Here is a 109,848-nt window from a genome sequence, read left to right as displayed (position 1 = left end):
CGAGCCCTTGCCGAAGGTGGTCTTGCCCATGATCAGCGCGCGCTTGTGGTCCTGCAGCGCGCCGGCCACGATCTCGGAAGCCGAGGCCGAGTAGGCGTTGGTCAGCACCACCATCGGGATCTTCTTGTACAGCGCCGGCAGGTCCTTGAGCGGATCGTCCTCGAGCGACGACAGGCGATAGTTGTTGAAGGTCGCCTTGTAGACGCGCTTGGCGTCCGGCACCTGGCCGTTGGTCGAGACCACGGTCGCGTCGTCGGGCAGGAAGGCCGCGGCCACGCCCACGGCGCCTTGCAGCACGCCGCCGCCGTTGTTGCGCAGGTCGAGGATCACGCCCTTGAGGTTGGGGTTCTTCTTGGCCAGCTCGTCGAGCTTCTTGCCCAGGTCGGCCACGGTGCGTTCCTGGAAGCTGGTCAGGCGCACCCAGGCCAGGCGGTCGTTGTCGATCAGCTTGGCCTTGACCGACTGCACGCGGATTTCGGCGCGCGTGATCGAGACCGGGAAGGTGCGCTCGTCGCTCTTGCGGTAGATGGTCAGCGTGACCTTGGTGCCCGGCTCGCCGCGCATGCGCTTGACCGCCTGCTCCAGCGGCAGGCCGCGCACGGGCTTGTCGTCGATGCGGGTGATCAGGTCGCCCGGCTGGATGCCGGCGCGGAAGGCGGGGGTGTCCTCGATCGGGTTGATGACCTTGACCAGGCCTTCTTCCTGCGAGATCTCGATGCCCAGGCCGGCGAAGCGCCCGCGCGTGCCTTCCTGCAGTTCCTTGAAGTCCTTTTCGTCCAGGTAGGCCGAATGCGGGTCGAGGCTGGCGACCATGCCCTTGATGGCTTCGGTCAGCAGCTTCTTGTCGTCGACCGGCTCCACGTACTCGCGCTTGATCTGGCCGAAGATGTCCGCCATCAGGCGCAACTGCTCCAGCGGCAGCGGCCCGGACGAATTCTGCGCCGTGGCCGAGAGTTGCATGGTAGCCAGCACGCCGGCGACGAGTCCGGCAGTAACAAGACTGATGTTCTTGAGCGTCTTACGCATGAGGGCTGCCTGAACGTGTGAGGAAAATGCGGTGTCGGACCCGGCCTGGTGCGTCACACCGGCCGGTTGTGTCCGACAGTATAAGAGGGAGTGGAAAAAAAGGCCTGACCCGCTGCGAGCCAAGGCCGGGCAGCGCGCGGCGGCGCGCGCCCGGCCCTGGCCTCAGCGTGCCTTGCCCTGGCTGGCCACGGCGGCCAGCGATGCGGCGATCGCTTCCTGGTCGCCCAGGTAGTAATGGCGCAGCGGACGCAGTTCGGCGTCGAGCTCGTACACGAGCGGGGTGCCATTGGGAATGTTGATGCCAACGATGTCGTCATCCGAAACCTGGTCCAGGTACTTCACCAGCGCGCGGATGCTGTTGCCATGAGCGGCAATCACCACGCGCTTCCCGGATTTGATGTCAGGTGCAATGAATTCGTTCCATAGCGGCAGCACACGGGCCACCGTGTCCTTCAGGCATTCCGTGAGCGGGATCTGCTCGCGCGGCACGCCGGCGTAGCGCGGGTCGTCGTATGAGGCGCGCGGATCGTCCTGCGCCAGCGCGGGCGGCGGGGTGTCGTAGCTGCGGCGCCAGACCAGCACCTGCTGGTCGCCGAACTTGGCGGCGGTCTCGGCCTTGTTGAGGCCGGACAGCGCGCCGTAGTGGCGCTCGTTCAGGCGCCACTCGTTGCGCACCGGGATCCACATCTGGTCCATCTCGTCCTGCACGTGCCACAGCGTGCGGATGGCCCGCTTGAGCACGGAGGTATAGGCTACGTCGAAGGCGAAGCCGCCCTCGCGCAGCAGCTTGCCGGCCTGCTTGGCCTGTGCCACGCCGGTGTCGGTCAGGTCGACGTCGACCCAGCCGGTGAAGCGGTTTTCGAGATTCCAGGTGGATTCGCCGTGACGAATGAGAACGAGTTTGTACATGCTGCTTCCAAAGCGTGAGAAACCGGTGCGCGCCATGTCACTCGCTCCGTTCATGTGTCAAGTAGGAGACAATGCCGGCTCGCGGGCGCGAAACCGTCTATTTTATAATGCCGCCGACTCAACCCACCGGAATGCCAACGTGAATTTCTTCGCCGACTACAACAACCTTGCCCTGATTGCCATCGCCGTGGTGTCGGGCGGCCTGCTGGCCTGGCCCGTCATCTCGCGCGGCTCCCTGGGCGGCAAGTCGGTCAACCCGGCTGGCGCGACGCAGCTGATCAACAGGCGCAACGCGGTGGTGGTGGACATCCGCGAGGCCGCCGAATACGCCAAGGGCCACCTGCCGCAGGCCAAGAGCGCGCCGCTCGCCGACCTGGCCAGCCGCGCCGCCGGCCTTGCAAAGGACAAGTCCGTACCCATCATCGTGGTGTGCCAGACCGGCCAGCGCTCGGGCAAGGGCCAAGCAGCGCTGAAGGAAGCCGGTTACAGTGAGGTCTATTCGCTCGAAGGCGGCCTGGCCGCATGGCAGCAAGCCGGCTTGCCGGTGGTCAAGTAAGACGCGCGCCGGGCGCGGCAGGGTGCCGGGCCGGCTGTCCCGCCGGCCGCCCCGAGCCGCGCCAGTTTCTAGTCTCAAGGAGAACCGCATGGCCCGCGTTGTGATGTACAGCACGGTAGTTTGCCCGTATTGCCAGATGGCCGAGCGCCTTCTGAAGGCCAAGGGCGTGGAGTCGATCGAGAAGATCCTGATCGACCGCGAACCCGGCAAGCGTGAAGAAATGATGACCCGCACCGGCCGCCGCACGGTGCCGCAGATCTACATCGACGAGACCCACGTGGGCGGTTTCGACGACCTCTCGGCGCTCGACCGCAAGGGCGGCCTGGTGCCGCTGCTGGCGGCCTGAGGCAAATTCCTAGCCGCGATGCGGGTGAATTCGCCACCCGCGTCATGTACCATATGCGTTTTCGTGCGACACGCACTATCGTGTCCGGGCAGCTCCAACGTAAGGAGCATCGACCTTTGTTGAGACAAGGGGAAGGCCTCGGCCTGAACCTCCAATCTCAACCATTTCTTGCTTTGACAAGCCCAGCCGCGAGGCCGGAGCGAGTCCATGTGTTGTGGGAAGGTCAGCGTATCGGCTAACTCACAGCTTGCTATCTGCTGGATGGATTTCCAGCCATTGCCCAAAGGCGGGGACGCTTGCCTTTGGGCAGATGTCTTTGCGGTACGCACCCTCTCCGGAGGATGCGGGTGGAGATGCAACTTCTGTTTTGTTGCTTGTCTGCCACATAGCATTTAAACCGACCCGTTAGGGTCGGCGCTACGTTCTTTGGGACGAGGGCCTGCGCTCGAAAGAGACCGCCGTCGTCAAGCGCTCGCTGGCAAAGGGGCACATGAAGTAAGGAAGTGAGGTCCCGGAGCGGAAGCTCTGCGCGTTATGGTTCGGTCGGACTCACCCGCGAGGGTGCTCTGATAGAGAACCTGCTATGCGACTAGCAGTAGCCTAGGGAGACATGCGTCACTGGTAACGGTGGGGTGTGAAGCTTTCCTGACAACGTAGCCCCCGCAAGGGTGTCCATTCTCCGTGAGGATGGTGGGCAGAGACTCCAAGCAGCGATGGGGTTGAGGAGCTAGGCTGGCTGGTATGGGTAATGTAAGTGAACTGCTGGTAAACGCCGTGAATATGACGGTGCCAAAGCTGCTGATAGGCATCAACCAAAAGGTACGTGGTCGGTTATTCCGCTGGAAACTCGGAATACGTCGTCATCAGACCACCGGCGAAGAGGCAGGCCCTAACCCGGTCTTGTAACGTGCAGGGAACGTGGTAAGCCCGTATGGCTGCCGGAGCGCAGTTTGGCTCAGGCAGGCGAACCGCAAGGGACGCTGTCGGCTGTGCGGGTATGGGAGGTTGGAAAAAGCGAATGCCAGGCTGTAATGGTCCGGAGAGGGGGTGAGACATTCCCCCACGCGAAAGCGGGCAGACTTCCAACTGGTCTTTCGTCGCAAGACGGCTGACTGAACTCGCTTGTTTAATCTTTCTTCCCTTGAGGGGCAATGTGTCCCTCAAGGGGCATGTTGTCTCTTGATTTTGGGGAGAATCCTCAAGATAGGAGAGCAGCATGGAAGCATTGATCCGCAAGGATGAATCTGCGCCCTCCGGCATCCCAGAGCGATGGGGCGACATTAATTGGCGCCGCGTCGAACGGAATGTCCGAGCAATGCAGATTCGAATTGCGAAGGCGACACAGGAAGGGGATTGGCGCAGGGTGAAAGCCTTGCAACGATCTCTGACCCGCTCGTTTGCCGCCAAAGCATCGGCGGTAAGACGGGTGACGGAGAACCAAGGGAAGCGGACGGCTGGCGTCGACCGTGAACTGTGGGACTCGCCTGAAGTCCGGTGGGCAGCCATCGGACGGTTGAAGCGCCGGGGGTATCGGCCCATGCCATTACGGAGGGTCTACATCCCCAAATCTAACGGGAAGGAGCGCCCCCTGGGCATTCCGACCATGTTGGATCGGGCCATGCAAGCGTTGTATCTGCTGGCGCTGGAACCGGTGTCCGAAGGAACGAGCGATCCAAACTCGTATGGGTTTCGGAGCAATCGCTCCACTGCGGATGCCATGTCTCAGCTATTCGTTAACCTGTCCAGAAAGGTTTCGGCCCAATGGATTCTGGAAGCGGATATTAAAGGCTGCTTTGACCATATCAGCCATGATTGGCTGGAGCGCAATGTCCGGATGGACAAAGTGATCCTGCGGAAATGGCTGAAGGCTGGCGTGGTATTTCAGGGCCAGTTTCAGGCGACCGAAGCCGGAACGCCACAGGGGGGCATCATTTCCCCGACTCTGGCAAACGTGGCACTGAACGGGTTGGAACGACAACTGATAGAGTCCCTTCGGACAAAATTGGGGGTTAACAATCTGCGAAAGCTCAAGGTAAATGTTGTACGGTACGCGGACGACTTCGTTATCACTGGCTGTACGCCGGAGGTATTAGAAAACGAGGTGAAGCCGTGGGTAGAGCAATTCCTAGCAGTACGGGGGTTGACACTATCGACGGAGAAAACGCGGATTGTCAATGTTGCTGACGGCTTCGATTTCCTAGGGTGGAATTTCCGGAAATACTCGGAAACGCTGCTCATCAAACCGAGCAAGAAAAACGTGCAAACGTTCTATCGCAAGGTGAAGGAGACCATTAGTGCCAACAAGGCGGTGACGCAGGAGGATCTCATCCGATTGCTGAACCCGATGCTAAGAGGCTGGGCGCAGTATCACAGCCCAGTGGTTGCGAAAGCGGCGTTCACACGTGTGGAGCGCGATGTATTTAGGGCTCTATGGCGGTGGGCGAAACGGCGGCATCGAGGGAAGAACGCTGAATGGGTGCGAGGGAAGTATTTCGGCTCAATTGGTGAACGGAACTGGGTGTTTGGTACTCGCATCGCGGAAAGCAATGGCAGTAGCTACTGGATGGAGCTGTACTCACTCGCGAGTACGCCTATCCGGCGGCACAAGAAGATTCGAGGGGATTACCATCCTTTCGATCCAGCGCAGGAGCGATATGGCGAGACATTGCGGCAGGAACGCATGCTGGAAAGCATGCTGCACCGAAAGCAATGGATCAAGTTGTATATGTCCCAGCGGGGCTTGTGCGCGGTGTGTGAAGGCAAGATTACCAAGGAGACGGGATGGGAAGACCATCACATCGAGTACCGTACTCACGGAGGCTCAGATGCTCTAGGGAATCGTGTGCTGCTACATCCGGACTGCCATAAGCAAGTACATCACTACGGTAGAACTGTTGTGAAACCGGTGTTCGATTGAACATTTTGTAAAAGGCTTGAGCCGCATGCGGGGAAACTCGCACGTGTGGTTCTTAGGGGGGAGTATGGCCAGCAATGGTATACTCCTACCCTCCCAACCGGGTGCCGACCCGGGTCGCCAGCCTGGGCCTTAGCCGCCCGCGGGGCTCGCGGCCGCGGTATCTGGCGTCCAATGCCCATTCCCGGAAGCCTTTCATGAGCGACCAGCAAAACAATCAGCAGGAAGACCAGCCGTTCTTCAACATCCAGCGCGTGTACCTGAAGGACATGTCGCTCGAACAGCCGAACTCGCCCGCCATCTTCCTCGAGACCGAAGCGCCGGCCGTGGAAGTCCAGGTGAACGTGGGTGCCACCCAACTGCAGGAAGGCATCTTCGAAGTGGTCGTGACCGGCACCGTGACCACCAAGGTGCAGGACAAGGTCGCCTTCCTGGTCGAAGCGCACCAGGCCGGCATCTTCGACATCCGCAACGTGCCGGTGGAGCAGCTCGACCCGCTGCTGGGCATTGCCTGCCCGACCATCCTCTACCCGTACCTGCGCGGCAACATCGCCGACGTGATCACGCGCGCCGGCTTCCAGGCCATCCACCTGTCGGAAATCAACTTCCAGGCGCTCTACGAGCAACGCCTGCAGGCGGCCATGCAGGAAGCCGAAGCGGCCCAGGGCGGCAACAGCGGCATCGTGATGCCCGACGGCAGCCAGGCCCGCCACTGATCCTCGGATCCTGGCGCGGCATGCGGTAAAGACGGGGCCACGTGCCCCGTTTTGTGTTTTCCGGCCCGCCCGGCGGGCCACGCGGCCGGCAGGCCGTTCGAGCGAGGCAAAGCGTCATGAAAATCACTGTCTTCGGAGCCGGGGCCTGGGGCACCGCGCTGGCCAGCCATGCGGCCGCGGTCCACGACGTGGTGCTGTGGGGCCGGGAGGCCGCCGGGCTGGCGGCGATCGGCGCCAGCCATGAAAACGCCACCTACCTGCCCGGCGTGGCGCTGTCGGCGCGGCTCGCGGTGCAGGCCGACTTCGAGCGCGCCGCCGCGCACGTGGATGCCGATCCCGACGGCCTGCTGATCGTCGCCACGCCGGTCTCCGGCCTGCGCGAGATGACGCGCCGGCTGGCCGCGCGCCGCGCCGGCCTGCGCATGCTGTGGCTGTGCAAGGGCTTCGAGGCCGTCACCAATGCCTTGCCGCACCAGATGGTGCGCGAGGAGCTCGACGCCGCGGGCCGGCTCGGCGACGCCATGTTCGGTGTGCTGACCGGCCCCAGCTTCGCCCGCGAGGTGGCGCTCGGCCTGCCGTGCGCGCTGACCGTGGCCGGCACCTCGCCGCTGCTGGCCGATCTGGCGCAGCAGGGTTTCCATCACCATGCCATGCGCATCTACGGCAGCGACGACCTGGTCGGCGCCGAGGTGGGCGGCGCGGTCAAGAACGTGCTGGCGATCGCCACTGGCGCCAGCGACGGGCTCGGCCTGGGCCTGAACGCGCGCGCCGCGCTGGTCACGCGCGGCCTGGCCGAGATGACGCGGCTGGGCATGGCGCTGGGCGGGCGCGTCGAGACCTTCATGGGCCTGGCCGGCGTGGGCGACCTGATCCTGACCGCCACCGGCGACCTCTCGCGCAACCGCAAGGTCGGCCAGCAACTGGCGCAGGGCATGACGCTCGGGCAGATCCTCACCGACCTCGGCCACGTCGCCGAAGGCGTGCGCTGCGCGCAGGCGGTGGCGGCGCTGGCCGCCGCGCACGGCGTGGAGATGCCGATCACGCGCGCGGTGTGCGCGGTGCTGTTCGATGGCCTGCCGGTGGCCGACGCGGTGGCGCGCCTGCTCCAGCGCGACGCGCGCGACGAGTGAGCGCGCCGCTTTTTCCCCTTCATTTCCTTTCCCGGCGGTGATGCCCGCGCCGACGCGGATGTCCGGCCGCCCTGGTCCTGTCTCATGTCCCAAGATTGCATCGCGGCCCGCCGCCGCGTCCTGATGGCCCTTGCCGCCGCCGTGCCCGCCGCGCTGGCGTTTCCCGCGCGCGCGGCCGGCAACTGGCCCGAGCGGCCGGTGCGCCTGGTGGTGCCGTTTCCGGCTGGCTCCTCGCCGGACCTGATCGCGCGCCTGCTGGCCGAGAAGCTGTCGGCGTCGCTCGGCCAGCCGGTGGTGGTGGAGAACCGCCCCGGCGCCGGCGGCAATATCGGCACCGGCATGGTGGCGCGCGCCGCGCCCGACGGCTACACGCTGCTGCTGACCATCAACGGCCCGCTGGTCACGGCGCCGACGCTGTGGCGCCATCTCGGCTACGACCCCGTGCGCCAGCTCGCGCCGGTCTCGCTGGTGGCGACCTCGCCCAACGTGCTGGTGGTGGATGCGCGCCTGCCGGTGCACGACGTGCGCGAGTTCGTGGCGCTGGCGCGCGCGCGTCCCGGCGCGCTGAACTACGGCTCGGTCGGCAACGGCAGCGCCGCCCATCTCGCGATGGAGCAGCTCAAGGCGATGGCGAAGATCGACCTCGCCCATATTCCGTACCCGGGCTTCGCGCAGATCACCACGGCGATGGTCGGCGGCCAGGTGCAGGCCGGCTTCATGGTGCCGGCGATCGCCATGCCGCTGGTGAGCGCGGGCAAGCTGCGCGTCCTCGCCGTCACCACCAGCGGGCGCACCAGCCTGCTGCCGGCGGTGCCCACCGTGGCCGAGTCCGGTTATCCGGGCTTCGAGGCGATCTCGTGGCAGGCCGTGATGGCGCCGGCGGGCACGCCCGCGCCGGTGATCGACCGGCTCTACCGCGAGCTGGTGGCGATCATCGGCAGCGAAGACGTGCGCGCCAAGATGCGCGCGCAGTATTTCGCGCCGGCGGGCACGGCGCCGCAGTCGCTGCGCGAGACCCTGGCGAGCGAGAAGGCGCGCTGGGACAAGGTGATCCGGATCGCCGGCGTGCAGCCGGAGTAGGCAAACGCTAGGCGCCGCCGGCGAAGCCGTTCTGGCGCCAGGCCTCGAACACCACCACGGCCACCGTGTTGGAGAGGTTGAGGCTGCGGTTGTCCGGCCGCATCGGCAGGCGGATGCGCTGCGCGGCGGGAAACCACTCGCGCCGCTCCGGCGCCAGGCCGCGCGTCTCGGAGCCGAACACGAACCAGTCGCCGGGCCGGAAGGCGACCTGCCCGAACGGCGTCGCGCCATGCGTGGTGAGCGCGAACATGCGGGCCGGGTCGGGCTGCTCGCTGGCCATCAGGGCGTCCCAGTTCTCGTGCACGCGCATGGTGGCGTACTCGTGGTAGTCCAGGCCGGCGCGGCGCATGCGCGCATCCTCGAGCGGGAAGCCGAGCGGCTTGACGAGGTGCAGGCGGGCGCCGGTATTGGCGCACAGGCGGATCACGTTGCCGGTGTTCGGCGGGATCTCGGGTTCGACCAGGACGACATTGAACATGTTGGGGGGCGGGCCTCGGGGCGCCGCTTGTAAACCGCTGCGCAGCTTACCTTGCCGGGTGGCGCCTGTCACGCCGCCATCGCCGCGCCCCCTCCCCGCTACGGCGTGCGCAGCGGGACGAACAAGGTGACGCGCGCCGCGCCGTGCGCCTTCAGCACGCGCGCGGCCTCGCCGAGCGTCGCGCCGCTGGTCATCACGTCGTCCACCAGCCCGATGTGCAGGCCGGCGACCTCGCCACCCGGCGCGAGGCCGAAGGCATCCCGCAGGTTGGCCTGCCGCGCGGGCAGGTCCAGCGAGGCCTGGGCCGGCGTGTCGCGCAGGCGGGCCAGCAGCGCCGGGCGCGCGCGCACGCCCAGACGGCGCGCCAGCGGCCGGGCGATCTCCCACGACTGGTTGAAGCCGCGCGCCGCCAGCCGCCGCGGCGACAGCGGCACCGGCGCCAGCAGGTCGGGCGGGGCGGGCAGTGTCGGAGGATCGGGCAGGGCGCGCGCGGCATCGTGCATGGCCTGCCAGCGCTCGGCCAGCGCCGCCGCCAGCCAGTCCGCGAGCGGCAGCGCGCCGCCGAACTTGAGCGCCAGCACCAGCCCGTCCTGCGGGCTGGCGTAGTCGCCGAGCGTGACGGCGGCGTCGAACGCGGGCGGTTCGAGCCGGCAGTGATGGCAGCGCGGACCGTGGCGCAAGCTGTGGCGCGCATCGCGGCGCAGGGCAGGCCGCGCGCAGACGCGGCAGCGCGCCGCCGGGGCCAGCAGTTCGCGCGCGCAGCCGGCGCACACGGCGTCTTCCTGCACCTCGCCGCACAGCGCGCACGCGCACGGCAGCAGCGCGCGCCACAGCCGGCGCGCTTGGCGGCGCAGGGCGCCTTCGGCGTGGCGGGCGCCGGCAGCGGACGCGGCGCGCGCGTATACTTGCGCTCCGGCCGCCGCGCCCGCAGGCGCGCGCGCCGCATTCCGCCCGGGCGCGCGCGTCCGGCCGTGTTCCTCATTCTCCTGTTGCCTGGCTTGCCCGTGTCCCTGCATGACGCCGACTCCCACGATGCCTATCTGCCGCCCGCGCGGCTGACCCGCCTCGCCTTCGACCGGCGCAGCGCGCGCTTCGGCCAGCTCGATTTCCTGCTGGGCGAGATCGGCCAGCGCATGCAGGAGCGCATGCAGATGATCCGGCTGTCGCCCGCGCGCGCGCTGGACATCGGCTGCGGCCACGGCCGCGGCCTGGCGGCGCTGCGCGCGCAGTACCCGGACGCGCAGATCGCCGGCCTGGACATCTCCGGCGCCATGCTGCGCGAGGCGGCCCAGCGCGATCCCCAGCGCCAGGCCGGATGGCTCGGGCGCATGCTCGGCAAGCGGCCCGTGTTCGACCTGGTGCAGGGCGATCTTGCCACATTGCCGTTTGCCCCGGCCAGCTTCGACCTGCTCTGGTCCAACCTCGCGCTGCACTGGCATCCTGAACCACATAGGGTATTTCCCGAGTGGCATCGTGTCGCACGTGACGAGGGCCTGGTGCTGTTCTCGCTGTTCGGCCCGGACACGCTGGCCGAGTTGCGCGCGGCCTTCGCCGAGGTCGATCCGGGTACCCACACGCTGCGCTTCGTCGACATGCACGACATCGGCGACATGCTGGTCAACAGCGGCTGGTCCACGCCCGTGATGGACATGGAAACGCTGACGATCACCTATGAATCGCCGCGCACCCTGCTGCGCGAAGTGCAGGCCTTCGGCGGCCTGCGGCTGCCGCCAATCCCAAGCCAGGGCTTGCGTGGCAGGCGTTGGCTCGATGCGCTGCTGGGCGCGCTCGAGCGCCGCCGCAATGCCGACGGGCTGATTCCGCTGACCTTCGAGATCGTCTACGGGCATGCGTGGAAACTGGCGCCGCGCGGCCGGCAGGACGTCGACGAAATGGGCCGCGCGGTGGTGCCGCTGGACAAGATCGGACGCGCGCGGCCGCGCCGATAGCGTGCCCCGGACGGGGCACCGCGAGGCCGCCGCGTGCACCGCGCTGAAGCACAAAACCGTGTCGCGCGCCACCCCGGCGGTCAAGGGGCGGCCTTGTTCGAGCAGGTGAAGCGCCCTATAATGCGCCAGTTTGTCGCAGTGGTTCCCCTGGCACATGTGCCCCGGAATCGCACTAAGTTAGTGCGGCCCAGGCGATCGTCCCAGGTGTGCATCCTATGCAGAGTGGTGGGCGATGCAAGACTTGGGTATCGCATTCCAGACGGCGCAAGACGAGCCCGGCAGCAGTCCCGGCGGGCCCGGTGCGCCGGACAAAGACTGGCTGATGAAGCGGAATTGCTCGCTGTCGCCACGCCAGGTCGGCTGGTTCTACCTCTCAATCGTCTGTGTCTCGCTCGCCATCGCGTTGTGCTTTGCGTGGCGGGGTTCGTGGCTCGTGCTGCCCTTCGCCGGGCTGGACCTGCTGGGTCTGGGCATCGCGCTGCTGGTCTACGCGCGGCATGCGGCCGACTACGAACGCGTGAGCCTGGCGGGCGGCCTGCTGGTGGTCGTCTCCGTCAGTGCCGGGCAGCTGACCCGGCATGAGTTCAACCCGCTCTGGGTGCGGGTCGAACAGGGTGAATCGTTAAGGGCGCTGGTGCAGTTGCGCTCGGGTAAGTGCGTTGTGCAGGTGGGGTGTTTTCTGGACCCGTACAAGCGCAGAAAGTTCGCGCAGGAGCTCGTATCTGCCTTGCGTTGCCTTTGAATGGAGACTGGCAGCGGCCGGGCAGGCTGACAGATTTGCATCTGTAAATTGGGTAGATAACAAATGAAAATGTGGAAGAAGGCATCCGCAGCGTGTCTGACGGGCGCGTCCCTGCTCGTTGGCCAGGCAGCCCTGGCGGTGGAAGACATGCCGGGCGGCCCCGCAGTGCGACAGCTCAATCTGGCCGAGCCCGTTACCAAGATCGCCGAACAGATTCACTGGCTGAACTGGATGATGCTGATCATCTGCACGGTGATCTTCGTCGGCGTGTTCGGCGTGATGTTCTATTCCGTGTTCAAGCACCGCAGGTCCAAGGGTGCGAAATCTGCCTCCTTCCACGAAAGCATCACCGTCGAGGTGATCTGGACCATCATCCCCTTCCTGATCGTCATCGGCATGGCGCTGCCCGCCACCAAGACGGTCGTGGCGATGAAGGACACCACCAATTCCGACATCACCATCAAGGCCACCGGCTACCAGTGGAAATGGGGTTATGACTACCTCAAGGGCGAAGGCGAGGGCATCTCCTTCGTCTCCACCCTGGCCACCCCGCGCGACCAGATCAACAACGAGGCGCCGAAGTCCAACACCTACCTGATGGAGGTGGACAACGAACTGGTGGTGCCCGTCAACAAGAAGGTGCGCATCGTCACCACCGCCAACGACGTGATCCATGCGTGGATGATCCCGGCGTTCGGCGTCAAGCAGGACGCGATCCCCGGCTTCGTGCGCGACACCTGGTTCAAGGCCGAGAAGATCGGCGTGTACCGCGGCCAGTGCGCCGAGCTGTGCGGCAAGGAACACGCCTTCATGCCGATCGTGGTGCGCGTGGTGTCCGACGCCGACTACGCCAAGTGGGTCGACGGCAAGAAGAAGGAACTCGCCGCCAAGGCCGACGACCCCAACAAGACCTGGACCCTCGACGAGCTCAAGGCGCGCGGCGAGAAGGTCTACGCCGCCAACTGCGCGGTCTGCCACCAGCCCACCGGCAAGGGCGGCGGCGCGTTCCCGGCGCTGGACGGCTCCAAGGTCGTCAACGGTCCCAAGGCCGGCCAGATGCACATCCTGCTCGAAGGCAAGGGCGCCATGCCCGTCTGGAAGCACCTCTCCGATACCGAGCTCGCCGCCGTCATGACCTTTACCCGCAACAACTGGGGCAACCATACCGGCGAAGTGATTCAACCGAGCGATTTCGTGAACGCCCGCGCGGGCAAGTTCCCGGAAGGCGGTGGCGCCGCGGGCGGCGACGCCGCACCCAAGGCGCAAGACAAGCCCGCCGCCAAGCAGGCCAGCGTCGCGGGCGACCGCGCGGCAGGCTGATCAGGACTAGAGGAGTTTTCGCGATGAGTACTGCTACCCCGGACGCGCTCGGCCATCCGCACGACCACGCGCACGATCATGCGCATGACCACGCGCACGATGAGCATCACGATCACCCGCATGGCTGGCGCCGCTGGCTGTTCGCCACCAACCACAAGGACATCGGCACGCTGTACCTGCTGTTCTCGTTCACCATGCTGCTGTCGGGCGGCATGCTGGCGCTGCTGATCCGCCTGGAACTGTTCGAGCCGGGCCTGCAGTTCTTCCGCCCCGAGCTGTTCAACCAGTTCACCACCATGCACGGCCTGATCATGGTGTTCGGCGCGATCATGCCGGCCTTCGTGGGCTTCGCCAACTGGATGATCCCGCTGCAGATCGGCGCCTCCGACATGGCGTTCGCGCGCATGAACAACTTCAGCTTCTGGCTGATGCCGCCGGCCGCGCTGCTGCTGGTGCTGTCGTTCTTCGCGCCGGGCGGCGCCACCGCCGCCGGCTGGACGCTGTACGCGCCGCTGTCGGTGCAGATGGGCCCGGGCATGGACATGGCCATCTTCGCCATGCACATCATGGGCGCGTCGTCGATCATGGGCTCGATCAACATCATCGTCACCGTGCTCAACATGCGCGCGCCCGGCATGACGCTGATGAAGATGCCGATGTTCTGCTGGACCTGGCTCATCACCGCCTACCTGCTGATCGCCGTGATGCCCGTGCTGGCCGGCGCCATCACGATGGTGCTGACCGACCGCCACTTCGGCACGAGCTTCTTCTCGGCCGCCGGCGGCGGCGACCCGGTGATGTACCAGCACATCTTCTGGTTCTTCGGCCACCCCGAGGTGTACATCATGATCCTGCCCGCGTTCGGGATCATCTCGCACGTGGTGCCGACCTTCGCGCGCAAGCGCCTGTTCGGCTACAGCTCGATGGTGTACGCCACCGCCTCGATCGCCATCCTGTCGTTCATCGTGTGGGCGCACCACATGTTCACGACCGGCATGCCGGTGACGGGCCAGCTGTTCTTCATGTACGCGACCATGCTGATCGCGGTGCCGACCGCCGTGAAGATCTTCAACTGGATCGCCACCATGTGGCGCGGCTCGATGACGTTCGAGACGCCGATGCTGTTCGCCATCGGCTTCATCTTCGTGTTCACCATCGGCGGCTTCACCGGCCTGATGCCGGCGGTCGCGCCGATCGACATCCAGCTGCAGGACACCTACTTCATCGTGGCCCACTTCCACTACGTGCTGGTGGCCGGCTCGCTGTTCGCGATGTTCTCGGGCTTCTACTACTGGGGCCCGAAGTGGAGCGGCTTCATGTACAACGAGACCCGCGGCCAGATCCACTTCTGGGGCTCGATGATCTTCTTCAACATCACGTTCTTCCCGATGCACTTCCTCGGCCTGGCCGGCATGCCGCGCCGCTATGCCGACTACCCGACGCAGTTCGCCGACTTCAACGCGATCGCCTCGATCGGCGCGCTGGGCTTCGGGCTGATGCAGGTGTATTTCTTCTTCTTCGTGGTGCTGCCGTCGTACCGTGGCGGCCAGAAGGCCGGAGACAAGCCCTGGGACGGCGCCGAAGGCCTGGAATGGACCGTGCCGTCGCCGGCCCCGTTCCACACCTTCGAGGTGCCGCCGCAAGTCAAGTAAGCCGTAACCAGGCGCGGCAGGGACGGGCGCGACGCCTGTCCCCGCCGCGCCACGCAGACAGGGTGCCATGCAGGGTCCAGACAACAATCCATCGCAGCCTGACCGCAAGGCCGCCAACCGCCGCCTCGGTCTGATCCTCTTCTCGATCGTGGTGGTTTTCTTTCTGGGTTTCTTCGCCAAGATGATTCTTCTGGGCTGAAGCCGCGGGGGTATTGGAATGAGCACGAACCAGCCGTCACAGGACGCCGCCGACAGGCGCTTCAACCGCAGCATGATGCTGCGGCTGCTGGTGGTGGTGGCGCTGATGTTCTCGTTCGGCTACGCGCTGGTGCCGCTGTACAAGAAGATCTGCGAGATCACCGGCCTCAACGTCGTGACCACGCGCGACCTGTACGGCGGGCAGGTCAGGAACACGCAGGTGGACAAGAGCCGCACCATCACGGTCGAGTTCGATTCCAACGCGCGCGGGCCGTTCGCGTTCCGGCCGGTGAAGAGCAGCATGGAAGTGCATCCGGGCGAGATGGCGACGATCGTCTACGAGGTGGCCAACGGCCAGCCGCGCGACATCTCGGCGCAGGCGATCCCGAGCTACCTGCCCAAGCTGGCCACGCAGTATTTCAAGAAGATCGAGTGCTTCTGCTTCAAGCAGCAGACGCTCAAGGCAAAGGAAGCGCGCGAGATGCCGGTGGTGTTCGTGATCGATCCGGACCTGCCGAAGGACGTGAGGAACATTACGCTGTCCTATACCTTCTTCGAGATCGGCGCGCCGGTGGCGCAGGTGCCGCAGGGCGGCGCCGACACGCCGGCCGGAGCGGGCAGGGGCATTTGAGATTCCGGGATTCGCGCCGTGGCCGGCGATGCCGGTCCGGGCAGTTCGAAGCGACACGACGCAACACGAAGCGACACGAAGCCACAAGCAGGAGCAAGCCGTGGAAGAGATGAAGGACGCGGTCAAGCGCAAGATGTCTTTCGCGCAGACGCTGCGCGCGGTGTTCTGGTCGTTCATCGGCCTGCGCAAGGGCAGCGAGCACGAGCGCGACATGGCGCAGCTCAACCCGGTCCACGTGATCATCGCCGGGCTGATCGGGGTGGCCATCCTGATCGCGGTGCTGATCACCGTGGTGCGCGTGGTGGTGGCAGGGTAAGGGTACAAGTAGGGTACAAGCAGGCAAAAGCATGCCGCCGGCCGGCCGTCGGGGCCGGATGCGCGGATAACGATGACTGAATCAAGACTCTGAGCTGGAGAAAAAAGAATGAGTGCGAATCGCGCCAACGCTCCGTACTACTTCGTACCGGGCCCCTCGCGCCATCCGATCACGGCGGCCTTCGGCCTGCTGCTGACGGCCGGCGGGGCCGCGGGCTGGGTGAACGGGCAACCGTGGGGGCCGTATGTCTGCGGCCTCGGCCTGCTGTGGTTCCTGTTCGTGCTCAAGAGCTGGTTCGGCGACGCCATCAGCGAGTCGGAGACCGGCAAGTACGGCAAGAACATCGACCTGTCCTTCCGCTGGTCGATGGGCTGGTTCATCTTCTCCGAGGTGATGTTCTTCGCGGCCTTCTTCGGCGCGCTGTTCTACGCCCGCAACATCGCCATGCCGTGGCTGGGCGACCTGAACAACAAGATCCTGTGGCCCGACTTCGCCGCGGTGTGGCCCAACGCCGGCCCGGCCGGCGTGGTCGAGAGCTTCCAGACGATGGGCCCGTGGCCGATCCCGACGATCAACACGGCCCTGCTGTTGACCTCCGGCGTGACGCTGACCTGGGCGCACCACGCGCTGCTGGCCAACAAGCGCAGCCAACTGATCCAGGGCCTGGTGCTGACTATCCTGCTGGGCGCGCTGTTCATGTGCTTCCAGGTCTACGAGTACCATCACGCCTACACCGAGCTCAACCTCAAGCTGACCTCGGGCATCTACGGCTCCACCTTCTTCCTGCTGACCGGCTTCCACGGCTTCCACGTGACGATGGGCGCGATCATGCTGACGGTGGTGCTGGTGCGCGTGCTGAAGGGGCATTTCACGCCCGACCACCACTTCGCCTTCGAAGGCGCGGCCTGGTACTGGCACTTCGTGGACGTGGTGTGGCTGTTCCTCTACGTCGTGGTGTACTGGCTGTAACACACCCGGGGCGCGGTGGCCGCCGGCCACCGCCGGGGAGGGCAGCCTCCCACGGAGCACGAAAAACAAGCGCCGCAGGGGCCTGGCCAGCCTGCGGCGCTTGTTTTTTGCGATCCCGCCGCCGTGGCGCGAGCCGCCGGCGGCCATCCGCGAGCCCGGCGCGCGCGCCTCACGGCCCCATGCGGATGCCGGTGCTCTGTATCCAGCCCATCCAGTGCGAGAACAGGATGAACAGGAACAGCGCCACGGAGAAGCCGACCCGGAACATCAGCGAGCGCATCATGTTCGGCGTCCTGCCGCGGTCGCGCATCATGAAGAACAGGGCGGAGGCCAGGCTGCCGACGATGAGGACGAACGCGATGAGGATGACGATGCGCATGGAGGGTTCGCCCGGGCGGGATCGGCTGGAGGTGAAGTACCATTATCGCACCGGCGCGCCGTTGCCGGCACTCGGGGGCCGCCCGTGAAACCGTGGCGCGCGCTGAGCCCGGTGCCTGCCATCGCCGCGCTGGCGGTGATCGCCGCGACCTGCGCGCTGGGCAACTGGCAGCTTGGCCGCGCCCACGAGAAGATCGCGCGGGCGCAGCGCCTGCAGGCGCTGGCCGCGCAGCCGCCGCTGGAAGTCGGGCGGACGCTGGTGGCGGGCCCGGTGGCCGAGCGGCGCGTGCATGCGCGCGGCCGTTTCGACGCGGACCATACCGTGCTGCTGGACAACCGGCCGCATGGCAACGGCAGCGACAGCCGCGCCGGCTTCATGGTGCTGACGCCGCTGCGCGTGGCGGACGACCGCGCCGCGCCGGCGGTGCTGGTGCTGCGCGGCTGGCTGCCGCGCGACGCGCAGGACCGCACCCGCATCGCGCCGTTCGCCACGCCCGCGGGCGAGGTGGACGTGGAAGGCACGGCGCTGGCAACGGTGCCCCGGGTCTTCGGCCTCGGCCGCGGCGCGGATGCCGAAGCCGGCCAGAAGATTCGCCAGAACGTGGACATCGCCGCCTTTGCCAGGGAGCTGGGCATGCCCTTGCAGCCGTTCGTGCTGGAGCAGCGCAGCGACAATGGCGACGGGCTGGCGCGCGACTGGGCGCCGGCCGACATCGGCGCCGACCGCCATTACGGTTATGCCTTCCAGTGGTTCGGGATGGCCGCGCTGACGCTGGTGCTGCTGGTGGCGCTGAGCTGGCGGCGCGCGCGGCGCATGGCGGCCGAGGCGCGGGCGGAGACGCCGTCGGAGATGCCGCCGGAGATGCGGCCCGAACCACCGCGGGGCCGCGCGGTCAGATGAGCGCGGCACCCGCGACCGGACGCCCGAGAGACAGAAGAGACAGAAGAGACGAACGAACGTGATGCCACAACGAGACCCAGCGCCGGCCCAGGCCGCGCGCGCCGCACCGCAGGACCCGCGCATCGATGCCCGCACCCGGCGCGGCCGCATCCAGATGCTGCTGCTGCTGCTGGTGTGCGCTTCGCCGGTGATTGCTTCCTACCTGACCTACTACGTGTTCAGGCCGGCCGGCGGCACCACCAACTACGGCGCGCTGATCGAGCCGCAGCGCCCGATGCCGGCCGTGCAGGTCGCCAACGAGCGCGCCGAGCCGGTGCCGCTGGACAGCTTCAAGGGCAAGTGGCTGCTGATCAGCGCCGACGGCGCCGCCTGCGGCGAAGCCTGCGCCAGGAAGCTGTTCACCATCCGCCAGCTGCGCGCCGGCCAGGGCCAGGACCGCGAGCGCATCGTGCCGGTATGGCTGGTCAGCGACGACGGCCCCATCGACGCGCGCCTGTCCGCCGCCTACAACGAGCCCTACGCCGGCGTGCGCTTCCTGCGCGCGCCGCGCGACGCGCTGCAGAAGTGGCTGCCGCCCGACGCGGGCGCGCGCATCGAGGACACGCTCTACCTGGTCGACCCGCTCGGCAACCTGATGATGCGCTTCCCGAAGGACCCGGACCCCCAGAAGATGAGCTCCGACCTCAAGAAGCTGCTCAAGTATTCCCACATCGGCTGAACCCACATCGGCTGAAGCCCGGGCTTACGGCCAGACTCAACGACTACGCGCATGCTGCTCCAACTCGCCGTCATCGGCGTCCTGATCGCGCTGTTTCCCCTGAGCTACGTGCTGGTCAGGGGCGACCGCAACAAGTACCGCAAACTGGTGTGGATCACCGCCTTCCTGACGCTGGACCTGATCATGTTCGGCAGCTTCACGCGGCTGACCGATTCCGGCCTGGGCTGCCCGGACTGGCCGGGCTGCTACGGCCACTCCAACCCGCACGCGGCCAGCGAGCCGATCCGCGCGGCCGAGACCGCGCTGCCCAGCGGCCCGGTTTCCGCCACCAAGGCCTGGATCGAGATGATCCACCGCTATTTCGCGATGGCGGTGGGCGTGCTGATCATCACGCTGATGGTGCTGGCCTGGGTCAGGCGGCGCGAGCTGCGGCAGTCGCCGTGGTTCGCCACCGGCGTGCTGCTGCTGGTGTGCGTGCAGGGCGCGTTCGGCGCGTTCACGGTCACGCTCAAGCTGCAGCCCGTCATCGTGGTCACGCACCTGATGCTGGGCATGGCCCTGCTGGCGTCGCTGATCTGGCTGGGCTCGCGCAACGACCCGCCGCTGGGCGTGGCGCCGGCCGCCGGCGCGCTGCGCTGGCCGGCGCGGCTGGGGCTGGCGCTGCTGGTGCTGCAGATCTTCCTGGGCGGCTGGGTGAGCACCAACTACGCGGTGCTGGCTTGCACCGACTTCCCGCTGTGCAACGGCCAGTTGGTGCCGGAGATGGACTTCCGCCACGGCTTCACGCTGTGGCGCCAGCTCGGCATGACCGCCGACGGCGACTATATCCCGCACTCGGCGCTGGTGGCGATCCACTGGGTGCACCGCGGCTTCGCCTTCGTGGTGCTGGGCTACCTGGCGTGGTTCGGGCTGCGCGCGCGCCGCCTCGGCGGGCTGGCGCGCCACGCGGGCTGGCTGCTGGGCGTGCTCGCGCTGCAATTGGCCACCGGCTTGTCCAACATCGTGTTCGACTGGCCGCTGGTGGCCGCGGTGGCCCACAACGGCGGCGCGGCGGTGCTTCTGATGCTGTTGGTCCGCCTCAACTACAATATAGGGCTCGCGGCCCGCGCCGCTGACCTCGCTACTGACGTGCCGGCCGCCGTGCGCGCCACATGAAAGAGAAGATTCCCCCCGTGGTTACTGCTACCCACCCTCATCCTGCCGGACGGGTCCGTCACCTGGTCCGCCAGTACGCCGCCCTCACCAAGCCCCGCGTCACGCAACTGGCCGTCTTCTGCGCCATCATCGGCATGTTCCTGGCCTCGCCGGGCATGGTGCCGTGGCCGGTGCTGATCGGCGGCGCGGCGGGCATCTGGCTGCTGGCGGGCGCGGCGTTCGCCATCAACTGCCTGGTGGAGCAGAAGATCGACGCGCTGATGCGCCGCACCGCGTGGCGCCCCTCGGCCACCGGCGAGATCACCACCGCGCAGACGCTGGTGTTCTCCGCGGTGCTGGGCGGGGCGGGGATGTGGCTGCTGCACGTGTTCGCCAACGACCTGACCATGTGGCTGACGGTGGCGACCTTCGTCGGCTACGCGGTGGTGTACACCATCCTGCTCAAGCCGGCCACGCCGCAGAACATCGTGATCGGCGGCCTGTCCGGCGCCATGCCGCCGGCGCTGGGCTGGGCGGCGGTGTCGGGCACCGTGCCGGCCGAAGCGTGGTTCCTGGTGCTCATCATCTTCACCTGGACCCCGCCGCATTTCTGGGCGCTGGCGCTGTACCGCCGCGCCGACTACGCCAAGTCGGGCCTGCCGATGCTGCCGATCACCCACGGCGAGCGCTTCACCCTGCTGCACATCCTGCTGTACACGCTGATCATGATCGCGGCCACGCTGCTGCCGTTCGTGTACGGCATGTGCGGTTATATCTACCTGACGTCCGCGCTGGTGCTCGGCGGCGGTTTCCTGGCCTATGCCTGGAAGCTGTACCGCAACTACTCGGATGCGCTGGCGCAGCGCATGTTCCGCTTCTCGATCCTGTACCTGTCGCTGCTGTTCGCGGCGCTGCTGATCGACCACTATTTCAAGTTCCTGCCGCAGTCCTGAACGGCGCGCCGGCGCCGGTCTTGCGGCATCTTGTCGCGGACCGGGCGCAGCGGCGGCGCGATCGGCGATACTGCGCCCATATGCCAATGCGAGGCGGCCAATGTGAAGCGGCCGCCCTGCGCCGCCCCATCCATCACGCGACCCGAATGCCTACCCGCCCCTTCCCCGGTTCTTCCTCCAGCTTCGCGCTGCTGCTTCGTCGTTTCTGCCTGCTGGCGCTCTGTTCGCTGCTGCTCGCCGCGTGCGGCCAGCAGCGCGCGTCCTTCAAGAACGTCGACATCACCGGCGGCAGCGAATTCGGCAAGGACTTCAGCCTCACCGACCACACCGGCAAGGTCCGCACGCTGGCCGACTTCAAGGGCAAGGCGGTGGTGATGTTCTTCGGCTACACGCATTGCCCGGACGTCTGCCCGACCACGATGGCCGAGCTCAAGGCGGTCATGGAGCAGCTCGGCCCCGATGCCGACAAGGTGCAGGTGCTGTTCGTCACGGTCGACCCCGAGCGCGACACGCAGGAGCTGCTGGCGCAATACGTGCCGGCCTTCGACCCGCGCTTCCTGGGCATGCGCGCGGCCGACGACGCCGCGCTGCAGAAGGTGGCCAAGGACTTCAAGGTGTATTACGCCAAGGTGCCCGGCACCTCGCCGAACAACTACACGATGGACCACTCGGCCGGCAGCTACGTGTTCGACCCGAGCGGCAAGCTGCGCCTGTTCATCCGCCACGGCCAGGGGCCGGAGCCGATCGTGCACGATCTCAAGCAGCTGCTGTCCTGATCCGCGTGCCGCCGCCGGCGGCGCGTGGACGAAAAAAGGGCCGGTCGCGAGGACCGGCCCTTTTTCGTTGCGCGGCGCGGCTTTCGCCGCCGCGCGCGGTCAGGCAAACGCTTGCAGCGCGCCCTTCATCTTCTTCATCGCCGCCGTTTCGATCTGGCGGATGCGCTCGGCCGACACGCCGAACTCGTCAGCCAGCTCGTGCAGCGTCGAGCCGCCCGAGCCGTCGTCGTTGACGTGCAGCCAGCGCGCCTCGATGATGCGGCGGCTGCGCTCGTCGAGCTTGCCCAGCGCTTCTTCCAGGCCCTGCACCTGCAGGCGGTCGTGGCGCTGGGCCTCGATCACGCGGGTCGGCTCGTTGTGGTTGTCGGCCAGGTAGGCGATGGGGGCGAATTCCTCCTCGCCGTCGTCGATCTGGCCTTCCAGCGCCAGGTCGCCGCCCGACAGGCGGGTCTCCATCTCCATCACTTCTTCCGGCTTGACGTTCAGCTCGCGCGCCACCGCGTCGATCTGTTCCGGCGTGAAGGTGTGGGCGCCCTGCTTGTGGCTGCGCAGGTTGAAGAACAGCTTGCGCTGGGCCTTGGTGGTGGCCACCTTGACCATGCGCCAGTTCTTCAGCACGTACTCGTGGATCTCGGCCTTGATCCAGTGCATGGCATACGACACCAGGCGCACGCCCTGGTCCGGGTCGAAGCGCTTCACCGCCTTCATCAGGCCGATGTTGCCTTCCTGGATCAGGTCGGCGTGGGGCAGGCCGTAGCCGAGGTACTGGCGGGCGATGGACACCACCAGGCGCAGGTGCGACAGCACCAGGCGGCGCGCCGCGTCGACGGAGTCGTGCTCGCGCAGGTCGCGCGCAAGCCGCTGCTCCTCCTCGGGCGTCAGCATGGGGATACGATGGACAGCCTGGATATAGCTGTCCAGGTTTCCCAGGTTACCGGGAAACGTCAGCGCGAACGCCCCGGCGCCCTGAGGCGCCGTAGGCAGGCGGCTGCTGGTTTGGGTCTGGTCGGCAGATAGGACCGCGTTCACTCGATTGCTCCTTTCGCATCCGGCGGGTGGGTTGCCCGCGGCGCTCGCCACAAGGGTCCGCGCACTGCATTGCAACACATATTAGCACTCAAGCCGGGGGACTGCTAAGTTGGAGTCCCCGTGGGGTTGATAGTTCCAGCTAATTGATGTCGTGAATCACATAGTCTTTTATCGGGACCGGCTTCCGTCATGTGGCGTAATCACTATCAGACAGCGTTCGCTGCCTTATCGGACAAAGATTAGAGGGGGCGCGCCCCGTCTGGTTCTGTCGCCGGATGAGATGCTGTGTTCCGCCAGCAGCTACACTCCTCTCATTTGGCCGGCCCTCAGCTTCGGCCCAACCGGGGAGATCCATGTCTGTCATCGAACACTTGCTCAAGCCGCACACACGCGATCTCGGCGACGGTTTCACCGTCAGCCGCGTGCTGCCCGCCGCCGCGGCCCAGACGGTGGGCCCGTTCATCTTCTTCGACCACATGGGACCCACGGCCCTGCCGCGCGGCCAGGGGCTGGATGTGCGCCCGCATCCGCATATCGGCCTGGCCACCGTGACCTACCTGTTCGACGGCGAAATCCTCCACCACGACAGCCTGGGCAGCAAGCAGGTGATCCGGCCCGGCGACGTCAACTGGATGACCGCCGGCAGCGGCATCGCGCACTCGGAGCGCTCGCCCGCGGCGGCCCGCGAGGCCGGGCCGAGCCTGCACGGCATCCAGACCTGGGTGGCGCTGCCGCTGGAACACGAAACCACCGCGCCGTCGTTCTTCCACCATCCGGCCGCGACGCTGCCCAAGCTCGAGCGCCCGGGCGTGCGCATGACCGTGATCGCGGGCGATGCGTTCGGCGCCGAGGCGCCGGTGAAGGTCTTCAGCCGCACGCTGTACGTGGCGATCGAGCTGGAGGCGGGCGCCAGCCTGGAGATCCCGCCCGAGCATGCCGAGCGCGGCGTCTATCCGGTCGACGGCGTGGTCGCGCTCGACGGCGAGGTGCTGCCGGAGCGTCACATGGCGGTGCTGGTGCCCGGCCAGACCGTCACGCTGAACGCCGAGGCGCCTTCGCGCGTGATGCTGCTCGGCGGCGATCCGACCGACGGGCACCGCTTCATCTTCTGGAATTTCGTCGCCAGCAGCAAGGAGGCCATCGAAGCCGCGTCGCAGCGCTGGGAGAACGACCAGTTCCCGCGCGTGCCGGGCGAGGACGACCGCATCCCGCTGCCGCCGCGCAAGCGCTAGACCGGGCTGGTCCAGGCCACGCGCGTGCCCTGCTGCACGCAGCCGCGGATGGCCTCGACCTGGGTGGCGATCGGTGCCGGCACCGGCACCTTGCCGTCCAGCACGGCGCGGATCCAGGCCGCGGTCTGCGCGACGTCGTTGCCGGGCGGCAGTTCCGGCACCTCGCCAATCGAACCCGCGGTGGGGTCGACCAGCGTGCGCTGGTGGCCGTCGTGCAGCCAGTCGATGCGGCCGGCGCGGCGCGCGTCGGCCACCACCTCGCCCTCGGTGCCGCGCGCCAGCAGCACGTTGGCCGGCTCGTGCGAGAAGTAGTCGGTCAGGGTCTCGCGGTATTCCGGATGGGTGTAGCTGTACAGGCGCAGCGCCTCGGCCGGCGTATGCGCGCCGACGGGCTGCAGCATCTTCGCCACCGTGTGCGAGGAATTGCGCAGGCCGATCTGCATGCGCCGGTCGAGCAGCCGCGACAGCGCCGGCGACAGCACGTCGACCGGCAGCACCGCCAGCGGGTTGTCCTTCTCGCGCAGGCGGGACTCGGCTTCGGCCACCGTCGCGCACGGCGCGATGCCGAGCGCCCCGAACAGCGCGATGCTGGTCACGCGCCCGCTGAATTCGCGGCTGCCGTGCACCAGCACCGGCACGCCTTCGCGCGCCAGCAGCAGCGCCAGCAGCGGCACCAGGTTGGGCTGCTTGCGCGCGCCGTTGTAGCTGGGGATGGAGACCACCACGCGGTCGGGCGGCGCGGCCAGCGGCAGGCAGTGCGCGTGCGCGGCCTCCAGCATGCCGGCCAGCTCGTGCGGCGCCTCGCCCTTGATGCGGTAGGCCATCAGCACGGCGCCCAGCTCGATGTCGGCCACGCGGCCGGCCAGCATGGCGTCGAACAGCGTCTGCGCATCCTCGCGCGGCAGCGCGCGGGCGCCGTTGACGCCGCGGCCGATTTCCTTGATGTACCTGGCTGCGGCGAAAGGGGCAGCGGTGGGGGTGGCAGCGGGCGTGGCGGTGTCGGTCATGGCGGGCTGGGACGGTGTTGTTTGTGGTTCATGATAGCGGAGCGGGGGGGGGGGGGGGGGCGAGAAACACGCCCCCCCCCCCCCCCCCCCCCCCCCCCCCCCCCCCCGCGCCGTTGAATCCGCGCCATGAACCCGCGGCCCGGCCCGCGCTCAGGCCGCTTCCTTGAGCGCCGGATTGCGCTGCTTGCGGTACAGGAAGTCCAGCACCGCGGTGCGGCAGGCGTGGTAGGCCTTGTCGTCGGCCAGCGCCATGCGCTCGCGTGGGCGCGGCAGGTCCACCGGCAGCACCTCGCCGATGGTCGCCGCGGGGCCGTTGGTCATCATGACGATGCGGTCGGCCAGCAGCACGGCCTCGTCCACGTCGTGCGTCACCATCACCACCGTGCTGCGGGTCTTGGCGACGATCTTGATGAGCTCGTCCTGCAGGTGGGCGCGCGTGAGCGCATCGAGCGCGCCGAACGGCTCGTCCATCAGCAGCACCTTGGGCTCCATCGCCAGCGCCCGCGCGATGCCCACGCGCTGCTTCATGCCGCCGGAGATCTCCTGCGGGTACTTGCCCTCGGCATGGGTCAGGCCCACCATTGCCAGCGTGTCGTGCGTGCGGGCCTTGAGCTGCGCGCGGTTTTCGCTGCCGCCGAACACGCGTTCCACGCCGAGGTAGACGTTCTCGAAGCAGGTCAGCCACGGCAGCAGCGAGTGGTTCTGGAACACCACCGCGCGGTCCGGCCCCGGGCCGGAGATCTCGCGCTCGGCGCAGATCAGCGCGCCGCCGCTGGGGCGGTCGAGCCCGGCCAGCAGGTTCAGCAGCGTCGATTTGCCGCAGCCCGAATGGCCGATCAGCGTGATGAACTCGCCGCGGGCGATGGTCAGGTTGACGTCGCGCAGCGCGACGAACGGTCCCTTCTTGGTCTTGAAGGTCTGGCCCACGTTTTCGATGCGGACGAACTTTTCCATGTCGTTCTCCCTGGCGCGCTAGTTGCCGTAGCTGAAGCGTTTGGCGAGGCTCAGCAGCGCGTATTCGAGCAGCAGGCCCACCACGCCGATGATGAAGATGGCGATCACGATGTGCTCCACCTTCAGGTTGTTCCACTCGTCCCACAGCCAGAAGCCGATGCCGGTGCCGCCGGTCAGCATCTCCGCGGCCACGATCACCAGCCACGCGGTGCCGATCGACAGCCGCACGCCGGTCAGCATGTAGGGCAGCACCGCCGGCAGCAGCACGCGCGTGAACACCTTCCACTCGGACAGGTCGAGCACGCGCGCCACGTTCAGGTAGTCCTGCGGCACGCGCGTGACGCCCACCGCGGTGTTGATGACCATCGGCCAGATCGAGCAGATGAAGATGGCCCAGATCGCGGCCGGGTTGGCGGACTTGAACAGCAGCAGCCCGATCGGCAGCCACGCCAGCGGCGAGACCGGCCGCAGCAGGCTGATGATGGGCGCCATCATGGCGTTGAGGAAGGCGAAGCGGCCCAGCGCGAAGCCGGCCGGGATGCCGATCAGCGCGGCCAGCCCGAAGCCCGCCGCCACGCGCGCCAGCGACGCCAGCACGTTCCAGCCGATGCCCTGGTCGTTGGGCCCGTTGCGGTAGAACGGGTCGGAGAACAGCGGCACGGCCGCGTGCCAGGTGGCGGCGGGCGTCGGGATGGCCGGGATCAGCGTGGCCACGCCGTGCCAGAACAGCAGGAACAGCGCGAAGCCGGCCACCGGCGGCATCGCCTTGAGCACCACCGCCGCGACGGCCTCGCGCCGCGCCGCGCGGCGCGCCTCGGCCTGGGCCTCCAGCGCGCGGTGCTCGGCGCGCTCGCGCGCCTGCGGGTCGCCGAGCGAGGCGAGTCCGCCGAGACTGGCGGCGCCGGCATCGGCGGGAGAAGCTGGGTTGCCGGCATGGTCGGCCGGCCGAGCTAGTGCATTCACGTCAGGCTCCTTGGAGGCGCCGGCGCGCAGGCGGCGCCGGCATTCATGCGGCAATCGGACCGGCTCAGGCCTTGATCTTGAAACCGTCGGCGTAGGCCTTCGGGTCCTTGGCGGCGTCCCACGTCACGCCGTCCATCAGGCGCGCGGTGCGGAAATCGCTCTTGGGCAGCGGCACCTGCGCGGCGGCGGCGCCCTGCTTGTAGACGTCGATGCGGTTGACCTTCCTGGCCACCGCCAGGTAGTCGGGATGCTCCTTGAGCAGGCCCCAGCGCTTGTGCTGCGTGAGGAACCACATGCCGTCGGAGAGGAACGGGTAGTTGGCGACGCCGTCCTGGTAGAACTTCATCGAGTCGGGGTCGTCCCAGGTCTTGCCCAGGCCGTTGCTGTAGCGGCCCAGCATGCGGTCCAGGATGATGTCCATGTCGGTGTTGACGTAGGACTTGGCGGCGATGGTCTCGGCGGTCTTGCGGCGGTTGGAGGCCGAGGCGTCGATGAACCGGGACGCCTCCAGCACCGCGGCCACCATCGCGCGCGCGGTGTTCGGGTACTTCTGCACGAACTCGGCGGTGGTGCCGAGCACCTTCTCGGGATGGTCCTTCCAGATCGCCTGCGTGGTTTCCGCGGTGAAGCCGATCTTGTCGGCGATGGCGCGCGCGCCCCAGGGCTCGCCCACGCAGTAGCCGTCCATGTTGCCCACGCGCATGTTGGCCACCATCTGCGGCGGCGGCACCGTGATGACCTTGGCGTCCTGCATCGGGTTGATGCCGTTGGCGGCCAGCCAGTAGTACAGCCACATCGCGTGGGTGCCGGTGGGGAAGGTCTGGGCGAAGGTGTAGTCGCGCTTTTCCTTCGTCATCAGCGCCTTCAGGCTGGCGCCGTCCTTGACGCCCTTCTCGGCCAGCTTGGACGACAGCGTGATGGCCTGGCCGTTGTGGTTCAGGCTCATCAGCACGGCCATGTCCTTCTTGGGGCCGCCGATGCCGAGCTGCACGCCGTAGACCAGGCCGTAGAGCACGTGCGCCGCGTCCAGCTCGCCGTTGACCAGCTTGTCGCGCACGCCGGCCCAGGAGGCTTCCTTGGTGGGCGTGATCTTGATGCCGTATTTCTTGTCGAGGCCGAGCGTGCTGGCCATCACCACCGAGGCGCAGTCGGTCAGCGGGATGAAGCCGATCCTCACCTCCGGCTTTTCCGGCGCGTCGGAGCCGGCCGCCCACGCGCCCGCGCGCACCAGCGGATCGACCAGCGTGACCACGCTGGCGCCGGCGATGGTCGCCAGCGCGCGGCGGCGTCCGCTGCTGGCGGGCACCGCGTCGGCGGCGGCGCCGGCATCGTTGGCGACCGCGGCATGCAGCGGCTTGGCAATCTTCAGGCGAGAGGGCATTCCACGGCTCCAAAAGAAAAGCGTCCTGAACCGCGCCGCGTTCGCCAGAATGCGGGACGGTCCAGGACGCCGTTGTCCTGTGATGCGGCGCGGCCTTCGTTGGCGGCGCCGATCGGGTTTGTGAGCGGCCTTCGTTGGCCGGCATGGCAACTACGCAAGCGGTGTGCCAGGCGCCGAAACGGGGAATCCGGGGAACGCGGGCGAAAGACGGGCCGCACGGCGCACGGGAACCGTGAACGGGGTGGCCGGCACGCGCGCTCCGGCGCGGGCGCGGTGCGCGCGGGGTTGCCGCGCGGCGCCATGTTTGTGCAATGCACCAGCGCCGTGCGCGCTCAGCTCATCACATCGATCACGCGGCGGGCGGCCTCGACCAGCTTGATGCCGCGCTCCATCGCCATGCTGCGCAGGCGCTTGTAGGCCTCGTCCTCGGTCATGCCGCGCTCCTTCATCAGCAGGCCCTTGGCGCGCTCCACTTCCTTGCGCTCGGCCAGCTGCAGGCGCGTGGCGTCGAGCTCGGCGCGCAGCTCCTGGTCGAGCTGGAAGCGCGCGTAGGCCACGTCGAGCACGGTCTTGACGCGCTCGGCGCGCAGGCCGTCGACGATGTAGGCGGTGATGCCCGCGGTGAGCGCGGCCTTGATGCGCTGGGCGTCGTCGTTGTCGGTAAACAGCACGATCGGCCGCGGCGCGTGCTGGGTCGAGACGCACACATGTTCCACCGTGTCGCGCGCGGCGGACTCGGAGGCGATGATGATGAGGTCGGGCTGGCGCGCGGCGATGGCGTCGGGCAGGCGCAGGTCCGCGTCCACCGTGTCGATGTCGGTGAAGCCCGCCGAGACCAGCCCGGCCTGGATGGTCTCGACATTGAGCGGGTCGGCGTCGTGCGGGTCCCTGACCAGCAGGATGCGCAGGCTGCGCGATGCCGTGGGCGGCGTCGTGGGGCTCGGCGGGCTGGGAGGGGCGGGGGAGCGTCGGGTCATGGCGTCAGGGGCATTGTCGGCAGTCATGCAAGAACCGCGCCGGATGGTTCCTGCCATGTATTGCGGGGATACCCGCATGCGCGGCCCGCGGGAGTACACGGCGCGGAGGCGCGGTGTATGCTATCGCCCTGCTGCGCGGCAGGGCGTGCGCCGGCAACGCCGCGGCGCCGGTGCGCCGGCGCGCGGCCCAAAAAACACAGTACACACACAGTACAAGCAAAGTCTGGAGAGTTGGATGACCGAATTCGTATTCGCCCCGCCCGCGCCCACCGGCGTGCCCGTGCGCGGGGGCCATGCCCAGTTCCCGGTGCGCCGGGTCTACTGCGTGGGCCGCAATTATGCCGCCCATGCCCGCGAGATGGGTTCGGACCCCGACCGCGAGCCGCCGTTCTTCTTCTGCAAGCCCGCCGACGCGGTGAGCTACGTGGCCGACGGCACCGAAGGCCACTTCCCGTATCCGCAGGGCACCAGCAACTGCCATTACGAGGTGGAGCTGGTGGTGGCCATCGGCAAGGGCGGCAAGGACATCGCCGAGGCCGACGCCGCCAGCCACGTGTTCGGCTACGCCATCGGCCTGGACATGACGCGCCGCGACCTGCAGAACGAATCGAAGAAGACCGGGCGCCCCTGGGAAACCGGCAAGGCCTTCGACAAGTCCGCGCCGATCGGCCCGATCGTGCCGGTGTCCGCCATCGGCCATCCCGACAAGGGCGCGGTCACGCTGGCCGTGAACGGCGCCGAGAAGCAGCGCGGCGACCTCTCCGACCTGATCTGGTCGGTGCCCGAAATGGTGTCCTACCTGTCGCGCCTGTTCGAACTACAGCCGGGCGACCTGATCTACAGCGGCACGCCCGAAGGCGTGGGCCCGGTGGTCAAGGGCGACGTCATGCAATGCAAGATCGAAGGCGTGGGCGAGCTCACCGTCAAGGTGGTGTGAGCCGATGCTGAAGCTCTACAGCTACTTCCGTAGCTCGGCTTCGTACCGGGTGCGCATCGCGCTGAACCTCAAGGGCCTGCCCTACGACTACGCGCCGGTGCACCTGCTGCGCGACGGCGGCCAGCAACTGCTGCCGGCCTACCGCGCGCTCAATCCGGACGCGCTGGTGCCGACCCTGGTCGACGACGATCACGTCCTGATGCAATCGGTCGCGATGGTGGAGTACCTCGACGAGACGCATCCCGAGCCGCTGCTGCTGCCCGGCAGCGCGCTCGACCGCGCCTACATCCGCGCGGTCGCGCTCGAGGTCGCGTGCGAGATCCATCCGCTCAACAACCTGCGCGTGCTGAAGTACCTCAAGCACACGCTGGGCGTGACCGAGGAAGCCAAGGACGCGTGGTACCGCCACTGGGTCGAGCTGGGCTTCGAGGCGGTCAACACCAACCTCGCGCGCTCGGGCAAGGCCGGCCGTTTCTGTTTCGGCGACACGCCGACGCTGGCCGACATCTGCCTGGTGCCGCAGGTGTTCAACGCGCAGCGCTTCAACATCGACGTGAGCCGCTATGCGGCGATCGCGAAGGCGTTCGAGGCGTGCATGGCGCTGCCGGCTTTCCAGCAGGCCGAGCCGAAGGCGCAGCCGGACGCGGAGTAGGGCGGCGGGCTGCCGGTGATGAAGACCCCGCGGTGGTTTGCGGGGTTTTTTTATTTCAGGATGACTCCAGTACCGCACTTTGCTGGACTACGCCACAGCCATATACAGCAGGTTTATCAATGACTTAGGCGAGTTCAAGATATGCCGGTGCTTTCTGATACTTGACCCGGCTTCCCTTCTACTGGCTCCTACGAGGCTCCTGGGAATCGGGTCTTTCCGAGGAGTCATCATGGCTAAGATCAAGCTCACCAAGTCCGCAGTAGATGCGGCACAACCCCAAGCGCAAGCCATCGAGCTGCGCGACACCCTTGTTCCCGGCTTCCTGTGCAAGATTACGCCGGTCGGTCGCAAGGTGTTCATGCTCCAGTACCGAACGAACGCCGGCGAGCGACGCAAGCCGGCCCTGGGCCTGTTCGGCGAGCTGACCGTTGAACAGGCCCGCTCGCTGGCGCAGGAATGGCTGGCCCAGGTGCGCCGGGGCGGCGATCCGGCAGCGGACAAGGCCGAGGCACGCCAGGCACCCACTGTTGAGGAGTTGTGCAAGAGGTTCATGGAGGACTACTCCAAGAAGCGCAACAAGCCCAGCACCCGAGTCGGCTATCAAGGCGTCATCGACCGCTGCATCATCCCGCTGCTGGGCCGCAAGAAGGTTCACGACGTGAAGCGGCCGGACGTTGCCGGGCTGATGGAGAAGCTTTCATACAAGCAGACCGAGGCGAACAAGGCGTTCAGCATCCTGCGCAAGATGTTCAACATGGCGGAGGTGTGGGGCTATCGGCCAGACGGCACCAATCCTTGCCGCCATGTCCCGATGTTCCCTGCCGGCAAGTCCACCCATCTCATCAGCGACGACGACATGGGCAAGCTGTTCCGGCAGCTCGACAAGATCGAGGTCGAAGGGCTTGAGAACTACGTCATCCCTCTGGCGATTCGCCTGCAATTCGAGTTCGCCGCCCGCCGCTCCGAAATCGTCACGCTCGAATGGGAATGGGTCGATCTGGAGAATCGGCGCGTCGTCTGGCCTGACAGCAAGACCGGCGGCATGTCCAAGCCCATGAGCGAGGAAGCCTACCGGCTGCTTTCGACGGCACCGAGACAGGAAGGCAATCCCTATGTGCTGCCGTCGCCACGCCATCCGGCGCAGCACCTGACCACAGGCGAATATTACGGCGGCTGGTGCCGCGTGCTCAAGGCGGCGGGCGCGACGCACGTGGGGACGCATGGCATCCGCCATCGCTCTGCTACCGACATTGCCAATTCAGGTATCCCGGTCAAGGTCGGCATGGCGCTGACGGCGCACAAGACCGTCGTGATGTTCATGCGCTATGTCCACACCGAGGACGATCCAGTGCGCGAGGCGGCCGAACTGGTGGCGAACCGGCGCAAGGCGATTACCGGCGCCAAGCAGCCTCCTGCGGAGGCGACAGCATGACCAGGCGCCGGTCATCTGTGGTATCGCCCGTAGCGCCGTCGGCGCTGCTGGGCGACATTCGGGCACTGATCGAGGCGGCGCGTAAGCACGCCGCCTCGACGGTGAATAGCGAGCTGACGATGCTCTACTGGCGCATCGGCCAGCGCATCCACACGCAGGTCTTGGACGGGCGCCGGGGCGCTTATGGCAAGGAAGTCCTGCCTACCCTGGCGGCGCAGTTGGTGAAGGAGTACGGCAGCAGCTTTGCCGAGCAGAACCTGCGCCGTATGGTGCAGTTCGCGGCCACCTTCCCCGACGAGAAGATTCTCGTATCACTGATACGAGAATTGAGCTGGACGCACTTCATCGCCCTGATCCCGCTGAAAGACCCACTCCAGCGGGACTACTACGCGCAGATGGCGAGCGCCGAACGCTGGAGCGTGCGGACGCTGCGCGAGCGCATCGACTCGATGCTGTACGAGCGCACGGTACTGTCCCAAAAGCCGGGCGAGACGATCGCGCAGGAGCTGGCGACGATGCGCGATGCGCAGCGCATGTCGCCCGCCCTGGTCATGCGTGACCCGTACATCCTCGACTTCCTGGGACTGCGGGACACATGGCAGGAAGGCGACTTGGAGGCGGCGATCATCCGCGAAATGGAATCCTTCCTGTTGGAGCTGGGCGCAGGTTTCAGCTTCGTTGCCCGGCAGAAGCGCATCCAAATTGACGGCGAAGATTTCCACCTTGACTTGCTGTTCTACAACCGCAAACTGCGGCGGCTGGTGGCAGTGGAGTTGAAGGTCGGCGAGTTCAAGGCGGCTTTCAAGGGTCAGATGGAGCTATACCTTCGCTGGCTGGACAAGCACGAACGGGAGCCGGAGGAAGCCTCGCCGCTGGGAATCATCCTTTGCACCGGCAAAAAGCGCGAGCAGATCGAATTGCTGGAGCTGGACAAGTCGGGCATCCACGTTGCCGAGTATCTGACCGCCTTGCCGCCGAGGGGCGTGCTGGTGGAGCGGCTGCAACAGGCAACGCAGCGGGCGCAGTTGCAGATCGAGCAGCGCAAGACCGACAACGAGTAGTCCTGTCCCAAGCAGTCGGGCGTCCCGGCGTGCCGCCGTCGGGTTCACGGGCTGCGCCCCGCGCTTCGTGCCGAATCGCGGCCATCCGGCTTTGACCCCTGACGCCTCCGGCCCTCTCGGGCCTGCGTGCTCCGCTTGCCCCAAAAGCCGACTGTGTGCAGTGGGCGGGTGTGGGCGGTCTTGCTGTTCCCTTCACCGTATCACGGCGTTCTCGCCGTCAAGGGCGGCGCGTGCCATGCACGCTTGCGTCCTGGCGGCCGTCTGCGACCCCTGACTGCTTGCGCTGCGCCGTGCTGGCCACGGTTCCGGGCAATTCCGCCCGAGCAACCGGAGCACGATCATGTCGCAACTGTCCTTTTCCTCGTTCGATGCCTCGCTGATGGTGCGCGATGCACAGGGCCGCTACCTGCTGGCGACGGCCGACCAAATTCTGGAGGCCGCACGCCAGGCCATCGAGTACAAGATGCAGCGCGGTGCGTCGTTCAGTTCGCCGGTGGCGGTCAAGGAGTACCTGAGCGCCAAGTTGGCTGGTTTCGAGCATGAAGTCTTCGCTGTGCTGTTCTTGGATACGCAGCATCGCCTGATCGAATACAGCGAGCTTTTCCGAGGCACCATCGACAGTGCATCGGTGTATCCACGCGAGCTGGTCAAGGAGGCGCTGCGGCTCAATGCGGCAGCGGTCATCGTTTCGCACAACCATCCGAGCGGCAACCCCGAACCGAGCGGCGCCGACAAGGTACTGACCCAGCGGCTCAGGGAGGCGCTGGCGCTGGTGGATGTCCGCACGCTGGATCACATCATCGTGGCGGGTGGCAGCACCATATCCTTCGCCGAACGCGGTCTGATTTGACCGAGGGGGCTTCGGCCCCCTTTTTGCTGCGATGGCGGCTCTCAGATCGCTGCTTGATTGACGCGCCGGCTCAGGGCTTCGGCGCTTTCCTTGCGTTCGCTGTAGCGATCTACCAGATATGGCGCCACGTCGCGCGTGAGCAGCGTGAACTTCATCAGCTCTTCCATCACATCCACGATGCGGTCGTAATAGGCCGAGGGCTTCATGCGTCCCGCTTCATCGAACTCCTGGTATGCCTTGGCGACCGAAGACTGGTTTGGGACGGTCAGCATCCGCATCCAGCGGCCCAACACGCGCATCTGGTTAACGGCGTTGAAGGACTGCGATCCACCCGACACCTGCATCACCGCCAACGTCTTGCCCTGTGTCGGGCGCACCGCGCCGACCGACAGAGGAATCCAGTCGATTTGGGTCTTCATCAAGCCGGTCATGGCACCGTGGCGCTCGGGCGAACTCCACACCATGCTTTCGGCCCATTGCACCAGTTCGTGCAGTTCCCTGACCTTTGGGTGATCGTGAGGCGCGTCATCCACCAGCGGCAGGCCCGAGGGGTTGAACATCCGTGTCTCACCGCCGAGCGCGCTCAGGATGCGTGCCGCTTCTTCGGCAGCCAGGCGGCTGAACGAGCGTTCGCGCAGCGAGCCGTAAAGCAGCAGGAAGCGCGGCGCGTGGGTGGCACGCTCGGGTGCCATCAACCGCTGGGCATCGGGTTGCTGGAACAGCGCGGTGTCGATATTGGGTAGGTCGATTCTGGATTCAGACACGGCGGCCTTCCGCATTCACGACGGCTTCGCCGTCTTCCTTGCTGAATGCACCGCGCTGCGGCTGGGGCAGGATGCCCAGCACCGCTTCCGAAGGTCTGCACAGCAGTGTGCCCAACGGCGTGACCACGATGGGGCGGTTGATGAGGATGGGGTGCTGGAGCATGAAGTCGATTAAATGTTCGTCGCTCCATTTGGAATCATCCAGGCCCAATTCCGCATAAGGTGTGCCTTTCTCGCGCAGCACCGCACGCACTGGCACGCCCATCGCGGCGATCAGCGTTTTCAGCGTCTCGCGGTCGGGCGGTGTTTTCAAGTATTCGATAATGGTCGGCTCTTCGCCGCTGTTGCGAATCAAGCCCAGCACGTTGCGCGACGTACCGCAGTCGGGGTTGTGATAGATGGTGATCTGGCTCATGCCATTGCCTCGGTTCAGGGATTCGTGGGGTTGGCGGAATACATGCTGGCGCCCTTGAGCCGCCACCGGCGGCCCAACCGCAAGGCGACATGCACCAGCAGGATGAGCACCGGCACTTCCACCAGCGGCCCGATCACCGTGGTGAAGGCGACAGGCGAAGCCAGGCCGAACGACGCGATAGCCACGGCGATGGCCAACTCGAAGTTGTTGCCTGCGGCAGTGAAGGCGATGGCGGTGGTGCGTGGGTAGTCGGCTTGGATCAGCCGGCCCATGAAGAAACTGATGAGGAACTGGATCACGAAGTAGAGTGTCAGCGGCACGGCAATCTTTAGCGCGTCCATCGGCAGGCGCACCACGTCGGCACCTTTGAGGCTAAACATGGCCACGATGGTGAACAGTAGCGCCGCCAGCGTGATGGGACTGATCCGCGGCAGGAATGCACGCTCGTACCAGTCCTGGCCCTTGCGTCGAATCAGCGAGCGCCGGGTCAGGTAGCCGGCCAGGAACGGGATGCCCAGGTAAATCAGTACCGCCTCGGTGATCGTCCAAAAGCCCACGTCGATGACGCTGCCTTGCAGGCCGAACACAGGCGGCAGCACCGAAAGGAAGAACCAGGCATAGGTCGAGAAGAACAGGATCTGGAAGATCGAATTGAAGGCGACCAGGCCCGCGACGTACTGGTTATCACCACGCGCCAACTGGTTCCACACAAGCACCATAGCAATGCAGCGTGCCAGTCCAATCAGGATCAGGCCGGTCATGTATTCCGGCTGGTCGCGTAGGAAAATCACCGCCAGCACGAACATCAGCACCGGCCCGATGATCCAGTTCTGCACCAGTGACAGCAGCAGCACGCGCCGGTCGGCGAAGACCTCGTGTAGCGTCTCGTAGCGCACCTTGGCCAGCGGCGGGTACATCATCAGGATCAGGCCGATGGCGATCGGGACGTTGGTCGTGCCGATCGAGAGCGCATTGAGCGCATCGGGCAAGCCGTCGAAGAACGTGCCCAATGCAACACCCAGCGCCATCGCGGCGAAAATCCAGACGGTGAGATAGCGATCCAGGAAGGACAGGCGCGATGGCGTGTTCAGCATCGAATGCCCGCTTTGGGGGCTGTCGTGATTCATGAGGTTTTCCTGTTTGCCAAAGCCCGCAGACGCTCCACTCCCACCGGCTCTTCGGTCAGAAGCGGCACGACAGCATGGCGTCGGGCATGTTGTGTGGCCACGGCGTCGATTTCCCGCAACTCGTTGCGTGCACGCTGGCGCAGCAGCGGGGAATGCGGATGTGCGGCCGCCACGCTGTTGTTAACGATCCAGGCCCACGGCTCGATGCCCGCGCGGCGCAGGTCGTCTTGCAGGTTGGCCGCTTCCAGCACGGGCGTGGTTTCGGCCAGGGTGACAATGAGCACCTTGGTCTGCTTCGGGTCTTGCAACTGCATCATCGGCGTCGTGAAGTGAACGCCCGTCTCACCCATCTGCCGGGCGATGTCGCGGTGGTATGCGCCGGTGGCGTCGAGCAGCAGCAAGGTGTGGCCCGTGGGCGCGGTGTCCATCACCACGAACTTTCTGCCCCCTTCACGGATGGCACGGGAGAATGCCTGGAACACCGCGATTTCCTCGGTGCAGGGCGAGCGCAGGTCTTCTTCCAGCAAGGCGCGGCCTTCGGCATCGAGCTGCACGCCCTTGGTGTCCATCACATGCTGGCGATAGCGTGCCGTGGCTTCCTGGGGGTCAATGCGGCTGAGAGCCAGATTGGGAAGCGAACCTTCCAGCGTGTCGGCCAGATGTGCAGCCGGGTCGGAGGTAGTGAGATGCACGGGCAGGCCCCGGCCCGCCAGCTCCACGGCAATGGCGGCGGCCAGCGTGGTCTTGCCCACGCCGCCTTTGCCCATCACCATGACCAGACCGTGCCCATCGGCAGCGACTTCATCGACCAGGGCGGACAAGTCCGGTGCATTGATCTGGTCGGGCAGCTCGATGGCATCGGCGCCATACGTGGCGTCGGTATCGACCAGCAGGTGGCGCAGAGCGTCGAGGCCCACGAGGTTGAACGGCTTGAGCGCGATCTGATCCCGAGGCAACGCCTGGAGGACAGACGGAATGGCGGCCAGCGTAGCCTGCTCTTTTTCGTAGATGGCAGCGGCAAGCGTATCGGTTTCGGCCTCGCTGGCAGGAAATACGCCGTTGATGACCAGGTGTTGCTGTGACAGGCCGATAGCGGCCAGTTCTTCATGGGTGCGGGCCGCCTCGCGCAGCGTGGGGCGCTGCGCACGGGCAACCAGCACGAGGCGAGTACGCAAGGGATCAGCCAACGCCTCTACCGCAGCCTTGTACTGACTGCGCTGTTTTTCCAGGCCCGCCAGCGGCCCCAGGCACGACGCATCGCCTTTGCCTGCTTCCAGAAAGCCACTCCATGCGCCCGGCAGTTGCAGCAGGCGGATGGTGTGGCCGGTAGGGGCTGTGTCGAAAATGATGTGCGCGTAATCCTGCGTCAGCGCCGCATCGGTCAGCAGGGCCGTGAACTCATCGAAGGCGGCGATTTCCGTGGTGCAGGCACCCGACAGGGATTCTTCGATGCCATCCACTACCGCATCGGGCAACACGCCTCGCACTGGGCCGACTATGCGGTCACGGTACGCTTGCGCGGCTGCCTGCGGGTCGATTTCCAGTGCCCATAGATTCGGCACGGCGGCAATCGTCGTGATGTGGTTTCCGATGCGTTCGCCGAAAACCTGCCCCACGTTGGAAGCCGGGTCGGTACTGACGAGCAGCACACGCTTGCCCTGGGTCGCCAGTTGCACGGCCGTTGCGCAGGCGATGGAGGTCTTGCCGACGCCCCCTTTGCCGGTGAAAAACAGGAAGCGAGGCGGCTGGGTCAGGAAGTGCATGGGATCTCCTTGTTCAGCAGCAGCGGCCGCCAGAGCAGCAGGCGTTTTGGGCTGGCGAGGCTTCGGGCGCCTCGATGCCAGCCCAGCGGGTCAATTCGCTTCGGCTGGGGTAGCGACCGGCCAAGGCCACCTCACCATCGACCAGAACCAGGGGCAGCGCCTCTTGGCCCGAGCGTTGTAAAAAGCCTTTCACTGTCGGGTTTTCGGCGAAAGCGAGGGGTTGCTGTGCCAGGTTGAAGCGTTCGACCTGAGCACCGTGTTGCTTGGCCCAATCCACATCGGCGGCGAAGTTCACCAAGTTTTGATCCACTTCAACGCCACATACGCCGGTGCTGCAACACAGCGCCGGGTCGAAAATCTGGATGTTTGGCATGGGGTGTCCTTTCAAATTGGTTGTTGATGAAATGACGCTCTTCACTCTTGGCCGATGTTTCGCAACTCGCGTTGCAGCGACATGGCGTCCAGGCGTTGCAGTGGCAGCGAGAGAAACAGCTCGATGCGGCGGCGCAAGATCAGCGCGGCATCCTTGAACGCTTTGAGTCGTTGTTCTTCGCTGCCTTCGACGGCTGCCGGATCGGGCACGCCCCAGTGAGCCGATACCGGCTTGCCCGGCCAAAACGGGCACGCCTCGCCGGCGGCGTTGTCGCAGACGGTAAAAATGAAGTCGAACACCGGCGCCCCCGGCGCTACGAACTCATCCCAGCTTTTGCTGCGGTAGCCAGTCGTTGGCATGTGCAGCCGCTCCAGCGTGGCGAGCGCCAGCGGATGCACTTCGCCCTTGGGCTGGCTACCTGCCGAGTACGCCCGAAAGCGCCCTTGGCCCAGTTTGTTGAGGATGCCTTCGGCGAGGATGGAGCGTGCGGAATTGCCCGTGCAGATGAACAGTGCGTTGTATGCGGCCTCTGTGGTCATGGTGTGCTTTCTCAACAGCAGGAAGAACGGGGGCTTGCTGTGCAGCAAGCCGGTGCGATGATCGGTGTCGTGACTGAGGCCGCTTCATGGAAGACCGGGATGCTGCCTAACGTGTGGAAGTGCTCCCAGGCAATACCCTGCGGATCGGTGACCCAATGCTTCTCGCTGCGTGCGTAGCAGCAGGTGGTCGTGCCTTCGTCGAGCAACTCCATGTCGGCGGCTTGTGCACGGATTTTCAGGGCGGCCAGTTCCTCGGCGTCGTCGGTCTGGATACCCAGGTGGTCGATGCCCGGCTTGCTGCCGCGCGTGGAGATGGCGAAGTTGACCGGCGGGTCTTCGAGCATCCACTTCGCGTAGTCGCCTTCGACGCGCGCAGGCTGCGCCGCGAATAGTTGGGAATAGAAGCCGATGCTGCGGTTCAAGTCATCGACGTGCAGGTGGACGTGGAAGCGCTTCATGGAGAGTTCCTTTCAGCAGGAGGCACAGGTGGAGGGAGATTCAGTGACTTCGCATACGCCGCCCTGGCAGCAGTGCTCGGTCATGTAGCCAAGCAGACTATTCATCTGCGCGAAGTCGGCGCGATAGATCAGGTTGCGCCCTTGCTGTTCGATGGTGACGAGGCCAGCGTGAGCCAGCTCCTTCAGATGGAAGGACAGAGAGTTGCGGGCCACGTCGAGCTGGTCGGCCAAGACGCTGGGCGTCAGCCCCTCGGGGCCTGCGACGACCAAGGCGCGGAACACGCGCAGGCGTTGGGTGTGGGCCAGGGCACCGAGGGCGGAAACAGCTTGATCTTCGTTCATGGTTCGATAATACAACATTTATTGAATCATTGTGCAAGAAACCAGCAAACAGAACCTCGTAGCGCCCCGGCGTGCCGCCATCGGGTTCGCGGGCTGTGTCCCGCGCTTCGTGTCGAATCACGGCCATCCGGCTATGCCCCCTGGCGCCTCCGACCTGGGTGCTCTGCTCGCCTAAAACCGACGCATATGGAGGTGTAAGGGAGGCGGTCTTGCTGTTCCCTTCATCGTGCCACGGCGTGCTCGCCGTCAAGGGCTGCGTGCCGATGGCGCTTGCGTCCTGGCGGCCGTCGTTGACCCCTGACTGCTTGCGCTGCGCCGTGCCCCGGAAGGGTCGGGCAATTCCGCCCGGCAACCCTTCAGGAGTTCACCATGAACAACGCACTCATCACTGACGAGCAGCGCGTCGTGCTGCTGGCCAACGGCCGCGAATCGCTGGAGAACCCGGACTTCGATCCGGCGCCCGTGGTCAAGCTGTTCACGCCGGATGGCGGCGCGACCTGGCTGCTGACCGAGATTGATCCCGACGACCACGACCACGCCTTTGGTCTTTGCGACCTGGGCTTGGGGATGCCGGAAATCGGCTGGGTCAGCTTGGGCGAACTGGCGACGGTGCGCGGCGGGCTGGGCCTGCCGATCGAGCGCGACCTGTCTTTCCGAGCCGAGAAGCGGTTGAGCGCCTACGCACGCGATGCGCGGCTGGCCGGGCGGATCGCTGTCTGACTCGGCCCTGGAAGCGCCGCAAGGCGCTCCTTGTGCTTTCTCAACCTTTGCAGGAGATCCATGCCATGAGCAGCCATCACGACTACATCATCGAAATCACGGCGCAACACGATGCGCTCAAGCCGTTCGCGCCGGAGAACGGACAACCCTTACGCTTCAAGATCGGCGACGCGGTGATCTACACCAACGAGTTTGGTGCGCAGTTCCGGCGCCGCGTCACCGGGTTCTACCAGCCTACCGAGCCTTCGGGGCTGTATGCGCGTGGCAGGCGCTACTACCTGAACTCGACTTCGCCTTGGATGCCGGTTGCGGAATCCAGCCTGTGTCCTGACGACTCGGCGTGATGCCTTCGCGCCCCTGACGGGGCGCTGCGCTTGCCTCCAGGGGAAAGCCCTCCGGGCCATCCCCGCCGCGCGATGCTTGGCGCCCCTCAAAGACCGCCGAACCGGCTACGCGGGATCGGCCAGACCGCAGCAATCACCGGCACAACTGGCTCTGCTTCCCGATGCTTGGCGAATGAGCTTGTGCATCGAGCTTTGAAATCCGGGCGTCCCCGGCCAAGAAACATGGCCGGTCGCGCTGTCGTGCTGCGCATCGAACCCCCTGCGGGGTTTCGCCCCTGACGGGCTTCCATCGTTCCCTCGCTCCGCTCGGCTGACGCCTCCGGCCCGGCTTCCAGCTTCGGGCCTGCGCGCTTCGCTTGCCGTGCGGTTCGGCACACAGGGAAGGCCGTTGCCTTGTCCAGCCGTCTCCCCTGACTTCATCACCTTGTCCGCGACTGTAGCCCGCGCCCGTGCGCCGTCAAGGCGCGCAGGGCCGTGTCCTCGGCTTCGCCTGCGGGCCGCACCAACCCTGCGCTTGCCTCCTTGACGGCACCCGTTCGCGCGCTCCTGACCGTCGCGGGCGATGAACTCAGGAAAGACGGTGGCAACAGGGCCAACCGGGTTCCTCGTGCCAACCGCACCGAACAGCCGAAAGGCTGGGCTCCGAATCTAGGAATCCGGTGTGCGGTTTGAACAGCAAACCCTTTTCGTCAGGAGAAAGACCATGCAACTCGCATCCCGTTTCGCTTCCCGTTCCCCGTCGCTGCGCAGCGACTACCCGCTGTCCGATGACCAGATTCGCCGCGTGGCCCCGTCCATCTTCGCGGATGCCCCACACGAGAGCCGTTCCGAGCGGTACAGCTACATCCCCACCGCCACGGTGCTGACCGAGCTTCGCAAGGAGGGGTTTCAACCCTTCATGGTGACGCAGACCCGCGTGCGCGATGAAGGCCGCCGCGAGCACACCAAACACATGATTCGCCTGCGCCACGCCAGCCAGATCAACGGCGCGGAAGCTAATGAAATCGTGTTGCTGAACTCGCACGACGGCACCAGCAGCTATCAGATGCTGGCCGGGATGTTCCGGTTCGTGTGCAGCAATGGCCTTGTGTGCGGCGACACCGTGGCGGATGTGCGCGTACCCCACAAAGGCGACGTGGCCGGGCACGTCATCGAAGGCGCTTTCGAGGTGTTGAGCGGCTTTGAGCGAGTGAAGGAATCCCGTGACCTGATGCGCAGCATCACGCTGGACGAAGGCGAGGCCGAAGTGTTCGCCCGCGCTGCGCTGTCGCTCAAGTACGACGATCCCGACAAGCCTGCACCCATCACCGAATCGCAAATCCTGATGCCGCGCCGGTTCGACGACCGCCGCCCGGACTTGTGGAGCGTGTTCAACCGCACGCAGGAGAACCTGACCAAAGGCGGATTGCATGGCCGCAGCGCCAACGGACGCCGCCAACGTACCCGCCCCGTGCAGGGCATTGATTCCGATGTGCGCCTGAACCGCGCCCTGTGGCTGCTGGCCGATGGCCTGCGCCAGTTGAAAGCCTGATTCCCCACGCGGCAGGGGCAGGCAGCAGCCCTTGCCGCTTCTTTCGCTGCTGCATTTCCTAACCGCAAGGAGTTATCACCATGAACGCCATCACCCAAACCGAAGCCCGCGCCGTCAATACCGCCGCAGCTATCCCGCTGGAAGCCGCCGACCCGACCAAGAACCTGATTCTGGTTCCGCTGTCGCGGCTGGTGCTGCGCCCCACCGGCCGCAACGTGCGCAAGACCCCGCGCATGTCCATCCCCGAACTGGCCGCATCCATCCAACGTGTCGGCTTGCTGCAAAACCTGATCGTGATTGCATCCGCCGATGGCGAGCATTACGAAGTCGTGGCCGGTGGCCGTCGCCTCGCCGCCTTGAAGCTGCTGGCAAAGAAGCATCGCATCAGCAAGGAATGGGAAGTGCCTTGCCTGCTGGTGGCCGATGGCACCGCCCGCACGGCCAGCCTCACCGAAAACGTGCAGCGCGAGGCCATGCACCCGGCAGACCAGTTTGAAGCCTTCGCCGCGCTGGTGGCCGAAGGCCGGCCCATCGAGGACATTGCAGCAGATTTCAGCGTTACGCCGCTGGTGGTGCAGCGCCGCTTGAAACTCGCCAACGTGTCACCGCGATTGATGGCCGACTATCGCGCCGATGCCGTGAGCCTTGACCAGTTGATGGCCCTTGCCATCACCGACGATCACGCCGCGCAGGAAGCCGCGTTCTACGATGCCCCGCAATGGCAGCGCCATCCCTCGCACTTGCGCGAACGCCTGACCGAACGGGAAATCGACGCCTACCGGCATCCGCTGGTGCGCTTCGTCGGGCTGGACAGCTACGAAGCCGCAGGCGGCGGCATCCGCCGTGACCTGTTCGCCGAAGATGACGCAGGCGTGTATCTGACCGATGCCGCGTTGCTGGAACGGCTGGCGCAAGACCGGCTGGCAGGCATTGCCGCCAATGTTCGCGCCGAAGGTTGGGCATGGGTGGATGCCACGCCGGGAATGACCCATTCCGACCTGCACGCCTTCCAACGCGCACCGAAGGAGCGCCGCGAACCGAACAAGCGCGAAGCCGCACGCATCGAGAAGCTGCAAGCCAAGCTGCACGAACTGGCCGAAGCCGTGGATGCCGCGCTGGACGCCGAGGACGAGGACAAGGCCGACGCGCTGCAAGAGGAAGGCGAAGCCGTGGGCGAGCAATTGCAGGCGCTTGAAGATGGCTTGCAGGACTACAGTCCGAACGTGAAGGCCGCAGCCGGGGCTATCGTCACCATCGACCGCAACGGCGAAACCGTGATTCATCGCGGCCTGATGCGTGAGGCCGAAGCCAAGGCGCTGCGCACGCTGGAACGCTTGCGGCAGGGTTTCGGCGGCGAAGGCGAAGCCGGAAACGACGACGAAGGCGAGGACGACGAACAGCCCAAGATCGCCGCCATGTCTGACCGGCTGGCGCAGCGGTTGAGCGCCCACCGCACCGCCGCGCTGCAAATCGAAGTCGCCCGGCACCCGCAAGCCGCGCTGGCTGCCGTGGTGCATGGCATGGTGCAGACCATCTTGCAGGGCAGCCACTACGGCCACGACCTGCCGCTGGGCGTGAGCTTGAAAGTGCAAGACCGGCTGGAAGGCATGGTCCCGGACTGGCCGGAATCGCCCGCCGCCGTGGCACTGCGCGAACTGCAACAGGTGGCGGGCGAAGCCTTGCCGGAGGACAGCGCCGAACTGTTCGCCGCGCTGCTGGCGAAGCCGCAAGACGAACTGGTGCGGCTGCTGGCCGTATGCGTGGCTTCCACGGTGGACGTGGTGACGCCCCGCGCCACGGTGCAGCAACCCGGCGAGGAATTGGCGCAGGCCGTGGGCCTAGACATGGCCGCATGGTGGCAGCCGACCGCAGAAGGCTATTTCAAGCACGTTCCTAAGGCCGTGATTCTGGATGCCGTGGGCGAGTACGCGCCGCAGCACGTCACCCGGCTGGCGAAGTTGAAGAAGGCCGACATTGCCAGCGAGGCCGAACGGCTGGCCGATGGCACCGGCTGGATGCCCGCCATCTTCAAGGCCGCAGGCCCGCAGGAGGCAGGCCCGGAGCAGGACGCCCCGGAGGACGCCGAGGCAATGGCGGATGAACCCGCCGAGGCGCTGGCCGCTTGATCCGCGCCGAAGGCATGCGCCCCGGCCTCAACCGGGGCGCTTCGCTGGAAGGAGACACCCCCATGACCCGCACCACCATCAGCCGCCCGCGCATGGCGGCGATCTACGCCCCCGGCACGGTACGCGCCCGCCGCTGGCACGGCGATGGCGACGTGCGCGGCTACCGTCCGCCCTTGGGCTGGACGGCCTGCGCCGACCTCACCGACATTCATCCCATCACAGGCCGCGTCTTGCCGCGTGCCGTGTGGTGGCTCATCGAGACGAAGGGATGACGCCAGCGCCGACCCCAGCGTTTTGCTGGGGCCGGTGGACTCAAAAATCCGGGCGCGGCAGTGGCCGCGCCCGGTGTTGAAGGCCAACAGCCCAACGCACTTCGCCGCCCTCATTCCTGGGAGACGGGCCTCAATCACACTCCAGCACGTCGATGATCGGGCAGGAAGCATGTCTACCCCCGGCATCGCACTGCTGCACCAAGCTGGCCAGCGCCTGCCGCATGGCCGCGAGATCGGCCATCTTCTGTTCGATCAGACTCAGCTTGCGCACCGCCAGCGCCCGCGTCTCGCTACAGGCGCACGCCGCGTCGAGAGTCAGCAGGGCGCCCACCTCGTCCAAGGTGAAGCCCAGCGCCTGCGCGCGCTTGATGAACCGTACGCGCTTCACCTGCCCCGGTTCGTAGCGTCGATGACCGCCCTGCGGTTTGGGTGGCTCGTCCAGCAAGCCGCGCCGCTGGTAGTAGCGGATTGTCTCGATGTTCACCCCGGCAGCTTCCGCCAGCCTGCTGATGGTTAGATCGGCTGTCATCAGATTTCCCTTGATTCCGTACCTAGGTACGGAATGTAGAGTAACACTTGGGCAAACAGGTTCATGGGGATCTCTATGGCACAACTCACCGGGAAGGGCTCGTTGATCGCGGGCGTATTGGCCGCCATCGGTGCGTCGGTGTGCTGTGTCGGGCCGCTCGTGCTGCTGACGCTCGGGATCGGCGGCACGTGGGTCGCTGGCCTCACGGCGATGGAGCCGTATCGACCCATTTTTATCGGCCTGACGCTGCTGTTTCTCGGGCTGACCTTCCGCCAGCTCTATCTGGTGCCGCAAGTCTGTGCGCCGGATACGTCATGTGCCGCCCCTCGCACGCGCGCACGCCAACGGCTCGTGTTCTGGATTGTCGCGGCGTTGCTGGTCGGTCTCTTGGCCGTTCCGTGGCTGGCCCCGCTGTTTTACTGAAAGGAGACGCTCATGCGCAAACTGCTGATCGCTTTGCTGGCGGCCTTGCCGCTCGCGGTGCTGGCTGCCACCCCGAAATCCATCACGCTGTCCGTGCAGAACATGACCTGTGCGCTATGCCCGTTGACGGTCAAGAAGTCGCTGGAAAAGGTGTCTGGCGTCAATGCTGTTCACGTCGATTTCGACAAGAAGACGGCCACCGTCACCTATGACGCTGACAAGACCAAGCCAGAAACTTTGACCCAAGCGACAACAAGCGCGGGCTACCCGTCCACTGTGCAGAAGTAGCGCCACCATGAGTATCGTCAATCTCGAATCCGTGCTGACCTGCCCGCGCTGCGGTCATGCCAAGCAGGAAACCATGCCAACGGATGCCTGCCAGTTCTATTACGAGTGCTCGGCCTGTCATACGCTGCTGCGCCCGAAGCCGGGAGATTGTTGTGTGTTCTGTTCCTTTGGCTCGGTGCCATGCCCGCCGATCCAGGAGCAACGCGGGTGCTGCGCAGGTTGAAGCCATAGCGGCCCGAGCTGGCGGCGCTGCTCAAGGCGGCAGCAGCCTGGGGTAGTCCTGATTGGACAAGCCCCCAGGCTCCTGAAAGAACGGCCTGGGCGTGTCGGCGCGATGCGCCGCCGGGCTTTCGGGCTGCGCCCCGTGCCGACTTCGCTGTCACGGCCATTCGGCTTCAATCCCTCACGCCTTCGCGCCTGCGGCGCTGCGCGCTGCGCTTGCCTCCAGGGGAAAGCCCTGCGGGCTATCCCCGCCGCGCGTGGCTTGGCGCCCCTCGGTCCCGCCGAACCGGCCCGGCCAGCGCCCCGCCGCAATGGGCGGGGCGCTGGCGAACACGCTGGCGCTTGCTGCGGCGGGTTGTGCAGTTGCGTGCCGTCCTCAACGCTAGTGGTTCTCGCCCATCACGTCACGAAGGACGGTTCACGGATATCCCGTCCGGCATCGCTATGGAACTTCCACGCCACGCCTCAAGACCGGCGCCGCAAGGTGCGGCAGGGGCGTTCTCGCCTGTCGTCGGGTGGTTGACCTGGCCCACGTCAGCGGGCGAGCCGGAGAAGCCTTCGTGCGGGGATGCCGAGTCGGCCACATCTCCTTTCGGTGCGGTTCGGCCCAAGGCGTCCTTGTGTTGTTATGAATCCTGGCGGGGGCGCGGCTGCGCCTCGGGCTTCATGGCTGCAACCGTCCGGCGAAAACAATTTCCCCTGCGCTGCGCGCATTCCTCGCGGGACAAATTCTTTTCGCCTCCCGGCTCTCCACTGCGTTGCGACCGCAAGCGGTGCAGCCAGCCCGCCCCCCCCCCGCCGGCCGGATCACAACAAGGACGCGATGGGCGCGAACCTTGTTCAACCGAAAGGAGAAATCATTATGGCCAACATCGGCACCTTCACCGCAGACAAAGACGGCTTCACCGGCACGCTTCGCACCCTGACGCTCAGCGTCAAGGTCAAGCTGGTTCCCAACGACAAGGGCAGCAGCGAGAACGCCCCCGACTTCCGCCTCCAGGCCGCCGGCCACGACATCGGCGCGGCGTGGAACAAGACCAGCGAAGCCGGGCGGGAATACAAGTCCGTGACCCTCGACGATCCTTCATTCCCGGCTCCGGTCTATGCTCGCCTGATCGAAGGCGAGGACGGCACGCACGATCTGATCTGGTCACGCAGCAGGCCGCAAGCGGCCTGACGGCTACCCCAAGCACCCCGCCCATTGCGGCGGGGTGCAGCGCTGCTTATCGCAGCACCGAACACGCGGCAGCGGGAAACCGTCAGCTCGCGCCCGATCGTTTCTGGTTCCGGTATTGCCGCAGTCATATTCAGCAGGTTCAATGCCCGTGGAGGCAAATCCAAGATGGCGTGTCGGCGCTGCTAGCACCGCCGGGCTTTCGGGCTGCGCCCCGTGCCGGCAAGCCGTCACGGCCATGCGGCTTCAATCCCTCACGCCTTCGCGCCTGTGGCGCTACGCGCTCCGCTTGCGGACTCCAGTCTTACACGCCGACGCGCGCTACGGCGTGCTGCGCTCTTTCAACACCGCCTCAAGCTCCTGGCGTACCCGCGCCAGCAGCTCATCGGTCTTATCCGTGCTGTCGCCGGCATAGGCCAGTGTCAGCAGCGTGAGCGGATGCACCTCCATGACCTCGCACAGCTCGGTCAGCTTGTGCAGGGTCGGGCTTTTCAAGTCGCGCTCCAGCGAACTCATGTAGGTGCGGCTAGACACGTCCGAAAACGCTTCCTGGCTCAAGCCCCGCGCCTTCCTGACTGTCCGTATCGCCGTCGCCAATGAGTGTTTCGCTGTCACCAACTTGGTTTCCCCATAAAAACCAAGATGACAGTCCATTGCGCCCTATAGGGCTACAATCTATAGTGTTCATTTATGACTGAGAGGCACGCTTTCGTGCTTTTACGGAAATCCGCATATGCGGATTTCCTCAAACCCGTGGAGCCACATCCGTGTCTTTCATGGCCTGCACAATTCCGCTTCTGCGCTTCCGTGCCTGTACGGATTCGACGGCTTACGCCTTCGTGCTTCCGCACGAAAGCACGCATCCATTTCGCCGCTTCCGTGTTTTGGCAGGAAGGCTCCTCCTTGCATCGTCGGATTCGTGGGAATGCCAACCATGACCCAACCGCTCATCACTGCCGAACAGCACGCACAACTGCTCGCCGTTGGCGAGGCGCGCGCCGCCGGCCGGAGCATCGACCCGATGCCCGTGGTGCGGCTATTCACCCCGGACGCGCACGCAACCTGGTTGCTGGCCGCGCTCGATCCTACCGATGGCGATACGGCCTACGGCCTGATCGACCTCGGGATCGGGATGCCCGCCTTGGGAACGGTGAAGCTGTCCGATCTGGCTGCCATCGTCGGGCCATGCAAGCGGCCCGTGATGCGCGACAGTTACTTTCAACCTGTGCGGCAACTATCGGAATACGTGCGGCTGGCGCAGGAAAACGGCTCGATCATGGATTGATGCAAGCCAGCGCAGCCGGGTCAAACGGGCGCATCGTGACTATTTCGGTCTTACCCAAGACCGGGCAGGTCTGAATCCACATCCTTGCACCGAAGCGGTGCGCTTCTGACGCAAACAGTCATGATCTTTGGCGCGGGCTGCTGCACCGTGCGCCATGCCGCGCACCATTTTCGTGGCGGCGCAGCCGTCGCATTCAGACGATTTCAGCAATGCCCCGGAGCGAATCTGTCTTGACACCAGTAGTTACAGCTTACCCCGATTTCGATGACAACCTGATGGTGATTCGATAGCTCCCGCACGACGGAATCCAGGCGACGCACCCCAAGCACAGGGAGGTTCCGTCATGACTGATCGCAGCGTCGAACACTGGTATCCGACAGCGGCTTATCTCTACGTTCTGCACCAGGGCGGCCCCGCGCTGGCCTGGGAGTACCTGCGCCGAAACCCTGACTACCGGCACGACTGGCTGCACCGTCGCCGCCGACCAGATACGGCGCATCGTTGGGGCTTGCGCCTGCTGGAAGATCCCGCCCTGGATGCACGCGACGCGCATCCGGCGTGGTTCCCCGATCACGATGGCGTGATCCAGCTCTACCCGGACGACGACCCGCCGCCGGATGCCGATGCCTTCGAATTCTGGAACGTCCCAGGACGCAAGCACCTGATCCATGATGGCAAGCGCCTGGTGCTGACGACGCAATGGCCTGGCTGCTGCGTGCGGCTCGCGCTCACGCCGAGCATGGCCGACGGAATGGCCTACCTCTACGCCATCCGAGGCTGCACTACGCCTTGCGCACGCTATCGCGCACTGGCGGCTGGGCTGGATGCGTTGTCCACTGCAACCGGGGCCGCGCCTGCGGCGGCGACCCGCTCGCGGCCCACGCACGCCGCAGTGCTGGAACTGCACACCTTGCAGGCACTAGACGCGACCCTGGCGGGCGCGTCTTTGCGCGAGGTTGCCGAGGGGCTGTTCGGCGTTGATGCCGTCGCGGCCGATTGGCACAAAGACAGCGCCTTGCGTGCCCGCGTGCGGCGCCTGGTGCGCCGGGGCGATGCGCTGATGCGCGGCGGCTACCGCCGCCTGGCACAGCTTCCGCCGTTCCCGTCGCATTAGGAGGGGGGACGTTTCGCGCCCCCTGCAAATCGTCCCTTAGCAAGAAGCCTTGCTTTCTTGAAAGTGCCTCTATCCGGCCGCGTGGTGTGGCCGGGCTTGATGGAGGTACACCCCATGCGACCCTCTCCCTTGCGGCCTGCCGCCGCTACTGTCGCTGCGCCCTCGCAGCCCCAACGCTACCTGACCAACGACGAAGCCGCCGAGTATCTGCGCCTCAGTCCTCGCACGCTGGAGAAGCAGCGCGTGATCGGCGGTGGCCCGAAGTTCCGCAAGTTCGGTCGCCGCGTCATGTACGCAGTAAGCGACCTCGATGCCTGGGCCGACCAGCGCAGCTACGAGGCTACATCCGACCCGGAATACGCCGAACGCCACGCGGGTGACTACCGTGATGGCCGCTGATCGTCGGCGCGTGGGTGGCCTTCGCCATGTCCGGCCCTCCAGGGCAAGCCTTGCCGCAGTGCGAACAGCTCGACCTGTTCCGCGCGCTGCCGGGCGACATGGCGCCACGCGACAGCCAGGACTTGATGGCCTTTCCATTCTTCTCGCTGGCGAAGTCGCGGCGCATCGCGCCGATCGACTTCCGCAGCGGGAACATCACCATCCGCGTGGAAGGCACGGCCGAGCACGGCATCGCCACGATATGGGATGCCGACGTTTTGATTTGGGCGGCCTCGCAGATCGTGGAGGCACGCGACGCGGGCATTCGCCCGTCGCGCTGGATACACGCCACGCCCTACGAGATCCTGCGCTTCATCGGGCGCGGCACATCCCTCAACGACTACCTGCGCCTGAAAGCGGCGCTCGACCGGCTGCAATCGACCAGTGTGGCCACGTCCATCCGAGAAACCACGGGCAGGCGCTTGCATCGCTTTTCGTGGATCAACGAATGGCGCGAACTGGCCGATGCCAGCGGCACGCCGCTGGGCATCGAGCTGATCCTGCCGGACTGGTTCTATGCCGGCGTGCTCGACGCCGCCCTGGTGCTGACCATCGACCCGGATTATTTCCGCTTGAAGGGCGGCATCGAACGCTGGCTGTACCGCTTGGTACGCAAGCACGGCGGGCGGCAGGAACACGGCTGGCAATTCGACTTCCGGCATCTGCATCGCAAATCCGGCAGCGCGGCTCGCTTCTCGGACTTCGCCTACGACCTGCGCGTGCTGGTGGCACGGCAGTCGTTACCCGGCTACGTCCTCGGCATCGAGCGCATGCCGGACGACAACACCGAACTGCTGACCTTCCGGCCCGTGCTGCATACGGCACGGGGATAACTGCGGGAAAAGCTGTGGACGGCCTCGTGCTATCAGGAGTACCCGGTATCGTGCTATCGGGAGTACGCCTATCGTGCTATCAGGAGTACGAAAACGCCGCAAAGCCAGTAATGGCGCGGGTTTTCGGCCTCTCTAACTTACCTAACTATAAATCTCTAACTTTTAGTAGAAGCGCACCGTTTCGGTGGACAACCGCCAAACGGCACAGCGAACAGCGTTTTGCAGGGCAGGTGAATCCCCGCTTTCCAGCATGGGAGGCCGCGTCATGATCTTCGCGCTTCTCAATCAGAAAGGCGGCGTCGGCAAGACCACGCTCGCCACGCACATCGCGGGCGAACTGGCGATGCGCGGTCTGCACGTCATCCTGCTGGATGCCGACCCGCAGGGTTCCTCACTGGACTGGACGCAGCGCAGAAGCCAGCAGGGCTTGCCCCGGCTGTTCAGCACCGTGGGCCTCGCCCGCGAGACGCTGCATCAGGAAGCGCCGGAGCTGGCCCGCCGCGCCGATCACGTCATCATCGACGGCCCGCCGCGCATCGCCGCATTGGCGCGTTCCGCGCTGCTGGCGGCCGAGCGCGTGCTGATTCCCGTGCAGCCCAGTCCGTATGACCTGTGGGCCAGCGCCGAGATGGTGGCGCTGATCCGCGAAGCGCAGGTGTTCCGGCCTGCGCTGCACGCGGCCTTCGTCATCAACCGGCGCGTCAGCACCACCATCATCGGCAGGGAAGCGCGGCAATCGCTGGCCGAACAGCCGCTGCCGGCGCTGCGCAGCGAAGTGCGCCAGCGCATCGTCTTCGCCGACAGCGTGGCCGCTGGCCGGCTCGCCCGCGAGACGGCGCCCGACAGCGCCGCCGCCCGCGAGATCGCCGTGCTCACCGATGAACTGCTGCGGTGGCCGACATGAGCAGCCCGCGCAGCAAGCGCGTCGGCATCGGCGCACGTCCGCCCGCGAATCCGCACGCCGAGGCGTGGATTCGCCAGGGCGATGCCGATGCGCTCAACAAGGGCGACCTTTATACGGCCCGCCTGACGCTCGACGTGACGCCCGCGCTACGTGCACGCATCAAGATCGCCGCCTTCGGCCAGGGCGTGACCGTGGCCGAGTTGCTGCGCGGCTTGCTGGAACGGGCGTTCCCCGACAAGCGCCCGGAGAACCTGCCATGAATGCATCCGCCTTGCCTGCCGCTCACGCGGCGACGGCTGCACCGGCTGCTGCGCCGCCGCCTTCGCTTTCGACGCTCGCCGGCCAGGCCGGCAGCGTGCCGCTGACTCGCGTATCGCTCGCCTACATCGAACCGCGCTTCAAGCTCTACCTGCGTTTCGGCGAACCGGCGCGCACGTTGCGGCTCGACCGCTGGCGGCGCTGCGCGGTGTTCCTGCCGCGTGCAATGTTCTGCCGCGTGCGCTGGGAAGCAAACGACTACGGCACGATCCGCTGGCAGCTCATGGTGATGCAAGCCGCCACGCCGCTGGACGACATGCAGCGCATCCCTGGCGTGCGGCCGGGCGCACGCCTGCTGCTGCACGCCGAAGGCGAAAACGCAGTGCGTGCCGCGCTGGAACGCATCGACAACATCGACGCGCAGGGTATCGCCGCCATCGACGTGTCGCCCGCGTACTGGCGCACGCTGGGCAACCGTCTGGCGGCCCGCCTGGCGCTGCCCGAATACACCGCCGAACGGCACGCCGCCTGGCTCGCTGGAAAGGCGCTGCCATGACGACCCAATCCAACACCACATGCACGCACGAAGCCGCGCCGCATCCTCGCTCGCGCCTGCGTGCTCGCATCGTGCTGGCGGCCTTCGCCGCCGTCGGCCTCGCTGCGCTGGCCTGGGCGGCTTTCGTGTCGCCACTGCCGCGTCTGACCTACAACCCGTCCGACAGCGTGGCGGTCGGCTGGTATCGCATCGAACCGTTCGACCCGCGTACCGCCTCGCTGCCACGTCCGTTGTCCGTGGACAGCATCGTGCTGGTGCGGCTGCCCGACAGGGCCGCCACGCTGGCTGCGCAGCGCGGCTACCTGCCGACGCGCGTGCCGCTGCTCAAACGTGTGGGCGCGGTCGCGCCGCAACACGTTTGCATCGTTGCCGGGCAGGTTCGCATCGACGGCGTGCCTGCGGTCGCCGCGCTGCCTGCCGACCGGCTGGGCCGGCCGCTGCCATCCTTGCAGCTTTGCCGCCGCCTCGAATCGGGCGAGCTGTTCCTGTTGAGCGTGACCAATCCAGCGTCGTTCGACAGCCGCTATTTCGGGCCAGTCAGCGCATCCGCCGTGATCGGCGTCGCGTATCCGGTCTGGCTGGAGACACGCCCATGATGGCCGCCGATTCGCTGCACGTTGCCGTGCATCTCATCGTGCCATCGGGCATGTCGTTCCGGTGGCTGCCGCCGTGTCGTCGCGCGTGCAGCGCGGGCGCATCCGCGCCGCGCCTCGCGCAACATCCGGCGCAGCCGTCCAACGTGCAGGCGTCTTGCCTCGAACGCGCCCGGCCTGCGGCCATTGGCGCGTTCGCCGGCGGGCGGGTTGCAAGCAGCACAGCGCCGCCGGGCCGCCGACGCCCGGAGCGACAGCGAAGGGCAAAGGCGGAAGGCAAGACAAAAGGACGCGGCACCGGGCCGCGCCCAAAGCCTGTCTGCACATGGGGGTGGCGCGGCACGGAGCGGCTTCGCCACCGTGCCGCGTGGGGCGCGAGGCCCGCGCCAACGCAGGCATGTCCGCGTGCTTTGCACGACAGGACACGCCGTAGCTTGCGGGGAGCGCATCCATGACCGACCACCGCGACGACGATTTCCGCGTGCGTCCCAGCGCCCCGAAGAACCGGGGCAAGGGCCAGGGCCAGAGCTTCGTTTCCAAGGTGCTCAAGCAGGCGGGCAAGGCCAGCGGCGGCAAGTCCTCGATACGCCATTCCGCCGTGTCCGGCGGCCAGCGCGCAGGCCAGCGGCCCGGCTCGCGCCTGGGGCGCGGCCACACGGCGGCGCGTTTCGCCGGGGCGAAGCTGACGCCCATGTCGCGGCGCGTGACCATCAAGACGCTGCTGGTCAATCACCAACGGGCCAGCCCGCAGTCACTCGCCAAGCACCTGCGCTACATCGAGCGCGACGGTGCGGGCCGCGATGGCGAGCCGGGTCTGGCCTACGGGGCGCAGGCCGACGATGCCGACCTTGAAGCCTTGAAGGAACGCTGTGCCGATGACCGGCACCATTTCCGCTTCATCGTCTCGCCCGAGGATGGCGCCGAACTGGACGACCTGCGCACCTACACGCGGCATCTGGTGAACCGCATGGAAGCTGACTTGGGCACGCGGCTGGATTGGGTGGCGGTGGATCACTGGAACACCGACAACCCGCACACCCACCTGATCGTGCGCGGACGCGACGACACCGGCAAAGACCTCATCATCGCGGGCGACTACATCGCCCACGGCTTCCGCCACCGGGCCGCCGAGCTGGCGACGGAATGGCTGGGGCCGCGCACTGAACTGGAGATCCAGCAGACCTTGCAGCGCGAGGTGGAACAAGAGCGGTGGACGAGCCTCGACTGCACGCTGCAACGCGAGGCCGGCGAGGATGGCCGGGTGCAGATCGAACGCTTCAATGAACCAAAGCTGCAACGCCAGCGCCTGCTGTTGATCGGCCGCCTGCAACGCTTGCAGCGCATGGGCCTGGCCGACGAGACGCAGCCCGGCACCTGGGCCGTCCATGCGGATGCCGAGAAGACCTTGCGCGCCCTGGGCGAGCGCGGCGACATCATCCGCACCATGCAGCGGGCCATGAGCGGCCAGCCGCGCGAGCTGGCGGTGTTCGAGCCCGGCGACGACGGCCGCACCGTCATCGGCCGCGTGGCCGCCAAGGGGCTGGCCGACGAGTTGCACGACCGCGGCTATCTGGTCATCGACGGCGTGGACGGCAAGGCCCACTACGTCGCGTTGAACACCCGCGACGAGCTGGCGAACTATCCCACCGGAGCCGTGGTGGAGGTACGCGGTTCCGCCGTGGTGCGGGCGGCCGACAGGAACATCGCCGCGTTGGCGAGCGATGGCCTCTACCGCACCGATCATCACCTGGCGATCGAGCAAGGCCGAGCTGAGCCCGGCCGCGACCCGCAGGAGGTCGTCGCGGCCCACGTCCGCCGGCTGGAAGCCCTGCGCCGGGCCGGCATCGTGGAGCGCGTGGCCGATGGCTTATGGAGGGTGCCGGACGACCTGGCCGAACGTGGCCGCCAGTACGACTCGCAACGGCTGGGCGGCGTGGCCGTAGAGCTGAAATCTCATCTGCCGATTGAGCGGCAGGCACGCGTGATTGGCGCCACTTGGCTCGACCAACAACTGATCGGTGGCGGCAAGGGGCTGGGCGACTCGGGCTTTGGCGGTGACGCCAAGCAAGCCATGCAGCAGCGCGCCGACTTCCTTGAAGAACAGGGGCTGGCCGAGCGGCGGGGACAGCATGTGATCCTCGCCCGGAATCTGCTGGGCACGCTGCGCAATCGAGAACTGGCGCAGGTCGCCAAGGACATTGCCGCCGAAACCGGCCTGGAGCACCGCCCGACCACAGACGGGCAACGTGTAGCAGGTATCTACCGCCGATCCGTCATGCTTGCCAGCGGGCGCTACGCGGTGCTCGATGACGGGATCGGGTTCAACTTGGTGCCGTGGAAGCCTGTGATTGAGCGGCGACTAGGACAGCAACTTGCTGCGACAGTCCGGGGCGATACGGCGGTTTGGCATTTCACGCGGCAGCGCGGGTTAAGCCAGTGATCCACCTCACGACGATGGCTTTTATGGGGTCGTCATGCCTCTCAACTTGCCGCTACGCGCAAAGACAGGTTACAATTCAAGAGCAATTTTCAAATTCACAGCCAACACTATTGGAGTATCGACCAGTGTAACTATCAGTCTCGCAGCGAGCCGTTTCCTAATTTCAATCTTCGCTCGCACGAGGCTGTATGTATGACTGGCTGTGGTTTGCCAGCCCATAGTCTTGGGCTGTTCTCTATTCCGGGATCGGAAAGAGGCATTCGCGCCTAGTCCCGTTCCAGCCTGCGGCCGAGCCTGCACCGGAATAGATCAATGATGAAATCCTTACGTCAGGACTGGTTCTCCAATGTCCGACGCGACCTGTTAGCAGGCGTTGTTGTAGCGCTTGCCCTTATCCCTGAAGCAATCGCTTTCTCGATTATCGCAGGCCTTGATCCCAAGGTCGGCCTGTATGCCTCATTCTGCATAGCCACAGTGATAGCTTTCACTGGCGGTCGCCCTGGCATGATCTCGGCAGCCACAGGCGCGATGGCATTGCTGATGGTCACCCTCGTTAAAGAGCACGGGCTGCAGTACCTGCTCGCTGCCACCGTCTTAACCGGTGTACTCCAGATCATCGCAGGCTGGCTGCAACTGGGCACGCTGATGAGATTTGTTTCACGCTCAGTTATTACTGGCTTCGTAAACGCCTTGGCCATTCTGATCTTCATGGCTCAACTGCCGGAGCTGACGAACGTAAGCTGGCACGTCTATGCCATGACGGTTGCAGGCCTGGGCATCATTTACCTCTTCCCTTACGTTACTAAGGCGATACCGTCGCCGCTTGTCGCCATCGTGGTGCTGACAGCCGTCTCGATCTTACTCGGCCTCGACATTCGCACAGTAGGCGATATGGGGCAGTTGCCCGACAACCTGCCGGTGTTCCTACTGCCCGATGTCCCGTTGAGCTTGGAGACACTCCAGATCATCTTCCCAGTATCTGCAACTTTGGCCGTAGTGGGTTTGTTGGAATCCATGATGACGGCTTCCATCGTCGATGACCTCACCGACACGAGCAGTAACAAAAACCGGGAATGCGTAGGTCAAGGCGTCGCAAATATCGCGAGCGGCTTTCTTGGCGGAATGGCCGGTTGCGCGATGATCGGTCAGTCGGTCATCAATGTGAAATCCGGTGGCCGCGGCCGTCTCTCCACATTGGCCGCTGGCGTATTTCTTCTGCTGATGGTGGTTTTTATCGGTGACTGGGTGGCCCGTATCCCAATGGCAGCACTCGTCGCTGTGATGATCATGGTGTCCATCGGCACCTTTAATTGGGCCTCGATCCGTAACTTGCGAGAGCACCCTAAAAGCTCCAGTGTGGTGATGCTCGCGACTGTCGCTATGACAGTGGGCACCCACGATCTGGCCAAAGGCGTGCTGGTTGGTGTGCTGCTCTCGGGATTTTTCTTCGCCCAAAAGGTCGGTCGGATCTTCCATGCCTCCTCGCACACGGAGGACGAAGGCCGCATGCGCGTTTACACCATTACCGGCCAAGTGTTCTTTGCATCGGCCGAACGCTTCGTCAATTCATTCGACTTCAAGGAAGCCATTGAAAAGGTGCGAATTGACGTCGGCCGCGCCCATTTCTGGGACATCACTGCGGTTAGCGCCTTGGACAAGGTAGTCATCAAATTCCGGCGAGAAGGTACGGAAGTGGAGGTGACTGGCCTGAACGAGGCCAGCGCCACGATGGTGGACAAGTTCGGGATTCACGACAAGGACGGCGCAGCGGACATGCTCGCAGGCCACTAAGAGGAGAGCAAATCATGAAAAACGAAAATAAAGTGCTTGCTTGCGTCGATCAATCACGCTACGCGGTTCATGTGGCCGACTGCGCTGCCTGGGCGGCACGCCGTATTGATGCTCCGCTGGAGCTTCTGCACGTGATCGACAGCCATCCCGAGCGGGCAACGGATGACGATCACAGCGGCGCAATCGGTATCGACGCTCAAGAGAGTCTGTTGGCACATCTGTCTGCAGAAGATGAAGCACACGCCAAGAGCGCGAGGGAGCAAGGCCGGTTGTTTTTGAACCGACTGCGCGAACGCGCAATCTTGGCAGGTGCAGCCCGTGTCGATGTGCGACAGCGCCACGGTTCTCTGGAAGATACGTTAATTGAGCAAGCGCAAGGCTTGCGTTTGCTGGCGTTGGGGCGAAGAGGCAAAGGGGCCAGAACGCACGAAAATGAGCTAGGCCATCACGTCGAAAACATTATTCGCGCTTTAAAGCTTCCGATTCTTACTGTAAGTGAAGAATTCAAGCCTCCTGAGCGCGTCATGATCGCTTTTGATGGCGGCACTGCAATTCGGCGTGGCATGGAGATGTTGTCCAGCAGCCCTTTGCTGCGAGGCTTGCCCATCAGAATTTTGATGTCTGGAAATCAATTTGGCGGTCAAGCCAAATCGCTTGAATGGGCGAAGCAAACTCTGTCGAGAGCGAGCTCTGAAGTGACCGCTTCGCTAGTGCCCGGAGATGCCGGAGCAGTGGTCGAAAAGGCAGTGAAAGAACAGGAAATTGACCTGCTCATTATGGGGGCATTCAGTCACTCGCCACTGCGCGCTCTTCTGTTCGGAAGCAAGACGGCTGAATTACTGCGTTCGTCACACATTCCAATTCTTCTACTGCGTTAAGTCTTGATCAACGCCACTAATTGGCTGTCAGGTTTGAGCCAAACCGATCACCGTCAACCGGCAATACATCTGGATGGGAAGTTTGAAGCGAACTAGTTGATCTGCGCTGCATAAGGCGATTTGTCCCGCTGATAACAACCTGTCCTTTTAGAAGTTTTCAACACATTGGCGGTTCATGACGAGAGTTTGTTGAAAGGCGCGCGTGAGCGGTGGCCACGCGCCTATGGACAGGGAGATTCCTATGGAATTGCGTCATCTACGCTGCTTCTTGGCCGTCGCAGAAGAACTGCACTTCGCACGCGCCGCTGAAAAACTACACATCGAGCAATCGCCGTTATCGCGCACCATTAAAGAACTAGAAGCTGATGTCGGCGAGCAGCTATTCATCCGTACTAGCCGCAGCACTCGATTGACACGGGCAGGGAAGCTTTTCCTCGAGCATGTTCCTCGCATCTTCACGGCCTTACAGCAGGCTCGCGATAGCGTTAAGGCAGCGGCCAATGGCTTTCATGGGCAACTGCGCATCGCTCTGTCTGACGGCATCACGCCTTCACGTTTACCGACGTTACTCGCGCTATGTCGGCAGGAGGAACCCGAAGTCGATTTGCGCCTTTTCGAGGTGCCGCTTTCTCAACAGATCAAGGGGCTACATGACGATCTATACGATGTTGGGTTTGCGCAGTGGAACAAAGTCGGCCAAGGTATCGTAGCCGAGGCGGCGTGGCGTGATGCGTTAATGGTGGCAGTGCCTGCGCGGCATCCATTGCTCAGGTACAAGCGCATTCCGCTTGAAGAGGTTCTGCGTCATCCACTAGTGCTTTGTGATCCTTCGATTTGCGAAGGGCATGCCCGGCAGGTTGACGGCATGCTTCAGCGAGCAGGCCTGGAACCGCTGATTGCAGAACGTGTTGCGTCCTTCGACCTAATGATGGCGCTAGTGGCAGCAGGCTTTGCCTTGGGTTTAGCCGGAGCGCCACATATCACAGGTAGCCGCGAACCCGGCGTAGTCGCCCGTTCGCTGGCAGGGCGAACTCCCATGCTCGTTACGTATGTGCTGTACCGCGAGGACGAGTTCACCGAATCGGTGACACGATTCAAACAGCGCGTCCACGCAATCGACTCTCCCGAAGGGACGGAAAAACCCACGTTTTAAACCCTATCTGCGAGAGGATGTCGGATCATGATTTTGAAGCTGATTGCCCCGTTCTTGCTGGTTGCTGCAATCACCGCCTGCGGCCCATCCGAGCCGTCGAACCAGGAAGCTATTGTGCCGACCGTCGAAGAGCTGGCCGCCGATCCCGAGCGCTTGAAGGAACTGCGCCTCCAGTGCAAGACCGAGCGCCCGACGATGGGCGACGTGCTGTGCAACCGGGTGGCCGAAGCGACGAACAAGCGCTTCTTCGGCGACGGCAAGGTGCCTTACACGCCATCGGAAACGCCGCCGAAGTTCTGACCGTTGGCGGCTTGCCGCATATCCTGTTTTTCTTTCTTAACACGCCGCAGCGCGCTCATGCCTGCGGCGTTTTTATTGGCTTTGTCCCTGCATGAAACCATGCTTTCTGCATCACCTTGCTGCCGATAACGGTCTTTGACCGGCACTGAACCGACACCGATCCTGACGTCTGCGGCACGCCTTCGTGCCGCGTTTTCCACGGGGAATCAGCGCAGGAGAAATCGGAGGCCAAGGTATGCAGGCTCAAGGTGTGTTGTTCGGGCAGATCGCCGCCGTGTTCGGCATCGTGATCGCCGGTGTGTGGGTTGCCACGCAATGGACAGCCGCAGCCTTGGGCTACCAACTACGCCTGGGCTCGCCCTGGTTCGACTTCCACGGCAAGCCGGTCTATTACCCGTGGAAGCTTTTCGAGTGGTGGTTCTTCTTCGATGCCTACGCGCCGCAGGTCTTCGACACCGGCGGCATGATCGCGGCAAGCAGCGGCCTGCTGGCCGTGGCGGTCGCCATCGCCATGTCGGTGTGGCGCTCGCGCCAGGCGCGCAAAGTGACGACCTATGGCTCGGCCCGCTGGGCCGATGCCGCCGACATTCGCAAGGCCGGGCTGACGCAGCCTGCTGGCGTCTTTCTCGGCCAGCATGACGGCCACTACCTGCGGCACGAAGGGCCGGAACACGTCCTGACCTTTGCGCCGACGCGCTCCGGCAAGGGCGTGGGCCTGGTGGTGCCGACGCTGCTGTCCTGGCCGGCATCCGCCGTCATCCATGACATAAAGGGTGAGAACTGGCAGATCACCGCTGGCTGGCGCAGTCGATTCAGCCACTGCCTGCTGTTCAACCCGACCGATGCCAGTTCAGCGGCCTACAACCCGCTGCTGGAAGTAAGGCGCGGCGCGCATGAGGTACGCGACGTGCAGAACATCGCCGATATCCTGGTCGATCCCGAAGGCGCGCTGGAGAAACGCAACCACTGGGAAAAGACCAGCCACGCGCTGCTGGTCGGGGCGATCCTGCATGTGCTGTACGCGGGGGAAGACAAGACGCTGCGCGGCGTCGCCAACTTCCTCAGTGATCCGGCCAGCCCGTTCGAGCTGACCTTGCACCGGATGATGACGACCAAGCACCTGGGCGGTGCCCAGCATCCCGTCGTTGCATCCGCTGCCCGCGAAGTGCTCAACAAGTCGGACAACGAGCGGTCGGGCGTGCTGTCCACCGCCATGTCGTTCCTTGGTCTGTACCGTGATCCGACCGTGGCGGAAGTCACTTCGCGCTGCGACTGGCGCATCGGCGACCTGATCGCAGCAGAGTATCCGGTATCGCTGTATCTGGTAGTGCCGCCTTCCGACATTTCGCGCACCAAGCCGCTGATCCGGCTGATCCTCAACCAGATCGGCCGGCGGCTCACCGAATCGCTCGATGGCAGTGACGGTATCGAGCGCCGGCACAAGCTGCTGCTGATGCTCGATGAGTTCCCGGCGCTTGGCCGTCTGGACTTCTTCGAGACGGCGCTGGCCTTCATGGCGGGCTACGGCATCCGCAGCTTTCTGATCGCGCAGTCGCTCAACCAGATCGACAAGGCGTACGGGCAGAACCATTCGATTCTGGACAACTGCCATGTGCGCGTGACCTTCGCCACCAACGACGAACGAACCGCCAAGCGTATTTCAGAAACTTTGGGCACCGCCACTGAGTTGCGCGCCCAGCGCAACTACGCAGGCCACCGGCTTGCACCGTGGCTGGGGCACCTGATGGTGTCACGCCAGGAAACCGCACGTCCGCTGCTGACGCCGGGCGAAGTGATGCAACTACCGACCGATGAAGCGGTGGTGATGGTGTCCAGCGTCGCACCGATCAAGGCGAAGAAGCTGCGCTACTTCGCCGACGCCAATTTCAAACAACGGGTATTGCCCCCGCCTGTAGTAACGGCTGGCCCCTACGCCGATGTACCGCCTGCACGACCTGACGATTGGAGCGGCCTGGCAATACCCGCGGTTCCTGCGGCACCGGCCACGGCATCCGCCGATGACCTGGAGGCCTTGGGCTCGACTGACGACGGCGGCCCACGCCGCCAGCCCGAACTGTCGGAAGCCATCGCCTATGCCCCCGAGATGGACGCCCCGACCAGCGATCTGTCGCTGCTCGATGACGACGACATGCCCCCGGTGCTTCCCGACCAGCTCGACCCCGCACTGCAACGCACGGCGCGACTGGCTTCTCTCGACCCCAACGACGGAATCAACCTATGAGCCAATACCGATTGAACCTGTTCATTCAGCACGAGCACGCCAAGCGCCTGGACGAGCTAGCCACGAAGAAAGGCGTCTCGAAGTCCAGCATCGTCGCCGCTGCCTTGGCGTCCTGGCTGTCGCCCGATGCTGGCGACCAGCGTGAGGCCGCCATCGCCAAGCGGCTGGATCGTCTGTCGCGGCAGGCCGAGCGTCTGGAGCGTGACCAGAACATCCAGATCGAAACGCTGGCGCTGTTCATCCGCTACTACCTGACCGTCAGTACGCCGGTGCCCGAAGCCCATCAGGATGCGGCTCGCGCTCAGGGCAAGGCTCGTTTCGAGCAGTTCGTCGAACAGTTGGGTCGGCACCTGATGCGTGGCCGCAGCCTGGTGCGCGACGTGGTGGAAGAACTGCACCCCCAAGGTCGTGAGTTCGGCATGCGCATGGACGACGCGGCGGCGTTGGCCGAAGCCCATCAACGCACAGCGGAGCGTGCGTCATGAGTGCCGTTCCACAGACCCCGCCCGATCCACGCTCATCCGCTGAGGCGTCCCAGGATCGCCGCATCCAGATGCTGCGCACGGCGATGGGGCCGGTGATCGCTGCTGCGCTGGAAGACCCGGACGTTGTGGAGGTGATGCTTAACCCCGACCGGACATTGTGGGTGGATCGGCTGTCCTCTGGCCGTGCGCCGCTCGGCGTCGAACTGCCCGAGGCCGATGGCGAACGCATCATCCGCCTGGTGGCCGCCCACGTCGGTGCGGAGGTACATCGCGGCCAACCGCTCTTGACTGCCGAGCTGCCGGAGACGGGCGAACGCTTCGAGGGCATCTTGCCGCCCGCTGCACCTGGCCCGGCCTTTGCGCTGCGCAAGCGTGCCGTGAGCATCATCGGTCTGGATCGCTATGTGGCCGAAGGCATCCTGACTGCTGGGCAGGCCGAGTTTCTGCGTCACGCCGTGCGCGAGCGGCACAACATCCTAATCGCCGGAGGCACCAGTACCGGCAAGACCACGCTGGCCAATGCCTTGCTGGCCGAGATCGCCGCCACCGGCGACCGCGTACTGGTGCTCGAAGACACCATCGAACTGCAATGCGCTGCCCGTGACCATGTGCCGCTGCGCACCCGCGCAGGCGTGGTGTCGATGCAAGAGCTGGTGCGCGCCACGATGCGGCTGCGCCCGGATCGCGTGATCGTCGGCGAAGTGCGCGGCGGCGAAGCGCTGGATCTGGTGAAGGTCTGGGGCACTGGCCACCCCGGTGGCATCGCCACCATCCATGCCGGCTCCGCCTTGGGTGCGCTGCTGCGCCTGGAACAACTGATCCTCGAAGTGGCGGTGCATCCGCCCCGCGCCCTGATCGCCGAGGCGGTCAATGTCGTGATCCACATCGCAGGCCGTGGACGCAAGCGCCACGTCGAAACCATTTCTCGCGTCGTCGGTTTCGACGGCGAGGGCTACCGCCTGGCGGATGCGCTGGAAGCACCGTTCTCCGAGCTTCCGCCGGTTCCTCTTGCAGCCGCTGCCGCTGCGCCTTCCTCGATCCCTGACCAACCTGGAGAACTGCCATGACGCAGATGCACGTTCCTGCTTTCCGCTTTTCCGTAAATCCGCTTTCCCACCTGTCCAGCCTGGCACGACTGCGTAGCCTGGCCCGCCCCGCACGGCAAGGGCTGCTGCTGGCAGCGCTGCTGCTGTTCCTGGCCGGAACCGCGCAGGCGGCCGGTTCCTCGATGCCGTGGGAAGGCCCGCTGCAATCCATTTTGGAGTCGATCCAGGGGCCGGTGGCTCGCATCGTCGCGGTCATCATCATTATTGCGACGGGCCTGGCGCTGGCCTTCGGTGATACCAGCGGTGGCTTCCGCAAGCTGATTCAGATCGTCTTCGGCCTGTCCATCGCCTTCGCGGCTTCGAGCTTCTTCCTGTCGTTCTTTAGCTTCTCCGGCGGGGCCGTCGTATGAGCACGGCCACCGATCTTCCGGGGTTTGAAGTGCCGCTGCATCGCTCACTGACCGAGCCGATCCTGCTGGGCGGTGCGCCGCGCACCGTAGCGATCGCCAACGGCACGCTAGCCGCCGCCGTCGGGCTGGGCCTGCAACTGTGGATTCCCGGCGTGGTGATGTGGATCGTCGGCCATTCGCTGGCGGTTTGGGGGGCGCGTGTCGATCCGCAGTTCATGCAGGTCTTCGCCCGGCACATCAAACACAAGCCGCTGCTGGACGCATAGGGAGAAGCCGACATGCTGAACCTTGCCGAATACCGCCAGCGGCCAGCGCTCTTGGCCGACTGGTTGCCTTGGGCCGGGCTGATCGCGACGGGCGTGGTACTGAACAAGGATGGCTCGTTCCAGCGCACGGCACGCTTTCGCGGGCCGGATCTGGACAGCGCCACGCAAGGCGAACTAATAGCTACATCAGCGCGGCTGAACAACGCACTGCGCCGGCTTGGTTCGGGCTGGGCCTTGTTCATCGAAGCCGAGCGCCGCCCGGCAGCAGGCTATCCACGCTCCGAATTCCCGGAGCCGTTGTCATGGCTGGTGGATGAAGAACGCCGCGCGGCCTTCGAGGAATCCGGCCAGCATTTTGAGAGTGCCTATCACTTCACACTTGCCTATCTTCCACCAGAAGAGTCCCGCGCCCGCGCCGCCAAAATGCTCTATGAGAACCCGCCAGGCGATGGCGTGGACTGGCGTGGGCGGCTGGAAGCCTTCGTGGCGGAAACGGATCGCGTGTTCGACTTGCTCGACGGCGTGATGCCGGAAATCGCCTGGCTCGATGACAGCCAGACACTGAGCTACCTGCACGCCACGGTGTCCATGCGGCGCTACCGCGTCGGTGTGCCCGACGTGCCGTTCCATATCGACGCACTGTTGGCCGACTGCGCCCTGGTCGGTGGTCTGGCGCCCATGCTGGGCGACCAGCACCTGCGCGTGGTGTCGGTGCGAGGCTTTCCGACTTCGACGTGGCCAGGGATTCTGGACGACCTCAACCGCCTGGGCTTTGGCTACCGCTGGAGCACGCGCTTTTTGTGCCTGGACAAAGCTGAGGCGGAAAAAGAACTCGGCCGCCTGCGCCGCCAGTGGTTTGCCAAACGCAAGAACGTCGTCGCGCTGTTGCGCGAAACGATCTTCCAGCAGGAAAGCCCGCTGGTCGATACCGATGCTAGCAACAAGGCGGCCGACGCCGATGCCGCCTTGCAGGAACTGGGCAGCGATCAAGTCGCTTTCGGCTACCTCACCGTCACTGTGACGGTGCTCGATGCCGACCCGGCCGTAGCCGACGAGAAGCTGCGCATGGTGGAGCGCGTCATCCAGGGCCGGGGCTTCGTGACCATCCCCGAGACCCTCAATGCAGTCGATGCCTGGCTGTCGTCCATCCCTGGCAATGCCTATGCCAACGTGCGTCAGCCCATCGTCTCGACGCTGAACCTGGCGCACATGATGCCGCTGTCAGCGGTGTGGGCCGGGCCGGAGAAGAACGCGCATCTGGATGGCCCGCCGTTGATCGTCACCCGCACCGATGGCGCGACGCCTTTTCGCTTGGTCACGCACATCGGCGACGTGGGCCACACGCTGGTCGCCGGGCCGACCGGCATGGGCAAGTCGGTCTTGCTCGCTACGCTGGCGATGCAGTTTCGCCGCTATCCCGGCTCGCGCATCTTCGCCTTCGATATGGGCCGCTCCATGCGTGCCACAATCCTCGGGCTGGGCGGCGAGCATTACGACCTAGGCAATGACGGGGCGATTGCTTTCCAGCCATTGGCCCGCATCGACCAGGAGGGCTACCGCACCTGGGCCGCCGAATGGGTGGAAGGCCGCCTGCTGCATGAAGGTGTCTCCATTGGCCCGGACGAGAAGGCCGCGATCTGGTCGGCACTCGGCAGCCTCGCCGGCGCGCCGGTGGAGCAGCGCACGCTGACGGGCCTCTCGGTGCTGCTGCAATCGAACGCACTGCGCCAGGCGCTCGCGCCCTATGTGCTGGGTGGTGCCCACGGCAAGCTGCTGGACGCCGATTCTGATCGGCTGGGTTCCGGCAGCGTGCAGGGCTTCGAGATGGAAGAGCTGATGCACAGCAAGGCGGCAGTGCTGGCCGTGCTGGGCTACCTGTTCGCCCGCTTCGATGAACGCTTCGACGGCGCGCCCACGCTGTTGATCCTCGATGAAGCCTGGCTGTTCCTCGATGATCCGGTGTTCGCTGCCCGCATCCGCCAGTGGCTCAAAACGCTGCGCAAGAAGAACGTCAGCGTCATCTTCGCCACGCAGTCGCTGGCCGACATCAAGGATTCAAGTATTGCACCGGCAGTGATCGAAAGCTGCGCCAGCCGGATTTTTCTCCCTAACCCACAGGCGACCGAGCCTCAGATCCGCACGATCTACGAGGGCTTCGGCCTCAACAGCCGCCAGATCGAGATCGTGGCGACCGCGCAGCCCAAGCGTGACTACTACTACCAATCGCGCCTGGGCAATCGCCTGTTCGACCTCGACCTGGGGCCAGCAACTTTGGCCTTCGCCGGGGCATCCACTCCGCAAGACCAACGCGACATGGATCGCGTGCTGCTGGACGCAGGCACACCGGGCTTCGCCGGTGCCTGGCTGCGTCATCGTGGCCTCGATTGGGCCGCTGATCTGCTGCCGTCCTCGCCGGCGGCAGCGTCCTTCCTCGCTTCTCAACCCCAGGAGGTTTCACCATGAAAACCCAACCCCGTTTGCGGTCCGTCTCGCTCGCCGCCGTGCTGTCGGCATCGCTGCTGGCCGTGCAGCCTGCATCCGCGCTGACGGTGTTCGACCCGTCCAACTTCGTGCAGAACACGCTGACCGCCGTGCGCACGCTGGAGCAGATCAATAATCAGATCAACCAGCTTCAGAACGAAGCGCAGATGCTGATGAACCAGGCGCGCAATCTGACGAATCTGGACTTCAACATCGTCAATCGCCTGCGCTCGACGCTGGCGACCACCGAGCGGCTGATCGCCGAGGCTCGCGGCCTGGCCTACGACGTGCAGAGCATGGATGCCACCTTCGCCCGGCTGTACCCGGAGCAGTACGCCGCGACCGTCAGCGGCGACCAGATGCTGCGCGACGCGCAGGAACGCTGGAAGAACACCTTGAACGGCCTGCATACCGCGATGCGGATGCAGGCGCAGGTGTCGCAGAACCTGGCGCAAGACGAAAGCGCGCTGTCCGACCTGGTCAGCCAGAGTCAGTCCGCCACCGGCGCACTGCAAGCCATGCAGGCGACCAATCAGCTTCTGGCCTTGCAGGCCAAGCAGTCGATCCAGGCGCAGCAGCTCCAGATCACGCAGGAACGCGCCGCCGCGCTGGAACTGGCACGCCAAGCAGCGGCTGTCGAACGCGGCCGGGAAGTGACGCGCCGCTTCCTAGGCGACGGCACGCCATACACGCCGCAGCGCGTGGATTTCTACGGCAACTGACGGGAGACGGCCATGCGATGCGTTTCCTTGCTGCTGCCCGTGCTGCTGGTCGCTTGCAGCCAGCAGCCGACCGAAGACCTGGCCGCAGCCTTGGCTGCCAATCCCGCGCGGCTCAAGGTTTTGCGTGCGCAGTGTGCAGCCGACCGGGCTACGGCAGGCGAAGACGCTTGCCTGGCTGCGGCTGAAGCCTTCCGGCGGCGCTTCTTCGCCGGTGAAACCGGGCCTGACGAGTTCCACACGCTGGCCGATCTGCCGCCGATCCCACCGAGCTTCGACACACCCATCAGTGACCAGGACGCCATGCCCTTCGAGGGGGACGTGCCATGAATGACGTGACAGTGATCGACCGATTCCTCGCTACCTTCTCGCGCTACATCGACTCGGGCTTTGGGCTGCTGCAGGGCGAAGTCGCGTTCCTGACCGCCACGCTGATCGTCATCGACATGACCATCGCTGGGCTGTACTGGGCGATGAGCCACGCCACCGGCCAGGGCGATGACTTGATCGCAAAACTGCTGCGCAAGGTGCTTTACGTCGGCGCCTTCGCCTACATCATCAACAACTTCAACTGGCTGGCCAGCATCGTCTTCCGCTCGTTCGCGGGCCTGGGCCTAACGGCCAGCGGCTCGACGATGAGCATGGGCGAATTTCTGCAACCGGGCCGCCTGGCCAAGACCGGCATCGACGCGGCAGCGCCGATTCTTGAGCAGATCAGCGACATGGCGGGCTTCCCCGAGGTGTTCGTGAACATGACGCCCATCGTGGTCATGTTCCTGGCCTGGGCCGTGGTGATCCTGTGCTTCTTCGTGCTGGCGATCCAGCTTTTCATCACGTTGATCGAGTTCAAGCTGACCACGCTGGCGGGCTTCGTGCTGGTGCCTTTCGCCTTGTGGAACAAGACCTCGTTCCTCGCCGAAAAGGTGCTGGGCAACGTGGTGTCCTCGGGCATCAAGGTGCTGGTGCTGGCCGTCATCGTTGGCATCGGCTCGGGCCTGTTTGCCGAGTTCCAAGTGCATCCGGCCGAGCCGTCCATCGACCATGCGGTGGTCATCATGCTGGCCTCGCTCACGCTGCTGGCGTTGGGGATCTTCGGGCCGGGCATTGCCACCGGGCTGGTATCCGGTGCACCGCAGCTTGGCGCAGGCGCGATGGCTGGTGCTGCGATTGGTGCCGCAGGCGCGGCGGTTGCCGTAGGTGCCGCAGCCACCGGCGTGGGCGGTGCTGTGATGGCCGGTGCGCGCATGGCACCGGCTGCCGCCAAGCTCGCCGGGTCTGGTGCGCGGGCTGCAACCTCGGCGGCTGGCAGCGCGAAGTCGGCTTTCCAGGCCGGTTCCGCCGCTGCGGGCGGCGGAGCCAAGGGCGCGATGGCCGGGCTGGGCAGTGTTGCCAAGGGCGGCGCACAGGCCGCTGGCCAGCGCGCTGGTGCTGGCATCAAGGCAGCAGCGGCCAAGGCTGCAGCGCCATTCAAAGCAGGCTGGCAAGGCTCTGGTGCCGATGGCGGCTCAGGCGGTGGCACTGCGGGGCCAGCCGCCGCAGGCGATGCCGCTGGCAACACAGCCAACGCGCAAAAACAAGAGCAGCCCGGTTGGGCCAAAAACCTGCAACGCCGCCAACGACTCATCCAGGCCACCACTACGGCCGCGCACACGCTGCGCGGTGGCGACGGCGGCGGTTCGGGCCAAGGCCCGAGCCTGCGGGATTCCGATAGCTGACTTTCAAGGAGAACTCCATGCGATTCAAACGACCGCAGGTGCGCTATGCCGATACGCCGCAGCCTGCCACTCCGTATCAAGCCGCTGCCCAGGTGTGGGACGAGCGCATCGGCTCGGCCCGCGTGCAGGCCAAGAACTGGCGGCTGATGGCCTTCGGCTGCCTGGTGCTCGCATTGCTGATGGCCGGCGGCCTGGTGTGGCGCTCGGCCCAATCCATCGTCACGCCCTATGTCATCGAGGTCGATCAGTCCGGCCAGGTGCGCACCGTGGGCGAAGCGGCCACGCCGTATCGGCCCACCGATGCGCAGACGGCACACCACATCGCGCGCTTCGTGACGCTGGTGCGCTCGCTGTCCATTGACCCCATCGTCGTGCGCCAGAACTGGCTCGATGCTTACGACTACACCACCGATCGTGGCGCGGCGGTGCTCAACGACTATGCGCGGGTGAATGACCCGTTTGCCCGCATCGGCAAGGAATCGGTGACGGTGCAGATCACCAGTGTGGTTCGCGCCAGCGAGGCGTCGTTCAACGTGCGCTGGACAGAGCGCCGCTACGTCAATGGCGCGGCGACCGGGCTGGAGCGATGGACGGCGGTGGTGTCCATCGTGCAGCAGACCCCGCGCACCGAAGAACGCCTGCGCCGCAACCCGCTGGGCATCTACGTCAATGGCTTGTCGTGGAGCCGTGAACTGGATTCTTCTGAAGGAGCCAAACCATGAATGCACGTTTCCGTAAAACCGCATTGCCGGTGATCCTGCTGGCATCGACTGTCCTGTTTGCGGGCTGCGCCACGCAGGGCAAGCCGCCGCCGGTGATCTCGCTCGATGAGCCGGTGCAGGCTCAGCCATTGCCCGAGCCGCCCACGCCCATCGAAGTGGTGGCAGTGCCCGAACCGTTGGCATTGCCCGGACAGTTGAAACCGCTGCCGGACGTTGATGCGACCCCGGCTTCACCGGAGCCTGCCGACGAGAAGGTGCGCGTTTCGCGTGCCAATGCCGAGGCGCGCATTGCGCCGACCCGTGAGGGCTACGTCAATGCGATCCAGGTCTGGCCCTTCACTGACGGCGCGCTGTATCAGGTCTATGCGTCCGTGGGCCGCGTGACCGTGATCGCGCTCCAGCCCGGCGAGGAACTGGTGACGGTCGCTGCGGGCGATACCGTGCGCTGGATCGTGGGCGACACCTCCAGCGGCAGCGGGGCCGATCTGCGCGTCAATGTGCTGGTCAAGCCTATCCGTTCCGGGTTGAAGACCAATCTGGTCATCACCACCAGCCGCAGGACGTACCTGCTGGAACTGACTTCGACCGACAAGGCATGGATGGCGTCCGTGTCCTGGGACTATCCCAAGGATCGAATGCTGGCCTTGCAGCGCCAGGCCCAAGCCGCCAACGCTGCCGCGCCGGTCGATGCAGGCTTGTCGCTGGAGAACATCCGGTTTCGCTATGCAATCAGCGGCAGCAATCCACCGTGGAAGCCGCTGCGCGCCTTCGACGATGGCGAGAAGGTCTATATCCAGTTTCCTGCAGGCATCGCCCAGGGCGAGCTGCCGCCGCTGTTTGTCATCGGCGCGCAGGGCCATGGGCAACTGGTGAACTACCGCTTCCGCTCGCCGTACTACATCGTGGATCGGCTGTTCGGTGCGGCCGAACTGCGCCTAGGGGCCGACAAGGGCGACGTGGTGCGCATCGAGCGCACGGATGGCATTGCTGGGAGGAACTGAGCATGAGCCAGGACGATACCCCCGACCTTGACGCGCCGCAGGCGGACAAGGTGGCACCCGAGGCGGTGGCGCTGCGCGCCCAACCGCGCCCGGTCACGCGCCTGAACCGGCGCACGCTGGCCATCCTCTCCGGCGGGCTGTCGGTCGGCCTGATGGGCGCACTGATCTGGTCGCTGCAACCGCAGCAACGCAGCGCGAGCGAGTCTACCGAGCTGTACAACGTGGATCGCGTGTCCAAGTCGGAAGGGCTGGATGCGCTGCCGACGGACTATTCCAAGCTGCCAGCGCTGCCGCCCGACGTGCCGGAGCTCGGGCCACCGCTGCCGGGCGATTTAGGGCCAGCCATCGTCAATTCGCAGCAGCCAGTTGCCGCCACCTATGCCGCGCCCGGCTACGACCCCAACGATGCGCTACGCAAGGAAGAAGAAGCAGCGGCAGCTTCATCGGTGTTCTTCCGCACGGGTTCCCCGCAGGCTGCGCCCGTGGCGCAGTCGCAGGTCGCTGCCGCGGCAGGCTTCGCTGCCAATGCCGCTTTCGATCCGCTGGCCGCTGGCCCAGCCTCGACGGCGGCCCAGCCTGCTGATCCGACTGCCGTGCAGAACCGGCAAGACCAGAAAGAGGCGTTCCTGACAGGCGGCTCTAGGGAAACCCGTAACTCCGGCAACCTGCAAATGCCCGCATCGCCGTACCAAGTCATGGCAGGAACGGTGATCGCAGGTGCGCTGGTGACGGGCATCAAGTCAGACCTGCCGGGCGACGTGATCGCCACGGTGACGGAGCCGATCTACGACACGGCCACAGGCAAGTTCCTGCTGATCCCGCAGGGTTCGCGCATCCTGGGCAAGTACAACAGCCAGGTCAGCTACGGCCAGAGCCGCGTGCAGGTGGTGTGGAACCGCATCATCCTGCCGGACACGTCTTCGCTCACGCTCGACAACCTGATCGGCACCGACCCGGCGGGCTATGCCGGTCTGGAAGACGACGTGGACTGGCATTGGGATCGGATTTTTGCCGGTGCCGTGCTGACGACGCTGCTGGGCGTCGGTGCCGAACTGGCCGCACCCGAGAACCGCCAGGACGGTGATCGCGTCATCATCGCCGGGCGCGACAGCCTGCAGGACACGGTGAACCAAGTCGGCCAGGAAGTGACCCGGCGCAACCTCAACATCCAACCCACGCTGACCAGCCGTCCCGGCTTGCCAGTGCGCATCATCGTGAACCGCGATCTGGTGCTGCGGCCCTATCAGCCGCTGTTCTTCAACAAGGGGACTTCGCGATGAGCTCGACCAGGAAACTGCGGCTGGGGCCGCTGCCCAAGACCGAAAGCGTCAAGCTGACCTTCGCTTGCTCGGCCAGCTTGAAAGCCGATCTCGACCGCTACGCCGCGCTGCATGCGCAGGCGTATGGCGAGGCGGTCGATGCCTCGACGCTGATCCCGCACATGCTGGAGGCGTTCATGGCGGGGGATCGGGGATTCAGGAAAGGAAACGCCAACAAGTCCTTGCCGCCGAACCCAAGCTGAAGGTGCACCGGAACCAGATTGACCATCACTCGAACGCGCAGCCCAACGCTGCGCGTTCTTCGTTCTGGATAGGCTGCGAGGGAATGGGCTAAAGTGACCGAGCAGGCCTGCCAGTTCTTGGCAATCTCCATCGCTACAACGCGACTCGGCTTGCTTTCTACAGGCTCTTATGTGGCCCCCAGTCCACAACACCGCATCCCCTGCAAGCGGCATAAAACAGAGCTAACCTATTGCCCCATATATGGTTTCAAGCCTCCCGTGTTTTGCACGAAAGGCTTGACGCTGGCCATTTTTTATTGCCGAGGCAACTGGCCTGCCGCTTGTGGTCTCCCCTCTCCCATTTCATGGGAGAGGGGAGCAAACCGTCGGCAATGCGGCCCCCGCAATCGTTGGCAGGTTTCCTTGCCGCTCGCCGTTCAGCCCAGCAAAGCCTCGGCGAACTCGTCGGCCCGGAACGGCTGCAGGTCTTCCACCTTCTCGCCCACGCCGATGAAATAGACCGGCACCGGGCGCTGGCGCGCGATCGCGGCGAGGATGCCGCCCTTGGCGGTGCCGTCGAGCTTGGTCACGATCAGCCCGGTCAGCCCGAGCGCGTCGTCGAAGGCCTTGACCTGGGCCAGCGCGTTCTGGCCGGTGTTGGCGTCGATCACCAGCAGCGCTTCGTGGGGCGCGCTCGGCATGGCCTTGGCGATGACGCGCTTGACCTTCTTGAGCTCTTCCATCAGGTGCAGCTGCGTCGGCAGGCGCCCGGCGGTGTCGGCCATCACGATGTCGATGCGCCGCGCACGCGCGGCGTTGACCGCGTCGAAGATCACCGCGGCCGGGTCGCCGCTTTCCTGCGAGACCACGGTGACGTTGTTGCGCTCGCCCCAGATCGTCAACTGCTCGCGCGCGGCGGCGCGGAAGGTGTCGCCGGCGGCCAGCAGCACGGACTGGCCGTAGCTCTGGAAATGCTTGCACAGCTTGCCGATGCTGGTGGTCTTGCCGGCGCCGTTGACGCCCGCGATCATCATCACCATCGGCTGCTCGCGGCCCAGCGCCATCGTCTTTTCGAGCGGGCGCAGCAGGTTGGTGAGCAGCTCGCGCAGCGCGGCCTTGACGCCCTCGGAGGTTTCGATGCGCTCGCTCTTGACCCGGCGGCGCAGCTCGCCGAGCAGGTATTCGGTGGCTTCCACGCCCGCGTCGGCCATCAGCAGCGCGGTTTCCAGCTCCTCGAACAGGGCTTCGTCGACCTTGACGCCGACGAACAGGGTGCCGAGGTTGCGGCTGGTCTTGGACAGGCCCGAGCGCAGGCGCTGCATCCAGCCGCGCCGCGCTTCCGGCGTGGCGGCCGGCGGCGGGGTCAGGACCATTTCCTCGGCGGCGGCCGGCTGGGGCACCGGCTGCTGCGCGACCGGCGCGGGAGCGGGAGCGGAAATGGGGACGGGCCGGGGGGCCGGAACCTGGGCGGGCCCGGCGGCGGGAAGCGCCGCTGGTGCGGCGGCCGGCGACGGAACGGGTGCAGGCGCGGCCGCGGGCGCCGGGGCCGGCACCTCGGGTGGCGCACTGGCCGGTTCGGCCTTGCGCTTCTTCCAGAAACTAAACATTGGGAAAGGGGTCAATACCCCGGTAGAATCAATCGCCAAAATTCTAGCAGACGGGGTTGCATGAACCATTGTGCTGTCAGGTCCAGGCCGGGCGCCGCCCGTGCCGCATCGCCGCTCGCCGGCGCTTTCCGGGCTTCACGCGCCGCCGCTCGTGCGCGGCGCCTTCTTCCCACCCTGCTGCTAGGCGTCCTGCCCTGGTTCGGCGCGGTTCACGCGCAGACCGGCGTGGTGGCGCCGCCCCTGCCCACCGGCCGGGCCACCGCCTCCTCGCAGAGCGCGGCTGCCGAGGCTACCACTACCGAGTTCACGCTGTCCAACGGTATGCGCGTGATCGTCAAGGAAGACCACCGCGCGCCCACCGTGGCCCACCAGATCTGGTACCGGGTCGGCGGCATGGACGAGGTCAGCGGCACCACCGGCGTGGCGCACATGCTCGAGCACATGATGTTCAAGGGCACGCCCAAGGTGGGCATCGGCGAGTTCTCCAGGCAGATCGCCGAGCTGGGCGGGCGCGAGAACGCCATGACCAACCGCGACTTCACGCTCTATTACCAGCAGATCGGCAAGCAGTATCTGCCGCGCATGATGGAGCTGGAGGCCGACCGCATGGCCAACCTCATCATCCGCAAGGACGAGTTCGAGCGCGAGATGAAGGTGGTGATGGAAGAGCGCCGCCTGCGCACCGACGACTCCGCGCGCGGCACGGTCTACGAGCAGTTGCTGGCCACGGTGTTTACCGCCGCGCCGTACCGCCACCCGGTGATCGGCTGGATGGACGACCTCGTCAACATGCGCGTGGAAGACGTGCAGGCGTGGTACCGCGAATGGTACGTGCCCAACAACGCGCTGCTGATCGTCACCGGCGACGTCACCGCCGCCGAGGTGAAGACCCTGGCCGAGCGCACCTACGGCAAGCTCAAGCCGCGCCCGCTGCCGCTGCGCAAGACCCAGCTCGAAGCCGAGCAGAAGGGCATCAAGCGGATCTGGGTCAAGGCGCCGGCCGAGAATCCCTACGTGGTGCTGGCCTACAAGGTGCCGCGCCTGCACGACGTCGACAAGGACGTCGACCCCTACGCGCTCGAGGTCCTGGCCGCCGTGCTCAACGGCTACGACAACGCGCGCCTGACGCGCGACCTGGTGCGCGAGCGGCGCCTGGCGGACGACGTCAACGTCGGCTACGACAGCATCAACCGCGCGGAATCGATCATGGTGCTCGACGGCACCCCGGCCGCCGGCCACACCGCCGAGGAGATCGAGCGCGCGCTGCGCGACGAGGTCGCCCGCATCGCGCGCGACGGCGTCTCGCCCGAGGAGCTCAAGCGCGTCAAGGCGCAGGTCGTGGCCTCGCAGATCTACAAGCGCGACTCCGTGTTCGGGCAAGGCATGGAGATCGGCGTGGCGGAGATGGCCGGCATTTCGTGGCGCAAGCTCGACCGCATGCTGGAGCGCATCAAGGACGTCACGCCGGCGCAGGTGCAGGCCGTGGCCGCCAGGTATTTCAGCGACGACAACCTCACTGTGGCGACGTTGCTGCCCCAGCCGATCGATCCCAACAAGAAGCAGCAGGCGCCGGTCGATCCCGGCTCGCTGCGCTGAGTCACCAAGAGGACCGAAGATGCCTCTCTTTGCCCCGACGATCCCGTCGCCACGCCTGCTGCGCCGCCTCGCGGGCGTGGCCGGCGGCGCGCTGCTCGCGGCCGCCTCGCTGCTGGCCCCGCAGGCCGCGCAGGCCGCCATCCCGATCGAGCAGTGGACCACCTCCACCGGCGCGCGCGTCTATTTCGTGCGCAGCCCGTCCATTCCCATGCTGGACGTCAATATGGATTTCGACGCCGGCAGCCGCTATGACCCGCCCGGCAAGGCGGGGCTGGCCACGCTGGCGTCGGCCCTGCTCGACAAGGGCGCCGGCGCGCAGGACGGCCAGCCCGCGCGCGACGAAGCCCAGGTCGCCGACGCCTTCGCCGACACCGGCGCGGACTTCGGCGGCGCGGCCAGCAGCGACCGCGGCGGCATCGGCCTGCGCACGCTCACCAGCGAGCCCGAGCTGAGCCAGTCGCTCGCGCTCGCCGCGCAACTGGTCAAGGCGCCGGCCTACCCGGATGCCGTGGTCGCGCGCGAGAAGCAGCGCCTGATCACCGCCATCCGCGAAGCCGACTCCAAGCCCGGCGTGATCGCCGACAAGATGGTGTCGCGCGCGATCTATCCCGCGCATCCGTATGGCGTGTCCGCCACCGTGGCCTCGGTCGAGTCCATCACGCGGGCCGACCTGCAGCGCTTCTGGCACGACAACTTCGCCGCCTCGCGCGCCGTGGTGACGCTGATCGGCGCGATCGACCGCAAGCAGGCCGAGTCCATCGCCGAGGCGCTCACGCGCGGCCTGCCGGCCGGCGCCGCGCCGCCGGCCATGCCGCCGGTGCAGCTCGCCATCCCGGCCAGCGAGCAGCGCGTGCCGCATCCGGCGCAGCAGGCCACGGTGGCGATCGGCCAGCCCGCCATCGCGCGCGGCGATCCCGACTACTTCCCGCTGCTGGTGGGCAACTACGTGCTCGGCGGCGGCGGCTTCAGCTCGCGCCTGACCAACGAGGTGCGCGAGAAGCGCGGCCTGACCTACGGCGTGGACAGCTATTTCGCGCCGGCCAAGCAGGCGGGCCCGTTCGGCATCGGCCTGCAGACCAAGAAGGAGCAGACCAACGAGGCGCTGGCGCTGGTGCGCAAGGTGCTGGCGCAATACGTGGCCGAGGGCCCGACCGAGGCCGAGCTCAAGGCGGCCAGGGACAACCTCGTCAACGGCTTCCCGCTGCGCATCGACAGCAACCGCAAGCTGCTGACCAACGTGGCCAACATCGGCTGGTACGGCCTGCCGCTGGACTACCTGGACACCTGGACCGCGCAGATCGGCAAGGTGACGCGGGCGCAGGTGAAGGACGCCTTCCAGCGCCACGTGCATCCGGATGCGATGGCCACCGTGATCGTGGGCGGACCGGAATAAGACGTCGTTTCGGAAAGATCCTGGCCAGAATCGGCGGAACCGGCGGGGCAAGCGGAACAGGCGGAGCAAGACGGGCGCGCCGGGCGCGGAGCACGGGCGCGTTCGCAGGCTCTACAATCACGGCATGAATTCGCGTACCCGATCTCCTTCGCCCGCCGCCGGCGGGCCGTCCCCGGCGCCTGCCGCGCGGCGCTCGCCCGCGCAGGTCCGCATCATCGGCGGCAAGTGGAAGCGCACGCCGCTGCCCGTGCTCGACGCCGAAGGCCTGCGCCCCACGCCCGACCGCGTGCGGGAAACCCTGTTCAACTGGCTCGGCCAGGACATGTCCGGCCTGGCGTGCCTGGACCTGTTCGCCGGCTCCGGCGCGCTCGGCTTCGAGGCCGCCTCGCGCGGGGCGGTGCAGGTGACGATGGTGGAGGCCAATCCGCGCGTGGCCAAACAGTTGCGCGACAACCAGTACCGGCTCGACGCGCAGCAGATCCGCATCGTGCAGGGTGACGCATTCGCAACCGCGGCGCAGATGCCGGCGTCGAGCTTCGACGTGGTCTTCCTCGATCCGCCGTTCGCGCAGGACTGGCTGCGGCCCGCGCTCGAGCACGCGGCCAGGCTGTCGCGCCCGGGCGGCGCGGTCTACGTGGAGACCGACCGTGCGCTGAACGGCCCCGACGCGCCGGTGCCGGCCGCGCTGGAGATCGTGCGGCATGCGCGCGCGGGCGCGGTGCACTTCCATCTGCTGCAGCACCGGACCACCTGATCCGCCCGGCGCGATCGGCCCGATCCGCCCGGCGGGGCGCCGTGGCCGGCCATCGCACGCTGGATGCCGCACTGCCGCGAAACCGTCATCGGGCGGCTTGCAAGTGCTGCTTTTAGCGTTACACTACGCCGCTGTCGCCAACGCTCGTCACGCAGCCTCGGCTCCCAGCCCTCACCATAGCGGGCGGGGCCAAGCGGTCCATCCAGGACCGGCAACGGGCAGAACAAGGAGGAAGCATGGTCGTCGCGGTCTACCCCGGCACGTTCGATCCAATGACCCGGGGCCACGAGGATCTGGTGCGCAGAGCGTCCAACATCTTCGATGAGCTCGTGGTCGGTGTGGCGCATAGTCCCAACAAGCGCCCGTTCTTTTCGCTGGAAGAGCGCATCGGTATCGCCCGCGAGGTGCTGGGCCACTATCCCAACGTGCGCGTGGAAGGCTTCTCCGGCCTGCTCAAGGATTTCGTCCGCAAGAACAACGCCCGCGTGATCGTGCGCGGCCTGCGCGCCGTGTCCGACTTCGAGTACGAGTTCCAGATGGCGGGCATGAACCGCTACCTGCTGCCCGACGTGGAAACCATGTTCCTGACGCCGTCGGACCAGTACCAGTTCATCTCCGGCACCTTCGTGCGCGAGATCGCGGTGCTCGGCGGCGACGTCAGCAAGTTCGTATTCCCCTCGGTCGAGCGCTGGCTGAAAGAGAAAATCGGCAAAGCGGAATAGAATGGGGGCTTGCGACATGCGGACCGCGGCCGGCCGGGCGCGGCCCATGTCCGGCTGAAAGGAAACACGATGGCACTGATGATCACCGACGACTGCATCAATTGCGACGTTTGTGAGCCGGAGTGCCCGAACGAAGCCATTTCGATGGGGCCCGAGATCTACGAGATCGACCCCAACAAATGCACGGAATGCGTCGGACACTTCGATGAACCGCAATGCCAGCAGGTCTGCCCCGTGGCTTGCATCCCGCACGATCCGGCCAGGGTCGAGTCGCGCGAGACGCTGATGGGGCGCTACCGCCTGCTGACGGCGGCCAAGCGCGCCGCCTGAAGCCACACGGCCAGGCAGCCTGTTCGGCGGCAAAAAACCCCGGCACCGGAAGGTGGCGGGGTTTTTTGTTGGGTGCTTGTTGGGTGCTTGTTGGGCATCCCGCGCGCGTGATGCCGGCGCGGCGCTCAGCGGCCCGTGTGCAGCTCCAGCATGGCGCGCTCGCTCTCGCCCCTGGCCAGCAGCGACAGCGGCGCGATGCTGCGGTCGATGGCCTCGTCGATGGCCTGCTGCTCCTCGCGGCGCGGCGGCTTGAGCACATAATTGATCACGTCCTCGCGCCCGCCCGCGCCGCCCGGCGCGTTGCGCGGATGGCCCACGCCCAGGCGCAGCCGCCAGTAGTCCTGCGTGGTCAGGTGCGCGGCGATGTCCTTGAGGCCGTTGTGGCCGCCGGCGCCGCCGCCGCGCTTGAGCTTGACCGCGCCCGGCGGCAGGTCCATCTCGTCGTGGGCGACCAGGATCTCGTCGGGCAGGATCTTGTAGAAGCGCGCCAGCGACACCACCGACAGCCCCGAGCGGTTCATGAAGGTGGACGGCTTGAGCAGCCAGATGTCCTGGTCCCACAGGCGCGCGCGCGCGGCCAGCCCGTGGAAGCGGCCTTCCACGCGCAGCGTGGCGCCGCCCATGCGGGCAAGCTGGTCGACCAGCCAGAAGCCGGCGTTGTGGCGGGTGGCTTCGTATTCCGCCCCGGGATTGCCGAGGCCGACGATGAGTTTGATCATGCGTGCACTACGTGGGTGAGGGCGGCCAGAGGCCAAGCATACGCGAAACGGCATGGGGACCGGCACGCGAAAAAAAACCGCCGGACACGCCGGCGGCTCTTTCTTGCCATTGCTGGAGCGCGGCCCGCGGGCCGCGCTCAGGCAACTCAGGCAGCGGGCGTTTCGCCGCCTTCGGCAGCTTCCGCGACGCCACCGGCCGGCAGCGAGATGCTGGCGACGGCGGGGTTTTCGTCACCGTGGGTGATGGCGCTCACGCCCTTCGGCAGCTTCACGTCCGACAGGTGCAGGGTCTGGCCCAGCTCGCCCGCGCCCAGGTCCACCTCGATGAACTCGGGCAGGTCGGCCGGCAGGCACGACACTTCCAGTTCGTTCAGGATGTGGTTGACGATGCCGTGGCCCAGCTTCACGCCCGGGGCGTTTTCCTGGTTGACGAAGTGCAGCGGCACCTTCACGTGGATCTTGTCCGAGGCCGACACGCGCTGGAAGTCGACGTGCAGCACCAGCGGCTTGAACGGGTGCATCTGGAACGCGCGCAGCAGGGCCTTCTCGGCCTTGCCTTCCACTTCGAGGTCGAGGATCGACGAGTGGAACGCTTCCTTCTTCAGCGCGTGGAACAGCGCGTTGTGATCGAGTTCGATCATCTTGGGTTCGGCAGCGCCGCCATAGATGATGCCCGGGGTCTTGCCGGCGTTGCGCAGGCGGCGGCTCGCACCCGTTCCCTGTACGCTACGCTCGAAAGCTACGACTTTCATGATGACTCCAAATGTAAGAGGGCTGTCCGCGACCAGACAGCCCGATGAACCGGCAGGAAAGGGCTATTCGCCCCTGCCTGCCACAGTAAAGCCTTGAATTCTATCAGGAATCGGCAAACAGCGACATGATCGAGTCGCCCTTGACGATCCGGGTAAAGGTTTCGGCCAGCAGCGGCGCGGTCGACAGCTGGCGGATCTTGCCGGACTGGATGGCGTCGTCGCGCAGCGGGATGGTGTCGCACACCACCACTTCGTCCAGCTCGGAATCCGCGATGCGGGCAGCGGCACCGCCCGACAGCACCGGATGGGTGCAATAGGCGAAGACCTTCTGCGCGCCGCGCTCCTTGAGCACCTGGGCCGCCTTGCACAGCGTGCCGCCGGTGTCGATCATGTCGTCCATGATCACGCAGTTGCGGCCGTCGACTTCACCGATGATGTTCATCACCTCGGCCACGTTGGCCTTGGGGCGGCGCTTGTCGATGATGGCCAGGTCGCAGTTGAGCTGCTTGGCCAGCGCACGGGCGCGCACCACGCCGCCGACGTCGGGCGAGACCACCAGCAGGTCGCCGTAGTTCTTCTCGCGCAGGTCGCCCAGCAGGACCGGCGAGGCGTAGATGTTGTCGACGGGGATGTCGAAGAAGCCCTGGATCTGGTCGGCGTGCAGGTCCATCGTCAGGATGCGGTCGACGCCGGCGACTTCCAGCATGTTGGCCACCACCTTGGCCGAGATCGCGACGCGCGCCGAGCGCGGGCGGCGATCCTGGCGGGCATAGCCGAAGTAAGGCATGGCGGCGGTGATGCTGCGTGCCGAGGCGCGCTTGAGCGCGTCGACCATCACCATCAGTTCCATCAGGTTGTCGTTGGTCGGCGCGCAGGTGGACTGCAGCACGATGACGTGCTTGCCGCGAACGTTTTCCTGGATTTCGACTTGGACTTCGCCGTCGGAGAACCGGCCCACCTGTGCCTTCCCAAGGGGAATGCCGAGGTGCTGCACGACAGCCTCCGCGAGTTTGGGGTTGGCGTTGCCGGTAAAAACCATCAAGCCTTCGCTGCTCATTCGGTGCACCTGTCTTGCTGCTGGGGGGGACGACCGTCACCGGCTAGTGCCGGTGACGTATTCTGCGGATCTGCGAGGAATGTAATGGCAGGGGAAGAAGGATTCGAACCTTCGAATGCCGGAATCAAAATCCGGTGCCTTGACCAACTTGGCGACTCCCCTACACAACCGGGTCCGTCCATCGTCACATACAGCCAGCGTGACGCCGAACGAAAAACTATCAAGCGAGCGCTGCGAGCGGGTGGCGGGACAAACTCCTCGCACACTTGCCATCCCATCCGGGTGGCAACCGTTCCAGTACCTGCTGCGCCGTCTGCTCGTCATCAAACCGTGCAAACACGCAGGCGCCGGATCCGGTCATCCTTGCATGGGGACTGTATTGTCTCAACCATTCAAGGGCTCGGGCAACTTCGCCGAACTTCGCCGTTGCTATCGTTTCCAGATCGTTGCGACCGAAAGCGAATTTGTTTGTGCAAGCAGCGAAGACCGCAACTATAGAGATCGGCGTATCCCTTGTCAAGCGCCCGTCCGAAAAAATTTCCGGGGTCGGGACGTGCTGGCGCGGATGGACGATCACGAACCAGCTCTCGGGCAGCTCGACCGTGGCCAGTTCCTCGCCGATGCCCTGCGCGAAGGCATTCTCGCCGTGCAGGAAGAACGGCACGTCGGCGCCGAGCGTCAGGCCGATGCGCTTGAGTTCCTCGCGCGGCAGGCCCAGGCCCCACAGGTGGTTGAGCGCCATCAGCGTGGTGGCCGCGTCGGACGAGCCGCCGCCGATGCCGCCGCCCATCGGCAGCCGCTTGTCGATGGCGATGTCGGCGCCGAACGCGGTGCCGCCGGCCTGCTGCAGCGCGCGCGCCGCGCGCACGATCAGGTCCGAGTCGGCCGGCACGCCGGGCACCTCGGTGACGCGCTCGATGCGGCCGTCGTCGCGGCGGCGGAAGTCCAGCGTGTCGCTCCAGTCCACCAGCTGGAACACGGTCTGCAGCGTGTGGTAGCCGTCGGAGCGGCGCCCGGTCACGTGCAGGAAGAGATTGAGCTTGGCGGGCGCGGGGCAGCCGCGCAGTTCGGGCGGGGGCAGGGTGCGGGCAGTGTTCATTGGGCCTGTTCCGGGTCGATCACGAGGCGGACCGACAAGGGGTTGCTGTCGCCGTCGCGCGCGAGGTCGATGCGGCGCGGCTGCTGTGCGGCCGCATCCTGCCACGCGACGTAGCGCACGGTCCAGCCGTTCTGCGCCAGCGTGGCCAGGCGCCCGCTGTCGTCGCGCGTGGCGCGCGCGGGCGTGCCCGGCGCGGGCCGGCCGTACAGCCAGTCGCGCATGCCGGCCACCGGCAGCGAGAAGCCGAGGGCTTCCTCCAGCAGCGTGTCCACCTCGGGCGCGTTGCGCGGCGGCTGGTTGGGCAGGTCGAGCGTGGCGCCGGACGGCGTGGAAGTCACCACGGCCAGGGTCTGGCCCAGCGGCGAGATCAGGTCGAGCCGCACGTTGCGGCCCTGCTCATGCCACTGGAAGCTGCCCTGCACGCCTTCGTCGCGGCCGTAGCGCACGTAGCTGGCGGCAAAGCGGCCCTTGAGGTCGCGCGCCTGCGCGGCCTCGCCGGTGTCGAACTGGCGGGTGGGCGTGATGCTGGCGCAGGCCGCGAGCCAGAGGGGCGCGGTCAGGCACAGCAGGGCTAGGCGTCGGGATATGGGCATGGGTGTCTGGCGCCCGCGCCGGCGGCGCGGGCGGCGGGCCTTCCTCCCGGCGCGGGCCGGAAGGAAGCGGGTGGATCATCGGACGCGGCGAACAGAGGCGAACGTCGGCGAAGGCAGGCGTGGGCCTACTTGGACAGCGCCGACAGCGGCACGTTGTAGCGGCGCAGGGTGTCGATCAGGATCACGTTGTCCGGCTCGATCTTGGCGGCTTCGGTCCAGGTCTTGCGCGCCTCGTCCTGCTGGCCGAGCTGCCAGAGGACCTCGCCCAGGTGGGCGCCGATCTCGGCCTCGGGCGCCCGGGCGTAGGCGTTGCGCAGCAGTTCGGCGGCCGGCTGGAGCTGGCCCAGGCGGAATTTGACCCAGGCCAGGCTGTCCATGATGTAGGGATCGTCCGGGCCCAGCGCCGAAGCCTTCTCGAGCAGCTGCAGCGCCTCGGGCAGGCGCACGTTGCGGTCGGCCAGCGAGTAGCCGAGCGCGTTGTAGCCCTGCTTCTGCTCGGGCTGCATGGCGATCACCCGGCGCAGCAGCGTCTCCATGCTGTCGTAGCGCTTCTCGCGCTCGTCGAGCATGGCCAGCTCGTAGACCCAGTCGGAGTTGTCGGGCTCGGCCGTGGTCCGCTCTTCCAGCACCTTGCGGGCGCGGCCGTAGGCCTTGGCGTCGAGCAGCATGCCGACCTCGGCCTGGCGTATCGCGGTCATGCGCTGGGCGCGCTGGTCCGGCTCGGCGATGTCCTCGCTGTCGGCCAGCATGTCGTTGAAGACGGCCTGGGCATCGTCGAGCTTGCCCATGCGGCCCAGCAGCTGCGCGCGCTTCACCGCGGCGGCTGGCGCCAGGCGGCTGTCGTCGATGCGGTCGAGCCAGGCCACCGCGGCCGGGTAGTCCTTCTTTTCCTCGGCGATCTGCGCCAGGTACTGGTAGGCGATGTCCGGGCTGGCGGTCGGCACCTGGCCGGCCAGCTGCAGGTATTCCTTCAGGTACTGCTCGGCCTCGTCGTAGCGCTTGGACTGCAGACTGGTCAGGCCGAGCGCGAGCGGCACGCGCGGGTCCTTCGGCGCGATCTTGCGCAGGGTCTCGAACTCGGCGCGCGCGGCCTGCAGGTCGTTCTGCTGCAGGTACAGGCGGGCCAGCGTGATGTGGCCGTTGATCGAGACCGGCGCCTTGTCGACGAAGGCTTTCAGTCCGGCGATGGCCTGGTCGGGCGCGCCGTCCGCGCGCAGCTCGGCGGCCATCAGCGCGGCCGCCTCGTAGTCGGGCCGCATGCGCAGCGTCTGGTCGAGCTCGGTCAGCGCGCCGGGGATGTCGTTGGCGGCTTCCCTGGCGCGGGCCAGCGCGAGGTGGGTCTCGGCCGAGCCCATGTCGTTGGCCACCAGGCGCCGCAGCAGGGCGGCGGCGCCGGCCGGGTCGCTGGTGCGCGAGAGCTGCTGCTGCATCTGCAGGATCGCGTCCGGCCGGTGGCCCGGCGGCACGCCATTGAGCTGCAGCGCGAGCAGCGGCTCGGCCTCGTCCCAGCGGGCGCTCAGCACCAGCAGGGTGGACAGCACCTGGCGCGCGCCCGCTGAAGTGGGCGCAAGCTCGGTCCACAGGCGCGCGGCCTCCAGCGCCTGCGGGGCGCTGCGCGCGTTGAACGCGATCTCGGTGGCGCGCTGGGCGAAGCGCGGGTCGCGCGTGTTGCGGGCCAGTTCCAGGTAGGTCTGGTAGGCCGGGCCGATCACGCCGCGCTGCACGGAAATCTCCGCGGCCAGCACGCGGTACAGGATGTCGCCGGTCAGCGGCACCGCCGGCAGCGGCATCTTGGGCGGCAGCGGGTTGGAGCGGGCCGGCGCCGGCGCGGCTTCCGCGGCGAGCGTGAGCGGACGGGCGTCGGCGGCATGGCCGGCGAGCGGAGCCAGGGCGCAGACCGCCAGCGCGGCCGCGGCGATGGCCGCCAGCCTGTGACGCAGGGGCCGCCGGGCCGGCCGGGCAAGGATGGAGTCAGCGGGGGTCATCGAGGTACGGTCCAGACGGTCCGACATGTGGGTGGGTGCTCCAGCACGCAAAAGCGCAGATGCGATGGGATAGTTAAGGGCATTGTAGCCTGCCGTTACAATGCCTTGCTTGTCCGCGTGGCGCCAGCCGGCATGGGGCTTCTGGCGGTTTGAGTGGCTTGGAAGGGAGAGGTTCGATGCCTGAGTTGCCGGAGGTCGAAGTGACCCGGCGCGGCTTGCTGCCGCACGTGGTCGGCCGGCGTATCGCCGAGGTCGTAGTGCGCCATCGCGGCCTGCGCTGGCCGGTGGAAACCGGGCTGGAGGCGCAACTGGCCGGGCGCGTGGTCGCGCGCATCGAGCGGCGCGGCAAGTACCTGCTGCTGGAGTGCGTGCGGGCGGCCCCGCACGATGATGGGGCGCCGGGCCCGGCCGCCGTGGCGGGTCCGGCGCCTGGGTCGCCGCCCGGCGGCGAGCGCGGCTGGCTGCTGATCCACCTCGGCATGACCGGCACGCTGCGGGTGCTGCCGCAGGCGCCGCCGCCGGGCGCGCACGACCACCTCGACCTGGTCCTGGCCGGGGCGGACGGAGATGGCGCCGCGGCGCCGCTCGTGCTGCGCTTTCGCGATCCGCGCCGCTTCGGCGCGGTGCTGTGGAGCGCGCTGGCGGAGGCCGAGCTCGAGACCCATCCGCTGCTGCGCGGGCTCGGCATCGAGCCTTTCGACGCGCGCTTCGACGGCGCCTGGCTGCACCACCACGGGCGCGGCCGCAGCGCGGCCATCAAGACCGTGCTGCTGGCCGGCAACATCGTGGTCGGCGTGGGCAACATCTACGCCTCCGAGAGTTTGTTCGCCGCCGGCATCCGCCCGACCACGCCGGCCGGGCGGCTGTCGCTGGCGCGCTGCGAGCGGCTGGCCGCGGCCGTGCGCGACACGCTGGCGCGCGCCATCGAGCGCGGCGGCAGCACCCTGCGCGATTTCGTCGGCAGCGACGGCAGCAGCGGCTACTTCCAGCTCGACTGCGCGGTGTACGACCGCGCCGGCCATCCGTGCCGGGTGTGCGGCACGACCATCCGGCAGATCGTGCAGGGCCAGCGCTCCACCTTCTATTGCCCGACCTGCCAGCGTTGAGCGGCGCCCGACGAAGTGCTTCGCGGGCGTCTTGCGGCTGGTGCCGCGCGTACCCGATGGGCCGGCGCAACACCGCGGCCCGCGGGCGCTTCTAATTTCACAAAAGTGCGCCGGAAACCTGTATCTTCGATAACGTAAAAAAGTGTTACAGAATACACAGCCGAATACTCAGCCCCTGCGCCGGCGCGAGCCGGCGTAGACGCCTGCGCCAGGCCCGTGATGCCGCCGCGGGGGCTGATCGCTCAAGATCCCAGTACCAATGACAACCCTCGCCCTTCAATTCGAACAGTACGGCGCCTGGAGAACCGGGGTACTCGATTCCCTGGCTGAATTCCGTGGCTGGCTGCAGCAGCACGACCTCTACGACGCCCAGGCCGACGAGCGCGCGCAGCGCATCCAGAGCGTGCTCAAGAGCGACCGGCTCAAGGTGGCGTTCATCGCCGAGTTCTCGCGCGGCAAGAGCGAACTGATCAACGCGATCTTCTTCGCCGACTACGGCCGGCGCATCCTGCCGTCGTCGGCCGGGCGCACCACCATGTGCCCGACCGAGCTGCGCTACGACGAGACCGAGGCGCCCTGCATCCGCCTGCTGCCGATCGAGACGCGCCTGCAGGAAGCCTCCACCGCCGACTTCCTCGACGTCGACTCGCACTGGCACACCGTGCCGCTCGACCCGTCCTCGCCCGACGGCATGCTCGACGCCTTCCGCCACGTGATCGAGACCAGCCGCGTCACGCGCGAGATGGCCGAGTCGCTGGGCCTGTACAACGACAAGGACCCCGACGCCGCCTACGCGCTCGACGCCGACGGCATGGTCGAGATCTCGCGCTGGCGCCACGCGGTGATCAACTTCCCGCATCCGCTGCTGCGCCAGGGCCTGGTGATCCTCGACACGCCGGGCCTCAACGCCATCGGCACCGAGCCGGAACTGACGCTGCGCCTGATCCCCGATGCGCACGTGGTGGTGTTCATGCTGGCCGCCGACGCCGGCGTTACCAAGAGCGACCTCGACCTGTGGCGCAGCCATGTCAGCGCGGGGCACCGCAAGGGCTGCCTGGCGGTGCTCAACAAGATCGACGGCCTGTGGGACCCGCTCAAGTCGCCGGCCGAGACCGCCGCGGAGATCACGCGCCAGGTCACCTCCAGCGCGCAGGTGCTGGGCATCGACGAGGCGCGCGTCTACCCGGTGTCGGCGCAGAAGGGCCTGGTCGCCAAGGTGACGCACGACGACGACCTGCTCGTGCGCAGCGGCCTGCCGCAGTTCGAGCACGTGCTGTCGGACCAGTTGATCCCGCAGCGGCGCGAGATCGTCGCCGACCAGGTGCAGCGCGCCGTCGAGGAGATGGCGCGCGGCGCGCAGCAACTGCTGCAGAGCCGCCGCCGCAGCATCGTCGAGCAGTTGTTCGAGCTGCGCGGGCTGCGCGGCAAGAACCACGCGATGGTCAAGCACATGCTCTCGCGCGTGCAGTCCGAGAAGGAGGAGTTCGAGCAGAGCATCGCCAAGTTCCAGGCGCTGCGGCTGGTGTTCGGCCGGCATAGCGCCGACATCATCAAGAGCCTGCAGTTGCGCGACGTGCGCAGCACCATGCGCGAGCGCCGCGAGCAGATGAAGGAGCGCTTCTTCTCGCGCGGCCTGCGCGAGGACATGGACAGCCTGTTCGCGCGGCTGGTCGAGCTGGTCAGCGAGGCCGACCAGAAGATCGCCCAGCTGCACCAGCTCACCGACAGCATGTACCGCCGCTTCAATGCCGAGCACGGCTTCACGCTGCCGGCGCCGATCCAGTTCGTCACCGCGCGCTACGTCAGCGAGCTGCAGGCCACGCTGGCGCTGGCCAACACGCATTTCGGCGCCATGAGCATGCTCACGCGCTCGCGTCCGCAGCTGGTGCAGAGCGCGTTCTCGACCATCGCCAGCCGCGTGCTGGAGACCTTCCGCGACCTCAACCGCGACATCGAGATCTGGCTCAAGTCGGTGATGACGCCGCTCGAGGCGCAGGTGCGCGAGCACCAGAAGCAGCTGCGCCGCCGCGTCGATTCGATCGAGCGCATCCACGAAGCCACCGACACGCTCGAGAGCCGCATCGCGCAGCTCGAGGAAGTGCTCAACGGCCTGGACGACCGCAGCGGGCGCATCGAAGCCTATGCCCGGCAGATCCTGCGGCCCGAGAGCAGCGGCCACGCGCGGGCGGCGGCCTGAAGGCAGTCTGTCGGCAGTCTGAAGGCGGCATGAAGCAGCGCGGCCCGCGGGCCGCGCCGCGGGAGGCGGTATCATGACGCGCCGCCGCTTCCGGCGCCGCCTTTGCCCGCCACGTCCCCGATGCCCCGCAAGTCCGCCGTCCTGTCCGCCGATATTCCCGCCACTGTAGCCCGGCCTGCCGCCGGCGTTCCCACCGATTTCGCCGCCCGCGTGGTGGCGTGGCAGCGCGTGCACGGGCGCCATGACCTGCCGTGGCAGAACACGCGCGACCCGTATCGCATCTGGCTGTCGGAGATCATGCTGCAGCAGACCCAGGTCAGCGCGGTGATCGAATACTTCCAGCGTTTCGTCGGCCGCCTGCCCACCGTGGCCGCGCTGGCCGAGGCGAGCGCGGACGAGGTGATGGCGCTGTGGGCGGGGCTCGGCTACTACTCGCGCGCGCGCAACCTGCACCGCTGCGCCAAGGCCGTGATGAGCGAGCACGGCGGCGTGTTCCCGAGCGACCCCGAAGTCCTGGTGACGCTGCCCGGCATCGGCCGCTCGACCGCGGCGGCGGTGGCGGCCTTCAGCGCCGGCGTGCGCTCGCCCATCCTCGACGGCAACGTCAAGCGCGTGTTCGCCAGGTTCTTCGGCATCCACGGACATCCCGGCGTCAAGGCGGTCGAGACCCGCATGTGGCAACTGGCCGGCGAGGTGCTGCCCGCCCAAGGCCCCGCGCAGTCCGAGGACATGGTGTCCTACACCCAGGGCCTGATGGACCTCGGCGCCACCATCTGCTCGCGCGGCAAGCCCGCCTGCCTGGGTAGCGCCGCGGCCTGTCCGCTGTCCGCCGACTGCGTGGCGCGCCGCGACGGCCTTACCGCCGCGCTGCCCACGCCCAAGCCGCGCGCCGCCATCCCCGAGCGCAGCACCGTGATGCTGCTGCTGCGGCGCGGCCGCGAGATCCTGCTCGCGCTGCGCCCCGACAGCGGCATCTGGGGCGGCCTGTGGAGCCTGCCCGAGATGCCGGTCGACACCGTGCCCTTCGACGCCGAGCAGGCCGAGGACGCCGCGCTCGAACGCGCCCGCGCGTTCGGCACGCCCGGCCGCGCCGAACTGGTCGGCGAGCTCACCCACGTCTTCACCCACTTCCGTCTGCTGATCCGCGCCATCCGCGTGGACATGACCGCGCTGGCCATGCGCGACGGCGGCGATGGCCCCGCGCTGCGCTGGATCTCGCTGGACGACCTGGATGAAGTCGGCACGCCAGCGCCGGTGCGCAAGCTGCTCGAAACGCAAGCGCAAAGCGGCCTGTTCTGATGGTTTGATCAGCGCCCCGAAGGTGCGAAGAAATCGCGGCGCCTGCCACGGCCCGCGCAGCAGATTTATTCGCGCCTTCGCTACAGGATGTGGTGTTGGTGCATGTACTTGTGGACGATCTCGATCCGCATCCCCGCGTCCGGCAGCGCCATCAGCATCTGCTTGGCCTTGAGCGGCACCGGCAGCAGCTCGCACAGGCGGTTCGCCACCCAGCTCGGGTCGTCCCACAGGAAGGGCTCGCAGAAAGGCAGCTTGCCCGGGTGCTCGGCATGCAGCGCGCCGACGATGCGGCGTAGCACGGCCAGGCATTCGCCCAGCAGTTCCAGCTTGCAGTCGATGATGTCCGGCGGCAGCAGCCTGGCCTGCCCGACCAGCAGGCCGTTGTCGCGCACGGTGTAGCTGAGCAGCTCGAAGCGCTGCCGGCCGCGCGTGCTGATCAGCAGCACGCCGAGCTGCTCCATGTTGCAGTCGATGATGTCGGCCAGGCAGCCGACGGTTTCCGGCACGGTGGGCTCGTCGGGGCGGGCCACCTCGCTGCCGCTGGCGATCAGGCACACGCCGAACGGCGCGCGGTCGCGCATGCAGGCGCGCACCATGTCGACGTAGCGCGCCTCGAACACGCGCAGCGGCAGCAGGCCGTCGGGGAACAGCACGGTGTTCAGCGGGAACAGCGGCAGGCTATCCAGCGTGGGCGGCGCCGATGTGGCGGACAGGGAAGGCGAGGCGGATGGGCCGGGTGCGGCGGGCGTGGCGCGTGAGGACATGCTGAGCCAGCAAAGGTTGCGGGCGGGCAGCGGTGCCGGGCACCGGCTGCCGGGGCCGGGCCGCGAAGGCGGGCGCGGCAGCGTGTATCAGCCGCCCGGCGCGAGCTCGCGGTGTCTCACCAGCACATTACCATGCGCGCGGAAATAGTTGGCAAGTCTTTCGGCGATGTAGACCGAACGGTGCTGGCCGCCGGTGCAGCCGATGGCCACGGTCAGGTAGCTGCGGTTGTCGGCGATGAAACTCGGCAGCCACTTTTCGACGTAGGCGCGGATGTCCTCGGCCATCGCCAGCACCATCGGCTGGCTCTGCAGGAAGTCGATCACCGGCGCGTCGCGCCCGGTCAGCGGGCGCAGGGCGAGGTCGTAGTACGGATTGGGCAGCGAGCGCACGTCGAACACCATGTCCGCGTCGCTGGGCACGCCGTGCTTGAAGCCGAACGACTCGAACAGCAGCGTGAGCTGCAGGCCGTCTTCGCGCACGAATTCCTTGATCCAGGCGCGCAGCGTGTTGGTGCGCACGTTGCTGGTGTCGATGCGGTGCGCGGCCTCGGCCAGCGGGCTGAGCAGCTCGCGCTCCATCTCGATCGCCTCGACCAGCGAGGTGTCGTTGAGCGGCGCGGCAGCGGCGACATTGTCTGCATTGTTCTCGCCGGCCGCGCCGGGCTTCTCCGTGCGCATGGACAGCGGGTGGCGCCGCCGCGTCTCCGAGTAGCGCTGCACCAGCGCGTCGGTATTGGCGGTCAGGAACACCACGCGGACCTGGTGCTCGGCCGCGAGGTCGCGCAGCGTGCCCGGCAGCTGGTCGAGCGATTCGCGGCTGCGGATGTCGGTGGCGACGCCCAGGTGCGTGTAGCCCTGGGACGCGAGATAGCGCGCCAGTTCGGGGATGAACTGCGCTGGCAGGTTGTCGACGCAGTAGTAGCCCGCGTCTTCCAGTACGTTCAGGGCGACCGACTTGCCGGAGCCGGAAATTCCGGTGATAAGTATGATGCGCATAGCGTCACAAGCATAACATCAGGGGAATGACGCCGTCATGACGGCGCGGGCGCCAAGAAAAATGGCGAACCGGGGTTCGCCATTCGACTGCGTGCCTTGCCGCAAGGGCGGCCCTTTTACTTGGACAGGCAATCCTTCATGAAGGCCTTGCGCTCGTCGCCCTTCTTGCCGGTGGCGTCCTTGTTGCACGCCTTCATCTTTTCCTGCTGGCTGTTGCCGGGCGCCGCCGCCGGCTTGTTCGACAGGCAGCCCTTCATGAAGGTCTTGCGCTCGTCGCCCTTCTTGCCGGAAGCCTGGGTGTTGCAGGCCTTCATCTTGTCCTGCTGGGTGTTGGCGGCTGCGGGTGCCGCCGCGGGGGCGGCGGGTGCGGCGGGGGCCGCAGCCGTCTGGGCAAACGCCACGCTGGCGAACAGCGGGGCTACCAGCGCGCACATCGCGATCATCTTCTTCATGCTTGCTCTCCTGGCTGTGGAAAACGTCATGGCCGCCGGCCTGTCGGCGCGGCGGCTCGGGGTGGGCTCGATGCCCATTACAGCACAAAACGGACGATGTCCCAAAGCCGTTGACGGCCTGGACCCGCAAGCAATGTAAGCAAATGAAAAACCGCGCGGGGCGGGCGCGCTTTCTGCGCGCGCGCGCCCGCGCTCCCGGCGCTTCAGAGCAGCCGGCCCTGGCCGCGCGCGACCACGTCGGCCTGCATCGCCGCGCGCTGGCGGTCCATGAAGTCGCGCAGCGTGTCGATGCCGCGCAGGCGCAGGATGGTGTTGCGCACGGCGGCCTCGACCAGCACGGCGAGGTTGCGGCCGGCCGCCACCTGGATCTTGACCATGTGGATCGGCAGGCCGAGCACGTCGAGGTATTGCGAATCGAGCGGCAGGCGCTCGAACTCGCCGTCGTTGCGGCGCACGAGCTGCACCACCAGCTTCATCTTCATCTTCCGGCGCACCGCGGTCTCGCCGAAGATGGTCTTGATGTCGAGCAGGCCCAGTCCGCGCACCTCGAGCAGGTTCTGCAGCAGCGGCGGGCAGCGGCCTTCGATGAAGTCCGGCCCCAGGCGCACGAAGTCCACCGCGTCGTCGGCCACCAGCCCGTGTCCGCGCGAGATCAGTTCCAGGCCGAGCTCGCTCTTGCCCAGGCCCGACTCGCCCATGATCAGCACGCCCATGCCGAGGATGTCGAGGAACACGCCGTGCATGGTCACGCGCGGCGCGGAGATCCGCGAGAGATAGAGCCGCAGGTGGTCGATCACCGCGGCCGAGGACACCGGCGTGGTGAACAGCGGCGTGGACGAGCGCGTGCAGCGCAGTTCCAGGTCGGGCGGCGGCTCCATGCCGTCGGCGATCACCAGGAACGGCGGCTCGAGCAGGATCAGCTCGCCCATCTGGCGCTTGCGCATCTCGTCGTCGAGGCGCTGGTAGTAGGTGATCTCCGGCTTGCCGAGCACCTGGATCCGGTTCGGGTGGATCAGGTTCAGGTGGCCGACGAGGTCGGCGGCGGAGGTGGCTTCGCGCGCGAACTCGACGTCGAAGGCGCGGTCCGCGCCTTCCAGCCCAGCAACCCAGGAGAGTTTGATGTCGGCTGCGTTGTCGTCGAAGATCGACTGCGAGGTGACGCCAGTGAGTTCCATGCGGCTACTTTCGGGGGACGGGCTTTCAGGCCGGGCGGGCCGTCGCCCGGCGTGCCGGGTGGCGGCTGCCCAGGCGGGTCAGGGATGCCATTGCGTCAGCAACTGGTGCACGGCATCGGAAGTGGGCAGGGTGGCGAGTCCTTCGCGCATTTCGCGGTCGGACAGCAGCTGGGCGATCTCGGAGAGGATTTCCAGGTGTTGCTGGGTGGCCTGCTCGGGCACCAGCAGGAAGATCAGCAGCGATACCGGCTTGCCGTCCGGCGACTCGAACGGGATCGGCTCGGCCAGGCGCATGAAGCCGGCCAGCGGCTGCTTCAGGCCCTTGATGCGGCCGTGCGGAATGGCCACGCCGGCGCCGAGGCCGGTCGAGCCCAGCGATTCGCGGGCAAACAGGTTGTCGGTCACGGTGGCGCGCGCTACGCCGTGGTTGTTCTCGAAGAGGAGCCCGGCCTGTTCGAACACCCGCTTCTTGCTGGTGACGCTGACGTCGAGGTTGATGTTGCCGGGTGGCAGCAATTTAGCCAAACGATTCATGTGGAATGCGCAGGTTTTTCTAGTAAGCAGGCCCGGGGCCGGCAGGGGGGCGCGCCAGGCAAAAAGGGGATGAAAAGGCCGGTGCCGGCTCATACCCGCATTGCACCGGTTGTCCCATGCCGGTGTCGGGCGTCTGGCCATTATAGAGCAGGCCCGCCCCCGCCTTGTGCATCGCAATAGCCCGTGCGCGGAAGCGGTGCCGCGCGCATGCCCGGAATCGCTGAACCACCGTTCATGTATTGCGCAGCATACACCGGCGGCGGGGCGTTGCGGAATCCCCTTGTGGCATTGCGCAACGGCCGCCGGCGCGAGGGTGGACACGAAAGCGGACGGCGCAAAAAAGCCGCGCAACGGGCGCGGCTTGTTCTGGTTCAAGGGACTGACACCGGCGGCCCCCTTGGCGGGCCGCCAGGCACGGTCATTGCTGCATCTGCGATGCGGCCATCTGGTACTTGACCGCGTCGCGGTCGTGGCTCTGCACGCGATCCTTGTGGCGAATCACCTGCCGGTCGAGCTTGTCGACCAGTGCGTCGATGGCGGCATACAGGTCTTCGTGATGCGCCTCGACAAAGATGTCCTTGCCCTTGAGATGTAGATTGATTTCCGCATACTGCCGCCGGTCCTTTTCTTTTGTATTGTCGACAGAGAGCAGCACGCTTACGCCAATGACTTGATCGAAATGCCTGACGATACGCTCCAGTTTCGTTTCCACGTACTCACGCAGCGGGGGCGTGATGTCCAAGTGGTGTCCACTGATCTTGAAGTTCATAGCGTTTCTCCTTCTGAAAGAGCCACACCAGGCAGGCGGTGCGGCTCGGCTACAAAGTCTTGCGGAGATTGACGGCAGGGATTTTCAGCGCTTCACGGTATTTGGCCACGGTTCGCCGGGCCACCACGAAGCCTTGCTCGCCGAGCAGTTCGGCGATCCTGCTGTCCGACAGGGGGTTCCTGGGGTCTTCGGCTCCTATGAGTTGCTTGATCAACGCCCTGATTGCCGTTGATGAGGCCGCGCCGCCGGTTTCCGTGGATACGTGACTGCCGAAGAAGTACTTCAGCTCGAAAGTCCCCATCGGCGTTGCCATGTATTTATTGGTTGTCACCCGAGAGATGGTGGACTCGTGTAAACCCAGTGTATCGGCAATCTCCCGCAAAACCAAGGGGCGCATCGCAATTTCCCCGTGGGTGAAGAAGTTCTTTTGACGTTCGACAATCGCTTGTGCGACGCGCAATATGGTGTCGAAGCGCTGCTGGATATTCTTGATGAGCCAGCGCGCTTCCTGCAGCTTCTGCTGCAGCCCGGCCGCGCCGGAGTCGCCTTTTGCGCCGCGCAGGATCTGCGCGTACATGTCGTTGATGCGTAGCCGCGGCATCACATCCGGGTTGAGCTGCGCGATCCAGCCGCCGCTCATTTTCCGCACGAACACGTCGGGCACGACGAAGTCGGCCTCGGGGCGGCTGTAGGCATGGCCGGGGTAGGGCGCGAGCGAGCGGATCAGCTCGTGCGCGGCCTTGAGGTCGGCCTCGTCGACCTGCAGCGCCTTCTTCAGGCGCGTGTAGTCGCGCACCGCGAGCAGCTCGAGATGGCTGGTGACGATGGTCAGGGCCAGCTCGCGCTGCGGATGCTTGAGCCGGCGCAGCTGCAGCGCCAGGCATTCGGCAGCGTTGCGCGCGCCCACGCCGGCGGGGTCGAAGCTCTGCAGCAGCGTGAGGATGGCGTGCACCTCGTCGAGCTCGAATTCGAGCTCCTCGGGCAGCTCCGTGCAGATTTCCTCGAGCGAGGCGCTCAGGTAGCCGTCGTCGTCGAGCGACTCGATCAGGAAGATGGCCAGGCCCTTGTCGCGCATGGAGATCTTCAGCGGGGCGAGCTGCTCCATCAGGTGCTCGCGCAGCGTGGGCTCCGCGTCGCGCAACTGCATCGGGGTCTTTTCGTCCTCGTCGCCCTGCGGGCGGCGGGCGAAGTCGTCCAGGCTCCAGTCGTTGCCGTAGTCCTCGCCGCTGTCGCTGTAGCTGTCCTCGCTGTCGGCGGCGCCGTCGGCGCGGTTCTCGCTGGTGCCCTGGCCGTCGGCGGGGGCCGGCGCGGGCGCGCTCTGCAGGTTGACCGAGCCGTCGGCGGCCACGCGCAGCGGGCTTTCGATCCAGTCGTTCTCGCGTTCGAGCAGCGGATTCTCGGTCAGGGCCTGTTCCACTTCCTGCTGCAGTTCGAGCGTGGACAGTTGCAGCAGGCGGATCGACTGCTGGAGTTGCGGCGTGAGCGCGAGATGTTGCGAGAGGCGGAGCTGTAGCGACGGTTTCATGCGAGCTATTTTATGCCCAACTTCCGTACTGGTGGAACGGAAATTGCTATCGCTGGCGTCGCCGTGATCGTTTGCGGGGCGAAAGGCGGCATGAACGCCGCCTCGCGGGTGTCCCCGCGTGCCCCTCCCGCGGCTACATGCGGAAGTTCTCGCCCAGGTAGACCTTGCGCACCGACTCGTTGGCGATGATGTCTTCCGGCTGCCCGGACGCCAGCACCGTGCCTTCGCTGATGATGTAGGCGTGGTCGCAGATGCCCAGCGTCTCGCGCACGTTGTGGTCGGTGATCAGCACGCCGATGTTGCGCGCCTTGAGGAAGCTGACGATGCGCTGGATCTCGCCCACCGCGATCGGGTCCACGCCGGCGAACGGTTCGTCGAGCAGGATGAAGCGCGGCGCGGAGGCCAGCGCGCGCGCGATTTCCACGCGGCGGCGCTCGCCGCCCGACAGCGACAGCGCCGGGTTGTCGCGCAGGTGGGCGATCTGCAGGTCGTCGAGCAGGGTGTCCAGGCGCCGCTCGATCTCGGCCTTGGCCAGCGGCTTGCCGTCGTGGACCTGCAATTCCAGCACGGCGCGGATGTTCTCCTGCACGTTGAGCTTGCGGAACACCGACGCTTCCTGCGGCAGGTAGGACAGGCCCATGCGGGCGCGCTCGTGGATGGCCAGGCCGCTGATGTGCTTGTCGTCGAGCACGATGTCGCCCTCGTCCAGCGCCACCAGCCCGACGATCATGTAGAACGAGGTGGTCTTGCCCGCGCCGTTGGGGCCGAGCAGGCCCACCACCTCGCCGCTCTTCACGTCGAGCGACACGTCCTTGACCACCGTGCGCGAGCCGTAGCGCTTCTTCAGGTGGCGCACGACGAGCGTGCTGCTTTCGGTCAGGACGTTGGTCGCGGACGACGGTTCGGTCAAGGTAGCGGTCATGAAGGCGTGAATCCGTGGGTCGGCTGCGGCGGGGTCAGGGGGCGGCGGGGGCCGGCGCGGGCTTGAGCGGCAGCGCGCTGGCGGCGGCGCCGCTGGCGGGCTGCTCCTGGCGCGGCGACAGCACCGCGCGCACGCGCCCGGACGGGCTGCCCGCGGTGGCGTTGTCGGTGCCGCCGGTGGCCGTGTAGAACTCGTTGCGGCTGTCGTAGGTGATCACCGCGCCGCGGATCTCGTCGATCAGCTTGGCGCCGGCCAGGCGCGCCATGCGGGCGTGGCCGATCAGCTTGGACAGGTCCTGCTTGCCGTCGGACTCGATGCGGTCGCCCCAGCCGTCGATGTATTCGTCGACGTTGTCGCGCTTCTGGCGGATGTAGGCCTGCTTGCCGCCCTTGGAGGTGGCCACCGCGTACTGGTAGCCCTCGGGGTCGGTGCGCACTTCCGCCGCGTCCGACTTCAGCACCATCGTGCCCTTGGTCAGCACCACGTTGCCGGTCAGTACGTACACCTGCTTGACGTCGTCGTAGCTGGCGTTGTCGGCCTCCAGCACCAGCGGCTTGTCGCGGTCGGCCTTCTCGGCGCGGGCCGGCGCGGCCAGCGCCAGGCCGAGGAGGGCCGCGGCCGTCATCAGGGCAGCCGTGCCGCGGCGGCGACAGGACGATGTCGTCAGGAATGGATTCATATTGGCGTGGTGGCGGTTGGCGCGGACGGCTGTGGCCCGCGGGCGGCTTCGTTTCTCTGGCGGTTTCCGGGTGGGGCCACGTCAGGCCCTGCTCACGGCCTGGCCGCGGGGCTGGCCGGCGGCGGGACCGTGATGATGGTGCCGTGTACGTTACCCAGCAATTGTACTTCGCGGGTGACGTTGTTGAAGACGAGCCCGTTGGCGGTCATCACGGAAGGCCCGCGCGTGAGCTTGACGGCCTTGTCGGTCTTGACGATGTCGTCGTTGACCAGCACCTGGAAATACTCGGAGGCGGCCGTCATGGGCGGGTCCTTGGACGGGTCGGGCCCCTGCGCGCGCACGATCAGGGCGTTGCCGAACAGGTCCACCACCGAGCCCTCGGCGTTCATGGTGCCGCGGTCGGCATGGCCCGTGACCGGCGGGCGGCCGATCTCGTAGGCGCGCATGGCCGGCCTGGTCACTTCGTAGGTCTGGTCGTCGGCGAAGTGGATCATCTTGTCGCCGGTGAAGCGCATCTTGGTGTTGCCGTCCTCGGCCAGCTCGGTGGCCGAGAAGCGGACCATGTAGTAGTCCGGCTCGTGCTTGGCGCCGACCGGCCCGGCGGGCGCCTCGCGCGGCGAATTGACCTGCACCAGCCAGAACGTGCTGCCGGCCACCAGCGCCATCAGCAGCAGGGGCAGCAGCCGCATGCCGAGCCGGCCGAGGGAGGACAGGAATTCCCGCATGTGTCGTGGCCGGCCTCAGATGACCTTGGCGCGGGTCAGGTCGTGGATGTGCAGCGCGCCCACCAGGCGGCCGTCGGCGTCGACCACCAGCATCTGGTTGATGCGGTTGGCCTCCATCACCTGCACCGCTTCCACGGCGAGCTGGTCCGGGCCCACGGCGTGGGGCGAGCGGTGCATGACCTCGCTGATCGGCATGGTCTTCCAGTCGCGCGGCGTCTCCAGCAGGCGGCGCAGGTCGCCGTCGGTGAACACGCCGATCAGGCGCTCGTCCGGGTCCACCACGGCGGTCATGGCCATGCCCTTGCGGGTGATTTCCATCAGCGCCTGGGCCAGCGGCGTGTTTTCGCGCACCTTGGGCACGGCGTTGCCGCTGCGCATGACGTCGCGCACGTGCGTGAGCAGCTTGCGCCCGAGCGCGCCGCCCGGGTGCGAGCGGGCGAAGTCTTCCTCGCCGAAGCCGCGCGCGTCCAGCACCGCCACCGCCAGCGCGTCGCCCATCGCCAGCGCGGCGGTGGTGCTCGCGGTCGGCGCCAGGTTGAGCGGGCAGGCTTCCTTCTCGACGCCGGCATTGAGGTGGGCGTCGGCCAGCTTGGCCAGCGCCGATTCCGGGTTGCCCGTCACCGAGATCAGCTTGGCGCCGATGCGCTTGACGATCGGGACGATCGACAGCAGCTCGGCGGTCTCGCCGGAATTGGAGAAGGCGATCAGCACGTCGTCGCGCGTGACCATGCCGAGGTCGCCGTGGCTGGCCTCGGCGGGGTGCACGAAGAACGAGGGCGTGCCGGTCGAGGCCAGCGTGGCCGCCACCTTGCGCCCGATGTGCCCGGACTTGCCCATGCCCGACACCACCACCCGGCCGGTGCACCCGAGCGTGAGCTCGACGGCGCGCGCGAACTCGCCGTCCAGGCGGCCCGCGAGGGCGGCAACGGCTTCGGCTTCGGTCTGGAGCGTGTCGCGGGCGAGCCGAAGTGCTCGATCCGCATTGAAATTAGCTATCATGGCGACGAAGTATACCAACGAATGCGATGGCGCTTTGGCTGTTCCGGGGATCGGGGCGGCCGTTGCGGCTGCCGCGCCTGCCGCAACCCGCCGGCAGGGCCGCCCGCGCCGGGCCTGGCCCTGGCGCGGGACGGCGCACCCAGACCCCTTTCGATGCATTCTCCGCTGGACCTGACTCTCGTGCTGCTGGCCGCCGCCGTGTTTGGCGTGGTCGCTTTCCGCATGCTGCAATTGCCGCCGATGCTGGGCTACCTGGCGGTCGGCATCCTGATCGGGCCGCACGCGCTCGGGCTGGCCAGCGATACCGCGCAGACCAAATACCTGGCCGAATTCGGCGTGGTCTTCCTGATGTTCTCGATCGGGCTGGAGTTCAGCCTGGGCAAGCTCAAGGCCATGAAGCGCCAGGTGTTCGGCCTGGGCGGCTCGCAGGTGGTGCTGTCGATGCTGGCGGTGGTGCCGGCGAGCTGGCTGTTCAACTGGGCCTTCCCGCTGTCCTGGCAGGCCTCGGTGGCGCTCGGCGGGGCGCTGGCGATGTCGTCCACGGCCATCGTCTCCAAGATGCTGTCCGAGCGCCTCGAGCTGGAAAGCGAGCACGGGCGCAACATCATCAGCATCCTGCTGTTCCAGGACCTGGCCGTGGTGCCGCTGCTGATCGTGATCCCGGCGCTGTCGCGCGACCCCGGCGACCTGGTCATGGCGCTGGTGCTGGCCACGGTGAAGATCGCGGTGGCGCTGAGCGTGATCTTCTTCCTCGGCCAGAAAGTGATGAGCCGGTGGTTCCACGTGGTGGCCGCGCGCCGCTCGCAGGAACTGTTCATGCTCAACCTGCTGCTGGTCACGCTGGGCATGGCGGCGCTGACCGAGCGGCTCGGGCTGTCGATGGCGCTGGGCGCCTTCATGGCCGGCATGCTGATCTCCGAGACGCCCTACCGCCACCAGGTGGAGGAAGACATCAAGCCGTTCCGCGACGTGCTGCTGGGGCTGTTCTTCGTCACCATCGGCATGCTGCTCAACATCCACGTGGTGCTGGACCACCTGTGGCTGGTGCTGGCGCTGCTGGTGGTGCCGATCCTGTTCAAGCTGCTGCTGATCGCCGGGCTGGTGCGCCTGTTCGGCTCGCGCCAGGGCGTGGCGATCCGCACCGGGCTGGGGCTGGCGCAGGCCGGCGAGTTCGGCTTCGTGCTGCTCAACCAGATCGACGGCCTCAACCTGGTGGACCCGGTGCTGACCCAGGTCATCCTGGCCTCGATGCTGCTCTCCATGCTGGCCGCGCCGTTCCTGATCCAGTACAGCGACGCCATCGTGCTGCGCTTCGCCGCCAACGAATGGCTGATGCAGTCGCTGAACATGACGCGCATCGCCGTGCAGAGCCTGCAGACCGAGAAGCACGCCATCATCTGCGGCTTCGGCCGCAGCGGGCAGAACCTCGCGCGCATGCTGGAGCGCGAGGGCATCACCTACGTGGCGCTCGACCTCGACCCCGACCGCGTGCGCGAGGCCGCCGGCGCCGGCGACACCGTGGTGTACGGCGACGCGGGCCGGCGCGAGGCGCTGATCGCCGCCGGCCTGCACCGCGCCGCGGCGGTCATCATCACCTACGCCAACACGCCGTCGGCGCTCAAGGTGCTGCACCACGTGCAGGAGCTCGCGCCGGCGCTGCCGGTGATCGTGCGCACGGTGGACGACTCGGAACTCGGCGTGCTGCAGAAGGCCGGCGCCACCGAGGTGGTGCCGGAGATCATCGAAGGCAGCCTGATGCTGGCCTCGCACGCGCTGGTGCTGCTGGGCGTGCCGATGCGGCGCGTGGTGCGCGGCGTGCAGCAGGCGCGCGACGCGCGCTACAGCCTGCTGCGCGGCTACTTCCACGGCCGCGACGACGACGAGGACATGGTGGAGCGCGAGTCGGTGCGGCTGTGCTCGGTCTCGCTCGGGCCGGACGCCACCGCGCTCGGGCGCAGCCTCGGCACGCTCGGGCTGGAGCGCATCGGCGTGGAGGTGACGGCGGTGCGCCGGCGCGGCATCCGCGCGTTCGACCCGCAGCCCGAGACCGTGCTGGAGCCGGGCGACATCGTGGTCCTGCGCGGCCAGCCCGAGGCGCTGGAAGCGGCGGAAAAGCGCATGCTGACGGGCTGATGCCCGCCGTCAGGCAAATGCGCGGATCGCGGTCAGGCTACCGTCAGGCCGCCGCGCGCGGCGCGGCCGTGGCGCTCGCCGCGCCGTCGGCCCACGACGGCGGCAGGCCTTCGAGCACCGAGCGCGCGTCGAGCGAGCGGATCGGCACCAGCGGGTCGGCCGGGATGCGGCCCTCGCCCTGCAGCATCAGGTAGCGCAGGCAGCACACGCGCAGGAAGGACGTGAAATTGGCCGCCTCGCCCCGGTAGGTCACCAGTTCGTCGTGCAGCCGCGTGATCAGCTGGCCCACGCTCATGGCGTCGCGCCGGGCCAGCGTTTCCAGCACTTCCCAGAACAGGCTTTCCAGGCGGATGCTGGTGGCCACGCCATGCAGCCGCAGCGAGCGCGACTGGCACAGATACGACTCCGGATTGGCCCGGATGAAGATTTCGCACATGGGAGACTCCCGTTCGGCGCGGCCGGCGGGCAACGCAAGCACGCGGGCCGCCTCCGGCAGCCTCTAATGTACGATCCGGGTGCCCAGCACCGCAAGGAACTGCGCCAGCCAGGCCGGGTGCGCCGGCCATGCCGGGGCGGTCACGAGGTTGCCGTCGGTATGGGCCTGGTCCACCGGGATGTCGGCGTACTTGCCGCCGGCCAGCCGCACTTCCGGCGCGCAGGCCGGGTAGGCCGAGCAGGTGCGTCCTTCCAGCACGCCCGCGGCGGCCAGCAGTTGCGCGCCGTGGCAGACCGCGGCGATCGGCTTGCCGGCGCCGGCGAAGTGGCGCACGATCTCCAGCACGCGCTCGTTCAGGCGCAGGTATTCGGGGGCGCGCCCGCCCGGGATCACCAGCGCATCGTAGGCGGCGGGATCGACCTCGGCGAAGGTCGCGTTGAGCGCGAAGTTGTGGCCGCGTTTCTCGCTGTAGGTCTGGTCGCCCTCGAAGTCATGGATGGCGGTCGCGCAGCTCGCGCCGGCCTTCTTGTCCGGGCAGACCGCGTGCACCGTGTGGCCGACCATCTGGAGCGCCTGGAACGGCACCATCGTTTCGTAGTCCTCGGCGTAGTCGCCGACCAGCATCAAGATCTTTTTTGCCATCGCGGTCTCCTGTATGGTTACGGGTGCCCGGCGGGGCGCACGCGCGGACGGACCGCGCGCCCGGCCCGCCCGGCGCGAGCCCATTGTGTTGCCGTTCGCGGCCGCCCGGGTAGTAACCCATTACCGCATCCTGTCCCGCAGCCTGTTCCGCACCCCTCCGGCATCCGGCCACCGCGGCCGGCCTGCCGGGCCGGCAGGCCGCACCAACGAGTTCCCATGCCCAATACCACCATCCAGTCGTCCGCCCTCGGCCACGTCACCGAATACCTGCGCGAGCGGATCCGCACCGTGCCCGACTGGCCGCAGCCCGGCGTGATGTTCCGCGACATCACCCCGCTGCTGCAGGACCCCAAGACCCTGCGCGTGCTGATCGACGTCTTCGTCCACCGCTACATGGACGCCCGCCTGGACCTGGTCGCCGGCATCGACGCGCGCGGCTTCATCCTCGGCGCGATCGTCGCCTACGAGCTCAACCTCGGCTTCGTGCCGATCCGCAAGAAGGGCAAGCTGCCGTTCCAGACCGTGTCCGAGGAATACGAGCTCGAATACGGCAGCGCCACCGTCGAGATCCACGCCGACGCCTGCAAGCCCGGCGACCGCGTGCTGCTGATCGACGACCTGATCGCCACCGGCGGCACCATGATGGCCGGGCGCAAGCTGCTCGAGCGCCTGGGCGCCACCGTGGTGGAGGGCGCGGCCATCGTCGACCTGCCCGAACTGGGCGGCTCGCGCCACCTGCTCGACAGCGGGCTGCCGCTGTTTACCGTGTGCCGCTTCGACGGGCACTGAAGCCGGGCGCGCGCCTGAATCAATCACCGGAGCCTCTGCCATGCCGGATCTGCTGCTGTTCCTCGTCACCTCGGTCGCCATCACGCTGGCGCCCGGGCCCGACAACCTCCAGGTGCTGGCGCGCGGCATGGCGCAGGGGCGCCGCGCCGGCGTGGTGGCGGCGCTCGGCTTCGCCTCGGGCTGCCTGTTCCACACCGTGGTGGCCGCGGTCGGGCTGGCGGCGGTGCTGCGCTCCTCGCCGCTGGCGTTCCAGTGCATCAAGTTCGCCGGCGCGGCCTACCTGATCTGGATCGGCATCCAGGCACTGCGCTCGCGCGGCGCGCTCGGCCGGGGCGCCGACGCGCCGGCGGTGCCGCTGGCGCGGGTGTTCCGCCAGAGCGTGCTGGCCAACCTGATGAACCCCAAGGTGACGCTGTTCTTCCTGGTGTTCCTGCCGCAGTTCGTGCGCGCCGACGCCGCCCACGCGGGCTGGCAGATGCTGCTGCTGGGCCTGGTCTTCATGCTGCAGACGGCGGTGGTGTTCTCGCTGTTCGGGCTGTTCGCGGGCGTGCTGGGCGACTGGCTCCGGCACCGGCCGCGCGCGGGCCGCTGGCTCGACCGCGTGGCCGGCGCCATCTTCGTGGCGCTCGGCGTCAAGGTCGCGCTGCCGGCCTGAACGCGCGCGGGCGGCCCGGCGCCGCCGCGTTGCGCCGCGTGCCCACGCCCTGTCCGCCCCCCGTCCGCGGCGTTGCCCGCCCATGCGTGGCGGCGCATAATGCCCTCTTGACAACGATACGATGGCCGGGCGGCACCTTGCGCCGGCATTTGCATCAGCTCCGGCATCAGCGCCGCGCCCGGCCCCGCGTCCGGCCCCGCATCTTCCGGCTCCTGCATCTGCCCTCGCAACGGCGGCACCGGTCACAGAAGGGCAGACCATGGGCGTTCTACTTCATTTGCTTTCCGGCGTGGCGCTGCTGGTGTGGGGCACCAACATCGTCAAGGTCGGCATCCTGCGCGTGTACGGCGCCAACCTGCGCCACGTGCTCTCCTCCAGCATCGCCAACCGCTTCACGGCGTTCGCCGCCGGCCTCGGCGTGACCGGGCTGGTACAGAGCAGCAACGCCACCGCGGTGATCGTCAGCTCCTTCGTCGGCCAGGGCCTGATCGCCGTGGCGCCGGCGCTGGCCATCATGCTGGGCGCCAACGTGGGCACCGCGGTGATGGTGCAGGTGTTCTCGCTGGACCTGTCGTGGCTGTCGCCGCTGCTGATCTTCGTCGGCGTGATCCTGCACCTGAGCTGGAAGGGCAACAAGCCCGGCCACGTCGGCCGCGTGCTGATCGGCCTGGGGCTCATCACGCTGGCGCTCGAGCTGATCTCCATCGCCACCCGGCCGGTGGTGCAGGCCGCCGGCGTCAAGGTGCTGTTCGGCACGCTGACCGGCGACCCCACGCTGGACATGCTGGTCGGCGCCTTCCTCACCATCCTGTGCTATTCCAGCCTGGCGGTGGTGCTGTTCTGCGGCGCGCTGGCCTCGGCCGGCGTGGTCTCGCTGCACGTGGCGATGGCGCTGGTGCTGGGCGCGAATCTCGGCTCCGGCATCTCCGCGCTGCTGACCACCTCGGGCAACAACCAGCCCGGCAAGCGCGTCACGCTGGGCAACCTGCTGTCGCGCCTGCTCGGCTGCGTGATCGCGCTGCCGCTGCTGGGACAGGCCGAGCGCCTGCTGGCGCTGCTCGACGCCGATCCGCAGCGGCTGGTGGTCAACTTCCACCTGCTCTTCAACGTGGCGCTGGCGGTGCTGCTGCTGGGCGCCACCGGCCCGCTCGCGCGCCTGTGCGAAGCGGTGCTGCCGGGGCGCAACACCGGCGACAGCCAGGTCACGCCGCGCCACCTCGACGCCGCCGCGCTGACCACGCCCACGCTGGCGCTGTCCAACGCCGCGCGCGAAGTGCTGCGCATCGGCGACCGCATCGAGCAGATGCTCGACAACATGCTGCGCGTGCTGCGCACCAACGATGCCAAGCTGGCCACCGCCACCTGCCGCATCGACGACGAGGTCGACGACCTCTACACCGCGATCAAGCTCTACCTCACCCAGATCAGCCTGGAAGCGCTGGACGAGCGCGACGGCCGCCGCTGGACCGAGATCATCTCGCTCACCATCAACCTCGAGCATGCCGGCGACATCATCGAGCGCATCCTGCTCGACGCGCGCGAGAAAAAGATCGCCCACAACCTGGCGTTCTCGGAAGCGGGCATGGAGGAAATCGCGCAGATGCACGCGCGCGTGGTGGCGAACCTGCGGCTGGGGTTGTCGGTGTTCCTCTCCGGCGACCTCAAGAGCGCGCAGCAGCTCATGAGCGAGAAAGCCACCTTCCGCGAACTGGAGCGCCGGTTCGCGCGCAACCACCTGCAGCGCATTGCGGTGCAGACCGCGGAGAGCATCGAGACCAGCTCGCTGCATCTCGACATCATCAGCAATCTCAAGCGGCTCAATTCGCTGTTCTGCGCCACGGCGTATCCGGTGCTGGAGGAAGCGGGGGTGCTGAATCGGAGCCGGATGAAGGAGGATGATGGGGAACCGCCGGTGGGGGTGGTGTCTTCGGCGGGGGTTTGAGGTTGATGGGGGGAAGGTTTAACGTCAACTGCCTAACGTCAACTGCTTAACGCCAAAGTCAAAAGCCTAAAGTCAAAGGCTTAAAGTCAAAGTCAACATCAAAGTCAAAGGCTTTCGCTCCCCCGGAGCGACCTACTTTCTTTTCCCCGAAAAGAAAGTAGGCAAAGAAAGCGGGCTGCCTGGCCGGCAGGGGCAGAAACGTTGGGATTTCTCTTGTTGGTGGTTTCGTGGTGGGGGTGGTGGTTCTGCTGGCATCCTGCCGTTACCGGTGCGAGCGGCCACGATCTGGCTGGCGGTATGGGTTGCGGGGTCAGACCTATGATGACGGGCGCACTGCTTGTTCGCTCATCTGCCGTTACCGGTTTGGGCGGCCACGACATAGCACCCTCGTGTTTTCGTGGTGGGCGTGGTGGACCGGGGCGCGGGTGTTGGCGGGTACGCGCTCGAATAGGGACCACCGCGCCCACCACGAAACCAGCACCATCTCTATGACGAGCCCATCCGCCCCGGTCGCGGCAGCAGCCCGAAGGGCCTGGACCAACGCCATCATGCAGCGCCACCACGAATCCAATTTCGTTTGCGACGCCGCAGGCGAGCAAACCGGTAGCGTCAGCAGTCTCATCGAAGCCAACGCCCGCACCACGAAACCACCACCAGACATAAGGTCTGAGCGCCCAGCTCCCCCTGCAAGGGGTCTGCTTTCTTTGGTTACTTTCTTTTCAGACAAAAGAAAGTGACTGGCAGCCCCGCGTAGCGGGGATGTCATACGGCCGTTGGATTCAAGCACCAAAACCGCCCGAGCCTCAAGGCCCACAACAGCCCGGACAAGGATCCCTCAACCCGCCCCTCACCCCTTCGCCAACAACGGCGCCAAATACTTCCCCGTAAAACTAGCCCGACTCTTCGCCACCGTCTCCGGCGTCCCCTTGGCAATCACCTGTCCGCCGCCGGCGCCACCCTCCGGCCCCATGTCGAGCAGCCAGTCGGCGGTCTTGATGACGTCCAGGTTGTGTTCGATGATGACCACCGTATTCCCCTGGTCGCGCAGCTTGTGGATGACCTTGAGCAGCAGCTCGATGTCGTGGAAATGCAAGCCGGTGGTGGGCTCGTCGAGGATGTAGAGCGTGCGGCCGGTGTCGCGCTTGGACAGTTCCAGCGAGAGCTTCACGCGCTGCGCTTCGCCGCCGGACAGCGTGGTGGCGGACTGCCCCAGGCGGATATAGCCGAGGCCCACGTCGAGCAGCGTCTTGAGCTTGCGCCGCACCACCGGCACCGCGCTGAAGAACTCGTGCGCCTGCTCCACGGTCATGTCCAGCGTTTCGTGGATGTTCTTGCCCTTGTAGAGCACCTCCAGCGTCTCGCGGTTGTAGCGCTTGCCGTGGCACACGTCGCACGGCACGTACACGTCCGGCAGGAAGTGCATTTCCACCTTGAGCACGCCGTCGCCCTGGCAGGCTTCGCAGCGCCCGCCCTTGACGTTGAACGAGAAGCGGCCCGGGTCGTAGCCGCGTTCCTTGGCGGCGGGCACGCCGGCGAACAGTTCGCGGATGGGCGTGAACAGGCCGGTGTAGGTGGCGGGGTTGGAGCGCGGGGTGCGGCCGATCGGGCTCTGGTCGACGTTGATGACCTTGTCGAAGTGTTCCAGCCCCTCGATGCGGTCGTGCGGCGCGGGCTCGGCCGTGGAGCCGTACAGGTGGCGCGCCACCGCGTGGTAGAGCGTGTCGTTGATCAGCGTGGACTTGCCCGAGCCGGACACGCCGGTCACGCAGGTCAGCAGGCCCACCGGGATCTCCGCGCTGACGTTGCGCAGGTTGTTGCCGGTGGCGTTGACGATGCGCAGCAGCTTGTCGTCGTCGGGCGCGGTGCGCGTGGGCGGCACCTCGATGCGGCGCGCGCCGGACATGTATTGCCCCGTCAGCGAGCTGGGCGACTGCTCGATCTGCGCCGGCGTGCCCTCGGCCACGATCATGCCGCCGTGCACGCCCGCGCCGGGGCCGATGTCGACCACGTAGTCGCTGGCGCGGATCATGTCCTCGTCGTGCTCCACCACCAGCACCGAGTTGCCGATGTCGCGCAGGTGCTTGAGCGTGCCGATCAGGCGGTCGTTGTCGCGCTGGTGCAGGCCGATCGACGGCTCGTCGAGCACGTACATCACGCCGGTCAGGCCCGAGCCGATCTGCGAGGCCAGGCGGATGCGCTGCGCCTCGCCGCCCGAGAGCGTGTCCGCGCTGCGCTCGAGCGAGAGATAGTCCAGCCCGACGTTGTTGAGGAAGTTCAGCCGCGCGGTGATTTCCTTGACGATCTTGTCGGCGATCTCGCGCTTGGCGCCGTGCATGTCGAGCGTGAGGAAGTACGTCAGCGCGTCGCGCAGCGGCCAGCCGTTGATCTCGAAGATCGCGCGCGCCTGGTCGTTCTCGCCGAGCTTGACGTGGCGCGCCTCGGTGCGCAGCCGCGTGCCGTGGCAGGCCGGGCAGGCCTGGTTGTTCTGGTACTTGGCCAGTTCCTCGCGCACCGCGACCGAGTCGGTCTCGCGGTAGCGCCGCTCCAGGTTGGGGATGATGCCCTCGAAAGCGTGCTCGCGCACCGTGGTGCGGCCGCGCTCGTTCATGTAGGTGAACGGGATCTCCACCTCGCCCGAGCCGTGCAGCACCACCTCCTGCACCTCGGCCGGCAGGTCCTCGAAGGCCGTTTCCAGTTCGAAGTCGTAGTAGGCCGCCAGGCTTTGCAGCATCTGGAAGTAGAACTGGTTGCGGCGGTCCCAGCCCTTGATCGCGCCCGAGGCCAGCGACAGGTTGGGGAAGGCCACCACGCGCTTGGGATCGAAGAAGGTGATCTGGCCCAGGCCGTCGCAGCTCGGGCAGGCGCCCATCGGGTTGTTGAACGAGAACAGGCGCGGCTCGAGCTCCTGCAGCGAGTACGAGCAGATCGGGCAGGCGAACTTGGAGCTGAACACGTGCTCCTGGCCGCTGTCGATCTCCAGCGCCACGGCGCGGCCGTCGGCCAGCCGCAGCGCGGTCTCGAACGATTCCGCAAGGCGCTGCTTGATGTCGGCGCGCACCTTGACGCGGTCGACCACCACGTCGATCGAATGCTTCTCGGTCTTCTTCAGCTTGGGCAGCGCGTCCACCTCGTAGACCACCGCCGGCGCCTCGTGCGTGGTGCCGCCGCCCGAGCGGATGCGGAAACGCACGAAACCCTGCGCCTGCATGGTGTCGAACAGGTCGGAGTGCTCGCCCTTACGGTTGGCCACCACCGGCGCCAGGATCATCAGCTTGGTGTCTTCCGGCAGCGCCAGCGCCGCGTCCACCATCTGCGACACGCTCTGCGCCTGCAGCGCCAGGTTGTGGTCGGGGCAGTAGGGCGTGCCGGCGCGCGCGAACAGCAGGCGCAGGTAGTCGTGGATCTCGGTGACGGTGCCGACCGTGGAGCGGGGGTTGTGGCTGGTTGCCTTCTGTTCGATGGAGATCGCGGGCGACAGGCCCTCGATCAGGTCCACGTCGGGCTTCTCCATCAGTTGCAGGAACTGGCGCGCGTAGGCCGACAGCGACTCCACGTAGCGGCGCTGGCCCTCCGCGTACAGGGTGTCGAAGGCCAGCGACGACTTGCCCGAACCGGACAGCCCGGTGATCACGATCAGCTTGTTGCGCGGCAGGTCGAGATTGATGTTCTTCAGGTTGTGGGTACGGGCACCACG

Annotated in this window: 115 protein-coding genes and 1 tRNA gene (2 of these 116 running past the window's edge); 72 read left to right on the top strand and 44 right to left on the bottom strand. The window is 66.6% G+C overall.

Features of this window, described 5'->3' with window-relative positions:
* Positions 1 to 1,026, bottom strand: partial view of a S41 family peptidase gene (locus tag AC3WXD_RS22380; RefSeq protein WP_059410391.1) — the 5' portion only. 555 nt of this gene lie to the left of the window's left edge; the window shows 1,026 of its 1,581 coding nt (coding positions 1-1,026); its start codon is at positions 1,024 to 1,026; the stop codon falls past the left edge of the window.
* A 162-nt stretch (positions 1,027 to 1,188) separates the two neighbouring features.
* A complete protein-coding gene (gpmA, locus tag AC3WXD_RS22375) occupies positions 1,189 to 1,935 on the bottom strand; it encodes a 2,3-diphosphoglycerate-dependent phosphoglycerate mutase (RefSeq protein WP_059410392.1) in 747 nt (248 codons plus the stop codon).
* A 139-nt stretch (positions 1,936 to 2,074) separates the two neighbouring features.
* On the opposite strand from gpmA, the gene AC3WXD_RS22370 reads away from it, so the two are divergent.
* From AC3WXD_RS22370 to AC3WXD_RS22345, 6 genes are all read left to right on the top strand, one after another.
* On the top strand, positions 2,075 to 2,491 hold the full coding sequence (locus AC3WXD_RS22370) for a rhodanese-like domain-containing protein (RefSeq protein WP_020202620.1): 417 nt from the start codon (positions 2,075 to 2,077) through the stop codon (positions 2,489 to 2,491).
* 88 nt (positions 2,492 to 2,579) lie between these two features.
* On the top strand, positions 2,580 to 2,837 hold the full coding sequence (gene grxC / locus AC3WXD_RS22365) for a glutaredoxin 3 (RefSeq protein ID WP_020423754.1): 258 nt from the start codon (positions 2,580 to 2,582) through the stop codon (positions 2,835 to 2,837).
* A gap of 1,216 nt (positions 2,838 to 4,053) precedes the next feature.
* Positions 4,054 to 5,754 carry a group II intron reverse transcriptase/maturase gene (gene ltrA / locus AC3WXD_RS22360; protein WP_492324707.1) on the top strand — a complete coding sequence of 567 codons (1,701 nt, stop codon included), beginning with the start codon at positions 4,054 to 4,056 and terminating at the stop codon, positions 5,752 to 5,754.
* Between the two features lie 194 nt (positions 5,755 to 5,948).
* Positions 5,949 to 6,467: a protein-export chaperone SecB gene (secB, locus tag AC3WXD_RS22355; RefSeq protein WP_020202622.1), complete on the top strand. Its 519-nt coding sequence runs from the start codon at positions 5,949 to 5,951 to the stop codon at positions 6,465 to 6,467.
* A 116-nt stretch (positions 6,468 to 6,583) separates the two neighbouring features.
* A complete protein-coding gene (locus AC3WXD_RS22350) occupies positions 6,584 to 7,597 on the top strand; it encodes an NAD(P)H-dependent glycerol-3-phosphate dehydrogenase (protein ID WP_020202623.1) in 1,014 nt (337 codons plus the stop codon).
* Positions 7,598 to 7,681: 84 nt separating this feature from the next.
* Entirely contained in the window at positions 7,682 to 8,677 is a 996-nt protein-coding gene (locus AC3WXD_RS22345; RefSeq protein WP_020423755.1) for a Bug family tripartite tricarboxylate transporter substrate binding protein, read from the top strand.
* Positions 8,678 to 8,684: 7 nt separating this feature from the next.
* Here the strand turns inward: AC3WXD_RS22345 and trmL are convergent, their stop codons facing one another.
* Together trmL and AC3WXD_RS22335 are read right to left on the bottom strand one after the other, a co-directional pair.
* Positions 8,685 to 9,155 carry a tRNA (uridine(34)/cytosine(34)/5-carboxymethylaminomethyluridine(34)-2'-O)-methyltransferase TrmL gene (gene trmL / locus AC3WXD_RS22340; protein ID WP_020202625.1) on the bottom strand — a complete coding sequence of 157 codons (471 nt, stop codon included), beginning with the start codon at positions 9,153 to 9,155 and terminating at the stop codon, positions 8,685 to 8,687.
* A gap of 98 nt (positions 9,156 to 9,253) precedes the next feature.
* Positions 9,254 to 10,171, bottom strand: a complete 918-nt coding sequence (locus AC3WXD_RS22335) for a ComF family protein (RefSeq protein ID WP_082079383.1) — start codon at positions 10,169 to 10,171, stop codon at positions 9,254 to 9,256.
* Here AC3WXD_RS22335 and AC3WXD_RS22330 point away from each other — a divergent pair.
* From AC3WXD_RS22330 to AC3WXD_RS22295, 8 genes are all read left to right on the top strand, one after another.
* Positions 10,160 to 11,104, top strand: coding sequence for a methyltransferase domain-containing protein (locus AC3WXD_RS22330; protein WP_492324706.1), 945 nt, complete (start codon positions 10,160 to 10,162; stop codon positions 11,102 to 11,104). The two genes, AC3WXD_RS22335 and AC3WXD_RS22330, sit on opposite strands and share 12 nt — an antisense overlap.
* Before the next feature lie 232 nt (positions 11,105 to 11,336).
* Positions 11,337 to 11,846 (top strand): DUF2244 domain-containing protein, encoded by a 510-nt coding sequence (locus AC3WXD_RS22325; RefSeq protein WP_020202628.1) that lies wholly within the window; start codon positions 11,337 to 11,339, stop codon positions 11,844 to 11,846.
* A 63-nt stretch (positions 11,847 to 11,909) separates the two neighbouring features.
* Positions 11,910 to 13,166 (top strand): cytochrome c oxidase subunit II, encoded by a 1,257-nt coding sequence (gene coxB / locus AC3WXD_RS22320; RefSeq protein WP_029043521.1) that lies wholly within the window; start codon positions 11,910 to 11,912, stop codon positions 13,164 to 13,166.
* Positions 13,167 to 13,189: 23 nt separating this feature from the next.
* On the top strand, positions 13,190 to 14,818 hold the full coding sequence (ctaD, locus tag AC3WXD_RS22315) for a cytochrome c oxidase subunit I (RefSeq protein ID WP_020202630.1): 1,629 nt from the start codon (positions 13,190 to 13,192) through the stop codon (positions 14,816 to 14,818).
* A 67-nt stretch (positions 14,819 to 14,885) separates the two neighbouring features.
* Positions 14,886 to 15,017, top strand: a complete 132-nt coding sequence (locus AC3WXD_RS22310) for a cytochrome oxidase small assembly protein (RefSeq protein ID WP_020202631.1) — start codon at positions 14,886 to 14,888, stop codon at positions 15,015 to 15,017.
* 18 nt (positions 15,018 to 15,035) lie between these two features.
* Positions 15,036 to 15,647 carry a cytochrome c oxidase assembly protein gene (locus AC3WXD_RS22305; RefSeq protein ID WP_059410394.1) on the top strand — a complete coding sequence of 204 codons (612 nt, stop codon included), beginning with the start codon at positions 15,036 to 15,038 and terminating at the stop codon, positions 15,645 to 15,647.
* 100 nt (positions 15,648 to 15,747) lie between these two features.
* Positions 15,748 to 15,963: a DUF2970 domain-containing protein gene (locus AC3WXD_RS22300; RefSeq protein WP_020202633.1), complete on the top strand. Its 216-nt coding sequence runs from the start codon at positions 15,748 to 15,750 to the stop codon at positions 15,961 to 15,963.
* A 108-nt stretch (positions 15,964 to 16,071) separates the two neighbouring features.
* Complete coding sequence (locus tag AC3WXD_RS22295) at positions 16,072 to 16,932, top strand: cytochrome c oxidase subunit 3 (protein WP_059410395.1); 861 nt, start codon at positions 16,072 to 16,074, stop codon at positions 16,930 to 16,932.
* Between the two features lie 169 nt (positions 16,933 to 17,101).
* Here the strand turns inward: AC3WXD_RS22295 and AC3WXD_RS22290 are convergent, their stop codons facing one another.
* The gene (locus tag AC3WXD_RS22290; RefSeq protein ID WP_020202635.1) at positions 17,102 to 17,311 is read right to left on the bottom strand and encodes a twin transmembrane helix small protein; all 210 of its coding nucleotides are present in this window, start codon (positions 17,309 to 17,311) and stop codon (positions 17,102 to 17,104) included.
* An 84-nt stretch (positions 17,312 to 17,395) separates the two neighbouring features.
* Between AC3WXD_RS22290 and AC3WXD_RS22285 the strand changes: the two genes are divergently transcribed.
* The 5 genes from AC3WXD_RS22285 (at position 17,396) to AC3WXD_RS22265 (ending at position 21,792) form a co-directional block, all read left to right on the top strand.
* Positions 17,396 to 18,211, top strand: a complete 816-nt coding sequence (locus AC3WXD_RS22285) for an SURF1 family protein (protein ID WP_492324705.1) — start codon at positions 17,396 to 17,398, stop codon at positions 18,209 to 18,211.
* A gap of 61 nt (positions 18,212 to 18,272) precedes the next feature.
* Positions 18,273 to 18,929: an SCO family protein gene (locus AC3WXD_RS22280; protein WP_020202637.1), complete on the top strand. Its 657-nt coding sequence runs from the start codon at positions 18,273 to 18,275 to the stop codon at positions 18,927 to 18,929.
* Positions 18,930 to 18,980: 51 nt separating this feature from the next.
* The gene (locus AC3WXD_RS22275; protein ID WP_020202638.1) at positions 18,981 to 20,084 is read left to right on the top strand and encodes a COX15/CtaA family protein; all 1,104 of its coding nucleotides are present in this window, start codon (positions 18,981 to 18,983) and stop codon (positions 20,082 to 20,084) included.
* Positions 20,081 to 21,016, top strand: a complete 936-nt coding sequence (locus tag AC3WXD_RS22270; RefSeq protein ID WP_492324704.1) for a heme o synthase — start codon at positions 20,081 to 20,083, stop codon at positions 21,014 to 21,016. Before AC3WXD_RS22275 ends, AC3WXD_RS22270 begins: the two co-directional genes overlap by 4 nt.
* Positions 21,017 to 21,162: 146 nt before the next feature.
* Positions 21,163 to 21,792: an SCO family protein gene (locus AC3WXD_RS22265; RefSeq protein WP_020202640.1), complete on the top strand. Its 630-nt coding sequence runs from the start codon at positions 21,163 to 21,165 to the stop codon at positions 21,790 to 21,792.
* 99 nt (positions 21,793 to 21,891) lie between these two features.
* Here AC3WXD_RS22265 and rpoH read toward each other — a convergent pair whose 3' ends face one another.
* A complete protein-coding gene (gene rpoH, locus AC3WXD_RS22260) occupies positions 21,892 to 22,821 on the bottom strand; it encodes an RNA polymerase sigma factor RpoH (protein WP_029043524.1) in 930 nt (309 codons plus the stop codon).
* A 353-nt stretch (positions 22,822 to 23,174) separates the two neighbouring features.
* On the opposite strand from rpoH, the gene AC3WXD_RS22255 reads away from it, so the two are divergent.
* A complete protein-coding gene (locus AC3WXD_RS22255) occupies positions 23,175 to 24,053 on the top strand; it encodes a pirin family protein (protein ID WP_029043525.1) in 879 nt (292 codons plus the stop codon).
* On the opposite strand, the gene ybiB is transcribed toward AC3WXD_RS22255, so the two are convergent.
* From ybiB to AC3WXD_RS22230, 5 genes are all read right to left on the bottom strand, one after another.
* A complete protein-coding gene (gene ybiB / locus AC3WXD_RS22250) occupies positions 24,050 to 25,060 on the bottom strand; it encodes a DNA-binding protein YbiB (protein WP_492324703.1) in 1,011 nt (336 codons plus the stop codon). The genes AC3WXD_RS22255 and ybiB overlap by 4 nt on opposite strands.
* Before the next feature lie 150 nt (positions 25,061 to 25,210).
* Entirely contained in the window at positions 25,211 to 26,014 is an 804-nt protein-coding gene (locus tag AC3WXD_RS22245) for an ABC transporter ATP-binding protein (protein ID WP_059410399.1), read from the bottom strand.
* Between the two features lie 18 nt (positions 26,015 to 26,032).
* A complete protein-coding gene (gene ntrB, locus AC3WXD_RS22240) occupies positions 26,033 to 26,845 on the bottom strand; it encodes a nitrate ABC transporter permease (protein ID WP_043366369.1) in 813 nt (270 codons plus the stop codon).
* Positions 26,846 to 27,041: 196 nt separating this feature from the next.
* Complete coding sequence (locus AC3WXD_RS22235) at positions 27,042 to 28,358, bottom strand: CmpA/NrtA family ABC transporter substrate-binding protein (protein WP_492324702.1); 1,317 nt, start codon at positions 28,356 to 28,358, stop codon at positions 27,042 to 27,044.
* Between the two features lie 332 nt (positions 28,359 to 28,690).
* A complete protein-coding gene (locus AC3WXD_RS22230) occupies positions 28,691 to 29,335 on the bottom strand; it encodes an ANTAR domain-containing response regulator (protein WP_492324701.1) in 645 nt (214 codons plus the stop codon).
* 235 nt (positions 29,336 to 29,570) lie between these two features.
* On the opposite strand from AC3WXD_RS22230, the gene AC3WXD_RS22225 reads away from it, so the two are divergent.
* The 5 genes from AC3WXD_RS22225 to radC all read left to right on the top strand — a co-directional run bounded on the left by AC3WXD_RS22225 (position 29,571) and on the right by radC (position 34,267).
* Positions 29,571 to 30,272 (top strand): fumarylacetoacetate hydrolase family protein, encoded by a 702-nt coding sequence (locus AC3WXD_RS22225; protein WP_020202648.1) that lies wholly within the window; start codon positions 29,571 to 29,573, stop codon positions 30,270 to 30,272.
* 7 nt (positions 30,273 to 30,279) lie between these two features.
* The gene (maiA, locus tag AC3WXD_RS22220) at positions 30,280 to 30,924 is read left to right on the top strand and encodes a maleylacetoacetate isomerase (RefSeq protein WP_454732434.1); all 645 of its coding nucleotides are present in this window, start codon (positions 30,280 to 30,282) and stop codon (positions 30,922 to 30,924) included.
* Between the two features lie 229 nt (positions 30,925 to 31,153).
* Positions 31,154 to 32,356: a tyrosine-type recombinase/integrase gene (locus AC3WXD_RS22215; RefSeq protein ID WP_023083128.1), complete on the top strand. Its 1,203-nt coding sequence runs from the start codon at positions 31,154 to 31,156 to the stop codon at positions 32,354 to 32,356.
* The gene (locus AC3WXD_RS22210; protein ID WP_023083127.1) at positions 32,353 to 33,417 is read left to right on the top strand and encodes a PDDEXK nuclease domain-containing protein; all 1,065 of its coding nucleotides are present in this window, start codon (positions 32,353 to 32,355) and stop codon (positions 33,415 to 33,417) included. The genes AC3WXD_RS22215 and AC3WXD_RS22210 overlap by 4 nt, the downstream gene beginning before the upstream one ends.
* 340 nt (positions 33,418 to 33,757) lie before the next feature.
* Entirely contained in the window at positions 33,758 to 34,267 is a 510-nt protein-coding gene (gene radC / locus AC3WXD_RS22205; RefSeq protein ID WP_008643200.1) for a RadC family protein, read from the top strand.
* 41 nt (positions 34,268 to 34,308) lie between these two features.
* Here radC and arsH read toward each other — a convergent pair whose 3' ends face one another.
* From arsH to AC3WXD_RS22165, 8 genes are read right to left on the bottom strand one after another with little or no spacing between them, the layout of a single operon-like run.
* Positions 34,309 to 35,031 carry an arsenical resistance protein ArsH gene (arsH, locus tag AC3WXD_RS22200; protein ID WP_031668144.1) on the bottom strand — a complete coding sequence of 241 codons (723 nt, stop codon included), beginning with the start codon at positions 35,029 to 35,031 and terminating at the stop codon, positions 34,309 to 34,311.
* A complete protein-coding gene (arsC, locus tag AC3WXD_RS22195; protein ID WP_023083125.1) occupies positions 35,024 to 35,446 on the bottom strand; it encodes an arsenate reductase (glutaredoxin) in 423 nt (140 codons plus the stop codon). Before arsC ends, arsH begins: the two co-directional genes overlap by 8 nt.
* Before the next feature lie 14 nt (positions 35,447 to 35,460).
* A complete protein-coding gene (arsB, locus tag AC3WXD_RS22190; RefSeq protein WP_008643204.1) occupies positions 35,461 to 36,573 on the bottom strand; it encodes an ACR3 family arsenite efflux transporter in 1,113 nt (370 codons plus the stop codon).
* Positions 36,570 to 38,336, bottom strand: a complete 1,767-nt coding sequence (arsA, locus tag AC3WXD_RS22185) for an arsenical pump-driving ATPase (protein ID WP_023083124.1) — start codon at positions 38,334 to 38,336, stop codon at positions 36,570 to 36,572. Before arsA ends, arsB begins: the two co-directional genes overlap by 4 nt.
* Positions 38,337 to 38,349: 13 nt before the next feature.
* Positions 38,350 to 38,709: an arsenite efflux transporter metallochaperone ArsD gene (gene arsD, locus AC3WXD_RS22180; RefSeq protein WP_023083123.1), complete on the bottom strand. Its 360-nt coding sequence runs from the start codon at positions 38,707 to 38,709 to the stop codon at positions 38,350 to 38,352.
* Positions 38,710 to 38,750: 41 nt separating this feature from the next.
* The gene (locus AC3WXD_RS22175; protein ID WP_008643209.1) at positions 38,751 to 39,248 is read right to left on the bottom strand and encodes an arsenate reductase ArsC; all 498 of its coding nucleotides are present in this window, start codon (positions 39,246 to 39,248) and stop codon (positions 38,751 to 38,753) included.
* Between the two features lie 11 nt (positions 39,249 to 39,259).
* Positions 39,260 to 39,706, bottom strand: coding sequence for an ArsI/CadI family heavy metal resistance metalloenzyme (locus tag AC3WXD_RS22170; RefSeq protein WP_023083122.1), 447 nt, complete (start codon positions 39,704 to 39,706; stop codon positions 39,260 to 39,262).
* A 12-nt stretch (positions 39,707 to 39,718) separates the two neighbouring features.
* The gene (locus AC3WXD_RS22165; RefSeq protein WP_020203137.1) at positions 39,719 to 40,066 is read right to left on the bottom strand and encodes an ArsR/SmtB family transcription factor; all 348 of its coding nucleotides are present in this window, start codon (positions 40,064 to 40,066) and stop codon (positions 39,719 to 39,721) included.
* 351 nt (positions 40,067 to 40,417) lie between these two features.
* Between AC3WXD_RS22165 and AC3WXD_RS22160 the strand changes: the two genes are divergently transcribed.
* From AC3WXD_RS22160 to AC3WXD_RS22140, 5 genes are all read left to right on the top strand, one after another.
* A complete protein-coding gene (locus tag AC3WXD_RS22160) occupies positions 40,418 to 40,768 on the top strand; it encodes a DUF2958 domain-containing protein (RefSeq protein ID WP_023083121.1) in 351 nt (116 codons plus the stop codon).
* Between the two features lie 65 nt (positions 40,769 to 40,833).
* Positions 40,834 to 41,112: a hypothetical protein gene (locus tag AC3WXD_RS22155; protein WP_023083120.1), complete on the top strand. Its 279-nt coding sequence runs from the start codon at positions 40,834 to 40,836 to the stop codon at positions 41,110 to 41,112.
* A gap of 703 nt (positions 41,113 to 41,815) precedes the next feature.
* Entirely contained in the window at positions 41,816 to 42,643 is an 828-nt protein-coding gene (locus tag AC3WXD_RS22150) for a DUF932 domain-containing protein (protein ID WP_023083119.1), read from the top strand.
* Positions 42,644 to 42,723: 80 nt separating this feature from the next.
* Positions 42,724 to 44,769, top strand: a complete 2,046-nt coding sequence (locus AC3WXD_RS22145; RefSeq protein ID WP_023083118.1) for a ParB/RepB/Spo0J family partition protein — start codon at positions 42,724 to 42,726, stop codon at positions 44,767 to 44,769.
* Between the two features lie 62 nt (positions 44,770 to 44,831).
* A complete protein-coding gene (locus AC3WXD_RS22140) occupies positions 44,832 to 45,041 on the top strand; it encodes a hypothetical protein (protein ID WP_023083117.1) in 210 nt (69 codons plus the stop codon).
* Positions 45,042 to 45,171: 130 nt separating this feature from the next.
* Here AC3WXD_RS22140 and merR read toward each other — a convergent pair whose 3' ends face one another.
* Positions 45,172 to 45,570: a mercury resistance transcriptional regulator MerR gene (merR, locus tag AC3WXD_RS22135; protein ID WP_023083116.1), complete on the bottom strand. Its 399-nt coding sequence runs from the start codon at positions 45,568 to 45,570 to the stop codon at positions 45,172 to 45,174.
* A gap of 75 nt (positions 45,571 to 45,645) precedes the next feature.
* On the opposite strand from merR, the gene AC3WXD_RS22130 reads away from it, so the two are divergent.
* The 4 genes from AC3WXD_RS22130 (at position 45,646) to AC3WXD_RS22115 (ending at position 47,680) form a co-directional block, all read left to right on the top strand.
* Complete coding sequence (locus tag AC3WXD_RS22130) at positions 45,646 to 45,993, top strand: mercuric transporter MerT family protein (RefSeq protein ID WP_023083115.1); 348 nt, start codon at positions 45,646 to 45,648, stop codon at positions 45,991 to 45,993.
* 12 nt (positions 45,994 to 46,005) lie between these two features.
* Entirely contained in the window at positions 46,006 to 46,281 is a 276-nt protein-coding gene (gene merP / locus AC3WXD_RS22125; RefSeq protein ID WP_023083114.1) for a mercury resistance system periplasmic binding protein MerP, read from the top strand.
* A gap of 7 nt (positions 46,282 to 46,288) precedes the next feature.
* Positions 46,289 to 46,504 carry a GDCCVxC domain-containing (seleno)protein gene (locus AC3WXD_RS22120; protein ID WP_071535040.1) on the top strand — a complete coding sequence of 72 codons (216 nt, stop codon included), beginning with the start codon at positions 46,289 to 46,291 and terminating at the stop codon, positions 46,502 to 46,504.
* 861 nt (positions 46,505 to 47,365) lie between these two features.
* The gene (locus AC3WXD_RS22115; RefSeq protein WP_023083113.1) at positions 47,366 to 47,680 is read left to right on the top strand and encodes a DUF736 domain-containing protein; all 315 of its coding nucleotides are present in this window, start codon (positions 47,366 to 47,368) and stop codon (positions 47,678 to 47,680) included.
* Between the two features lie 318 nt (positions 47,681 to 47,998).
* On the opposite strand, the gene AC3WXD_RS22110 is transcribed toward AC3WXD_RS22115, so the two are convergent.
* Positions 47,999 to 48,292, bottom strand: coding sequence for a helix-turn-helix domain-containing protein (locus AC3WXD_RS22110; protein WP_071533935.1), 294 nt, complete (start codon positions 48,290 to 48,292; stop codon positions 47,999 to 48,001).
* A gap of 319 nt (positions 48,293 to 48,611) precedes the next feature.
* Between AC3WXD_RS22110 and AC3WXD_RS22105 the strand changes: the two genes are divergently transcribed.
* The 13 genes from AC3WXD_RS22105 to AC3WXD_RS22045 all read left to right on the top strand — a co-directional run bounded on the left by AC3WXD_RS22105 (position 48,612) and on the right by AC3WXD_RS22045 (position 60,220).
* The gene (locus AC3WXD_RS22105; protein WP_023083111.1) at positions 48,612 to 48,962 is read left to right on the top strand and encodes a DUF2958 domain-containing protein; all 351 of its coding nucleotides are present in this window, start codon (positions 48,612 to 48,614) and stop codon (positions 48,960 to 48,962) included.
* A gap of 343 nt (positions 48,963 to 49,305) precedes the next feature.
* Positions 49,306 to 50,076: a DUF2285 domain-containing protein gene (locus tag AC3WXD_RS22100; RefSeq protein ID WP_023083110.1), complete on the top strand. Its 771-nt coding sequence runs from the start codon at positions 49,306 to 49,308 to the stop codon at positions 50,074 to 50,076.
* Between the two features lie 114 nt (positions 50,077 to 50,190).
* Complete coding sequence (locus AC3WXD_RS22095; RefSeq protein ID WP_023083109.1) at positions 50,191 to 50,475, top strand: helix-turn-helix transcriptional regulator; 285 nt, start codon at positions 50,191 to 50,193, stop codon at positions 50,473 to 50,475.
* 26 nt (positions 50,476 to 50,501) lie between these two features.
* Positions 50,502 to 51,347, top strand: a complete 846-nt coding sequence (locus AC3WXD_RS22090; protein WP_031668140.1) for a replication initiator protein A — start codon at positions 50,502 to 50,504, stop codon at positions 51,345 to 51,347.
* A 265-nt stretch (positions 51,348 to 51,612) separates the two neighbouring features.
* Positions 51,613 to 52,251, top strand: coding sequence for a ParA family partition ATPase (gene parA / locus AC3WXD_RS22085; RefSeq protein ID WP_021204048.1), 639 nt, complete (start codon positions 51,613 to 51,615; stop codon positions 52,249 to 52,251).
* On the top strand, positions 52,248 to 52,511 hold the full coding sequence (locus AC3WXD_RS22080) for a hypothetical protein (RefSeq protein ID WP_023083107.1): 264 nt from the start codon (positions 52,248 to 52,250) through the stop codon (positions 52,509 to 52,511). Before parA ends, AC3WXD_RS22080 begins: the two co-directional genes overlap by 4 nt.
* On the top strand, positions 52,508 to 53,065 hold the full coding sequence (locus AC3WXD_RS22075; RefSeq protein WP_023083106.1) for a DUF2840 domain-containing protein: 558 nt from the start codon (positions 52,508 to 52,510) through the stop codon (positions 53,063 to 53,065). Before AC3WXD_RS22080 ends, AC3WXD_RS22075 begins: the two co-directional genes overlap by 4 nt.
* A complete protein-coding gene (locus AC3WXD_RS22070; protein ID WP_023083105.1) occupies positions 53,062 to 53,661 on the top strand; it encodes a S26 family signal peptidase in 600 nt (199 codons plus the stop codon). Before AC3WXD_RS22075 ends, AC3WXD_RS22070 begins: the two co-directional genes overlap by 4 nt.
* A gap of 448 nt (positions 53,662 to 54,109) precedes the next feature.
* On the top strand, positions 54,110 to 56,098 hold the full coding sequence (locus tag AC3WXD_RS22065) for a relaxase/mobilization nuclease and DUF3363 domain-containing protein (protein WP_019043455.1): 1,989 nt from the start codon (positions 54,110 to 54,112) through the stop codon (positions 56,096 to 56,098).
* Between the two features lie 312 nt (positions 56,099 to 56,410).
* Complete coding sequence (locus AC3WXD_RS22060; RefSeq protein ID WP_019043456.1) at positions 56,411 to 57,889, top strand: SulP family inorganic anion transporter; 1,479 nt, start codon at positions 56,411 to 56,413, stop codon at positions 57,887 to 57,889.
* Between the two features lie 14 nt (positions 57,890 to 57,903).
* Complete coding sequence (locus AC3WXD_RS22055) at positions 57,904 to 58,767, top strand: universal stress protein (RefSeq protein ID WP_019043457.1); 864 nt, start codon at positions 57,904 to 57,906, stop codon at positions 58,765 to 58,767.
* A gap of 241 nt (positions 58,768 to 59,008) precedes the next feature.
* Positions 59,009 to 59,920: a LysR family transcriptional regulator gene (locus AC3WXD_RS22050; protein ID WP_023083103.1), complete on the top strand. Its 912-nt coding sequence runs from the start codon at positions 59,009 to 59,011 to the stop codon at positions 59,918 to 59,920.
* A gap of 33 nt (positions 59,921 to 59,953) precedes the next feature.
* Positions 59,954 to 60,220, top strand: a complete 267-nt coding sequence (locus tag AC3WXD_RS22045) for an EexN family lipoprotein (protein WP_024570447.1) — start codon at positions 59,954 to 59,956, stop codon at positions 60,218 to 60,220.
* Here the strand turns inward: AC3WXD_RS22045 and AC3WXD_RS22040 are convergent.
* The gene (locus tag AC3WXD_RS22040; protein WP_127913711.1) at positions 60,187 to 60,420 is read right to left on the bottom strand and encodes a hypothetical protein; all 234 of its coding nucleotides are present in this window, start codon (positions 60,418 to 60,420) and stop codon (positions 60,187 to 60,189) included. The genes AC3WXD_RS22045 and AC3WXD_RS22040 overlap by 34 nt on opposite strands.
* A 35-nt stretch (positions 60,421 to 60,455) precedes the next feature.
* Between AC3WXD_RS22040 and AC3WXD_RS22035 the strand changes: the two genes are divergently transcribed.
* Genes AC3WXD_RS22035 through AC3WXD_RS21975 form a run of 13 tightly spaced genes read left to right on the top strand, consistent with a single transcriptional unit; the run spans position 60,456 to position 72,829 of the window.
* Positions 60,456 to 62,462, top strand: coding sequence for a conjugal transfer protein TraG (locus tag AC3WXD_RS22035; RefSeq protein WP_019043460.1), 2,007 nt, complete (start codon positions 60,456 to 60,458; stop codon positions 62,460 to 62,462).
* Positions 62,459 to 62,947 carry a hypothetical protein gene (locus AC3WXD_RS22030; protein ID WP_023083102.1) on the top strand — a complete coding sequence of 163 codons (489 nt, stop codon included), beginning with the start codon at positions 62,459 to 62,461 and terminating at the stop codon, positions 62,945 to 62,947. The genes AC3WXD_RS22035 and AC3WXD_RS22030 overlap by 4 nt, the downstream gene beginning before the upstream one ends.
* Positions 62,944 to 64,014 (top strand): P-type conjugative transfer ATPase TrbB, encoded by a 1,071-nt coding sequence (trbB, locus tag AC3WXD_RS22025; RefSeq protein WP_019043462.1) that lies wholly within the window; start codon positions 62,944 to 62,946, stop codon positions 64,012 to 64,014. Before AC3WXD_RS22030 ends, trbB begins: the two co-directional genes overlap by 4 nt.
* The gene (locus AC3WXD_RS22020) at positions 64,011 to 64,403 is read left to right on the top strand and encodes a TrbC/VirB2 family type IV secretion system protein (protein WP_019043463.1); all 393 of its coding nucleotides are present in this window, start codon (positions 64,011 to 64,013) and stop codon (positions 64,401 to 64,403) included. The genes trbB and AC3WXD_RS22020 overlap by 4 nt, the downstream gene beginning before the upstream one ends.
* A complete protein-coding gene (locus AC3WXD_RS22015; protein ID WP_019043464.1) occupies positions 64,400 to 64,669 on the top strand; it encodes a VirB3 family type IV secretion system protein in 270 nt (89 codons plus the stop codon). The genes AC3WXD_RS22020 and AC3WXD_RS22015 overlap by 4 nt, the downstream gene beginning before the upstream one ends.
* 12 nt (positions 64,670 to 64,681) lie before the next feature.
* Positions 64,682 to 67,132, top strand: coding sequence for a conjugal transfer protein TrbE (gene trbE, locus AC3WXD_RS22010; RefSeq protein ID WP_019043465.1), 2,451 nt, complete (start codon positions 64,682 to 64,684; stop codon positions 67,130 to 67,132).
* Positions 67,129 to 67,872: a P-type conjugative transfer protein TrbJ gene (trbJ, locus tag AC3WXD_RS22005; RefSeq protein ID WP_023083101.1), complete on the top strand. Its 744-nt coding sequence runs from the start codon at positions 67,129 to 67,131 to the stop codon at positions 67,870 to 67,872. The genes trbE and trbJ overlap by 4 nt, the downstream gene beginning before the upstream one ends.
* A 12-nt stretch (positions 67,873 to 67,884) precedes the next feature.
* Complete coding sequence (locus AC3WXD_RS22000; protein WP_023083100.1) at positions 67,885 to 68,199, top strand: hypothetical protein; 315 nt, start codon at positions 67,885 to 67,887, stop codon at positions 68,197 to 68,199.
* Complete coding sequence (gene trbL / locus AC3WXD_RS21995; protein WP_019043468.1) at positions 68,196 to 69,584, top strand: P-type conjugative transfer protein TrbL; 1,389 nt, start codon at positions 68,196 to 68,198, stop codon at positions 69,582 to 69,584. Before AC3WXD_RS22000 ends, trbL begins: the two co-directional genes overlap by 4 nt.
* Before the next feature lie 17 nt (positions 69,585 to 69,601).
* Positions 69,602 to 70,306: a conjugal transfer protein TrbF gene (trbF, locus tag AC3WXD_RS21990; RefSeq protein WP_019043469.1), complete on the top strand. Its 705-nt coding sequence runs from the start codon at positions 69,602 to 69,604 to the stop codon at positions 70,304 to 70,306.
* The gene (gene trbG, locus AC3WXD_RS21985) at positions 70,303 to 71,307 is read left to right on the top strand and encodes a P-type conjugative transfer protein TrbG (protein ID WP_023083099.1); all 1,005 of its coding nucleotides are present in this window, start codon (positions 70,303 to 70,305) and stop codon (positions 71,305 to 71,307) included. The genes trbF and trbG overlap by 4 nt, the downstream gene beginning before the upstream one ends.
* 2 nt (positions 71,308 to 71,309) lie before the next feature.
* Entirely contained in the window at positions 71,310 to 72,587 is a 1,278-nt protein-coding gene (locus AC3WXD_RS21980) for a TraB/TrbI/VirB10 family type IV secretion system protein (protein ID WP_019043471.1), read from the top strand.
* Entirely contained in the window at positions 72,584 to 72,829 is a 246-nt protein-coding gene (locus AC3WXD_RS21975) for a DUF2274 domain-containing protein (protein ID WP_019043472.1), read from the top strand. The genes AC3WXD_RS21980 and AC3WXD_RS21975 overlap by 4 nt, the downstream gene beginning before the upstream one ends.
* Positions 72,830 to 73,245: 416 nt before the next feature.
* Here the strand turns inward: AC3WXD_RS21975 and ftsY are convergent, their stop codons facing one another.
* Positions 73,246 to 74,415, bottom strand: coding sequence for a signal recognition particle-docking protein FtsY (gene ftsY / locus AC3WXD_RS21970; protein ID WP_492324700.1), 1,170 nt, complete (start codon positions 74,413 to 74,415; stop codon positions 73,246 to 73,248).
* A gap of 60 nt (positions 74,416 to 74,475) precedes the next feature.
* On the opposite strand from ftsY, the gene AC3WXD_RS21965 reads away from it, so the two are divergent.
* The 5 genes from AC3WXD_RS21965 (at position 74,476) to AC3WXD_RS21945 (ending at position 79,210) form a co-directional block, all read left to right on the top strand.
* Positions 74,476 to 76,011, top strand: coding sequence for a M16 family metallopeptidase (locus AC3WXD_RS21965; protein ID WP_059410402.1), 1,536 nt, complete (start codon positions 74,476 to 74,478; stop codon positions 76,009 to 76,011).
* Positions 76,012 to 76,030: 19 nt separating this feature from the next.
* Entirely contained in the window at positions 76,031 to 77,404 is a 1,374-nt protein-coding gene (locus tag AC3WXD_RS21960; RefSeq protein ID WP_020202652.1) for a M16 family metallopeptidase, read from the top strand.
* A gap of 124 nt (positions 77,405 to 77,528) precedes the next feature.
* A complete protein-coding gene (gene rsmD, locus AC3WXD_RS21955; protein WP_197090298.1) occupies positions 77,529 to 78,158 on the top strand; it encodes a 16S rRNA (guanine(966)-N(2))-methyltransferase RsmD in 630 nt (209 codons plus the stop codon).
* A 236-nt stretch (positions 78,159 to 78,394) separates the two neighbouring features.
* Entirely contained in the window at positions 78,395 to 78,880 is a 486-nt protein-coding gene (coaD, locus tag AC3WXD_RS21950; protein ID WP_020202654.1) for a pantetheine-phosphate adenylyltransferase, read from the top strand.
* A gap of 69 nt (positions 78,881 to 78,949) precedes the next feature.
* Complete coding sequence (locus AC3WXD_RS21945) at positions 78,950 to 79,210, top strand: YfhL family 4Fe-4S dicluster ferredoxin (RefSeq protein WP_020202655.1); 261 nt, start codon at positions 78,950 to 78,952, stop codon at positions 79,208 to 79,210.
* 125 nt (positions 79,211 to 79,335) lie between these two features.
* Here the strand turns inward: AC3WXD_RS21945 and pth are convergent, their stop codons facing one another.
* The 7 genes from pth to AC3WXD_RS21910 form a co-directional block, all read right to left on the bottom strand.
* A complete protein-coding gene (pth, locus tag AC3WXD_RS21940; RefSeq protein ID WP_020202656.1) occupies positions 79,336 to 79,929 on the bottom strand; it encodes an aminoacyl-tRNA hydrolase in 594 nt (197 codons plus the stop codon).
* A 146-nt stretch (positions 79,930 to 80,075) separates the two neighbouring features.
* Positions 80,076 to 80,681, bottom strand: a complete 606-nt coding sequence (locus AC3WXD_RS21935) for a 50S ribosomal protein L25/general stress protein Ctc (protein ID WP_020202657.1) — start codon at positions 80,679 to 80,681, stop codon at positions 80,076 to 80,078.
* Between the two features lie 103 nt (positions 80,682 to 80,784).
* Positions 80,785 to 81,738 carry a ribose-phosphate pyrophosphokinase gene (locus AC3WXD_RS21930; RefSeq protein WP_020202658.1) on the bottom strand — a complete coding sequence of 318 codons (954 nt, stop codon included), beginning with the start codon at positions 81,736 to 81,738 and terminating at the stop codon, positions 80,785 to 80,787.
* A gap of 85 nt (positions 81,739 to 81,823) precedes the next feature.
* Positions 81,824 to 81,900: transfer RNA gene (locus AC3WXD_RS21925), tRNA-Gln, on the bottom strand.
* Between the two features lie 58 nt (positions 81,901 to 81,958).
* Positions 81,959 to 82,837: a 4-(cytidine 5'-diphospho)-2-C-methyl-D-erythritol kinase gene (gene ispE, locus AC3WXD_RS21920; protein ID WP_492324699.1), complete on the bottom strand. Its 879-nt coding sequence runs from the start codon at positions 82,835 to 82,837 to the stop codon at positions 81,959 to 81,961.
* Positions 82,834 to 83,430 (bottom strand): lipoprotein insertase outer membrane protein LolB, encoded by a 597-nt coding sequence (gene lolB / locus AC3WXD_RS21915; protein WP_454730858.1) that lies wholly within the window; start codon positions 83,428 to 83,430, stop codon positions 82,834 to 82,836. Before lolB ends, ispE begins: the two co-directional genes overlap by 4 nt.
* 125 nt (positions 83,431 to 83,555) lie before the next feature.
* Entirely contained in the window at positions 83,556 to 85,442 is a 1,887-nt protein-coding gene (locus tag AC3WXD_RS21910) for a tetratricopeptide repeat protein (protein ID WP_020202661.1), read from the bottom strand.
* Positions 85,443 to 85,591: 149 nt separating this feature from the next.
* On the opposite strand from AC3WXD_RS21910, the gene mutM reads away from it, so the two are divergent.
* The 3 genes from mutM to mutY all read left to right on the top strand — a co-directional run bounded on the left by mutM (position 85,592) and on the right by mutY (position 90,017).
* A complete protein-coding gene (mutM, locus tag AC3WXD_RS21905; RefSeq protein ID WP_492324698.1) occupies positions 85,592 to 86,521 on the top strand; it encodes a bifunctional DNA-formamidopyrimidine glycosylase/DNA-(apurinic or apyrimidinic site) lyase in 930 nt (309 codons plus the stop codon).
* Between the two features lie 259 nt (positions 86,522 to 86,780).
* A complete protein-coding gene (locus AC3WXD_RS21900; RefSeq protein WP_020202663.1) occupies positions 86,781 to 88,718 on the top strand; it encodes a dynamin family protein in 1,938 nt (645 codons plus the stop codon).
* Positions 88,719 to 88,838: 120 nt separating this feature from the next.
* Entirely contained in the window at positions 88,839 to 90,017 is a 1,179-nt protein-coding gene (gene mutY / locus AC3WXD_RS21895) for an A/G-specific adenine glycosylase (RefSeq protein WP_492324697.1), read from the top strand.
* An 80-nt stretch (positions 90,018 to 90,097) separates the two neighbouring features.
* Here the strand turns inward: mutY and AC3WXD_RS21890 are convergent, their stop codons facing one another.
* The 11 genes from AC3WXD_RS21890 to AC3WXD_RS21840 all read right to left on the bottom strand — a co-directional run bounded on the left by AC3WXD_RS21890 (position 90,098) and on the right by AC3WXD_RS21840 (position 99,557).
* Positions 90,098 to 90,781, bottom strand: coding sequence for an LON peptidase substrate-binding domain-containing protein (locus tag AC3WXD_RS21890; protein ID WP_059410406.1), 684 nt, complete (start codon positions 90,779 to 90,781; stop codon positions 90,098 to 90,100).
* Between the two features lie 87 nt (positions 90,782 to 90,868).
* Positions 90,869 to 91,777 carry an RNase adapter RapZ gene (rapZ, locus tag AC3WXD_RS21885; RefSeq protein WP_020202666.1) on the bottom strand — a complete coding sequence of 303 codons (909 nt, stop codon included), beginning with the start codon at positions 91,775 to 91,777 and terminating at the stop codon, positions 90,869 to 90,871.
* Positions 91,778 to 91,893: 116 nt separating this feature from the next.
* Positions 91,894 to 92,229, bottom strand: coding sequence for a PsiF family protein (locus AC3WXD_RS21880; protein WP_020202667.1), 336 nt, complete (start codon positions 92,227 to 92,229; stop codon positions 91,894 to 91,896).
* Positions 92,230 to 92,432: 203 nt separating this feature from the next.
* Positions 92,433 to 93,404, bottom strand: coding sequence for an HPr(Ser) kinase/phosphatase (hprK, locus tag AC3WXD_RS21875; protein WP_020202668.1), 972 nt, complete (start codon positions 93,402 to 93,404; stop codon positions 92,433 to 92,435).
* A 78-nt stretch (positions 93,405 to 93,482) separates the two neighbouring features.
* Positions 93,483 to 93,938 carry a PTS IIA-like nitrogen regulatory protein PtsN gene (ptsN, locus tag AC3WXD_RS21870; RefSeq protein ID WP_029043533.1) on the bottom strand — a complete coding sequence of 152 codons (456 nt, stop codon included), beginning with the start codon at positions 93,936 to 93,938 and terminating at the stop codon, positions 93,483 to 93,485.
* 418 nt (positions 93,939 to 94,356) lie between these two features.
* Positions 94,357 to 94,707, bottom strand: a complete 351-nt coding sequence (gene hpf, locus AC3WXD_RS21865) for a ribosome hibernation-promoting factor, HPF/YfiA family (RefSeq protein ID WP_020202670.1) — start codon at positions 94,705 to 94,707, stop codon at positions 94,357 to 94,359.
* A 49-nt stretch (positions 94,708 to 94,756) separates the two neighbouring features.
* A complete protein-coding gene (locus AC3WXD_RS21860; RefSeq protein ID WP_020202671.1) occupies positions 94,757 to 96,232 on the bottom strand; it encodes an RNA polymerase factor sigma-54 in 1,476 nt (491 codons plus the stop codon).
* 133 nt (positions 96,233 to 96,365) lie between these two features.
* The gene (gene lptB, locus AC3WXD_RS21855; RefSeq protein WP_020202672.1) at positions 96,366 to 97,154 is read right to left on the bottom strand and encodes an LPS export ABC transporter ATP-binding protein; all 789 of its coding nucleotides are present in this window, start codon (positions 97,152 to 97,154) and stop codon (positions 96,366 to 96,368) included.
* A 34-nt stretch (positions 97,155 to 97,188) separates the two neighbouring features.
* Positions 97,189 to 97,833, bottom strand: coding sequence for a lipopolysaccharide transport periplasmic protein LptA (gene lptA / locus AC3WXD_RS21850; protein WP_029043534.1), 645 nt, complete (start codon positions 97,831 to 97,833; stop codon positions 97,189 to 97,191).
* Between the two features lie 92 nt (positions 97,834 to 97,925).
* The gene (lptC, locus tag AC3WXD_RS21845) at positions 97,926 to 98,558 is read right to left on the bottom strand and encodes an LPS export ABC transporter periplasmic protein LptC (protein ID WP_059410409.1); all 633 of its coding nucleotides are present in this window, start codon (positions 98,556 to 98,558) and stop codon (positions 97,926 to 97,928) included.
* A gap of 15 nt (positions 98,559 to 98,573) precedes the next feature.
* The gene (locus AC3WXD_RS21840; protein ID WP_029043535.1) at positions 98,574 to 99,557 is read right to left on the bottom strand and encodes a KpsF/GutQ family sugar-phosphate isomerase; all 984 of its coding nucleotides are present in this window, start codon (positions 99,555 to 99,557) and stop codon (positions 98,574 to 98,576) included.
* Between the two features lie 153 nt (positions 99,558 to 99,710).
* Here AC3WXD_RS21840 and AC3WXD_RS21835 point away from each other — a divergent pair, with 153 nt between their 5' ends.
* Positions 99,711 to 101,690 (top strand): monovalent cation:proton antiporter family protein, encoded by a 1,980-nt coding sequence (locus AC3WXD_RS21835; protein ID WP_492324696.1) that lies wholly within the window; start codon positions 99,711 to 99,713, stop codon positions 101,688 to 101,690.
* 43 nt (positions 101,691 to 101,733) lie between these two features.
* Here AC3WXD_RS21835 and AC3WXD_RS21830 read toward each other — a convergent pair whose 3' ends face one another.
* Both AC3WXD_RS21830 and AC3WXD_RS21825 read right to left on the bottom strand, forming a co-directional pair.
* Positions 101,734 to 102,126, bottom strand: a complete 393-nt coding sequence (locus AC3WXD_RS21830) for a ribbon-helix-helix domain-containing protein (protein WP_492324695.1) — start codon at positions 102,124 to 102,126, stop codon at positions 101,734 to 101,736.
* 63 nt (positions 102,127 to 102,189) lie between these two features.
* A complete protein-coding gene (locus tag AC3WXD_RS21825; protein WP_020202678.1) occupies positions 102,190 to 102,768 on the bottom strand; it encodes a DJ-1/PfpI family protein in 579 nt (192 codons plus the stop codon).
* Between the two features lie 216 nt (positions 102,769 to 102,984).
* Here AC3WXD_RS21825 and AC3WXD_RS21820 point away from each other — a divergent pair, with 216 nt between their 5' ends.
* The 3 genes from AC3WXD_RS21820 to AC3WXD_RS21810 all read left to right on the top strand — a co-directional run bounded on the left by AC3WXD_RS21820 (position 102,985) and on the right by AC3WXD_RS21810 (position 106,154).
* Positions 102,985 to 103,557: an adenine phosphoribosyltransferase gene (locus AC3WXD_RS21820; protein WP_020202679.1), complete on the top strand. Its 573-nt coding sequence runs from the start codon at positions 102,985 to 102,987 to the stop codon at positions 103,555 to 103,557.
* Positions 103,558 to 103,597: 40 nt separating this feature from the next.
* Positions 103,598 to 104,212 (top strand): LysE family translocator, encoded by a 615-nt coding sequence (locus AC3WXD_RS21815; RefSeq protein WP_020202680.1) that lies wholly within the window; start codon positions 103,598 to 103,600, stop codon positions 104,210 to 104,212.
* Between the two features lie 259 nt (positions 104,213 to 104,471).
* Entirely contained in the window at positions 104,472 to 106,154 is a 1,683-nt protein-coding gene (locus AC3WXD_RS21810; protein WP_029043536.1) for a Na/Pi cotransporter family protein, read from the top strand.
* 847 nt (positions 106,155 to 107,001) lie between these two features.
* Here AC3WXD_RS21810 and uvrA read toward each other — a convergent pair.
* Positions 107,002 to 109,848, bottom strand: the 3' portion of a protein-coding gene (gene uvrA / locus AC3WXD_RS21805) for an excinuclease ABC subunit UvrA (protein ID WP_492324694.1). The gene runs 18 nt beyond the window's last position; only the last 2,847 of its 2,865 coding nucleotides appear in the window; its start codon lies off the right edge, out of view; the stop codon is at positions 107,002 to 107,004.

It is taken from the genome of Cupriavidus sp. FW216-B1, from assembly GCF_058789195.1.
This window is presented reverse-complemented; position numbering and strand designations above follow the sequence as displayed.

Coding starts and splice junctions, on each gene's coding strand:
- ltrA (WP_492324707.1), top strand. CDS start 4,054: ATGGAAGCATTGATCCGCAAGGATGAATCTGCGCCCTCCGGCATCCCA.
- AC3WXD_RS22090 (WP_031668140.1), top strand. CDS start 50,502: ATGTCCGGCCCTCCAGGGCAAGCCTTGCCGCAGTGCGAACAGCTCGAC.
- trbB (WP_019043462.1), top strand. CDS start 62,944: ATGAGTGCCGTTCCACAGACCCCGCCCGATCCACGCTCATCCGCTGAG.
- arsB (WP_008643204.1), bottom strand. CDS start 36,573: ATGAATCACGACAGCCCCCAAAGCGGGCATTCGATGCTGAACACGCCA.
- AC3WXD_RS21975 (WP_019043472.1), top strand. CDS start 72,584: ATGAGCTCGACCAGGAAACTGCGGCTGGGGCCGCTGCCCAAGACCGAA.
- AC3WXD_RS22255 (WP_029043525.1), top strand. CDS start 23,175: ATGTCTGTCATCGAACACTTGCTCAAGCCGCACACACGCGATCTCGGC.
- AC3WXD_RS21960 (WP_020202652.1), top strand. CDS start 76,031: ATGCCTCTCTTTGCCCCGACGATCCCGTCGCCACGCCTGCTGCGCCGC.
- AC3WXD_RS21840 (WP_029043535.1), bottom strand. CDS start 99,557: ATGATAGCTAATTTCAATGCGGATCGAGCACTTCGGCTCGCCCGCGAC.
- AC3WXD_RS22275 (WP_020202638.1), top strand. CDS start 18,981: ATGCTGCTCCAACTCGCCGTCATCGGCGTCCTGATCGCGCTGTTTCCC.
- AC3WXD_RS21825 (WP_020202678.1), bottom strand. CDS start 102,768: ATGGCAAAAAAGATCTTGATGCTGGTCGGCGACTACGCCGAGGACTAC.
- AC3WXD_RS22050 (WP_023083103.1), top strand. CDS start 59,009: ATGGAATTGCGTCATCTACGCTGCTTCTTGGCCGTCGCAGAAGAACTG.
- AC3WXD_RS22035 (WP_019043460.1), top strand. CDS start 60,456: ATGCAGGCTCAAGGTGTGTTGTTCGGGCAGATCGCCGCCGTGTTCGGC.
- AC3WXD_RS22070 (WP_023083105.1), top strand. CDS start 53,062: ATGACGACCCAATCCAACACCACATGCACGCACGAAGCCGCGCCGCAT.
- AC3WXD_RS22155 (WP_023083120.1), top strand. CDS start 40,834: ATGAGCAGCCATCACGACTACATCATCGAAATCACGGCGCAACACGAT.
- pth (WP_020202656.1), bottom strand. CDS start 79,929: ATGATCAAACTCATCGTCGGCCTCGGCAATCCCGGGGCGGAATACGAA.
- arsA (WP_023083124.1), bottom strand. CDS start 38,336: ATGCACTTCCTGACCCAGCCGCCTCGCTTCCTGTTTTTCACCGGCAAA.
- secB (WP_020202622.1), top strand. CDS start 5,949: ATGAGCGACCAGCAAAACAATCAGCAGGAAGACCAGCCGTTCTTCAAC.
- rapZ (WP_020202666.1), bottom strand. CDS start 91,777: ATGCGCATCATACTTATCACCGGAATTTCCGGCTCCGGCAAGTCGGTC.
- AC3WXD_RS22000 (WP_023083100.1), top strand. CDS start 67,885: ATGCGATGCGTTTCCTTGCTGCTGCCCGTGCTGCTGGTCGCTTGCAGC.
- AC3WXD_RS22055 (WP_019043457.1), top strand. CDS start 57,904: ATGAAAAACGAAAATAAAGTGCTTGCTTGCGTCGATCAATCACGCTAC.
- arsC (WP_023083125.1), bottom strand. CDS start 35,446: ATGAGCCAGATCACCATCTATCACAACCCCGACTGCGGTACGTCGCGC.
- AC3WXD_RS21900 (WP_020202663.1), top strand. CDS start 86,781: ATGACAACCCTCGCCCTTCAATTCGAACAGTACGGCGCCTGGAGAACC.
- merP (WP_023083114.1), top strand. CDS start 46,006: ATGCGCAAACTGCTGATCGCTTTGCTGGCGGCCTTGCCGCTCGCGGTG.
- AC3WXD_RS22075 (WP_023083106.1), top strand. CDS start 52,508: ATGAATGCATCCGCCTTGCCTGCCGCTCACGCGGCGACGGCTGCACCG.
- AC3WXD_RS22325 (WP_020202628.1), top strand. CDS start 11,337: ATGCAAGACTTGGGTATCGCATTCCAGACGGCGCAAGACGAGCCCGGC.
- AC3WXD_RS21930 (WP_020202658.1), bottom strand. CDS start 81,738: ATGAGCAGCGAAGGCTTGATGGTTTTTACCGGCAACGCCAACCCCAAA.
- AC3WXD_RS22245 (WP_059410399.1), bottom strand. CDS start 26,014: ATGGAAAAGTTCGTCCGCATCGAAAACGTGGGCCAGACCTTCAAGACC.
- AC3WXD_RS22335 (WP_082079383.1), bottom strand. CDS start 10,171: ATGCAGGGACACGGGCAAGCCAGGCAACAGGAGAATGAGGAACACGGC.
- AC3WXD_RS21945 (WP_020202655.1), top strand. CDS start 78,950: ATGGCACTGATGATCACCGACGACTGCATCAATTGCGACGTTTGTGAG.
- trbL (WP_019043468.1), top strand. CDS start 68,196: ATGAATGACGTGACAGTGATCGACCGATTCCTCGCTACCTTCTCGCGC.
- AC3WXD_RS22280 (WP_020202637.1), top strand. CDS start 18,273: ATGCCACAACGAGACCCAGCGCCGGCCCAGGCCGCGCGCGCCGCACCG.
- AC3WXD_RS22235 (WP_492324702.1), bottom strand. CDS start 28,358: ATGCCCTCTCGCCTGAAGATTGCCAAGCCGCTGCATGCCGCGGTCGCC.
- lptA (WP_029043534.1), bottom strand. CDS start 97,833: ATGAATCCATTCCTGACGACATCGTCCTGTCGCCGCCGCGGCACGGCT.
- arsD (WP_023083123.1), bottom strand. CDS start 38,709: ATGCCAAACATCCAGATTTTCGACCCGGCGCTGTGTTGCAGCACCGGC.
- trbJ (WP_023083101.1), top strand. CDS start 67,129: ATGAAAACCCAACCCCGTTTGCGGTCCGTCTCGCTCGCCGCCGTGCTG.
- merR (WP_023083116.1), bottom strand. CDS start 45,570: ATGACAGCCGATCTAACCATCAGCAGGCTGGCGGAAGCTGCCGGGGTG.
- AC3WXD_RS22295 (WP_059410395.1), top strand. CDS start 16,072: ATGAGTGCGAATCGCGCCAACGCTCCGTACTACTTCGTACCGGGCCCC.
- AC3WXD_RS21910 (WP_020202661.1), bottom strand. CDS start 85,442: ATGTCGGACCGTCTGGACCGTACCTCGATGACCCCCGCTGACTCCATC.
- AC3WXD_RS21965 (WP_059410402.1), top strand. CDS start 74,476: ATGAACCATTGTGCTGTCAGGTCCAGGCCGGGCGCCGCCCGTGCCGCA.
- trbE (WP_019043465.1), top strand. CDS start 64,682: ATGCTGAACCTTGCCGAATACCGCCAGCGGCCAGCGCTCTTGGCCGAC.
- AC3WXD_RS22100 (WP_023083110.1), top strand. CDS start 49,306: ATGACTGATCGCAGCGTCGAACACTGGTATCCGACAGCGGCTTATCTC.
- radC (WP_008643200.1), top strand. CDS start 33,758: ATGTCGCAACTGTCCTTTTCCTCGTTCGATGCCTCGCTGATGGTGCGC.
- AC3WXD_RS21830 (WP_492324695.1), bottom strand. CDS start 102,126: ATGTGCGAAATCTTCATCCGGGCCAATCCGGAGTCGTATCTGTGCCAG.
- mutY (WP_492324697.1), top strand. CDS start 88,839: ATGCCCCGCAAGTCCGCCGTCCTGTCCGCCGATATTCCCGCCACTGTA.
- AC3WXD_RS22160 (WP_023083121.1), top strand. CDS start 40,418: ATGAACAACGCACTCATCACTGACGAGCAGCGCGTCGTGCTGCTGGCC.
- rsmD (WP_197090298.1), top strand. CDS start 77,529: ATGAATTCGCGTACCCGATCTCCTTCGCCCGCCGCCGGCGGGCCGTCC.
- AC3WXD_RS21835 (WP_492324696.1), top strand. CDS start 99,711: ATGCATTCTCCGCTGGACCTGACTCTCGTGCTGCTGGCCGCCGCCGTG.
- AC3WXD_RS22345 (WP_020423755.1), top strand. CDS start 7,682: ATGTCCCAAGATTGCATCGCGGCCCGCCGCCGCGTCCTGATGGCCCTT.
- AC3WXD_RS22270 (WP_492324704.1), top strand. CDS start 20,081: ATGAAAGAGAAGATTCCCCCCGTGGTTACTGCTACCCACCCTCATCCT.
- coxB (WP_029043521.1), top strand. CDS start 11,910: ATGAAAATGTGGAAGAAGGCATCCGCAGCGTGTCTGACGGGCGCGTCC.
- AC3WXD_RS22230 (WP_492324701.1), bottom strand. CDS start 29,335: ATGACCCGACGCTCCCCCGCCCCTCCCAGCCCGCCGAGCCCCACGACG.
- AC3WXD_RS22210 (WP_023083127.1), top strand. CDS start 32,353: ATGACCAGGCGCCGGTCATCTGTGGTATCGCCCGTAGCGCCGTCGGCG.
- AC3WXD_RS22305 (WP_059410394.1), top strand. CDS start 15,036: ATGAGCACGAACCAGCCGTCACAGGACGCCGCCGACAGGCGCTTCAAC.
- grxC (WP_020423754.1), top strand. CDS start 2,580: ATGGCCCGCGTTGTGATGTACAGCACGGTAGTTTGCCCGTATTGCCAG.
- hprK (WP_020202668.1), bottom strand. CDS start 93,404: ATGGAACTCACTGGCGTCACCTCGCAGTCGATCTTCGACGACAACGCA.
- AC3WXD_RS21880 (WP_020202667.1), bottom strand. CDS start 92,229: ATGAAGAAGATGATCGCGATGTGCGCGCTGGTAGCCCCGCTGTTCGCC.
- AC3WXD_RS22060 (WP_019043456.1), top strand. CDS start 56,411: ATGATGAAATCCTTACGTCAGGACTGGTTCTCCAATGTCCGACGCGAC.
- trmL (WP_020202625.1), bottom strand. CDS start 9,155: ATGTTCAATGTCGTCCTGGTCGAACCCGAGATCCCGCCGAACACCGGC.
- AC3WXD_RS22215 (WP_023083128.1), top strand. CDS start 31,154: ATGGCTAAGATCAAGCTCACCAAGTCCGCAGTAGATGCGGCACAACCC.
- AC3WXD_RS22020 (WP_019043463.1), top strand. CDS start 64,011: ATGACGCAGATGCACGTTCCTGCTTTCCGCTTTTCCGTAAATCCGCTT.
- trbF (WP_019043469.1), top strand. CDS start 69,602: ATGCGATTCAAACGACCGCAGGTGCGCTATGCCGATACGCCGCAGCCT.
- hpf (WP_020202670.1), bottom strand. CDS start 94,707: ATGAACTTCAAGATCAGTGGACACCACTTGGACATCACGCCCCCGCTG.
- coaD (WP_020202654.1), top strand. CDS start 78,395: ATGGTCGTCGCGGTCTACCCCGGCACGTTCGATCCAATGACCCGGGGC.
- AC3WXD_RS22150 (WP_023083119.1), top strand. CDS start 41,816: ATGCAACTCGCATCCCGTTTCGCTTCCCGTTCCCCGTCGCTGCGCAGC.
- AC3WXD_RS21890 (WP_059410406.1), bottom strand. CDS start 90,781: ATGTCCTCACGCGCCACGCCCGCCGCACCCGGCCCATCCGCCTCGCCT.
- AC3WXD_RS21810 (WP_029043536.1), top strand. CDS start 104,472: ATGGGCGTTCTACTTCATTTGCTTTCCGGCGTGGCGCTGCTGGTGTGG.
- AC3WXD_RS22030 (WP_023083102.1), top strand. CDS start 62,459: ATGAGCCAATACCGATTGAACCTGTTCATTCAGCACGAGCACGCCAAG.
- gpmA (WP_059410392.1), bottom strand. CDS start 1,935: ATGTACAAACTCGTTCTCATTCGTCACGGCGAATCCACCTGGAATCTC.
- AC3WXD_RS22175 (WP_008643209.1), bottom strand. CDS start 39,248: ATGACCACAGAGGCCGCATACAACGCACTGTTCATCTGCACGGGCAAT.
- AC3WXD_RS22145 (WP_023083118.1), top strand. CDS start 42,724: ATGAACGCCATCACCCAAACCGAAGCCCGCGCCGTCAATACCGCCGCA.
- AC3WXD_RS22065 (WP_019043455.1), top strand. CDS start 54,110: ATGACCGACCACCGCGACGACGATTTCCGCGTGCGTCCCAGCGCCCCG.
- AC3WXD_RS22290 (WP_020202635.1), bottom strand. CDS start 17,311: ATGCGCATCGTCATCCTCATCGCGTTCGTCCTCATCGTCGGCAGCCTG.
- AC3WXD_RS22265 (WP_020202640.1), top strand. CDS start 21,163: ATGCCTACCCGCCCCTTCCCCGGTTCTTCCTCCAGCTTCGCGCTGCTG.
- AC3WXD_RS21815 (WP_020202680.1), top strand. CDS start 103,598: ATGCCGGATCTGCTGCTGTTCCTCGTCACCTCGGTCGCCATCACGCTG.
- parA (WP_021204048.1), top strand. CDS start 51,613: ATGATCTTCGCGCTTCTCAATCAGAAAGGCGGCGTCGGCAAGACCACG.
- AC3WXD_RS22015 (WP_019043464.1), top strand. CDS start 64,400: ATGAGCACGGCCACCGATCTTCCGGGGTTTGAAGTGCCGCTGCATCGC.
- AC3WXD_RS22140 (WP_023083117.1), top strand. CDS start 44,832: ATGACCCGCACCACCATCAGCCGCCCGCGCATGGCGGCGATCTACGCC.
- AC3WXD_RS22095 (WP_023083109.1), top strand. CDS start 50,191: ATGCGACCCTCTCCCTTGCGGCCTGCCGCCGCTACTGTCGCTGCGCCC.
- lptB (WP_020202672.1), bottom strand. CDS start 97,154: ATGACCGCTACCTTGACCGAACCGTCGTCCGCGACCAACGTCCTGACC.
- ptsN (WP_029043533.1), bottom strand. CDS start 93,938: ATGAATCGTTTGGCTAAATTGCTGCCACCCGGCAACATCAACCTCGAC.
- AC3WXD_RS22225 (WP_020202648.1), top strand. CDS start 29,571: ATGACCGAATTCGTATTCGCCCCGCCCGCGCCCACCGGCGTGCCCGTG.
- AC3WXD_RS22080 (WP_023083107.1), top strand. CDS start 52,248: ATGAGCAGCCCGCGCAGCAAGCGCGTCGGCATCGGCGCACGTCCGCCC.
- AC3WXD_RS21980 (WP_019043471.1), top strand. CDS start 71,310: ATGAGCCAGGACGATACCCCCGACCTTGACGCGCCGCAGGCGGACAAG.
- AC3WXD_RS22130 (WP_023083115.1), top strand. CDS start 45,646: ATGGCACAACTCACCGGGAAGGGCTCGTTGATCGCGGGCGTATTGGCC.
- trbG (WP_023083099.1), top strand. CDS start 70,303: ATGAATGCACGTTTCCGTAAAACCGCATTGCCGGTGATCCTGCTGGCA.
- AC3WXD_RS22170 (WP_023083122.1), bottom strand. CDS start 39,706: ATGAAGCGCTTCCACGTCCACCTGCACGTCGATGACTTGAACCGCAGC.
- AC3WXD_RS22115 (WP_023083113.1), top strand. CDS start 47,366: ATGGCCAACATCGGCACCTTCACCGCAGACAAAGACGGCTTCACCGGC.
- ctaD (WP_020202630.1), top strand. CDS start 13,190: ATGAGTACTGCTACCCCGGACGCGCTCGGCCATCCGCACGACCACGCG.
- AC3WXD_RS22105 (WP_023083111.1), top strand. CDS start 48,612: ATGACCCAACCGCTCATCACTGCCGAACAGCACGCACAACTGCTCGCC.
- AC3WXD_RS22310 (WP_020202631.1), top strand. CDS start 14,886: ATGCAGGGTCCAGACAACAATCCATCGCAGCCTGACCGCAAGGCCGCC.
- AC3WXD_RS22120 (WP_071535040.1), top strand. CDS start 46,289: ATGAGTATCGTCAATCTCGAATCCGTGCTGACCTGCCCGCGCTGCGGT.
- lolB (WP_454730858.1), bottom strand. CDS start 83,430: ATGCCCATATCCCGACGCCTAGCCCTGCTGTGCCTGACCGCGCCCCTC.
- AC3WXD_RS22350 (WP_020202623.1), top strand. CDS start 6,584: ATGAAAATCACTGTCTTCGGAGCCGGGGCCTGGGGCACCGCGCTGGCC.
- AC3WXD_RS21935 (WP_020202657.1), bottom strand. CDS start 80,681: ATGAAAGTCGTAGCTTTCGAGCGTAGCGTACAGGGAACGGGTGCGAGC.
- AC3WXD_RS22165 (WP_020203137.1), bottom strand. CDS start 40,066: ATGTTGTATTATCGAACCATGAACGAAGATCAAGCTGTTTCCGCCCTC.
- AC3WXD_RS21860 (WP_020202671.1), bottom strand. CDS start 96,232: ATGAAACCGTCGCTACAGCTCCGCCTCTCGCAACATCTCGCGCTCACG.
- mutM (WP_492324698.1), top strand. CDS start 85,592: ATGCCTGAGTTGCCGGAGGTCGAAGTGACCCGGCGCGGCTTGCTGCCG.
- AC3WXD_RS21820 (WP_020202679.1), top strand. CDS start 102,985: ATGCCCAATACCACCATCCAGTCGTCCGCCCTCGGCCACGTCACCGAA.
- ispE (WP_492324699.1), bottom strand. CDS start 82,837: ATGAACACTGCCCGCACCCTGCCCCCGCCCGAACTGCGCGGCTGCCCC.
- lptC (WP_059410409.1), bottom strand. CDS start 98,558: ATGCGGGAATTCCTGTCCTCCCTCGGCCGGCTCGGCATGCGGCTGCTG.
- ftsY (WP_492324700.1), bottom strand. CDS start 74,415: ATGTTTAGTTTCTGGAAGAAGCGCAAGGCCGAACCGGCCAGTGCGCCA.
- ybiB (WP_492324703.1), bottom strand. CDS start 25,060: ATGACCGACACCGCCACGCCCGCTGCCACCCCCACCGCTGCCCCTTTC.